General features: G+C 70.2%; 105 protein-coding genes, 3 tRNA genes, 1 other RNA gene and 2 pseudogenes (2 of these 111 only partly in view). 35 read left to right on the top strand and 76 right to left on the bottom strand.

Annotated features, from left to right (window positions below; genetic code table 11):
- Window positions 1-10, bottom strand: the beginning of a protein-coding gene (locus JNB61_RS00810; RefSeq protein ID WP_159843704.1) for a DeoR/GlpR family DNA-binding transcription regulator. 770 nt of this gene lie to the left of the window's left edge; 10 of the gene's 780 nt are visible here — the first part of the coding sequence; it begins with the start codon at window positions 8-10; the stop codon falls past the left edge of the window.
- A gap of 74 nt (window positions 11-84) precedes the next feature.
- Here JNB61_RS00810 and JNB61_RS00805 point away from each other — a divergent pair, with 74 nt between their 5' ends.
- Window positions 85-1,011 (top strand): aminoglycoside phosphotransferase family protein, encoded by a 927-nt coding sequence (locus JNB61_RS00805; RefSeq protein WP_220338486.1) that lies wholly within the window; start codon window positions 85-87, stop codon window positions 1,009-1,011.
- Window positions 1,012-1,065: 54 nt separating this feature from the next.
- Here the strand turns inward: JNB61_RS00805 and JNB61_RS00800 are convergent.
- The 3 genes from JNB61_RS00800 to JNB61_RS00790 form a co-directional block, all read right to left on the bottom strand.
- Window positions 1,066-1,140, bottom strand: a tRNA-Gln gene (locus JNB61_RS00800).
- A 69-nt stretch (window positions 1,141-1,209) separates the two neighbouring features.
- Window positions 1,210-2,739, bottom strand: a complete 1,530-nt coding sequence (gltX, locus tag JNB61_RS00795; RefSeq protein WP_220338485.1) for a glutamate--tRNA ligase — start codon at window positions 2,737-2,739, stop codon at window positions 1,210-1,212.
- Window positions 2,740-2,750: 11 nt separating this feature from the next.
- The gene (locus JNB61_RS00790) at window positions 2,751-3,722 is read right to left on the bottom strand and encodes a LysR family transcriptional regulator (RefSeq protein WP_220338484.1); all 972 of its coding nucleotides are present in this window, start codon (window positions 3,720-3,722) and stop codon (window positions 2,751-2,753) included.
- An 82-nt stretch (window positions 3,723-3,804) separates the two neighbouring features.
- Between JNB61_RS00790 and JNB61_RS00785 the strand changes: the two genes are divergently transcribed.
- Window positions 3,805-4,872, top strand: coding sequence for an aminotransferase class V-fold PLP-dependent enzyme (locus JNB61_RS00785; RefSeq protein ID WP_220338483.1), 1,068 nt, complete (start codon window positions 3,805-3,807; stop codon window positions 4,870-4,872).
- Between the two features lie 17 nt (window positions 4,873-4,889).
- On the opposite strand, the gene JNB61_RS00780 is transcribed toward JNB61_RS00785, so the two are convergent.
- The 5 genes from JNB61_RS00780 to JNB61_RS00760 form a co-directional block, all read right to left on the bottom strand.
- Entirely contained in the window at window positions 4,890-6,191 is a 1,302-nt protein-coding gene (locus JNB61_RS00780) for an MFS transporter (RefSeq protein WP_220338482.1), read from the bottom strand.
- Window positions 6,184-6,951 carry a fumarylacetoacetate hydrolase family protein gene (locus JNB61_RS00775; RefSeq protein WP_220287315.1) on the bottom strand — a complete coding sequence of 256 codons (768 nt, stop codon included), beginning with the start codon at window positions 6,949-6,951 and terminating at the stop codon, window positions 6,184-6,186. The genes JNB61_RS00780 and JNB61_RS00775 overlap by 8 nt, the downstream gene beginning before the upstream one ends.
- Window positions 6,952-7,065: 114 nt before the next feature.
- Window positions 7,066-8,172, bottom strand: coding sequence for a branched-chain amino acid aminotransferase (locus JNB61_RS00770; RefSeq protein WP_159843618.1), 1,107 nt, complete (start codon window positions 8,170-8,172; stop codon window positions 7,066-7,068).
- Between the two features lie 60 nt (window positions 8,173-8,232).
- On the bottom strand, window positions 8,233-9,285 hold the full coding sequence (locus JNB61_RS00765) for a 3-isopropylmalate dehydrogenase (RefSeq protein WP_220287314.1): 1,053 nt from the start codon (window positions 9,283-9,285) through the stop codon (window positions 8,233-8,235).
- Window positions 9,286-9,292: 7 nt separating this feature from the next.
- Window positions 9,293-10,831: an MFS transporter gene (locus tag JNB61_RS00760; protein WP_445299347.1), complete on the bottom strand. Its 1,539-nt coding sequence runs from the start codon at window positions 10,829-10,831 to the stop codon at window positions 9,293-9,295.
- 66 nt (window positions 10,832-10,897) lie between these two features.
- Here JNB61_RS00760 and JNB61_RS00755 point away from each other — a divergent pair, with 66 nt between their 5' ends.
- The gene (locus JNB61_RS00755) at window positions 10,898-11,443 is read left to right on the top strand and encodes a TetR/AcrR family transcriptional regulator (RefSeq protein ID WP_159843614.1); all 546 of its coding nucleotides are present in this window, start codon (window positions 10,898-10,900) and stop codon (window positions 11,441-11,443) included.
- 39 nt (window positions 11,444-11,482) lie between these two features.
- Here the strand turns inward: JNB61_RS00755 and serA are convergent, their stop codons facing one another.
- The 14 genes from serA to JNB61_RS00685 form a co-directional block, all read right to left on the bottom strand.
- Entirely contained in the window at window positions 11,483-13,087 is a 1,605-nt protein-coding gene (serA, locus tag JNB61_RS00750; protein WP_220287304.1) for a phosphoglycerate dehydrogenase, read from the bottom strand.
- Between the two features lie 139 nt (window positions 13,088-13,226).
- Window positions 13,227-13,601 (bottom strand): bacitracin resistance protein, encoded by a 375-nt coding sequence (locus JNB61_RS00745; protein ID WP_223214557.1) that lies wholly within the window; start codon window positions 13,599-13,601, stop codon window positions 13,227-13,229.
- On the bottom strand, window positions 13,598-14,155 hold the full coding sequence (locus JNB61_RS00740; RefSeq protein WP_220338481.1) for a DNA polymerase III subunit gamma/tau: 558 nt from the start codon (window positions 14,153-14,155) through the stop codon (window positions 13,598-13,600). The genes JNB61_RS00745 and JNB61_RS00740 overlap by 4 nt, the downstream gene beginning before the upstream one ends.
- Before the next feature lie 73 nt (window positions 14,156-14,228).
- Window positions 14,229-15,083 carry a peptidoglycan-binding domain-containing protein gene (locus tag JNB61_RS00735; protein ID WP_220338480.1) on the bottom strand — a complete coding sequence of 285 codons (855 nt, stop codon included), beginning with the start codon at window positions 15,081-15,083 and terminating at the stop codon, window positions 14,229-14,231.
- A 79-nt stretch (window positions 15,084-15,162) separates the two neighbouring features.
- Window positions 15,163-18,411 (bottom strand): lamin tail domain-containing protein, encoded by a 3,249-nt coding sequence (locus JNB61_RS00730; protein WP_220338479.1) that lies wholly within the window; start codon window positions 18,409-18,411, stop codon window positions 15,163-15,165.
- A gap of 79 nt (window positions 18,412-18,490) precedes the next feature.
- The gene (locus tag JNB61_RS00725) at window positions 18,491-19,207 is read right to left on the bottom strand and encodes a copper homeostasis protein CutC (protein ID WP_220338478.1); all 717 of its coding nucleotides are present in this window, start codon (window positions 19,205-19,207) and stop codon (window positions 18,491-18,493) included.
- A gap of 80 nt (window positions 19,208-19,287) precedes the next feature.
- Window positions 19,288-19,494, bottom strand: coding sequence for a hypothetical protein (locus tag JNB61_RS00720; RefSeq protein WP_220287296.1), 207 nt, complete (start codon window positions 19,492-19,494; stop codon window positions 19,288-19,290).
- A 233-nt stretch (window positions 19,495-19,727) separates the two neighbouring features.
- The gene (locus JNB61_RS00715; RefSeq protein ID WP_220338477.1) at window positions 19,728-20,447 is read right to left on the bottom strand and encodes a copper homeostasis protein CutC; all 720 of its coding nucleotides are present in this window, start codon (window positions 20,445-20,447) and stop codon (window positions 19,728-19,730) included.
- On the bottom strand, window positions 20,444-21,787 hold the full coding sequence (locus JNB61_RS00710) for an alpha-L-fucosidase (protein WP_220338476.1): 1,344 nt from the start codon (window positions 21,785-21,787) through the stop codon (window positions 20,444-20,446). The genes JNB61_RS00715 and JNB61_RS00710 overlap by 4 nt, the downstream gene beginning before the upstream one ends.
- Entirely contained in the window at window positions 21,784-23,334 is a 1,551-nt protein-coding gene (locus JNB61_RS00705) for a M81 family metallopeptidase (protein ID WP_374226609.1), read from the bottom strand. Before JNB61_RS00705 ends, JNB61_RS00710 begins: the two co-directional genes overlap by 4 nt.
- Before the next feature lie 10 nt (window positions 23,335-23,344).
- Window positions 23,345-24,325 (bottom strand): ROK family protein, encoded by a 981-nt coding sequence (locus JNB61_RS00700; RefSeq protein WP_220287289.1) that lies wholly within the window; start codon window positions 24,323-24,325, stop codon window positions 23,345-23,347.
- A complete protein-coding gene (locus JNB61_RS00695) occupies window positions 24,322-25,269 on the bottom strand; it encodes a carbohydrate ABC transporter permease (RefSeq protein ID WP_223214556.1) in 948 nt (315 codons plus the stop codon). The genes JNB61_RS00700 and JNB61_RS00695 overlap by 4 nt, the downstream gene beginning before the upstream one ends.
- Entirely contained in the window at window positions 25,259-26,167 is a 909-nt protein-coding gene (locus JNB61_RS00690) for a carbohydrate ABC transporter permease (protein WP_220287287.1), read from the bottom strand. The genes JNB61_RS00695 and JNB61_RS00690 overlap by 11 nt, the downstream gene beginning before the upstream one ends.
- Before the next feature lie 46 nt (window positions 26,168-26,213).
- Window positions 26,214-27,476 (bottom strand): ABC transporter substrate-binding protein, encoded by a 1,263-nt coding sequence (locus JNB61_RS00685; protein WP_222854979.1) that lies wholly within the window; start codon window positions 27,474-27,476, stop codon window positions 26,214-26,216.
- A gap of 188 nt (window positions 27,477-27,664) precedes the next feature.
- On the opposite strand from JNB61_RS00685, the gene JNB61_RS00680 reads away from it, so the two are divergent.
- Window positions 27,665-28,816 carry an ROK family transcriptional regulator gene (locus JNB61_RS00680; protein ID WP_220338474.1) on the top strand — a complete coding sequence of 384 codons (1,152 nt, stop codon included), beginning with the start codon at window positions 27,665-27,667 and terminating at the stop codon, window positions 28,814-28,816.
- Between the two features lie 6 nt (window positions 28,817-28,822).
- Here the strand turns inward: JNB61_RS00680 and JNB61_RS00675 are convergent.
- Window positions 28,823-30,112: pseudogene (locus tag JNB61_RS00675) on the bottom strand (alpha-L-fucosidase); the annotation flags it as partial.
- Window positions 30,113-30,223: 111 nt separating this feature from the next.
- Complete coding sequence (locus tag JNB61_RS00670; RefSeq protein ID WP_220338472.1) at window positions 30,224-30,538, bottom strand: hypothetical protein; 315 nt, start codon at window positions 30,536-30,538, stop codon at window positions 30,224-30,226.
- Window positions 30,539-30,696: 158 nt separating this feature from the next.
- Between JNB61_RS00670 and JNB61_RS00665 the strand changes: the two genes are divergently transcribed.
- Window positions 30,697-34,875 carry an AfsR/SARP family transcriptional regulator gene (locus JNB61_RS00665; RefSeq protein ID WP_220338471.1) on the top strand — a complete coding sequence of 1,393 codons (4,179 nt, stop codon included), beginning with the start codon at window positions 30,697-30,699 and terminating at the stop codon, window positions 34,873-34,875.
- A gap of 83 nt (window positions 34,876-34,958) precedes the next feature.
- Here JNB61_RS00665 and ilvC read toward each other — a convergent pair whose 3' ends face one another.
- The 6 genes from ilvC to JNB61_RS00635 all read right to left on the bottom strand — a co-directional run bounded on the left by ilvC (window position 34,959) and on the right by JNB61_RS00635 (window position 42,424).
- A complete protein-coding gene (ilvC, locus tag JNB61_RS00660; RefSeq protein WP_368858212.1) occupies window positions 34,959-36,038 on the bottom strand; it encodes a ketol-acid reductoisomerase in 1,080 nt (359 codons plus the stop codon).
- Between the two features lie 14 nt (window positions 36,039-36,052).
- A complete protein-coding gene (gene ilvN, locus JNB61_RS00655) occupies window positions 36,053-36,562 on the bottom strand; it encodes an acetolactate synthase small subunit (RefSeq protein WP_159843596.1) in 510 nt (169 codons plus the stop codon).
- A 3-nt stretch (window positions 36,563-36,565) separates the two neighbouring features.
- Window positions 36,566-38,371 (bottom strand): acetolactate synthase large subunit, encoded by a 1,806-nt coding sequence (locus JNB61_RS00650; RefSeq protein WP_220338470.1) that lies wholly within the window; start codon window positions 38,369-38,371, stop codon window positions 36,566-36,568.
- A gap of 46 nt (window positions 38,372-38,417) precedes the next feature.
- Window positions 38,418-40,136 carry a dihydroxy-acid dehydratase gene (ilvD, locus tag JNB61_RS00645; RefSeq protein WP_220338469.1) on the bottom strand — a complete coding sequence of 573 codons (1,719 nt, stop codon included), beginning with the start codon at window positions 40,134-40,136 and terminating at the stop codon, window positions 38,418-38,420.
- A 63-nt stretch (window positions 40,137-40,199) separates the two neighbouring features.
- On the bottom strand, window positions 40,200-40,979 hold the full coding sequence (otsB, locus tag JNB61_RS00640) for a trehalose-phosphatase (RefSeq protein ID WP_220338468.1): 780 nt from the start codon (window positions 40,977-40,979) through the stop codon (window positions 40,200-40,202).
- Window positions 40,976-42,424, bottom strand: coding sequence for an alpha,alpha-trehalose-phosphate synthase (UDP-forming) (locus JNB61_RS00635; protein WP_220287265.1), 1,449 nt, complete (start codon window positions 42,422-42,424; stop codon window positions 40,976-40,978). Before JNB61_RS00635 ends, otsB begins: the two co-directional genes overlap by 4 nt.
- A gap of 135 nt (window positions 42,425-42,559) precedes the next feature.
- Here JNB61_RS00635 and JNB61_RS00630 point away from each other — a divergent pair, with 135 nt between their 5' ends.
- Entirely contained in the window at window positions 42,560-42,826 is a 267-nt protein-coding gene (locus tag JNB61_RS00630; protein ID WP_159843587.1) for a hypothetical protein, read from the top strand.
- Window positions 42,827-42,905: 79 nt separating this feature from the next.
- Here JNB61_RS00630 and JNB61_RS00625 read toward each other — a convergent pair whose 3' ends face one another.
- The 3 genes from JNB61_RS00625 to JNB61_RS00615 are packed head-to-tail and all read right to left on the bottom strand — an operon-like array spanning window position 42,906 to window position 45,542.
- Window positions 42,906-44,090, bottom strand: a complete 1,185-nt coding sequence (locus tag JNB61_RS00625; RefSeq protein ID WP_220338467.1) for an acetyl-CoA C-acetyltransferase — start codon at window positions 44,088-44,090, stop codon at window positions 42,906-42,908.
- Window positions 44,087-44,740, bottom strand: coding sequence for a CoA transferase subunit B (locus JNB61_RS00620; RefSeq protein WP_220287262.1), 654 nt, complete (start codon window positions 44,738-44,740; stop codon window positions 44,087-44,089). The genes JNB61_RS00625 and JNB61_RS00620 overlap by 4 nt, the downstream gene beginning before the upstream one ends.
- Before the next feature lies 1 nt (window position 44,741).
- A complete protein-coding gene (locus JNB61_RS00615; RefSeq protein ID WP_159843583.1) occupies window positions 44,742-45,542 on the bottom strand; it encodes a CoA transferase subunit A in 801 nt (266 codons plus the stop codon).
- A 108-nt stretch (window positions 45,543-45,650) separates the two neighbouring features.
- Here JNB61_RS00615 and JNB61_RS00610 point away from each other — a divergent pair, with 108 nt between their 5' ends.
- Window positions 45,651-46,439: an IclR family transcriptional regulator gene (locus tag JNB61_RS00610; protein WP_220338466.1), complete on the top strand. Its 789-nt coding sequence runs from the start codon at window positions 45,651-45,653 to the stop codon at window positions 46,437-46,439.
- Between the two features lie 87 nt (window positions 46,440-46,526).
- Here the strand turns inward: JNB61_RS00610 and JNB61_RS00605 are convergent, their stop codons facing one another.
- The 9 genes from JNB61_RS00605 to JNB61_RS00565 are packed head-to-tail and all read right to left on the bottom strand — an operon-like array spanning window position 46,527 to window position 55,253.
- Entirely contained in the window at window positions 46,527-47,435 is a 909-nt protein-coding gene (locus JNB61_RS00605; protein ID WP_223214554.1) for an alpha/beta hydrolase, read from the bottom strand.
- Entirely contained in the window at window positions 47,432-48,187 is a 756-nt protein-coding gene (locus tag JNB61_RS00600) for a 3-hydroxybutyrate dehydrogenase (protein ID WP_220287255.1), read from the bottom strand. Before JNB61_RS00600 ends, JNB61_RS00605 begins: the two co-directional genes overlap by 4 nt.
- Entirely contained in the window at window positions 48,184-48,861 is a 678-nt protein-coding gene (locus JNB61_RS00595) for a TetR/AcrR family transcriptional regulator (RefSeq protein ID WP_220287253.1), read from the bottom strand. Before JNB61_RS00595 ends, JNB61_RS00600 begins: the two co-directional genes overlap by 4 nt.
- Window positions 48,858-50,483 carry a class I adenylate-forming enzyme family protein gene (locus tag JNB61_RS00590; RefSeq protein ID WP_220338464.1) on the bottom strand — a complete coding sequence of 542 codons (1,626 nt, stop codon included), beginning with the start codon at window positions 50,481-50,483 and terminating at the stop codon, window positions 48,858-48,860. The genes JNB61_RS00595 and JNB61_RS00590 overlap by 4 nt, the downstream gene beginning before the upstream one ends.
- Window positions 50,480-51,613: a branched-chain amino acid ABC transporter permease gene (locus JNB61_RS00585; RefSeq protein ID WP_220338463.1), complete on the bottom strand. Its 1,134-nt coding sequence runs from the start codon at window positions 51,611-51,613 to the stop codon at window positions 50,480-50,482. The genes JNB61_RS00590 and JNB61_RS00585 overlap by 4 nt, the downstream gene beginning before the upstream one ends.
- Window positions 51,610-52,485: a branched-chain amino acid ABC transporter permease gene (locus JNB61_RS00580; protein WP_159843571.1), complete on the bottom strand. Its 876-nt coding sequence runs from the start codon at window positions 52,483-52,485 to the stop codon at window positions 51,610-51,612. The genes JNB61_RS00585 and JNB61_RS00580 overlap by 4 nt, the downstream gene beginning before the upstream one ends.
- Window positions 52,482-53,219 (bottom strand): ABC transporter ATP-binding protein, encoded by a 738-nt coding sequence (locus tag JNB61_RS00575; RefSeq protein ID WP_308291175.1) that lies wholly within the window; start codon window positions 53,217-53,219, stop codon window positions 52,482-52,484. The genes JNB61_RS00580 and JNB61_RS00575 overlap by 4 nt, the downstream gene beginning before the upstream one ends.
- Window positions 53,216-54,031 carry an ABC transporter ATP-binding protein gene (locus JNB61_RS00570; RefSeq protein ID WP_220287246.1) on the bottom strand — a complete coding sequence of 272 codons (816 nt, stop codon included), beginning with the start codon at window positions 54,029-54,031 and terminating at the stop codon, window positions 53,216-53,218. The genes JNB61_RS00575 and JNB61_RS00570 overlap by 4 nt, the downstream gene beginning before the upstream one ends.
- A 19-nt stretch (window positions 54,032-54,050) precedes the next feature.
- Complete coding sequence (locus tag JNB61_RS00565; RefSeq protein WP_220338462.1) at window positions 54,051-55,253, bottom strand: substrate-binding domain-containing protein; 1,203 nt, start codon at window positions 55,251-55,253, stop codon at window positions 54,051-54,053.
- Between the two features lie 215 nt (window positions 55,254-55,468).
- Here JNB61_RS00565 and JNB61_RS00560 point away from each other — a divergent pair, with 215 nt between their 5' ends.
- Both JNB61_RS00560 and JNB61_RS00555 read left to right on the top strand, forming a co-directional pair.
- The gene (locus tag JNB61_RS00560; protein WP_220338461.1) at window positions 55,469-55,927 is read left to right on the top strand and encodes a MarR family winged helix-turn-helix transcriptional regulator; all 459 of its coding nucleotides are present in this window, start codon (window positions 55,469-55,471) and stop codon (window positions 55,925-55,927) included.
- The gene (locus JNB61_RS00555; protein WP_220338460.1) at window positions 55,924-57,156 is read left to right on the top strand and encodes an MFS transporter; all 1,233 of its coding nucleotides are present in this window, start codon (window positions 55,924-55,926) and stop codon (window positions 57,154-57,156) included. Before JNB61_RS00560 ends, JNB61_RS00555 begins: the two co-directional genes overlap by 4 nt.
- A 52-nt stretch (window positions 57,157-57,208) precedes the next feature.
- Here JNB61_RS00555 and JNB61_RS00550 read toward each other — a convergent pair.
- Window positions 57,209-57,281 (bottom strand) — tRNA-Lys (locus JNB61_RS00550).
- Between the two features lie 94 nt (window positions 57,282-57,375).
- Here JNB61_RS00550 and JNB61_RS00545 point away from each other — a divergent pair.
- Both JNB61_RS00545 and JNB61_RS00540 read left to right on the top strand, forming a co-directional pair.
- On the top strand, window positions 57,376-58,203 hold the full coding sequence (locus JNB61_RS00545) for an inositol monophosphatase family protein (RefSeq protein WP_308291174.1): 828 nt from the start codon (window positions 57,376-57,378) through the stop codon (window positions 58,201-58,203).
- A gap of 52 nt (window positions 58,204-58,255) precedes the next feature.
- Window positions 58,256-58,834 carry a hypothetical protein gene (locus tag JNB61_RS00540; RefSeq protein ID WP_220338459.1) on the top strand — a complete coding sequence of 193 codons (579 nt, stop codon included), beginning with the start codon at window positions 58,256-58,258 and terminating at the stop codon, window positions 58,832-58,834.
- 3 nt (window positions 58,835-58,837) lie between these two features.
- Here JNB61_RS00540 and JNB61_RS00535 read toward each other — a convergent pair whose 3' ends face one another.
- Window positions 58,838-59,251 (bottom strand): YkvA family protein, encoded by a 414-nt coding sequence (locus tag JNB61_RS00535; RefSeq protein ID WP_220338458.1) that lies wholly within the window; start codon window positions 59,249-59,251, stop codon window positions 58,838-58,840.
- A gap of 49 nt (window positions 59,252-59,300) precedes the next feature.
- Between JNB61_RS00535 and JNB61_RS00530 the strand changes: the two genes are divergently transcribed.
- Window positions 59,301-59,840: a YaeQ family protein gene (locus JNB61_RS00530; protein ID WP_159843562.1), complete on the top strand. Its 540-nt coding sequence runs from the start codon at window positions 59,301-59,303 to the stop codon at window positions 59,838-59,840.
- Between the two features lie 6 nt (window positions 59,841-59,846).
- Here the strand turns inward: JNB61_RS00530 and JNB61_RS00525 are convergent, their stop codons facing one another.
- Window positions 59,847-60,263 (bottom strand): NUDIX hydrolase, encoded by a 417-nt coding sequence (locus JNB61_RS00525; protein ID WP_308291173.1) that lies wholly within the window; start codon window positions 60,261-60,263, stop codon window positions 59,847-59,849.
- 49 nt (window positions 60,264-60,312) lie between these two features.
- Here JNB61_RS00525 and JNB61_RS00520 point away from each other — a divergent pair, with 49 nt between their 5' ends.
- From JNB61_RS00520 to JNB61_RS00510, 3 genes are read left to right on the top strand one after another with little or no spacing between them, the layout of a single operon-like run.
- The gene (locus JNB61_RS00520; protein ID WP_220287234.1) at window positions 60,313-61,794 is read left to right on the top strand and encodes an SDR family NAD(P)-dependent oxidoreductase; all 1,482 of its coding nucleotides are present in this window, start codon (window positions 60,313-60,315) and stop codon (window positions 61,792-61,794) included.
- On the top strand, window positions 61,788-62,018 hold the full coding sequence (locus tag JNB61_RS00515; protein ID WP_159843558.1) for a putative acetyltransferase: 231 nt from the start codon (window positions 61,788-61,790) through the stop codon (window positions 62,016-62,018). Before JNB61_RS00520 ends, JNB61_RS00515 begins: the two co-directional genes overlap by 7 nt.
- Before the next feature lie 47 nt (window positions 62,019-62,065).
- A complete protein-coding gene (locus JNB61_RS00510; RefSeq protein WP_220338457.1) occupies window positions 62,066-62,422 on the top strand; it encodes a nuclear transport factor 2 family protein in 357 nt (118 codons plus the stop codon).
- Window positions 62,423-62,468: 46 nt separating this feature from the next.
- Here the strand turns inward: JNB61_RS00510 and JNB61_RS00505 are convergent, their stop codons facing one another.
- The 3 genes from JNB61_RS00505 to JNB61_RS00495 form a co-directional block, all read right to left on the bottom strand.
- Window positions 62,469-63,446, bottom strand: a complete 978-nt coding sequence (locus JNB61_RS00505; protein ID WP_220338456.1) for a zinc-binding dehydrogenase — start codon at window positions 63,444-63,446, stop codon at window positions 62,469-62,471.
- A gap of 439 nt (window positions 63,447-63,885) precedes the next feature.
- Window positions 63,886-64,503 carry an SDR family oxidoreductase gene (locus tag JNB61_RS00500; protein ID WP_308291172.1) on the bottom strand — a complete coding sequence of 206 codons (618 nt, stop codon included), beginning with the start codon at window positions 64,501-64,503 and terminating at the stop codon, window positions 63,886-63,888.
- A gap of 24 nt (window positions 64,504-64,527) precedes the next feature.
- Window positions 64,528-64,929 carry a VOC family protein gene (locus tag JNB61_RS00495; RefSeq protein ID WP_220338455.1) on the bottom strand — a complete coding sequence of 134 codons (402 nt, stop codon included), beginning with the start codon at window positions 64,927-64,929 and terminating at the stop codon, window positions 64,528-64,530.
- A gap of 102 nt (window positions 64,930-65,031) precedes the next feature.
- On the opposite strand from JNB61_RS00495, the gene JNB61_RS00490 reads away from it, so the two are divergent.
- The 3 genes from JNB61_RS00490 to JNB61_RS00480 all read left to right on the top strand — a co-directional run bounded on the left by JNB61_RS00490 (window position 65,032) and on the right by JNB61_RS00480 (window position 67,545).
- The gene (locus tag JNB61_RS00490) at window positions 65,032-65,382 is read left to right on the top strand and encodes a LysR family transcriptional regulator (RefSeq protein ID WP_220287225.1); all 351 of its coding nucleotides are present in this window, start codon (window positions 65,032-65,034) and stop codon (window positions 65,380-65,382) included.
- Window positions 65,383-65,521: 139 nt separating this feature from the next.
- Complete coding sequence (locus JNB61_RS00485) at window positions 65,522-66,103, top strand: hypothetical protein (RefSeq protein WP_220338454.1); 582 nt, start codon at window positions 65,522-65,524, stop codon at window positions 66,101-66,103.
- A 92-nt stretch (window positions 66,104-66,195) separates the two neighbouring features.
- Window positions 66,196-67,545, top strand: a complete 1,350-nt coding sequence (locus tag JNB61_RS00480; protein ID WP_220338453.1) for a vanadium-dependent haloperoxidase — start codon at window positions 66,196-66,198, stop codon at window positions 67,543-67,545.
- Window positions 67,546-67,552: 7 nt separating this feature from the next.
- On the opposite strand, the gene JNB61_RS00475 is transcribed toward JNB61_RS00480, so the two are convergent.
- Window positions 67,553-68,767 (bottom strand): ROK family protein, encoded by a 1,215-nt coding sequence (locus tag JNB61_RS00475; RefSeq protein ID WP_220338452.1) that lies wholly within the window; start codon window positions 68,765-68,767, stop codon window positions 67,553-67,555.
- Window positions 68,768-68,885: 118 nt separating this feature from the next.
- Between JNB61_RS00475 and JNB61_RS00470 the strand changes: the two genes are divergently transcribed.
- The 4 genes from JNB61_RS00470 (at window position 68,886) to JNB61_RS00455 (ending at window position 73,791) form a co-directional block, all read left to right on the top strand.
- Window positions 68,886-70,154 (top strand): ABC transporter substrate-binding protein, encoded by a 1,269-nt coding sequence (locus tag JNB61_RS00470; protein WP_220338451.1) that lies wholly within the window; start codon window positions 68,886-68,888, stop codon window positions 70,152-70,154.
- 23 nt (window positions 70,155-70,177) lie between these two features.
- A complete protein-coding gene (locus JNB61_RS00465; RefSeq protein ID WP_220338450.1) occupies window positions 70,178-71,110 on the top strand; it encodes a carbohydrate ABC transporter permease in 933 nt (310 codons plus the stop codon).
- Between the two features lie 95 nt (window positions 71,111-71,205).
- Entirely contained in the window at window positions 71,206-72,027 is an 822-nt protein-coding gene (locus tag JNB61_RS00460; RefSeq protein ID WP_223214582.1) for a carbohydrate ABC transporter permease, read from the top strand.
- Window positions 72,028-72,099: 72 nt separating this feature from the next.
- Window positions 72,100-73,791: a glycoside hydrolase family 13 protein gene (locus JNB61_RS00455; RefSeq protein ID WP_308291171.1), complete on the top strand. Its 1,692-nt coding sequence runs from the start codon at window positions 72,100-72,102 to the stop codon at window positions 73,789-73,791.
- Between the two features lie 157 nt (window positions 73,792-73,948).
- On the opposite strand, the gene ssrA is transcribed toward JNB61_RS00455, so the two are convergent.
- Window positions 73,949-74,319, bottom strand: a transfer-messenger RNA (tmRNA) gene (gene ssrA / locus JNB61_RS00450).
- A gap of 253 nt (window positions 74,320-74,572) precedes the next feature.
- Here ssrA and JNB61_RS00445 point away from each other — a divergent pair.
- Entirely contained in the window at window positions 74,573-75,082 is a 510-nt protein-coding gene (locus JNB61_RS00445; RefSeq protein WP_220287212.1) for a DUF2231 domain-containing protein, read from the top strand.
- Window positions 75,083-75,101: 19 nt separating this feature from the next.
- Here JNB61_RS00445 and JNB61_RS00440 read toward each other — a convergent pair whose 3' ends face one another.
- From JNB61_RS00440 to JNB61_RS19965, 3 genes and pseudogenes are all read right to left on the bottom strand, one after another.
- Window positions 75,102-76,049 carry an SDR family NAD(P)-dependent oxidoreductase gene (locus tag JNB61_RS00440; protein ID WP_220338448.1) on the bottom strand — a complete coding sequence of 316 codons (948 nt, stop codon included), beginning with the start codon at window positions 76,047-76,049 and terminating at the stop codon, window positions 75,102-75,104.
- A complete protein-coding gene (locus tag JNB61_RS00435; protein ID WP_220338447.1) occupies window positions 76,046-77,554 on the bottom strand; it encodes a phytoene desaturase family protein in 1,509 nt (502 codons plus the stop codon). The genes JNB61_RS00440 and JNB61_RS00435 overlap by 4 nt, the downstream gene beginning before the upstream one ends.
- A gap of 455 nt (window positions 77,555-78,009) precedes the next feature.
- Window positions 78,010-78,477, bottom strand: a pseudogene (locus JNB61_RS19965) (SRPBCC family protein); the annotation flags it as partial.
- A gap of 137 nt (window positions 78,478-78,614) precedes the next feature.
- Between JNB61_RS19965 and JNB61_RS00425 the strand changes: the two are divergent.
- Both JNB61_RS00425 and JNB61_RS00420 read left to right on the top strand, forming a co-directional pair.
- On the top strand, window positions 78,615-79,427 hold the full coding sequence (locus tag JNB61_RS00425; RefSeq protein WP_220287204.1) for a siderophore-interacting protein: 813 nt from the start codon (window positions 78,615-78,617) through the stop codon (window positions 79,425-79,427).
- Between the two features lie 28 nt (window positions 79,428-79,455).
- A complete protein-coding gene (locus JNB61_RS00420; protein WP_220287202.1) occupies window positions 79,456-80,133 on the top strand; it encodes an SIMPL domain-containing protein in 678 nt (225 codons plus the stop codon).
- A gap of 98 nt (window positions 80,134-80,231) precedes the next feature.
- Here JNB61_RS00420 and smpB read toward each other — a convergent pair whose 3' ends face one another.
- From smpB to prfB, 4 genes are all read right to left on the bottom strand, one after another.
- Window positions 80,232-80,708, bottom strand: coding sequence for an SsrA-binding protein SmpB (smpB, locus tag JNB61_RS00415; RefSeq protein WP_220338445.1), 477 nt, complete (start codon window positions 80,706-80,708; stop codon window positions 80,232-80,234).
- Window positions 80,709-80,801: 93 nt separating this feature from the next.
- Entirely contained in the window at window positions 80,802-81,716 is a 915-nt protein-coding gene (gene ftsX, locus JNB61_RS00410) for a permease-like cell division protein FtsX (RefSeq protein WP_220287200.1), read from the bottom strand.
- Entirely contained in the window at window positions 81,713-82,852 is a 1,140-nt protein-coding gene (gene ftsE, locus JNB61_RS00405; protein WP_220338444.1) for a cell division ATP-binding protein FtsE, read from the bottom strand. Before ftsE ends, ftsX begins: the two co-directional genes overlap by 4 nt.
- Window positions 82,853-82,937: 85 nt before the next feature.
- A complete protein-coding gene (prfB, locus tag JNB61_RS00400) occupies window positions 82,938-84,050 on the bottom strand; it encodes a peptide chain release factor 2 (protein ID WP_220338443.1) in 1,113 nt (370 codons plus the stop codon).
- A gap of 25 nt (window positions 84,051-84,075) precedes the next feature.
- On the opposite strand from prfB, the gene JNB61_RS00395 reads away from it, so the two are divergent.
- Complete coding sequence (locus tag JNB61_RS00395) at window positions 84,076-85,434, top strand: MFS transporter (protein ID WP_220338812.1); 1,359 nt, start codon at window positions 84,076-84,078, stop codon at window positions 85,432-85,434.
- A complete protein-coding gene (locus JNB61_RS00390; RefSeq protein WP_220338442.1) occupies window positions 85,431-85,760 on the top strand; it encodes a hypothetical protein in 330 nt (109 codons plus the stop codon). The genes JNB61_RS00395 and JNB61_RS00390 overlap by 4 nt, the downstream gene beginning before the upstream one ends.
- A gap of 8 nt (window positions 85,761-85,768) precedes the next feature.
- Here JNB61_RS00390 and JNB61_RS00385 read toward each other — a convergent pair whose 3' ends face one another.
- Window positions 85,769-86,752, bottom strand: a complete 984-nt coding sequence (locus JNB61_RS00385) for a transcriptional regulator TrmB (protein ID WP_223214553.1) — start codon at window positions 86,750-86,752, stop codon at window positions 85,769-85,771.
- Window positions 86,753-86,866: 114 nt separating this feature from the next.
- Here JNB61_RS00385 and JNB61_RS00380 point away from each other — a divergent pair, with 114 nt between their 5' ends.
- Window positions 86,867-90,721 (top strand): S8 family serine peptidase, encoded by a 3,855-nt coding sequence (locus JNB61_RS00380; RefSeq protein ID WP_220338441.1) that lies wholly within the window; start codon window positions 86,867-86,869, stop codon window positions 90,719-90,721.
- Window positions 90,722-90,786: 65 nt separating this feature from the next.
- On the opposite strand, the gene JNB61_RS00375 is transcribed toward JNB61_RS00380, so the two are convergent.
- Complete coding sequence (locus tag JNB61_RS00375; RefSeq protein WP_220287192.1) at window positions 90,787-91,611, bottom strand: serine protein kinase RIO; 825 nt, start codon at window positions 91,609-91,611, stop codon at window positions 90,787-90,789.
- A gap of 302 nt (window positions 91,612-91,913) precedes the next feature.
- On the bottom strand, window positions 91,914-93,851 hold the full coding sequence (locus tag JNB61_RS00370; protein ID WP_220338440.1) for a hemagglutinin: 1,938 nt from the start codon (window positions 93,849-93,851) through the stop codon (window positions 91,914-91,916).
- A gap of 144 nt (window positions 93,852-93,995) precedes the next feature.
- On the opposite strand from JNB61_RS00370, the gene JNB61_RS20430 reads away from it, so the two are divergent.
- Entirely contained in the window at window positions 93,996-94,592 is a 597-nt protein-coding gene (locus JNB61_RS20430; RefSeq protein ID WP_159843484.1) for a LuxR C-terminal-related transcriptional regulator, read from the top strand.
- Window positions 94,593-94,615: 23 nt separating this feature from the next.
- Here JNB61_RS20430 and JNB61_RS00360 read toward each other — a convergent pair whose 3' ends face one another.
- The 7 genes from JNB61_RS00360 to JNB61_RS00330 are packed head-to-tail and all read right to left on the bottom strand — an operon-like array spanning window position 94,616 to window position 99,098.
- Window positions 94,616-95,065, bottom strand: a complete 450-nt coding sequence (locus JNB61_RS00360; RefSeq protein WP_308291170.1) for a pilus assembly protein TadG-related protein — start codon at window positions 95,063-95,065, stop codon at window positions 94,616-94,618.
- Window positions 95,062-95,535: a TadE family protein gene (locus JNB61_RS00355; protein ID WP_220338439.1), complete on the bottom strand. Its 474-nt coding sequence runs from the start codon at window positions 95,533-95,535 to the stop codon at window positions 95,062-95,064. Before JNB61_RS00355 ends, JNB61_RS00360 begins: the two co-directional genes overlap by 4 nt.
- The gene (locus JNB61_RS00350) at window positions 95,510-95,944 is read right to left on the bottom strand and encodes a TadE/TadG family type IV pilus assembly protein (protein WP_159843480.1); all 435 of its coding nucleotides are present in this window, start codon (window positions 95,942-95,944) and stop codon (window positions 95,510-95,512) included. Before JNB61_RS00350 ends, JNB61_RS00355 begins: the two co-directional genes overlap by 26 nt.
- Window positions 95,945-95,948: 4 nt before the next feature.
- Entirely contained in the window at window positions 95,949-96,149 is a 201-nt protein-coding gene (locus tag JNB61_RS00345) for a hypothetical protein (RefSeq protein ID WP_220338438.1), read from the bottom strand.
- Window positions 96,150-96,166: 17 nt separating this feature from the next.
- Window positions 96,167-97,084 (bottom strand): type II secretion system F family protein, encoded by a 918-nt coding sequence (locus JNB61_RS00340; protein WP_220338437.1) that lies wholly within the window; start codon window positions 97,082-97,084, stop codon window positions 96,167-96,169.
- Window positions 97,085-97,095: 11 nt separating this feature from the next.
- The gene (locus JNB61_RS00335; protein WP_220338436.1) at window positions 97,096-97,953 is read right to left on the bottom strand and encodes a type II secretion system F family protein; all 858 of its coding nucleotides are present in this window, start codon (window positions 97,951-97,953) and stop codon (window positions 97,096-97,098) included.
- Window positions 97,950-99,098 (bottom strand): CpaF family protein, encoded by a 1,149-nt coding sequence (locus tag JNB61_RS00330; protein WP_220338435.1) that lies wholly within the window; start codon window positions 99,096-99,098, stop codon window positions 97,950-97,952. Before JNB61_RS00330 ends, JNB61_RS00335 begins: the two co-directional genes overlap by 4 nt.
- 99 nt (window positions 99,099-99,197) lie before the next feature.
- On the opposite strand from JNB61_RS00330, the gene JNB61_RS00325 reads away from it, so the two are divergent.
- The 3 genes from JNB61_RS00325 (at window position 99,198) to JNB61_RS00315 (ending at window position 100,381) form a co-directional block, all read left to right on the top strand.
- Window positions 99,198-99,407 (top strand): PLDc N-terminal domain-containing protein, encoded by a 210-nt coding sequence (locus JNB61_RS00325; protein ID WP_159843470.1) that lies wholly within the window; start codon window positions 99,198-99,200, stop codon window positions 99,405-99,407.
- Window positions 99,408-99,474: 67 nt separating this feature from the next.
- Window positions 99,475-99,556, top strand: a tRNA-Leu gene (locus JNB61_RS00320).
- A 45-nt stretch (window positions 99,557-99,601) separates the two neighbouring features.
- A complete protein-coding gene (locus JNB61_RS00315; protein WP_159843468.1) occupies window positions 99,602-100,381 on the top strand; it encodes a DedA family protein in 780 nt (259 codons plus the stop codon).
- Window positions 100,382-100,401: 20 nt separating this feature from the next.
- Here JNB61_RS00315 and ku read toward each other — a convergent pair whose 3' ends face one another.
- A complete protein-coding gene (gene ku, locus JNB61_RS00310) occupies window positions 100,402-101,304 on the bottom strand; it encodes a non-homologous end joining protein Ku (RefSeq protein ID WP_159843466.1) in 903 nt (300 codons plus the stop codon).
- Between the two features lie 71 nt (window positions 101,305-101,375).
- Here ku and JNB61_RS00305 point away from each other — a divergent pair, with 71 nt between their 5' ends.
- Complete coding sequence (locus tag JNB61_RS00305; RefSeq protein WP_220338434.1) at window positions 101,376-104,009, top strand: ATP-dependent DNA ligase; 2,634 nt, start codon at window positions 101,376-101,378, stop codon at window positions 104,007-104,009.
- Window positions 104,010-104,011: 2 nt separating this feature from the next.
- Here the strand turns inward: JNB61_RS00305 and JNB61_RS00300 are convergent, their stop codons facing one another.
- Window positions 104,012-104,923: a cation diffusion facilitator family transporter gene (locus tag JNB61_RS00300; RefSeq protein ID WP_220287169.1), complete on the bottom strand. Its 912-nt coding sequence runs from the start codon at window positions 104,921-104,923 to the stop codon at window positions 104,012-104,014.
- A 190-nt stretch (window positions 104,924-105,113) separates the two neighbouring features.
- On the opposite strand from JNB61_RS00300, the gene JNB61_RS00295 reads away from it, so the two are divergent.
- Window positions 105,114-106,643: a CocE/NonD family hydrolase gene (locus JNB61_RS00295; protein ID WP_220338433.1), complete on the top strand. Its 1,530-nt coding sequence runs from the start codon at window positions 105,114-105,116 to the stop codon at window positions 106,641-106,643.
- An 8-nt stretch (window positions 106,644-106,651) separates the two neighbouring features.
- On the opposite strand, the gene rdgB is transcribed toward JNB61_RS00295, so the two are convergent.
- From rdgB to murI, 3 genes are all read right to left on the bottom strand, one after another.
- Window positions 106,652-107,308 (bottom strand): RdgB/HAM1 family non-canonical purine NTP pyrophosphatase, encoded by a 657-nt coding sequence (rdgB, locus tag JNB61_RS00290; RefSeq protein ID WP_220338810.1) that lies wholly within the window; start codon window positions 107,306-107,308, stop codon window positions 106,652-106,654.
- Window positions 107,309-107,325: 17 nt separating this feature from the next.
- A complete protein-coding gene (gene rph, locus JNB61_RS00285) occupies window positions 107,326-108,072 on the bottom strand; it encodes a ribonuclease PH (protein WP_220287163.1) in 747 nt (248 codons plus the stop codon).
- Window positions 108,073-108,173: 101 nt separating this feature from the next.
- The gene (gene murI, locus JNB61_RS00280; protein WP_159843456.1) at window positions 108,174-109,019 is read right to left on the bottom strand and encodes a glutamate racemase; all 846 of its coding nucleotides are present in this window, start codon (window positions 109,017-109,019) and stop codon (window positions 108,174-108,176) included.
- A gap of 41 nt (window positions 109,020-109,060) precedes the next feature.
- Between murI and JNB61_RS00275 the strand changes: the two genes are divergently transcribed.
- Complete coding sequence (locus tag JNB61_RS00275; RefSeq protein ID WP_220338432.1) at window positions 109,061-110,410, top strand: nicotinate phosphoribosyltransferase; 1,350 nt, start codon at window positions 109,061-109,063, stop codon at window positions 110,408-110,410.
- Here JNB61_RS00275 and JNB61_RS00270 read toward each other — a convergent pair whose 3' ends face one another.
- The 3 genes in view from JNB61_RS00270 to JNB61_RS00260 are tightly spaced (at most 50 nt apart) and all read right to left on the bottom strand, a layout consistent with a single transcriptional unit that may run on beyond the window.
- Entirely contained in the window at window positions 110,411-110,677 is a 267-nt protein-coding gene (locus JNB61_RS00270; RefSeq protein WP_045296870.1) for a DUF3039 domain-containing protein, read from the bottom strand.
- 50 nt (window positions 110,678-110,727) lie between these two features.
- The gene (locus tag JNB61_RS00265; protein ID WP_220338431.1) at window positions 110,728-112,293 is read right to left on the bottom strand and encodes a hypothetical protein; all 1,566 of its coding nucleotides are present in this window, start codon (window positions 112,291-112,293) and stop codon (window positions 110,728-110,730) included.
- Window positions 112,269-113,289, bottom strand: partial view of an ABC transporter ATP-binding protein gene (locus JNB61_RS00260; protein ID WP_308291169.1) — the 3' portion only. 413 nt of this gene lie beyond the right edge of the window; 1,021 of the gene's 1,434 nt are visible here — the last part of the coding sequence; its start codon lies off the right edge, out of view; it ends in the stop codon at window positions 112,269-112,271. The genes JNB61_RS00265 and JNB61_RS00260 overlap by 25 nt, the downstream gene beginning before the upstream one ends.

The following is a 113,289-nucleotide window of genomic DNA, read 5'->3' as shown; positions in this document are numbered from 1 at the left end:
TTGCGTACATGTGCGACAACCTCCGTTGGATTCCCACACAATACAACACACTCCCACATAAACACAACACGGTATCTTCAGACGGTGCCCGACAAGCCCCCCGCCGAGATCACGATCGACGCCCGCCTCATCCGCGATCTGCTCGCGGCGCAGGCGGCTGCGACGCTCCCCGGCGCGGCCGGACTCCCGCTCGAGAAGGTCGCTGAGGGATGGGACAGCGAGGTGTGGCGACTGGGCGATGAGCACGCCGTCCGACTCCCCCGCCGAGCCATCGCTGCTCCGCTCGTTCTGCACGAGCAGTCGGTGCTTCCCGGCATCGCCGAACGACTCGCGCACGTCGGCGTGCGGGTGCCCGCGCCCGTCGTCGCCGGAGTCCCGGCGGCCGGATACCCCTGGCGGTGGTCGGTGGTGCCGTGGATCCAGGGCGAGTGCGCCCTGGATGTGCCCCTCGCGGCCCGCTCCGCATGGGCGGGGACGCTCGCGGACGCGCTGGGGGCGCTTCATACCGCAGCCCCCGCCGATCACCCCGTCAACCCCTTCCGCGGCGTGCCGCTGGCCGCCCGCGACGCGGCCGTCACCGACCGCCTCACAGCGTTGCGCGAATCGAAGACGCTGGACGCAGCATCCGCCGCGGTGATCCGGGACGTGTGGCGTGCCGGCCTGTCCGCGGCGGAGTGGACTCGGCCGCCGGTCTGGATCCACGGCGACCTGCATCCCGGCAACCTCGTCGCGCACGCCGGCGCGCTCGAGGGAATCATCGACTTCGGAGACGTCACCGCGGGCGATCCCGCCTATGACCTCGCCGTCGCGTGGCTCGCGTTCGACACGACGGGGCGCGAGGCGTTCATCGCCGCGACCGGCTCTCGGTACGACGCCGACACCTGGGTCCGGGCGCGCGCCTGGGCGGCCGCCGTCGTGCTCATGCTGCTGGCCCACAGCGACGACAACCCCGCATACTTCGCGCTGGGACGGGATGCCGCCACCGCGGTGATCGCGGACGCTTCGGGTTGAAGCATCCGCCGCCGGGAAAACGAAAAACCCCCGCTCAGCGGGGGTTTCTTCGTTTGGCTGGGGTACCTGGACTCGAACCAAGAACAACTGAACCAGAATCAGCCGTGTTGCCAATTACACCATACCCCAAGGCTGTCAGCCGAAGCCGTGCCGAGGATAGAGTCTACGCGACGCCGGCACCTGCTCCAAACTGAGCCGTCACCCGCGCGCGTCGAGCAGTGCTCCGAGGCGGCGGACCGACTCGGACTTGCCGAGCAGCTCCATCGACTCGAACAGCGGCGGCGACACACGCCGGCCGCTCAGCGCGACCCGCAGCGGGCCGTATGCGACGCGGGGCTTGAGACCTAGTCCGCCCTCCTCCACCGGCGAGATGAGGGCGCCGGCGAGGGCGTCCTGCACGGCGGCGGCCGTGAACTCGTTGGCGGGCACCGATTCGAGCGCACCGACCGAGGCGACCAGCACCTCGTTCGCGTTGGCAGGGAGCGAGGCGAGCGCGTCGTCCTGGTACGCGACCGTGTCGGAGAACAGGAAGCCGAGCAGCCCCGGCGCGTCGCCCAGCAGCTGCATGCGTTCCTGCACGAGCGGTGCAGCGGCGACGAGCATGGCCTGCTGCGCGGGGGTGGGATTCTCGTCGACCACACCGGCCGCCGCCAGGTAGGGCACCAGGCGGTCGGCGAAGTCGCCGGGCTGCAGCATGCGGATGTGGTCGCCGTTGATCGACTCGGCTTTCTTCTGGTCGAAACGGGCCGGGTTCGGGTTGACGTCGACGATGTCGAACGCGGCCACGAGCTCCTCGAGCGAGAACACATCGCGGTCGGGTCCGATGGACCAGCCGAGCAGGGCGAGGTAGTTGAGCAGGCCTTCGTGGATGAAGCCCTTGTCGCGCTGCAGGAACAGATCGGCCTTGGGATCGCGCTTCGAGAGCTTCTTGTTGCCCTCTTCGCCCAGCACGAGCGGCATATGCCCGAAACGCGGGATGAACGTCGTGATCCCGGCATCCACCAGCGCGCTGTACAGCGCGAGCTGGCGCGCGGTCGAGGGCATGAGGTCCTCGCCGCGGATGACGTGGGTGATGCCCATCAGGGCGTCGTCGACCGGGTTCACGAACGGGTACAGCGGCACACCGCCCGCGCGCACCAGCACGAAGTCGGGGAACGAGCCCGCAGGGAACGTCACCTCGCCTCGGATCAGATCGACGTAGGTGAGGTCCTCGTCCGGCACCCGCAGACGCCACGCGGGTTCGCGGCCCTCTGCGCGGAACGCCGCCTTCTGCTCGTCGGTGAGGTCGCGGTCGAAGTTGTCGTAGCCGAGCTGCTTCGCCCGCCCGTTCGCCTCGTTGCGGGCGTCGATCTCTTCGGGCGTCGAGTAGCTCTCGTAGACGGCGCCGGAGGCGACCAGCTTGTCGAGCACCTCGCGGTAGATGGAGTGGCGCTGCGACTGACGGTACGGCCCGTGCGGGCCGCCGACCTCGACGCCTTCGTCCCAGTCGATCTTCAGCCATCGCAGGGCATCGAGAAGCTGGTGGTAGCTCTCCTCGCTGTCGCGTGCCGCATCGGTGTCTTCGATGCGGAACACGAGCCTGCCGCCCGTATGACGGGCATACGCCCAGTTGAACAGCACCGTGCGGATGAGTCCGACGTGCGGAAGACCGGTCGGCGAAGGGCAGAACCGGACGCGGACGTCGGCGCCGGTGGCGGTCGTGGTGCGGGGATCAGGCGAAGAAGACATCGCCTGCAAGTCTAATTGCGGGCTGGTGGGGCGCCGGGCTCGTCGGCGGGCGCTGCGACGAGCCTCGCAAGGGCGTCGAGCGTCGCCCGCACGGCCGGCACGCGGTCGGCCCCGCGCGCCGTGACGGTGTGGATACGACGCTGCTCGCCCGCCGGCAACGGCACGACGGCCACCCCGGGCAGCTGCGGGAAGGACTCGACCGCCATCCGCGGCAGCGTCGCGACGCCGATCCCCTGCGCGACGAGACCTTCGACCGCGACGAAGTTGTCGGTCTCGAACGCGATGCGCGGGGCGAACCCGGCGCGCCCGCACAGCTCGAGCAGATGGCCACGGCAGCGCGGACAGCCGGCGATCCAGTCGTCGTCCGCGAGGGTCGCGACGTCGAGGACCTCCGCGGTCGCCGCCTGATGCTCGGCGGGAAGCACCGCGAGCAGCTCGTCGGAGCCGACGGTGTGCACCGTGAGTCCGCGGGCGCTCGAACCGTGCGGGTCGTCGCGGTCGCCCGGGTAGCTGAAAGTGAGGGCGATGTCGGTGCGGTCCTCGCGGACGGCCTCGACGGCCTCGGGCGGTTCGGCCTCCACGTACGTGAGGGAGATACCTGGATGCCGCTGCGCGAGGTCCGCGAGAAGGCGCGGCACGATCGTCGGCGAGGCGGAGGGGAACCCGACGAGCCGCACCCGTGCGGAGCGCAGGCCGCGGAGTTCGGCGAGCTCGCCGGCGGCAGCATCCAACGCCGTCGTCACCGCCGGGGCGTGGCGGGCGAGGATGCGGCCCGCGTCGGTGAGGCGGACGCTGCGGCCGACGCGTTCGACGATCGCCACGCCGAGACGCTGCTCGAGCCGCTTGAGCTGCTGGCTCACCGCGGGCTGACTGTAGCCCAGGGCGAGGGCGGCGCCCGTGATGGAGCCCTCATCGGCGATCGCCTTCACGACGCGGAGCTCTCGCGCGTCGAAGCCCGGATCGTCGTCCCACGCGTCGGTCATGCGTGAATCATAAGCGTCTGTTATGTCTTGCATGAAACACCAGTCGTAGACGCAGGCAATAGTCTCCGTCCACTCTGGACGTATGCCCGCGATCGCCCCTCCCCCCGCTCTCGAAGCCGCCCGGCGCGAGTTCGCGGGCGGCCGCGACTATCTCGCCGCGTGCACAGTGGGTCTGCCGAGCCGCGCGACGCAGCGCGCCGTGTGGGCCGACCTCGACGCCTGCGCATCCGGGCGCCCGGACCTCGCCGCGTACAGTGCCGCGGTCGAGCGCTCTCGGGCGCTGTTCGCCTCGCTCGTCGGAGTCGGTGCCGAGCGCGTCGCGATCGGCTCGCAGACCTCGGTCGCGGCCGCGACGGTGGCCACCGCTCTCCCGCACGGCGCCGAGGTGCTCGTGCCCGAGGGCGAGTTCTCCTCCCTCGTGCTGCCGTTCATCCATTCCGGCCGCGGGCTCGTCGTGCGTGCGGCACCGCTGGCCGAGCTGGCCGCGCACGTGCGTCCGACCACGGCCCTCGTGGCCTTCTCGGTCGTGCAGTCCGCGACCGGCGAGGTGGCCCATGCCGCCGCCATCGCTGCCGCCGCGGCCGCGCAGAACGCGCTCACGCTGTGCGACGCGACCCAGGCCGTCGGATGGCTGCGGGTCGAGGCATCCGTCTTCGATGCGGTCGTATGCCACGCGTACAAGTGGCTGTGCGCGCCGCGGGGCGTGTCGTTCCTGACCGTGTCGGACCGGTTGGGTGCGCGCATGACGCCACTCAACGCCGGCTGGTACGCGGGCGACGACCCGTGGTCGTCGTGCTACGGCGGGGAGGTCGAGCTCGCACCCGACGCCCGTCGCTTCGATGTGTCGCCCGCATGGCAGGCCTTCATCGGCGCGGCGCCCGCGCTGGAGCTGTTCGCCTCGCTGGACGCCGCCGACCTCCACGAGCACGCGACAGGACTCGCCGGTGCGTTTCGCGCAGGGCTCGGCCTCGCTCCGCCCGAGCGCGCGTCGGCGATAGTCACCTGGGAGGACCCGGACGGGCGCGATCTCACTCGTCTCATGAGCGCCGGGATCACCGCGTCCGGTCGATCAGGCCGTGCACGCGTGGCGTTCCACGTGTTCAACGACCACGACGACGTCGACCTCGCGCTCGCAGCTCTGGGTCGCTGACGACACGCGCTCGGCGGTCAGGCGCCCGGTGCGGCTTCCGGCGTCCGTGCAGCCGATGCTCGCCAGCCGAGCGGCGAGAGCAGCACCGACGCGGCGACGAGCACCAGGACGACGAGCGCGAGCCCGCCGTAGCCGATCCAGCCGAGCAGCGCGCCGGCGACGATCGCGCCGACTCCGCCGACGATGCTCATCGTGAAGTCGCTGATGCCCTGCCGCCTCGTGCGCAGCTCCTCCGATGACGACTCGGTGAGCAGCGTGGAGCCGGCGACTGTCGTGGCGCTCCAGCCGAGGCCGAGGAGCACGAGGGCGACCGTCACCGCCGTGGTCGCCGCCTGGCCGAACGACGCCGTGAGCAGTGCCGCGGCCAGCAGCGCCTGTCCGATGAGGATGGTGGGGACCCTCCCCACCTTGTCGGCGAGGATGCCGAAGATCGGCGACAGCACGTACATGCCGGCGATGTGCAGACTGATCGTGAGCCCGATGATCGACAGCGTCGCCGCCTCCGACGCCTCGTGCGTCAGATGGGCCAGGTGCACGGGGGTCATCGCCATGACCGAGACCATCGTGCCGTGGGCGGCGGCCACCGCGAAGATCGCGTAGCGTGCGGCCACCGGTCTGTCGGCCTTCGCGATGGCGCGGCTTCCCGCCTTGGCGGAGGCGACCACGCGCTGCGCGAGCAGCAGCGGATCCGGTCGCATCGCGACCAGATAGAGGACGATGGCGAGCCCCTGCGCGACGATCGTGAACAGATACGCCCCCGTCAGCGGCGGCATCCCGATCGCCCCGCCGAGCACCTCGCCGGGGCCGGTGAGGTTGGGGCCGAGGACCGCGCCCACGGTGGTCGCCCACACGACGATCGACAGATCGCGCCCGCGCGAGGCATCCGTGGCGAGATCGGCCGCGGCGAAGCGGGATTGCAGATTCGCGGCCTGCCCTGAGCCGATGATGAGGAACCCGGCGAGCAGCACCGGAAAGGACCGCAGAGCCACGGCGAAGACGACCAGGCCGACTCCGATGAGGGCGACGGCCATACCCGTGGTGAGCGACAGGCGGCGGCCCCGGCGGCGAGCGATGGCCGCGAGCGGCACCGCGGTGATCGCCGTGCCGAACGTGACGGCCGCGGCCGCCAGACCCGAGAACGCGTCCTCACCCGACAGCTCCGCGGCGAGCACGGCGCCCAGCGACAGCGTCGCACCGAATGCCAGGCCACCGAGCACCTGTCCGCCCGAGAGCACCCATACGGTGCGTCGCTGGACGCGGGCGACCTCGTCGGCGGTCGGCGCGAGGTCGACCCCCGATTCCGATCCGGTGTCAGGCATCTCGGGCGGGATTGCGGAGCGTCCCGAGCCCGGTGATCTCGACCTCGACGGTGTCGCCCGCGCTGATCTGGCCGACCCCTGCGGGGGTGCCCGTCAGGATCACGTCGCCCGGGAGCAGCGTGAAGGCGGCCGACGCGAAGGCGATGACATCCGCAAGGGAGAAGATCATGTCGCTGATCGGGCCCTGCTGGCGGACCTCGCCGTTGAGCCGCGTCGTGATGATGGCAGGGCCGTTCACGTCGAACTCGGTCTCGATCGCGGGACCCAGGGGGCACGACGTGTCGAAGCCCTTGGCGCGCGCCCACTGACCGTCGGAGCGCTGCCAGTCGCGCGCCGTGAGATCGTTCGCGATCGTGTAGCCGAAGACGTAGTCGAGCGCGTTCTCGGCAGGGACGTTCTTCGCGATGCGTCCGATGACCGCCGCGAGCTCGCCCTCGAAGCTGATGAACTCGGATCCCTTCGGCAGCACCACGGCATCGCCGGGCCCGATCACCGACGTGTTGGGCTTGAAGAAGAGCATCGGCGCCGAGGGCACGTCGTTGCCCATCTCCGCCGCGTGGTCGCGGTAGTTGCGGCCGACCGCCACGATCTTCGAGCGCGGGATCACGGGCGCCAGCAGTGCGACGTCGGCGAGCGGCACGCGCTCCCCCGTGGTCTCGTAGCCGGCGAACATCGGGTCGCCCGCGAGGACGACGAGCTCGCCCTCATCGACGATCCCGAATCTGATGGCGTCGTTGTGACTGAAGCGCGCGATCCTCACCCGCTCAGCCTAGCGAGAAGCACCGACGCCGACCGCGGGCACGCTTGCCGCGAAGGACGGAGCGGACGGATGCCGCAGCATCCGTCCGCTCCAGAACCCCGGCGTGGTCGCCGCTCAGGCGTCGAGGCGCACGAGCCAGCCGTGCTTGTCCTCCCGGCGGCCGTACTGGATGTCGGTGAGCTCTTCGCGCAGCGACAGCGCGAGCGAACCGGTGGGCTGCTCGTCGAGGAAGTCCTTGCCCTTGAGCACCCCGATCGGGGTGACCACCGCGGCCGTGCCGCACGCGAACACCTCGACGATGTCGCCGGAGGCGACGCCCTGACGCCACTCGTCGAACGAGACGGCACGACCCTCGACCTTGTGGCCGCGATCGGCCGCGAGCTGAAGGATCGAGTCGCGCGTGATGCCCTCGAGGATCGAGTCGGACTGCGGCGTCACGAGGGTGCCGTCCTTGTAGACGAACACGACGTTCATGCCGCCGAGCTCCTCGACGTTGCGGTCCTGGTCGAGGAACACGACCTGGTCGCACTCGTTCTCGTAGGCCTCGGACTGCGGCAGCAGGCTCGCGGCGTAGTTGCCGCCGGTCTTGGCCGCACCCGTACCGCCCTTGCCGGCGCGCGCGTAGTCCTCGCTGAGCCAGATCGACACCGGCTGCACGCCGCCCTTGAAGTAGGCGCCCGCGGGCGAGGCGATGACGTAGTAGCCCACCTTGTGCGCGGGGCGCACGCCGAGGAACGCCTCTTTGGCGAACATGAACGGACGCAGGTACAGGCTCTGATCGTCGCCCGACGGCACCCAGGCGCCGTCGACGGCGATGAGCTCGCGCAGCGACTGGATGAAGTACGAGACGGGCAGCTCGGGCAGCGCCAGACGACGCGCCGAGCGCTGCAGGCGCCGGCCGTTCTGGTCGGGGCGGAAGGTGTGGATCGAGCCGTCCGCGTGCCGATATGCCTTGATGCCCTCGAAGATCTCCTGACCGTAGTGCAGGACCGCTGCGGCGGGGTCGAGCGACAGCGGACCGTACGGCTGGACGCGCGGGCGGTGCCAGCCCCCGCCGACCGACCAGCAGATGTCGACCATGTGATCGGTGAAGCTGGTGCCGAAGCCGGGGTTCGCGAGGATCTCCTCGCGCTGCTGCGTGGTCTTCGCCTGCAGGTTGCGGTTGACGGTGAACTCGAGCGGCGCGAGTCCGGTGTCGGGGTCGGAATCGATGAGGGTCATGACGGCCTGTGCTTTCGTGCGGACGGATCCGCGAGGGTGGAGGCGCTTGCGGGATCCAGGTTACGCCTGGAGTCGGGCGGCGATGGCGTCGCCGATCTGCGCGGTGGAACGGGTGGCAGTGCTGCGGGTCGCGATGTCTTCCTCGACAGCCGTGGTGACGCGCTGTGCCTCGTCGGTGAGCCCGAGGTGATCGAGCAGCAGTGAGACGGAGAGGATCGCGGCCGTGGGATCGGCCTTCTGCTGTCCTGCGATGTCGGGCGCCGATCCGTGCACGGGCTCGAACATCGAGGGGAACGCGCCGTCGGGGTTGATGTTGCCCGAGGCGGCGAGGCCGATGCCACCGGTGACGGCGCCGGCCAGGTCGGTGAGGATGTCGCCGAAGAGGTTGTCGGTGACGATCACGTCGAAACGACCAGGGTTCGTGACCAGGTAGATGGTGGCCGCGTCGACGTGCACATAGTCTACGGTCACGTCCGGGTGCTCCCGCGCCACCTCGTCCACGAGGCGCTTCCAGATGCCGCCGGCGTGGACGAGCACGTTGGTCTTGTGCACGAGCGTCAGCTTCTTGCGGCGGCGCTCGGCCAGGTCGAACGCGTAGCGCACGACGCGCTCCACGCCGAAGGCGGTGTTCACCGAGGTCTCGTTCGCGACCTCGTGCGGCGTGCCGGTGCGGATCGAGCCGCCGTTGCCGACATAGGGGCCCTCGGTGCCCTCGCGCACGACGACGAAGTCGATGTCGCCGGGATCGGCCAGGGGCCCGGGAACTCCCGGGTACAGCTTCGACGGACGCAGGTTGACGTAGTGGTCGAGCTCGAAGCGCAGCTTCAGCAGCAGTCCGCGCTCGATGTTCGCGTTCTTCAGCCGCGGGTCGCCCGGCACTCCCCCGACCGCGCCCAGCAGGATCGCGTCGTGATCCTTGATCGCGTCGAGGTCGTCGTCCGTGAGCGTGTCGCCGGTCTCGAGGAAGCGACCGGCGCCGAGCGCGTAGCGCGTCTTCTCGAAACGGATGCTGCTGCCCGCGGTCGCGGCGTCGAGCACCTTCTCCGCTTCGGCGATGACCTCCGGACCGATGCCGTCACCCGGGATGACGGCCAGCTTCACGACACGCGACATGGTGCTCCTACGACTTCTGGCGGGACCCTCCCAGGGTACTGGCCGCGACGACCCCCGCCACGACCACGAGGCCCGCCCCGATGAGCGCCGTGACGGTCACGCCAGCATCGAACGCGGTCGCCGCCGCCTCGAAGAGCGCCTGCCCGGTCGCCCCGCCGATCTGGTCGGCGGCGTGCACCGCACCGGCGAGGGTCTCGGACGCGGCCGCGGCCGCGGCATCCGTCACCCCATCGGGCACCACGAGATTCGATCGGTAGAGCGCGGTGAGGATGCCGCCCAGCACGGTGGTGCCGAGCACGGCGCCCAGCTCGTACGCGGTCTCGGAGACGGCGCTGGCGGCACCGGCTTTCGCGGGCGGCGCGCTCGAGAGGACCAGTTCGTTCGACACGGTCTCGGCCGCGCCGATGCCGATGCCCAGCGAGATGAACGCGGCGACGAGCGTGCTCACGCTGTCGGGCCCGGTGGCGAAGGCGACCGCGATGTAGCCCGCGACGGAGAACACGAGCGCCGTCGGCACCACCACGCGGGCAGGCCACTTCTTCGAGATCGGCACGACCGCGAGGCCTGCCACGATCATCATCGCGAGTCCGGGCACCAGTGCCAGGCCGGCTTGCATCGGCGACAGCCCGACGATGAGCTGCAGGTGCTGCGCGACGAAGAACAGGAAGCCGACGAGCGCGATGACGCTCAGCAGGTTCACCAGCAGCGCACCGCTGAACGTGCCCATACCGAACAGCCGCATGTCGAGCATGGGGGTCGCGGCGCGCAGCTGGCGCCGCACGAAGAGCACCCCGAAGCCGAAGCCGACGAGCATCGGCAGCCACGCCGCGACCGCGAATCCGTGCACGGCGAGCTCCTTGATGCCGTAGACGACCGGGATCATCGTGGCCATCGACAGGGCGATGCTGAGCGGATCGATCCTGCCGGGCTTCGGGTCGCGGCTCTCGGGCACGAGCAGCGGCGCGAGCACCAGCAGCGGGATGAGCACGGGCACCGACAGGAGGAACACCGAGCCCCAGGAGAAGTGCTCGAGCAGCAGGCCGCCGACGATCGGACCCAGCGCCGCACCCGCCGAGAACATCGCCGCCCACACCGCGATCGCCAGGCGCCGCTGGTCGCGGTCGGTGAAGATGCTGCGCAGCAGCGACAGGGTCGAGGGCATCAGCATCGCGCCGAACACGCCCATCGCCGCACGCGCGGCGATGAGCCAGGCGGCGCTCGGCGCGAAGGCCGCGAGCACCGAGACGGCGGCGAATCCGGTGGCGCCGACGAGCAGCATCCGCCGGCGTCCGAAGCGATCGCCGAGCGTGCCCATGGTGACGAGCAGCCCTGCGAGCACGAGCGGGTAGGCGTCGATGATCCACAGCTGCTGGGCGCTCGACGGCCCGAGTTCGAGCGCGATCGAGGGAAGCGCGAAGCTCAGCACCGTGTTGTCGACCGAGACGAGCAGCACCGGCAGCATCAGCACGACCAGCGCCGCCCAGCCGCGCCAGCCGACCTTTGTGCCCTGGGCGTCGGCGAGCGAGAGTTCCTGCGTGAGAGTCATCATTTCTATACCGTCCAGCCGGTATAGTAACAGGATGCCGCGACGCGTGTCGATACGATCGGGGCCATGAGTCGCCCTCCCCTGGCCCGCGAGAAGGTGCTCGACGCCTTCGAGCAGATCCTCATCGACGAGGGCGAGCGCGCGGCCACGATGGATGCCACCGCGAAGGCTGCGGGCGTGTCGAAGGGCGGCCTGCTGTACCACTTCGGCACGAAAGAGGCGCTCGAGGCCGCCCTCATCGACCGGCTCCGCAGGCTGGTGAAGGAGGATGTCGACCTCATGGCTGCCGCGCCCGAGGGACCGATCGCCTACTTCCTGCACACCTCGGTCATGGCGAACGACCCCATCGACCGTGCGATCCTCGCGACTTCGCGCCTCGCTCAGGGCGGCGACGCGTCAGCGAGTGAAGCACTGCGGCACATCCGCGACGACTGGGCGGCCGTGCTCGAGCCTCACACCAAGGACGCGACGGCGCTCGACCTCGTGATGCTCGTGAGCGACGGCCTCTACTTCAACAATGCGCTGTCGGGAGGGTCGATCCCCGGCCCTGTCCCCCGCGGCGAGGCGCTCGACGCGCTGGTCGCGCTCGTCGAGCGCGCCGCGCGCCCCTGAGTCCGGCAGGAGCTCAGGGGCGCGGCGTGCTTGCGGCGATCAGGACTCGGTGATCTCGATCTGGCGGAACAGATCGGCCTGGATCGCCGTGCTGACCTCGTCGAGGAGGGCGTCGGGCACCGGCGAGTCCACCGTCAGCACCGAGAGCGCCTGGCCGCCGGCCGTCTGGCGCGCGATCTGCATGCCGGCGATGTTGATGCCCGCCTCGCCGAACTTCTGGCCGTAGATCGCGACGATGCCGGGGCGATCGGTGTAGAGCATGACGACGTGGTTGGTCTCGATCGGCAGCTCGATCGCGTAGTCGTTGATGCCGACGAGCTTCTCCACCTGCTTGGGGCCGGTGAGGGTCCCCGAGATCGCGAGCTGCGAGCCGTCCGACAGGGCGCCGCGCAGTGTGATGACGTTGCGGTACTCGGGGCTGTCGTCGTCGACGAGGAGACGCACCTCGACGCCGCGCTGTTCGGCGAGCAGGGGCGCGTTCACGTACGACACGGTCTCGCTGACGATGTTCGTGAAGACGCCCTTGAGCGCGGCGAGCTTGAGCACGCTCACGTCGTAGGCCTGCAGCTCGCCGTGCACCTCGACGTCGAGGCTCGTGAGGGGCGACCGCGCAAGCGCCGAGAAGATCTGGCCGAGCTTCTCCACCAGCGGGATGCCGGGTCGCACGTAGGGGTCGATGACGCCGCCCGCGACGTTCACCGCGTCGGGCACCAGCTCGCCGCCGAGGGCGAGACGCACCGACTTCGCGACGGAGACGCCGGCCTTCTCCTGCGCCTCTTCGGTGGAGGCGCCCAGGTGCGGGGTGACGACGACGTTGGGCAGGCCCAGCAGCGCCGCGGCGGTGCCGCCCTCCGCCGGGGGCTCCGAGGTGAAGACGTCGAGGCCCGCACCGGCGATCTCGCCTGCGGTGAGGGCGGCGTGCAGTGCCTCCTCGTCGATGAGCCCGCCGCGCGCGACGTTCACCACGTACGCGGTCGGCTTCATGATCTTGAACTGCTCTGCGCCGATCATGCCCGTGGTCTCGGGCGTCTTGGGCATGTGGATCGTGACGAAGTCGCTCTGGGCGAGAAGCTCGTCGAGGGTGACCAGCTGCACGCCGAGCTGCTGCGCCCGGGCGCTCGTGACATAGGGGTCGTACGCGATGACGCGGACGTCGAATGCCTGGAGGCGAGCGGTGATCAGGGCGCCGATGCGGCCCAGGCCGATGATGCCGACCGTCTTCTCGAAGAGCTCGGTGCCGGTGTACGAGCTGCGCTTCCACGCGCCGCCGGAGAGCGACGCGTGCGCGGCGGGGATGCGGCGCGCCAGGCTCAGGATGTGACCGACGGTCAGCTCGGCCGCCGAGATGATGTTCGAGGTCGGTGCGTTGACGACCATCACGCCGGCCGTGGTGGCCGTCTTGATGTCGACGTTGTCGAGGCCGACACCGGCGCGGGCGACGACCTTGAGGACGGGCGCCGCGGCGATCGCCTCGGCGTCGATCTTCGTCGCCGAGCGGATCAGCACCGCGTTGGCGTCGGCGAGGGCCGAAAGCAGCGCGGGGCGGTCGGTGCCGTCGACGTTGCGCACGTCGAAGTCGGGACCCAGGGCATCGATCGTGGCGGGAGAGAGCTCTTCGGCGATCAGGACGACAGGCTTCGGCACGGGTGTTCCTTAGTGGGGCGGTGCGCGAACGCGCGGAGCAGAACCGGATGCCGCGCCGCACGCCGTCGGGGGGCGAGGCCTGTGCCAGCCTACCGCCCGCGCGGCAACGCGCCCGACCGTGTGACGCCCGCCCGCCGGCTCAGCCCAGGAACGACGCCGAGTTCAAGGTCGTGTAGGCGACGACGTTCAGCCAGAAGACGGCCACGAGCGCGAGGCCGGTGAGCATCACGAGGAGCAGCTCGTGCGGCGCGCGGCGGTACCCGATCGCGAACGCTCCGCCCCACACGAGCAGCGGGAACACCGCGGCGAAGATCCAGATGAACCAGCCGAAGGCGTTGAGGCTGAGGCCGGCGGCGGCGAAGACGCCGAGCGTGGCGACCAGGTTCCCCACCGCGTTCCAGACGGCGTAGGCGTAGAACAGCCCGATGACGCCCGAGATCGCGGCCACGAGCCACGTGGGCGTCCTGCCCCGCCTCGCGGCCGGGACGGCAGCATCCATCGTCTCGTCGCTCATTGTCCGATCGCCCCGATCATCACGAAAGGCCAGGGCAAGAGCAGCACGACCCCTGCCCCCAGCCACGCGAACCGCACCCACGCGCGCGAGGCGCGGGTGAGCAGCAGCGTGGTCGCGAACCACAGCAGCGGGGCCAGCACCGCCAGCCACAGGCTCCCCTGGTACATCACGTCGAGGACGAGATACTGCGACTTGCCCTGCAGGCGGAGACCGCCGATGAGCCAGCCGATCGCATAGAGGGCGTACACGCCGCCGAGCACGCCGAACGCGATCAGCGCGCCGTTGCCCATCGGCCGGTGCTCGTCGGTGGCGGATTCGGCTGCCGTGGTCGCATCGGATGCTGCGGCCGGCGGTGCGCCCGCGGAGCCCGCTGCGCCCAGCGTCTCGCTGCCCTTGCCGACGGCGGTGAAGCCTTCCGGCAGCTCGACCGGCGTCGACGCGGCCTCGGCCACGGTCTCGGACCCGTCATCGGGCTCGCCGCTCGCACCGTGGTCGAGCGTGGGATCGTCGTCGCCGTCCCAGGTGAGGGCGTCGTCGTCGCGTCCGGTCGTCACGTTCTCAGCGTAGTGCCGCGACCCTGCAAGCCTGGGCGCCCCTCGGCGGGCGCGGCACCCGGGCCTGCGTCGCTCACTCGAACAGCCGCAGCATCAGCGTGTGCCAGGTGACCGGACCCACGATCCCGTCGACGGGCGGCGCGAACAGTTGCTGGAACTCGCGGACAGCGGCGTCGGTGGCCGGACCGAAATCTCCGTCGACGGTCAGCCCGGCGAGGAGCGTCTGTACGGCCCGCACTGCCTCGCCCTCAGCGCCGGCGGGGCCATCGCCCTGCTTCACGGCGAGGATGAGGCTCGGCCAGTCGAGCTGGCCGAGCGTTGTGGAGATCTCGACGGCCCGCAGCGTCTGCTGGAACGTCTTCACGGCCTGCCCGCTCTGCGGGCCGAAAGCGCCGTCGGCGGCGATGGTCGCACCGCGTGCACGCAACAGGTACTGCGCGGCGAGGACGCGCCAGTTCGTGGCCTGCGACGAACCCTGCTTCACGAGGGCCCACGGGCGCTCGCCCGGCACGAACGTGCTGAAGAACGACCAGGTCTCCCGGCCGGCGATGCCGTCGATAGTCAGGCCCCACGACTCCTGGAAGAACTCGACGCGGTCCTTCGTGACCGGGCCGAAGTTCCCGTCAACGACGAGCGGAGGCTCCCCCGGCGACCGGGAGAGCCCGAACTGCTGCACCGCCCGCACCGCGTCGCCGGTCGACCCCTGCTGCACCGCGATGACGAGCTTCGGCCAGGTCACGGGCCCGACGATGCCGTCGGCCGGCACGCCTTGTGCGGTCTGGAAGGCCGTGACCGCCGCGGTGGTCGCGGGGTCGTACGTCCCGCTGACGGCGACGGCGTGGCCGTGCGCCCGCAGGAGGTACTGGATGCCCGGGACGATCGCCGACGACGATCCCGGACCGACAGTGCTCCACGGTTCGACGTTCATGACAGCTCCTCTGCTCTGGGTCGATACGGGGTCTGCGGCCCCTCAGGCTTCCGAGGCGTACCGCCCGTGCCCTGATACCTCAGCCGTGCCCGAGGGTGACGGCATCCGTCTCCACCGCCTTGGCGTACTGCAGCGCCAGCGTCACGGCGAACGCGTCGTCCTCCTCGGTGTAGCGGCGCTGCAGCCCCTGCGCCAGGATCCGCCACGGCCGTTCGTTCGACGGGGTCGCCGCGTCGCCGTCGTCGGGAAGGAACTGGGTGTAGTCGTACGGATGGCTGGCGGTCGCGCCGAGCGGCACCGAGAAGCTGTCGACCGCCAGCACGCCGGCGGCCAGATCGACCTGGAGCAGCCGCTGGAACCCACTCGCCCTCTCGCCCGTCGGCGTGCGGAACTCCTGGTAGTCCGCGAGCGCCTCGAGGACGCTGTGCCCGGGTATGCCTCCGGCGTTCTCGGTGACGATCGCGCCGAGGCCGTGGAAGTGCCCCGACAGCACGAGCACGACGTTGCGGTTCGGCGCCACGACCCGTTCCCACAGCAGGTCGCCGTGCGAGACCCACCGCGATGTGGTCGAACGCTCCGCGTCGTCCTCGGCGGTCGCCGGCGTGAGGTGCTCATGCGTCGAGATGACGATGTTCGCGTCTCGATGAGAGGCGACGACGTCTCCGGCCCACGCGATCTCGCGCTCGCCGTACGCGTAGGGCAGCGAGATCATCACGAACCGCGCGCCGCCCGCCTCGAACGCCGACCAGTTCGCGCTGTTGTCGTCGGGCGTGAGTGATCCGCCGAACCACGGCTGGTCCCGGTACCGCTCGGGGCCGAAGTACTCGTTGAACAGGTCGTTGCTCACGCCGCGCTTGTTGTCGTGGTTGCCCGGCAGCACGCTGTTGGCGATGCCCCTCTCGTCCAGCACACCCTGGAGCCGCGACGCGACTTTGTACTCGCGGCGCGCACGTTCCTCCGTCTGACCGGGATCGACCCAGTTCTGGACGAGATCGCCCGTGTGGGTGACGAAGGCGAGCTTGCGCGCGTCGGCATTCTCGGCGAGCCACGCGACCTCGCCGGCATAGACCTCGGGATACGCCTCCGAGTAGTACTGCGTGTCGGTGATGTGGCCGAGGGCGAGGTCGTAGTCCGCGGGGTCGGCGAGTCCGTCCGCGCCGGCGGCCGCCGACTCCGCTCGCGGCACGACCTGCACCAGCAGGTCGGCGGTGCCGTCCACGACCTCCTCCGCGCGGACGACACCCTCGAGCCTGACTGCTGCCGTGGCGGTGGCATCCGTCGCCGTCGCCGCGCCGGCGGCGTCGTCGAGCGCGCGCCATCCCGCATGCCGCCCAGTTCCGGACGCCGGAGCCCATACCGAGAGGCGCACCTCGGCGCGCCCGACCGTCCGCCCGCTCCACGAGACGGGGCCGCCGTCCTCCGGCAGCCGGACGCGCATCCGCACGTAAGGCAGGTCGTAGGCGTCGTCGCGCGCAGTCGGCCGCACTGCGGAGACCTCCCGCTCACCCGGCGCGGTGCGGCTCGTGAGGGGCGAGAGCGACGACCCGGCATGGGCGGCGATCACGTCCACGGGCGTCCCCTGGGTCTCGTATGGAACGGACACGGATGCTGCGGCCTGGCCGATCGCGGAATCGGCGGCGTCCGAACGGGCGCGGTCGAGCGCGCGCTCGATCATGTCGTCCGCAGAGACCGCCCGGGAACCGGCGAACGCACCGGGTGTCGCGGCGGCGGGCACGAAGTCGGTCGCGTCGTCGCCCGTGAACGCGGCGCGCTGGAGGGTCTCTCCCCGCAGCCTGTCGACCGCGAACGTCGACAGTGCGAGGCCCTTCGTGCACGGGCTCTCACGGTCGACGCTGCTGTCCATCTCGTTGCGGTGGTAGATCCCGACGCTGTCGACGCGGCGTCCGGCGGCATCCTGCACCCACACCCCTGCTCCCGCGAGCTCGAGCGCGTCGTCGTAGGCGGCGTCCGCATCTTCGGCGTCAGCGGTGCCCGCGAGTGCGGCCATCCACGAGTCGTCGGACCCGAGCACCGTGCCCGAAGGCACCACGGCGAGGTCGTCGAACCGCCGGAAGCCGTCGGCGCCGCACGCGACCAGCGTCCACCCCGAGATGTCGACCTCGCGATCGCCGAAGTTCGCGATCTCGACGAAGTTGCGTCGCGGCATCCCGTCGATGTCAGGATCCGTTGCGATCTCGCTCACCGCGACACCCGGTCGGGCGCCATACGCGAACTCTGTCGCGACGGTCGCCGCGACAGCGGCCGAGCCCGCCGGGTTCGGTTCGCCCGGCGTGCGAGCCGCGATCACGAATTCACCGTGGGGCTGGCGCTGCCAGCTCTGACCCGTGCGGTAGTCCAGGCTCGAGGGCAGCTTGTCGCGGCCGGTCTGGCAGGCGGTGTCCTCCCGAGACGACACCCCGACGCCATCGACCCGGCGCCCGTCCGCCGCGACGAGGAGTGCGCCGTACGCGGTGTCGGCGAGGGAGGTGTCCACTCGGACGTCGGACTCTCCCGCGAATGCGGGCCCGCCGACCACCAGCCGCCCGCCCGGCGCCAGCGCCGTGTCGGCTCCGAACACGTGCTGGAGCGCGTCGGGCGGCACGGCTCCCGTCGCGGTGCAGCGGTACAGCCGCCAGCCGTGGAGGTCCACGATCGTCGCACCGTCGTTCACGAGCTCGACGAAGTCGTCGCCGTGACCGTCGGGACCGGCGGCCGCGATCTCGGAGACCCTCACGGACGCACCGGAGGCCTCCGCGAGGCGATTGGGCTCGCCGGGGGTGGCGACCGCACGCACCCACCGTCCGTCGGCGGACGACCCGGCGCGCTGCCAGCTCTCCCCGAGCGCGGCTGCCGTCGTCACCGGAAGCTCGGCGCCTCCGCCGCACTCCGACGTCGTCGGTGCCGGGTCATCGGAGTAGACCGCCAGCGCATCGACCGTCTCGCCGGACGGGGCGACGACGACGAGTCCGTACCCGCGCTCGGCAAGGCGCGCGGTCGGAAACGCGCGCCGCTCCCCCGCGGCGAGAATGACTCCGGCGAGGTCCGCCTCGGGGTCTGTCGGACGGGTGCGCAGTCCCTCCTCGTCGCAGCGGAAGACCGCGTACCCGGTGAGGTCGACGGGGTGCTCCGCCGGATTCGCCAGCTCGAAGAACCCGGAGGCGGGCCCGCGGACGCCCGCCGGCGAGACCTCGTCGATCCTGACGGTGCCCGTCGACACCGCGGCCGGCCGCGCCTCGGCCGCACCGGCGGGGCCGCCCATCGAGGCCGCGATCCCGACCAGGAGGACGGATGCCGCAAGGAATGTGGTCACACGGTTCGTGGCGCGCACGAGCCGACCGTGACTCGGCGAGGTGAACCGGCGCGGGCGCCCCGGCGATCATCCGGTGTACGGCTGCCGGACGGTTGCCTCACCCGGCGGCGGCGACGGCCTCCGCCACGAGAGCAGGGTCGGTCACGTCGTGCCCCGCTGAGCCGCCACCCGGCCCGGATGGCGCATCGTGGCCGGCGCGCACTCGCGCGGACAGGTGCACCGCGTCGACCCCGGCTGCGAACAGGGCCGGGATGTCGGCCGGCTGCACGCCGCCGCCCGCCATCACCTCGACGCCCCCCGAACGCTGCGCGAATGCCGCCAGCATCGCAAGCCCGTCGATGGAGCGCGGCGCTCCGCCCGAGGTGAGCACCCGGTCGACACCCTCGGCCACCAGAGCGTCGAAGACGGCCGACGGGTCGGCGGCGGCGTCGACCGCGCGGTGGAAGACGAGGGTCGCCGGGCCCGCAGCATCCCGCCATCTGCGCAGCGCCTCGACATCGAGACCGCCGGCGGCAGTCAGTGCGCCGACGACCACGCCGCCCGCGCCGCGCTCCACGCACGCGCGGATGTCTGCCGACACGAGCGCGACCTCCTCAGGGTCGTAGACGAACCCTCCACCCCGCGGGCGGACGAGCACGTTGACGACCACAGGGTCGACGGCCGCCAGCACGGCTTCGAGGGTGGCGAGCGACGGCGTGAGCCCCCCGACGTCCAGCGCTTGGCACAGCTCGAGGCGCGCGGCTCCTGCGGCGATCGCGGAGCGGGCACCGGCGGGGTCTTGGACGGCGATCTCGATAGGGCGCGCAGCGGGCATGCCGTGAGCCTAGTCCGGGCGCGACGGGTCGCAGACATGGTGAGACCCGCCGCGCTCCCGTGCGGCGGGTCTCGACGGGTTCAAGAGAATCGCAGCTGCCGTGGCCTCGTGAAGAGCTGGCGGAACCACACGCCGATGCCGGCGATGACGTGTGACGCCGGGCTCTCGGGCGTGATCGTCGCGCCGCGGTCGGCGATGCTGCGGAGCATCTCGTTCTCGCGATCCAGGGCGGCCGCCCGCTCGCGCTCGAGCCGGTCGGCCGTGAAGGTCAGGGTGCTCCCGTCCATGGCCGTTCCTTTCCTGATGCTCGCCCGGGTTGGCGAGGCTGTCTGATGTGAGTCGCGGTCGCGGTGCGGTGATACGCCGAGGCCGTGAACCCAGCGTCGCGGCATGCGGTATCGGAATCGGAACGAGCGGACGCTGAGCCCGCGCGAGCGGGTTGGTGAGCCCGAGCACGCCGGCGCCGCTCGGCTTGTACCCGGGAATGTCTCCGCAGTCGGTCCGCCGCAGCCGATCGCGGTCAGCGCCGGGCCGCGGCCACTGCTTCCACCACGATGCCGGGGTCGGTGACATCGTGCCCGTCCGCCCCGCCGCCTGGTCCTGCGGGTGCGCCGAGCCCGGCGCGCCGGCGCGCCGAGAGGTGCACGGCGTTCACGCCGGCGTGCAGGAGGTGAGGGATGTCGGCCGGCGCCACTCCCCCGCCCGCGGTCACCTCGAGCGCCGGCCCCGCGAGGCGGGCGTACGCCGCGAGCCGATCGATCCCCTGGATGCTGCGCGCCGCCCCTCCCGACGTCAGCACGCGGTCGACGCCTTCGACGAGCAGGGCTTCGAACACCTCGGCGCTGCGCGGCGACGCGTCGATCGCGCGGTGGAAGACGAGTGCGGCGGGGCCCGCGCAATCCTTCCACCGTCTCAGCGCCTCGCGGTCCGCCCGTCCATCCTCGTCGAGGGCACCGACCACGACACCGCCGACTCCGCGCGCGACGCAGGCTCGGATATCGGCTGCGACGACCGCGACCTCGTCGGGGTCGTAGACGAAACCGCCGCCGCGGTGGCGCACGAGCACATTCACCCGCTCGGCGCCCACGGCGTCGCACGCCGCTTCGATCGACCCGATCGACGGGGTGAGGCCTCCGACTGCGAGGGCCTGACAGAGTTCGAGCCGGTCCGCGCCCGCGCCGATCGCGGCGCGGGCGCCGGCGGCGTCCTGCACCGCGATCTCGACGATCGCCGCGGTCACAGCGCGATCCGCAGAGCGACAGCGGGCTCGGCGCGGAGGGCATCGGGAATGCTCGCCCGCACGCGCCCGTCGGCTGCGCGTTCCAGAGCCGCCTCGGCACCGTCCGCCCAGCGGGCCGGCCTGCCGACGAGCTCTCCGGGGAGCTCGAGCTCGCCGGCCGCGGGGTCGAGCGCGATCACGTTGACCACGCCGTCGCCCGACGTGTAGGCGCGCGGCGCACCGGTCTGCTCGTATGCGCGCACCCACGGACGCGTGCCGTAGATCGCGTCGCCTTCGCGGCGCAGCCACGCGCCCAGATCACGCATTGCGCCCTGCTGCAGCTCGGGGATCGAGCCGTCGGCGCGCGGGCCGACATTGATCAGAAGGTTGCCGTTCTTGCTCACGACGTCGGCGAGGAGCCGGATGAGGGCCGCACCCGAAAGCGAGTGACTCGCATCCTCGGCCTGGTTGTACCCGAACGAGTACCCGAGCCCGCGCGTGGACTCCCACGGCTGGGCGACGATGTCGGCGACGTGGGTGTACTCCCGCGTGAGGAAGCCGTGCCGGGGCACGCCCCAGCGGTCGTTCACGGCGCCGTCGGGAACAGCGGCAAGATAGCGGCGCAGGAGGGCGGCGACTGCGAAGTCGTCGCGCCCCTTCCCTCCGTCCGGCCACTCGATGTCGTTCCACAGCAGGTCGGGGCGGAAGCGGTCGACGAGCTCGTCGAGCTGAGCGGCGGCGTAGCGCGAGAACCAGTCGTCCCCCCGCCGGAACCGGAAGAGATCGGTGTCGGACTCGATGGGAGGGTAGTCGCTCACGTGCCAGTCCAGCGCGCCCGAGAAGTACACACCGAACCGCGTGTTCGCGCGACGCGTCGCGTCGTGCAGCTCGGCGATCAGGTCGCGGCGCGGACCGCGATGGGCGGCGTTGAACGTCGTGGTGGTGGTGTTCCACAGGCAGAAGCCGTCGTGGTGCTTTGTCGTCGGGACGACGTAGCGCGCGCCCGCGTCCACGAGCGCGCCGATGAACGCGTCGGCGTCGAACCCTCCGACGTCCCACCGGTCCGCGAGGTCCTCGTAGCTCGTGCCGGGACCGTACCGCTCCTGGTGACGCTCCCACGTCGGGCTGCCCGCTATGCGCACCGTGTTGGCGTACCACTCGGCGTACTGGTGGTGGGCGTAGGCGTCCTCGGTGGGCACACCCCCGGGAGGATGGGCCGGCGCCCACGCGGGCACCGAGTACAGGCCCCAGTGCACGAAGAAGCCGAGCTTCGCGTCGCGGTACCAGTCCGGCACCGGCATCTCCGGGTATTGGGGCGCTGCGTCGCCCAGGTCGGGGCCGGTGCGGGTCTCGAAGTTCATGCGCGCGCCTCCGTACCCCGGCGTCGGGTCACCAGCGGCGACAGGTCGGGCTCATCGTCGGTCGCGGCGAACGGGTAGGTGCCGGGGCGCAGGCGCGAATGGCCGAGGCGCAGCAGATCCTGGTCGACGCCGCCCGGCGTGAGGGCGAGCGTCCATCCCGCGGCAAGGTCGTAGAGCTCTGGTTCGAGGTACCCGATCTTGACCACGACGATGTCGGCCGTCTCGGGGTCCAGCCCCAGCATCCGGAAGTCGTCGAGATGGTGGAAGGGCTTGCGTCGCTCGGTGATGATCGCGTGCACCGCTCCTCGGCGCAGCACGATCTGGGTTCCGGCCACGGGATCACCCTCCGTGATCGAGAGCACCTCGCCCGTGAGCTCGACCGGTCCGCGGGGGCCGGGGTCGACACGTCCGCCGACGCTCACCGTCACGGTGGCACCGATACCAGCCGCCCGGGCGGCGAGCACCGCCTCCGGATCGAACACGGATGCTGCGAGCACCGTGCGCGACGCATCCTCGAGGTCGCTCCGCTCGAGCAGACGACCCAGCGTCCACGAGACGTCTCCAGCGCCGCCCGCGGTCGGGTTGTCCCCGGAATCGGAGATCACGTAGGGTCGCGGCGCGTCGTCCCCCAGCGCCTCATCGAGCGCCTCGTCGAGGCTCGCCGTCGGCCCCACGAATACGAAGTCCGCGCGGGCATCCCAGTAGCGCCGCCCGAGCCGCTCCGCCTCCCTGGCGATCACGGCCGGATCGTCGCCGGTGACGATGACGGTGGCGTGGCAGCGCGGCTCGTCGGCCCACGCATAGCCGACCCACACCGCGGCGTCTACGACGCCCTCCAGCTCCTCGATGTTCGGGATCGTGCCGTACAGCCCCTTCGCCGGCTCGAGACGCGTGCTCGTCTTCTCGCCGGGGAGCAGCACCGGAACGCGCACCCATGATTTGTACGGGCGACGGGCGTCCGGGTCGGAGCCGGCGTCAGACCGCAGCCGCGCGAGCAGGTTGTGCACCGCACGCTGCTTGGTGTTCATCCAGTCCTCGTGCGGCGCCATCCGGTAGCAGGTGATGAGGTCGACGGCGTCGAAGAGCGCGTCCGACACGTTGCCGTGCAGGTCCATCGACGCGGAGACGAGAGTGTCGGGCCCGAGCGCCGCTCGCACCGCCGTGGCAAGGTCGCCCTCGGCGTCGTCCATGCCGACGACGCTCATCGCTCCGTGGATGTCGAAGAAGAACCCGTCGAACGGGCCTTGCGCGCGGATCCCCTCGACGATCGCCTGCTTCATGCGCGCGTACGTCTCGGGTGCGACCGCCCCACCGGGCAGAGAGCGCCCATGGGTCAGCGGAACCCAGGCCGCAGCATCCCTGAGCTCCTGCCCCTCCGCGAGGAACGGGTAGTACGCGAGCAGCTCGTCGCCGGTGCGGATCGTGAACGCCTCATCGCCGGAGATGTGCGGCGAGAACGTGCTGGACTCGATCGAGATGCCGCCGATGCCGATCCGCGGTCGGGCGAGACCGCTCGCACGCAGCGGGCCCAGAGGACCCTTCCAGATCTGGTCGTGGTCAAGACGCGACGTCACGGAGGAGCTCACCTTCTGAGAACTGTTCGGAGGGGACGGATCGATCGGATGCTGCCACCAGCGCCGCTGCGCCCAGCACGACGGCGTCACCGCGCAGTGTGCCGGGAACGATGCGCAACGGCGCGCCGGACACGGGCGGATCCGTGAGAAGCGTGGCATTCACGGCAGGCGCGAGGAGGTCCCACGCTGCGGCGACCCCGCCGCCGACGACCGCGAGCGGCACGTCCACGAGGGTCGCCGCAGAGATGCAGGCGAGCGCGACCGCTCTCCCGGCATCGTCGAACACGGACTTCGCGATCGAATCGCCGACGCGTGCCCGCTCCGCGATGACCCGCGCCGAGGCGACGTCATCGCCGGTCGCGGCCGCGTAGCGCCGTGCGATGGACGTGCCGGAGGCCAGTGTCTCGAGGTGGCCGGTGCGGCCGCAGGTGCACCGCAGGTCGCCGTAGCCCGGAGTGTGGCCGATCTCGCCGGCCGCCCCGTACGGACCGTGGCGCAGACTGCCGTCGAGCACGAGCGCCCCGCCCACGCCGGTGCCGAGCATCACACCGAGGACGTCGCTTCCGCGTCCGGAGCCCCACGCGGTCTCACCGAGGAGGAAGGCGTTGACATCGTTCTCAACCCGCACGTCGACGTCGAGCCGGTCGCCGAGCCGCTCGCCCAGCGGGAACCCGGCCCAGTCGACGAACATGTCGGACGCGGCTCGGATCGTGCCGCTGCGAGGGTCGACGACGCCGGCCGCGCCGACCCCGACCGCGTCAGGGCGCACCCCGGCGTCGTCGGCCAGCTGCTCGACGACGAGCGCCGCCGTCTCGGCCATGGCGGTGCCGCCGGCCCGGGCCGGGGTGTCGCGCGTCGCGCGCGCGAGCACCGTGCCGTCCGCGGCGACCAGGGCGCCGGCGGTCTTCGTGCCCCCGATGTCGATGCCGGCGACGACCGCGGAGCCGGATACGCACCCGCTCATCGGCCGCCCAGCCCGGCCATCGCGATGCCTTTCACCAGGTGCTTCTGCAGCACGATGACGAGGATCGTGGTGGGGATCATCGAGATGATGGCCGCCGCCATCTGCAGGTCCCACCGCGTGCCGGTCAGGCCTGAGAAGCTCGCGAGACCCACCGGAAGTGTGCCCAGCGTCGCGTAGTCGACCGTCACGATCAGCGGCCAGAGGTAGCTGTTCCAGAACGAGAGGAACGTGAACACCGCCAGCACCGCCACCGCGGACTTCGACAGCGGGAGGATGATCTGCAGAAAGGTGCGCACCGGCCCCGATCCGTCGACCCGTGCCGCCTCTTCGAGCTCGAAGGGGATGCCGCGGAAGAACTGCCGCATGAGGAAGGTGCCGAAGGCGGTGAAGGCGAACGGGAAGATCAGCGCCTGGTAGGTGTTGACCCACCCGAACCACTGCATCACCTGGAACATGGGGATGACGAGCACCTCGGCCGGCACCATGAGCGTCGCCAGGAACAGGACGAACACCGCGTCACGGCCCTTCCAGCGCAGGCGCCCGAAGGCATAACCCGCCGTCGTCGAGACGATCAGCACCACGAGCGTGCCGGCCACCGCGACGAACAGCGAGTTGCCGATGTATGTGAGGAACGGCCCGTAGGCGAAGACCTCCGCGAAGTTGCCCCACTTGATCTGCGAGCCGACCAGTGTCGGCGGCATCGAGAACATCTCCTCATTCGGCTTGAGCGCCGAGAAGAAGGCGTACACGAGGGGGGCGACGAAGATCAGCGCCGCGAGGTACACGCAGATGTGCGCGAGAACCAGGCGGATGCGCTCACCGGTGGTGCGGACCGCCGTGCGGCGGCGCGCGGGCGGCTCCTCGACGAACTCGTCCTCCGACGTCATGAGCAGCGTCTGCTCGATCGCCGACGCTTCCCGATCGGTCTCGGTGTCAGTGCTCATAGTGCACCCACTTCCGCTGCGCGGCGAACTGCATGCCGGTGATGAGGATGATGATCGCGAAAAGGATCCACGCGGCCGCTGCCGCCAGCCCCAGGTCGCCGAATGTGAAGCCCTGCTCCCAGATGAACATCACGAGGGGCTTCGTGGCGTTGCCCGGCCCGCCCCCGGTGAGCAGCTGGGGCTGAGCGAACACCTGCAGCGCCGTGATCATCGTCATGATCGTCGCGAAGAAGATCGACGGCGAGATCATCGGAATCATGACGCTCCAGACGAGGCGGAGGCCCCGGGCGCCGTCGATGCCGGCCGCCTCCAGGACGCTCTCAGGGAGCTGCTCGAGCGCCGCCGAGAAGATCAGCATGTTGTAGCCGAGACCCTGCCAGACGCTCATGGCGACCACCATGATCATCGCCCACGAGGGATCGGCGAGGAAGTTCGGCAGCGTGATGCCGAACCAGCTCTGCGCCAGGCCGCTGAACAGGCCCTGCGGCTGGAGCATCATCTTCCAGACCAGGACGTTGGCCACCATGGGCACGACGACCGGGATGAAGAACAGCACGCGCAGGGCTCCGCGACCGCGGATGCGCGGCCCGAGCCCGATCGCGAGCGCGAGCGAGAGAGCGATGCTGAGCGGCACGTACAGCAGGGTGTAGACCGCGGAATTGCGCAGCGCCGGCCAGAAGTCCGGGCTGCTGGTGAACAGCTTGGCGTAGTTGTCGACACCGCTGAATGTGCGGTCGCCGAACGTCGGCCAGTCGTAGACGCTCATCACGATCGAGAGCCCGACGGGCACGATCGTGAACAGGGCGAGCCCCACCAGGGCCGGGCTTGCGAAGCCCAGCGCCTGGCGGGCCTCGGCCCTGGCGAGCGACCCGCGACGTGTCGTCGTCGTGGTCGTCATTGCTCTGCTCTCTTGCTCGCGTGCAGGGATTCGAGGACGAACCCGCTCAGTTGCCGAACTGCGCCTGAGCGCTCTCCAGCAGGTCGGACATCTCCATCTGGCCGTTGTAGACGCTGACGAGATTCGGCTGGATGTAGCTGTCGAGCTTCTCCCAGTTCTTCGTCATGTACAGGGGCACGGTGGTGGCGAAGGCCGACTCGAAGACGGTCTTGACCTGGTCGCGGTACTCCTCGTCGATCGAGTCGAAGTAGAGCGGCTGCGACTCCGTGCGCGCCGGATACGATCGGCCGGACGAGGCGATGTAGTCCTGCGCGTCCTTGCCGAGCAGCGAACCCATCACCTTGAGGGCGGCCTCCGGGTTGTCGCACGTCTTCGAGATGCCGTACCCCGAGCCGAGGATCGGGCCCGCGTTGCCCAGGTCGCCCGTCGGCAGGGGCGCCATACCGGCGGCGAAGCCCGACTCGTTGTTGAGGTAGCTCACGGCGTTCCACGTGCCGTCGACGGCCATGGCCGCGTTGCCGCCCGTGTACTGGTTCTCGCCCCAGCCGGTGTCGGAGGCCGACGCCACCGGCGCGGCTACGCCCAGGTCGGTGACCAGGCCCGAATACCACGACGCCGCGTCCACGAAGTCAGGGTCATCGATGTGGAGAGTGCCATCCTCCGAAGCGGGCTGCTTGCCCGACAGGGCGATGGGCAGAGACATCCACTGGTATCCGCCCATGCCCATGCCGAAGCCGTACTTGCCGTCCACGGTCGCGGTGGTCGCGATGTCCTCGAAGTCGTCGAAGGTCCAGCCGATCTCGGGGGTCGCCGCACCCGAGGCCGTCAGCATGTCCTGGTTGTAGTAGACGAGCATCGTCGCGACGTCGAACGGAACGCCGTACAGGCCGCCTTCGAAGCTGAGGATGCCCTCCGCGCCCGGGTTGAAGTCGGCGAAGTCGAGGCCCGCTGTCTCGAGGTCGTCCGCCGTCAGTTCACGGAACCCGTCGGTGAAGCCACCGAGCTGGGCGCCGCTCATGCCCGTGACGCACGCCATGTTGCCGCTCGCCATGTTCGTGGTGAGCTTCGTGAAGAAGTCGTTCCACGGCGCCGTCTGGAGCTTGATCGTCACATCGGGGTTCTCCTCCTGGGCGATCGCGACCTGCTTCTCGAGTGCCGTAGTGTCGGCCTCGCTCCCCGCCCACATGTCGACGACGATGGTGGGCTTGCCATCGGTGGAGCTCTCTCCGCCCGAACCGCTCGCGCACCCCGTCAGGACCACCGCTACGCCGGTGGCTGCGGCCACCGCGCCGACGCGCAACTTCTTCATCGAATGCCTCCTATGGCAGCCATTTCGCTCAGGTTATTTCGATTCTCGAATCAACCTTGTACTCTTGTGTCGCAAGTCACCCTGTCAGGTTTCGATGGGTGACGCAACCCGAACATCGGATGTTTATCGACGTGTGATACTTCGTCACGACTCCGAAACACGCGCCGCCATCACCCTCGAGAGAGACCATGACCCCCGACAACGACCGACCTTCCGCCGACGAGGACCTGTCCCGGCGGATCATCGATCTCATCGCTCGTGGTCAGGCGAGCTCGCGCAGCGAGCTCGCCGCAGCCCTCGGGCTGGCGCCATCGACCGTCAGCCTGCGGGTGCAGTCGCTCATCGACGCCGGGCTGGTCACCGAGCGTGGCGACGGGACCTCGCGCGGCGGCCGCCGCCCGAGGCTCCTGGGCATCGACGAGGGTTCGGGGATCCTGCTGACGGTCGACCTCGGCGGGGGCCACGCGCGCGTCGGGGCGCACTCGCTCAGCGGCGACCTTCGCGAGACCCGCTCGATCCCGGTCGCTCTGACCGACGGACCCGAGGCGACTCTCGACGCGGTATGCGGGGTCTTCGACTCGCTCGCGCAGGACACCGCGATCCATGCGATCGGGATAAGCCTTCCCGGCCCGGTCGACATCGACCGCGGCACCGTCACACAGCCGTCGCGCATGCCCGGCTGGCCGGGCTTCCGTGTCGCCGAGTACGTGCGGCGGCGCTACGGCGTTCCGGTGGCCGTCGACAACGACGCGAACCTCGCTGCCCTCGGCGAGCACCGCGCGCAGTTCGGCGCGAACGGGCACAGCATCACCGTCAAGGCCGGCACGGCCATCGGCAGCGGCATCATCGTCGACGGCCACATCCACCGCGGTGCCACGGGTGCCGCAGGCGACATCACCCACACCCGGATCGACGGCAGTGGCGACATCCCCTGCTCCTGTGGCAACACAGGCTGCCTCGAGACGGTGGCCAGCGGCGCGAGCCTCGTGCGGCAGATGCGCGAGCGCGGTCGGACAGACGTCCAGACCACCGCCGACGTACTGGCTCTCGCCCGCGACGCCGAGCCGGAGGCGACCACGATCGTCCGCACGGCGGGCACGCACCTCGGTCAGGCGCTCTCCGGCGTCGTGAACTTCTTCAACCCCCACGCGGTGTTCCTGACGGGCAGCATGAGCGCGTCGGAGCCGTTCATCGCCGCAGTGCGCAGCCGCGTCTACGAGGCATGCCACCCGCTGGCGACCCAGCAGCTGCGCATCGAGGCAGCGCAGACGCGCGCCGACGCGATTCTGCATGGCGCAGCACGGTGGGCGCTCGACAACCTCGAGCTGCCCACCACCTGAGCAGGATCAGTCGGCGAGCGTGAGCTCGATCACCGGCACCAGCACGTCGGGCCGCCGCACCGGGAGGTGGACGGTGAGCGTCCCCTCCGCCTCCCCGGCCGGCGTCATGTTGGCCGCCTTCTGCGTCGGATCGGCGACCGTGGTGCGCAGCCACGATCCGTCGTCGAGCAGCCGAGCGTACGTCACCTTGCCGGCGAGCCCCGGCAGATGGACGAAGCCGAGCGGCCACGACAGCATGTGCAGATACAGCTTTCGTCCCCGTCGCGTGTAGACGCCCTCGCGGGGCGGGTCGAAGGGCGCATGACCGGCACCGACGATCGCACCACGGTGCAGCCGCATCCATTCGCCGATCTCTGCCAGCGTGCGCGCGTCCCGAGGCGCGATCGCACCGCGTCCGTCAGGGCCGATGTTGAGCAGCATGTTGCCGTCCATCGACACGGAGTCCGCGAGCATCTGCACGAGCAGCGTCGCGGGCTTCTGCTCGGTGTTGTCGCGGTGGTACCCCCATGAGCCGTTCATCGTCTGGCACGCCTCCCACACCTGCGGCTCGCCGTCGAGCACCAGCGGCGAGGTGGGCTGGTACTGCTCAGGGGTGACGAAGTCGCCCGGGATACCGAGTCTGTCGTTGACGAGCATCTCGGGCTGCAGTTCGCGGCACATCGCCAGGAGCGTCTCGGCGCCCCAATCCTCCGGGCCCTTGCCGGCGAGCCCGTCCGACGACTGCGGGTACGTGAAGTCGAAGAACAGGTAGTCGATCTGTCCGTAGCCCGTCAGCAGCTCCCGCACCTGAGCGTGCAGGAACTCGCGGTACCGCGCCATATCGCGCCCCTCGTTGAGAGCGGCGATGTCGTCGTCGGCGCGTCGCGGGTGGTTCCCGTCCACGGTGAAGTCAGGGTGATGCCAGTCGAGGAGCGAGTAGTACAGGCCGACCCGAAGCCCTTCGGCGCGGAGGGCGTCGACGTACTCCCGCACCAGATCCCTGCCGCACGCTCTGATCGAGTTGAAGTCGCTCACGGCGGTGTCCCACAGGGCGAAGCCGTCGTGGTGCTTCGTCGTGAGGACGACGTAGCCCATGCCGGTCTCCTTCGCGCGGCGCGCCAGCGCCCGTGCGTCGAACAGGTCGGGATCGAAGTGCTCGAAATACGGACGGTAATCCTCGTCGGACAGGAACTCGTAGTTCTGCACCCACTCGTGCCGTGCCGCACCGCTGTACAGGCCGAAGTGCACGAACATCCCGAACCGCGCCTCGTCGAACCACTGCTGTCGCATTCTCGCCCACTCGCCTTCCGTCGTCGGTCACGTTCATCCTCGCACAGACATCCGATGTCTCAGCGTCAACGCGTGCCTGGGTTGCACGGAAGAGCCCGCCACGTGCGGGCGGGCTCTGCGCGCACAACGCTGCACCGGTCAATCGATCGGCTGTGCACACACCAGGTGGAACCCCCCGTCCGGATGCTCGACGACGGTGTGGTCGGCGCACGTCAACGACGGTCGCACGCCGCGCGCGATCTGCCGCTGCACCTCCCGCTCCATGCGGTCGGCGGACTGCCCCTCGAATCCGCGAGGCAGGCCCGCTCCGGGAGCATGCACCGGCGACGGCGTGGGAGCGATCGTGGTGTCGGCGTTTCCGGTCTGGCATCCTGCCAGCCCGACCAGTGCACCGGCGATCGCCGCAGCGGCGAGTGCGCGGGCCACCCCGCGCTTTGCGGACTTCATGTTCATGGCTGCATCTCCTTCATCGGCCGGCCTCCTGTCAGCCGGGCTGCCGATATCCACGCTCCTCACCGCGCATATCCACCCGTGCCCCGTCGATATCCACGCGATATCCGCGCAGGGCTCGACCCATTGACCCGCGCCCGCCCCGGGTCGACACTTCGGGTGTGGTCGTGAAGGTGCTGGGACCTCTCGAGACCGGAGCAGGACCGCTGAGCCCGCGTGAGCGTGCCATGCTCTCGGCACTCGTCGTGCGCCGGGGAACGACGGTCTCGCCGAGCGAACTGGCCGATGCCTGGTGGGGCGAGGCCGCGCCGCGCACGTGGGAGCAACAGGTCCGCAACGCTGTCGGGCGGATCCGCTCCCGGCTCGGCAGCCACAGCATCGAGACCGTCGGCGTGACGTATCGACTCGGCATCGACGCCGACTCGATCGACGCGGTGCAGTTCGAACGGCTCGCCTCCACCGCCCGCGCACACGCCCTCCGGGGCGAGCACGAGCGCGCCATCGACACGTATCGCCGCGCGCTCGCGCTCTGGCGCGGCGAGCCGCTGCCCGATGTGGCCGGGTGGGAGCCGGGCATCGTCGAGGCGCTGCGGCTCGACGAGATCCGCGAGAGCATCGAGGAAGAACTCCTGGAGGCTCGTCTCGCGGCGGGCGAGCATCGTTCGCTCCTGCCCGACGCCGAGAGGCTGCTGCGTGAGCAGCCGCTGCGAGAGGACCGCTGGGCTATCGTGGCCCTCGCCAACTACCGCGCGGACCGACAGGCTGAGGCCCTTGCGGTGCTGCGCGCAGCGCGCGAGCGCCTCGCGGAGGAGCTCGGAATCGAGCCGGGTGCGCGACTGGCCGAACTCGATGTCGCCATCCTCCGCCGCGACCCGGCGCTGGCGGCTCCCCCGTCGGCTCCGGCGGCCGCGGCGGCCTGTCCTTACCCCGGTCTCCGGCCTTTCGGTGCAGAGGACTCCGACGTCTTCTTCGGTCGGGAAGACGACACCGAGGCGATCCTCGAACGTCTGGCGGCCGGGTCGGTCGTCACGATCGCGGGCGCGTCGGGTACGGGCAAGTCATCCCTCCTGCTCGCGGGCGTGCTGCCACGGCTGCAGGAGCGGGGTCGCCTGATCGAGGTCGTGCGCCCCGGCTCGGACGGCGCGGCAGCTGTGCAACGCGCGTCTGCGCACGCGCACGTCCTCGCCATCGACCAGGCCGAGGAGCTGCTGGCGGCCTCCTCCGACGCCGCGTCGTCGTTCAGCTTGCTCGCGCACGAGTTCGTCGCGAGTGGCGGCGCCCTGCTCGTGACGGTCCGGTCCGACGCCCTCGATCGACTCCGGGCCCTGCCGGGGCTCGGGGACGACGTCGGTCGCAGCGTGTACCTGCTGGGAGGACTGACGGATGCCTCGTACCGCAGCGCGATCGAGGAGCCGGCGCGGCGATCGGGGCTGCACCTCGAACCGGGCCTGGTAGAGCTCGCAGTCCGCGATGCCGGCGACCGCTCATCAACGCTCCCGCACCTCTCCCACGCGCTGCAGCAGACGTGGCTGCGACGCGAAGGCACCACGCTGACGGTGGCCGGCTACCGGGCCGCCGGCGGCATCCCCGGCGCGATCGCCCAGTCCGCCGAAGAGGCGTTCCAGAGCCTCTCCCCCGAGGAGCAGGACCTCTGCCGCTCACTCATGCTGCGCCTGGTCGACCGCGGAGCCGATGGCGCGTCGACCAGGCGTCGTGTCGCGGCGGCGCCGCTGCTCGCCGATGCGCCGCGCCGTCGGGTGCTCGAGCGCCTCGCGAAGGCGCGCCTCGTGACCATAGACGAAGACGCCGTCGCGATCGCGCACGAGTCGGTCGCCATCGCCTGGCCGAGGCTCGACGGATGGCTCGAAGACGATGCGAACGGCGCGCGGACGCTGCGAGCCGTCGAGACGGCGGCTGCAGCTTGGGATGCCGCGGGTCGTGCTGACGACGACCTTCTGCGCGGCGCACGACTGCACAGCGCTCTCGCCTGGCGCGACGCCGCCCACCCCGATCTGACGGCTGTCGAGGCGGACCTGCTCGACACGTCGGCCGCCCGGGAGGAGGAGAGCATCAGGGAGCTCAGCGACAGTGCGGCACGCGAACGCAGCCGCGGACGCGTGCTCGCCATGTCGCTCGTCGGCGCGGCGATCCTCCTCGTCACCGCCGTCGTGGCCGGTGCACTCGCCGGTCTGCGTGGTCAGGAGGCCGCCGCCGCGGCGGAGAACGCGAAGGTCGAGGCCGTCGTCGCGACGTCGCTGTCGTTGCGCGCGAGCGACCGCGAGGGCGCGGCACTGCTCGCCGCAGAGGCGTACCGGCGCTGGCCTGACGATCCGCGCGTGCGGTCGGCGCTCCTCGGGACGATGACCTCGGCGAGCGGGCTGCTCGACGCCCATGCGACGCCCGGCGCGTATCGGACGACGATGACCGCGATCCCGGGTACGGGGACCGCCCTGCGGGTGCGCGATGGTGAAGCCGGCACGGCGCTGGAGATCGTCGACGCGGCGTCGGGCGATGTCGTGCGGGAGCTCGACGTGGACCTGGTGGTCGAGGACCGCTGGCTCTCCGACTACCGCGACGTCAAGGTGAGCGCCGACGGTCGCGTCGGCCTGGTTCAGTCGGGCACGTTCGTCGACCCGGACGACCGTGGCTCGTGCTGCTGGAATCAGCTGACGTTCGTCGACCTCAGCTCAGGCGAGCAGCTGCCGGGAAGCCGGCTGCTCGAGATGCGCACCAGTGTCGACGTCGATCTCGGCGAGGACGGCAGCGTCGCCTATTTCCAGCATCCGATCACGGGTGACGCGATGTCCGTCGACACCCGCAGCGGCGACGTGCGCACCTCCGGACCGGACGCGTTCGGCGACTTCACGGGAGAGGGAGGGATCTACAACGCCGTGGCGGTCGTCGACTCCGGCCGGGTCGCCGTCGGGGTGCACGATCGCGTCGACGTGTTCGACCGAGCGAGCCTCGCCCTGATCCGGTCCATCGAGCTGCCGGGAGAGATGGGCGGCTACAGCTTGACGCCGGATGGCACGGGCGGGCTTCTCACCTCCGGTCCGGAGGGTCGCGCCCGCGTGCGGGCCGACTCCGGAGACACGGTGTGGTCCTTGCCCACCGCGGACGCGGACCCGTGCTGGCTGCTCGAACGGCTCCCGAACGGGACCATCCTCTGCTCGGACGTGGGCACGGTGTCGGTCCTCGATCCGGAGACGGGACGACCCTCCGGACCGAGCCTCGCCACCCAGAATCCGGGGCATGTGCTGGTCTCGGCGATCGACGACGACACCGTGCTCCTCGACGACGGTTTCAACGCGCGGTGGATGAGATGGCGCCTGGACGGCAGCAGCGCCGGCGCAGAGCTCATCGCACCGGCGCGCCAGATCTTGGAGCCCCCCGCCGAAGACGGTCGCTACATGGTGACGGTGCCCATCGGCGGCGGTCCCGCGCAGCTGTGGGACCTGCAGACGGATGCCGCGACCGGCGATGAAGCCGACGGCATCACGCTTCTCGGGAACGACGTGGCCGAGGTCTACAGCGAAGCACAGCACGAGCTCTGGCTCGTGAACATCCGCACCGGACAGCGCTACCAGTATGACGACGGGGCGTCGCCCGCCGACCTCTGGCTCCTCACCGCGCGGTGGGGGCCGCATGTCTTCGTCGCGTCGAGCGAGCAGATCATGGCGGTGGATCCGGTGACGGTCAAGAAGGTCGGCGCGACGCTGCGCATCGACGACAACGAGTTCGCCTACATCGGATCAGTGAGTCAATCGGCCGACGGCGAGATCGTCGTGGTCAACTGGCTCGATCAGGGCATCGGCCGCTCGCAGGTCGGGGTGTTCCGCCTCTCGGACGGCCGGGTGCTCGCGCGCGGGCTGTTCGACCACGACAGGACCATCATCCTGCCCGACGGGGACCTCATCTCGGTCATGGCCCGCGGCATCCAGCGCGTCGACGCGGCCACCCTCGAGCCGGTGTCGACGCTGTCGCGCTCGAGTGCGAGCAGCAATGTGCTCATGGCGAGCGTCGACGGGCGCACTCTGCTGAACGTCGGCTTCGACAACCGGCTGCAGCTCTTCGATCTCACGCGCGACATCCCCCTCGGCGACGCGATCGACATGAGCGCGTACGACCAAGGACCAGGAGGATTCCTCGCGGCCGACGGCACGAGGCTCCTCACGAACGGCCCCGGCGGCGTCATGTCCTGGGATCTCAGACCGGCGGAGCAAGCGCGAGCGGCGTGCGCGATCGCGGGCAGGGAGCTGACCGAAGAGGAGTGGGACACGTACTTCGCCGGCGACGATCGCGTCGCCACGTGCGCGGCGCTTGCCGACGCGCCGCACTGATGCGCGCAGACGCCGAGAGCCCGGCCCCTTCGGGGACCGGGCTCTCGGTGACGATCGCGTCTAGCGCGGTCGGAGAGTCGGGATCAGCGCGCGGCCGAGCCCTCGACGTAGTCCTCGTCCTGCTGCTTCCATGCGAAGAGCGAGCGGAGGTCCTTGCCGACCGACTCGATCGGGTGAGCCGCCGCCTTCTCACGGAGTTCGAGGAATTCGACGGCGCCGTTGTCCTGGTCGTCGATGAAGCGCTTGGCGAACGCGCCCGACTGGATGTCGGCGAGCACGGCCTGCATGTTCTCCTTGACGTGCGGGTCGATGACGCGGGGGCCCGAGACGTAGTCGCCGTACTCCGCCGTGTCGGAGACCGACCAGCGCTGCTTCGCGATGCCGCCCTCCCACATGAGGTCCACGATGAGCTTCAGCTCGTGCAGCACCTCGAAATACGCGATCTGCGGCTGGTAGCCCGCCTCGGTGAGGGTCTCGAAGCCGTACTGGACGAGCTGCGACACGCCACCGCAGAGGACGGCCTGCTCGCCGAAGAGGTCGGTCTCGGTCTCCTCGGTGAAGGTGGTCTTGATGACACCGGCGCGCGTGCCCCCGATGGCCTTCGCGTACGACAGCGCGGTCGCCCAGGCGTTGCCGGTGGCGTCCCGCTCGACGGCGATGATGTCGGGGATGCCGCGGCCCGCGACGTACTCGCGGCGCACCGTGTGGCCCGGGGCCTTGGGCGCGACGAGGATGACGTCGACGCCCTCGGGCGCGTCGATGTAGCCGAAGCGGATGTTGAAGCCGTGCGCGAACGCGAGCGTCTTGCCGGGGGTCAGCTTGTCCTTGATGCTGTCGTTGTAGATCCCGCGCTGGTGCTGGTCCGGCGCGAGGATCATGATGACATCCGCCCACTCGGCCGCGTCGGCGACCGACTTGACCTCGAAGCCCTCGTCCTGCGCCTTCTCGATCGACTTCGAGCCGTCCTTGAGCGCGATGACGACCTCGACGCCCGAGTCGCGAAGGTTCTGGGCGTGCGCGTGACCCTGCGAGCCGTAGCCCACGATCGCCACCTTCTTGCCCTGGATGATGCTCAGGTCGGCATCGGCGTCGTAGAAGATCTCAGCCATCTTCGTGTTTCTCCTTGATTGATCGGTTCTGGAAAGTGAGGGATGCTGCGGCAGAGCTCGTCGGAGCCTCAGCCGCGCAGCACACGCTCGGTGATGCTCTTGCCGCCGCGGCCGATGGCGACGAGGCCGGACTGTGCCAGTTCTTTGATGCCGAACGGCTCGAGCGCGCGCAGGAACGCCTCGACCTTGCCCTTGTCGCCCGTCACCTCCACGACGAGCGCGTCGGGCGCGTAGTCGACGATCTGCGCACGGAAGAGGTTGACGACTTCGAGCACGTTCGAGCGCGTCTGATTGTCGGCACGCACCTTCACGAGCATGTGCTCGCGCTGGACGGATGCCGCGGGGTCGAGCTCCACGATCTTGATGACGTTGATGAGCTTGTTCAGCTGCTTCGTGACCTGCTCGAGGGGAAGCTCGTCGACGTCCACGACCACCGTGATGCGCGAGAGCCCGGGCACCTCGGTGACGCCCACCGCGAGCGATTCGATGTTGAACCCGCGCCGGGCGAACAGCCCCGCGACCCGCGTCAGCAGACCGGGCTTGTCCTCCACAAGAAGACTCAGCACGTGACTCGTCATGTCTCAGTCCTCCTGCTCGTCGAAGGCGGGCGAGTGGTCCCGCGCGTACTGGACGAAGCTGTTGCTCACGCCCTGCGGCACCATCGGCCACACCATCGCGTCGGCGCTCACCACGAAGTCGATGACCACCGGACGGTCGTTCGTCTCGAGCGCCGTCTGGATCGCGGCATCCACGTCCTCTTCCCTCTCGACGCGGATCGCGAGGCAGCCGTACGCCTCCGCCAGCTTCACGAAGTCGGGGATGCGCACCGTGCCGTGGCCGGTGTTGAGGTCGGTGTGGGAGTGGCGGCCGTCATAGAACAGCGTCTGCCACTGGCGCACCATGCCCAGCGACGAGTTGTTGATGATCGCGACCTTGATGGGGATGTTGTTGATCGCGCAGGTGGCGAGCTCCTGGTTGGTCATCTGGAAGCAGCCGTCGCCGTCGATCGCCCACACGACGCGCTCGGGCTCGGCGACCTTGGCGCCCATGGCGGCGGGCACCGAGTAGCCCATCGTGCCCGCACCACCGGAGTTGAGCCAGGCATTCGGGCGCTCGTACTTGATGAACTGCGCGGCCCACATCTGGTGCTGGCCGACACCGGCGGCGTAGACGCCCTCGGGGCCGGTGAGCTCGCCGATGCGCTGGATCACGTACTGCGGTGCCATGAGCCCGTCGGTCGGCTGCGTATAGCCGAGCGGGAACTCGTCGCGCAGCCCGTCGAGGAACGACCACCACTCACTGATGTCGGGGGCGGTGCCGCCGCTGACCGCACGGAACGCGACGTCGAGGTCGACCAGCACGTCCTTGAGGTCTCCCACGATCGGCACGTCGGCGGTGCGGATCTTCGAGATCTCGGCGGGGTCGATGTCGACGTGCACCACCTTGGCGTGCGGCGCGAACAGCGCGGCCTTGCCGGTCACGCGGTCGTCGAAGCGCGCGCCGAGGGCCACGATGAGATCGGCCTCCTGCAGTGCCAGCACCGCCGGCACCGTGCCGTGCATTCCGGGCATGCCCAGGTGCTGCGGGTGGGAGTCCGGGAAAGCCCCGCGAGCCATCAGCGTGGTGACGAGCGGAGCGCCCGTCGTCTCGGCCAGCGAGCGGAGCTCCTCCGAGGCGCGCGCGCGGATCACGCCGCCGCCGACGTACAGCACGGGCTTCTTGGCGTCGGCGATGAGCTGAGCCGCGGCCTGGATCTGCTTGCCGTGCGCCTTGGTCACCGGACGGTAGCCCGGCAGGTCGATGTTGGGCGGCCACACGAAGGGCACCTCGGCCTGCTGCGCATCCTTGGTGATGTCCACGAGCACCGGGCCGGGGCGACCGGTCGACGCGATCTCGAACGCGGCGGCGATCGCACCGGGGATGTCCTCGGCACGCTTGACCAGGAACGAGTGCTTGGTGATCGGCATCGTGATGCCCACGATGTCGGCCTCCTGGAACGCGTCGGTTCCCATGAGGGTCGAGAAGACCTGGCCGGTGATGCACACGATCGGCACGGAGTCCATGTACGCATCGGCGATCGCGGTGACGAGGTTCGTCGCGCCCGGACCGGACGTCGCGAGCGCGACGCCGACACGACCGGATGCCGCGGCGTAGCCCTCGGCCGCGTGACCGGCGCCCTGCTCGTGGCGGACGAGGATGTGGCGCACGGACTCGTCGTCCATGAGCGGGTCGTAGACGGGCATGATCGCCCCGCCGGGAAGACCGAAGACGTCGGTCACCCCGAGCAGGTCGAGCGAACGGACGACCGCTTCCGCGCCCGTGAGCACGGGCGTCGAGGCGGTGCGGGCTGGCGGCCGGGGAACGGCCGCGGCGGTGTCGGCTGACATGGTGATTTCCTCTGAAGTGGGTCGGAGGGGATGCCGGAAGCCAGGCTCAACCGGTGGTCGCGCCCTCCGCAGCGGAGCGCACGAGTCGGGAGTACTTGGCAAGGACGCCACGGGTATAGCGCGGGGGAAGCGGCTCCCAGCCAGAGCGGCGGGAGTCAAGCTCAGCCTCGTCGACGAGTAGGTCGAGAGTGCGAGCCGCGATATCGACCCGTATCAGATCACCATCGCGCACGAAGGCGATGGGACCTGCGTCCACCGCTTCGGGTGCTATGTGGCCGATGCACAGGCCGGTTGTGCCGCCTGAGAATCTGCCGTCCGTCAAGAGTAGTACATCTTTTCCGAGGCCGGCGCCCTTGATGGCGGCGGTGATCGCGAGCATCTCCCGCATGCCCGGTCCGCCCTTCGGGCCCTCGTAGCGGATGACGACGACATCGCCCGCCGCGATCTCGCCTGCCTCGAGGGCGTCCATCGCCGCACGCTCGCGCTCGAACACCCGGGCGGGGCCCTCGAACACGTCGGCATCGAATCCGGCCGACTTGACGACGGCTCCCTCGGGCGCGATCGAGCCGTGCAGGATCGTGATGCCGCCCTTGGCATGGATCGGGTCGTCGAAGGAGTGGATGACGGTCCCGTCGACGGGATCGGGGTCAAGGTCGGCGAGGTTCTCGGCGAGCGTCTTGCCGGTGACGGTGAGCGCGTCGCCGTGGAGAAGTCCTTCGTCGAGCATCGCCTTCATGATGACCGGGATGCCGCCGTGACGGTCGACGTCGTTCATGACGTACTTGCCGAACGGCTTCATGTCGGCCACGTGCGGGACCTTGTCGCCGATGCGGTTGAAGTCGTGCAGGCTCAGGTCGACGTCCGCCTCGCGGGCGATCGCAAGCAGGTGCAGCACGACGTTGGTGGAGCCACCGAGCGCCATCGCGAGGGCGATCGCGTTCTCGAACGCCTCCTTCGTGAGGATGTCGCGCGTGGTGATGCCCTGGCGGAGCAGGTTGACGACCGCCTCGCCGGAGCGGTGCGCGAAGTAGTCCCGGCGTCGGTCCGCCGAGGGCGGCGCGGCCGAGCCGGGGAGGCTGAGGCCGAGGGCCTCCGCGACGGAGGCCATCGTGTTGGCGGTGTACATGCCGCCGCACGCGCCTTCGCCGGGCGCGATCGCGCACTCGATCCGCTTGAGGTCGGCCTCGCTCATCTTGCCCGCGAGGCACGCGCCGACGGCCTCGAACGAGTCGATGATCGTGACGTCCTTCTCGGTGCCGTCCGAGAGCTTGACCCAGCCGGGGGCGATCGAGCCGGCGTACAGGAAGACGCTGGAGAGGTCGAGGCGGGCCGAGGCCATCAGCATGCCGGGGATCGACTTGTCGCAGCCGGCGAGCAGCACCGAGCCGTCGAGGCGCTCGGCCATGATGACCGTCTCGACCGAGTCGGCGATTACCTCGCGCGAGACGAGGGAGAAGTGCATGCCCTCGTGGCCCATCGAGATGCCGTCCGAGACGGAGATGGTCCCGAATTGCAGCGGATAGCCGCCGCCCGCGTGCACGCCCTCCTTGGCGCCCTGGGCGAGCCGGTCGAGGCTCAGGTTGCAGGGGGTGATCTCGTTCCAGCTCGACGCGATGCCGATCTGCGGCTTCTCCCAGTCCGCGTCGCCCATGCCGACGGCACGGAGCATGCCACGCGACGTCGTGGCTTCGATGCCGTCGGTGACGACGCGACTGCGGGGCTTGATGTCGATGGAGTTGTCAGCGAGCGAATCGGGCTGGGCCATTGGTTCAGTGTATTCCCGCACAGCGACTCGCTCGCCCCGAGTGACGGCCGCGGCGCTCGCGGCCTACCCGCGGGCGCGCGAACGCTCCGCGGCGAGCCGCTCCAGCAGCTCCGCCAGGGCCGCGATGTCGGCGACCCGGATGGTGGCGGAGGTGGGGCCGTCCCCCACCCGCACGCCGAGGTCGCCGTCCCCGAGGCTCGCCAGCGCGTCCTCGTCGGTCACGTCGTCGCCCGCGAAGAGCACGGCGGTCGCGCCGACGCGCTCGCGCAGTTCGGCGATCGCGGAGTCCTTGCCCTCGTGGCGGAACGCGAACTCGACGATGTTGTGGCCCGTGCGGCGGCGCCAGTGCGGTGCTTCGGCTGCGACGATCGCGTCGACGAGGCGATTCGCCTCGGCCGCCGCGTCGGCGCTCGCCCGACGCGTGTGCACGCCGAAGCCGAACGTCTTGGGCTCGATCCAGACGCCCTCGAGGTGCGCGGTGGCCGCCTCGGCGTGGCCCCTGAGCGCGTCGCGCAGCGTGACGTCCGCCTCGTCGTCGCCGTGGCTCGCGATGCCTTCGCCCGGGATCCAGAACTCCGCGCCGTGCGACCCCGCGAGCAGCTCCCTCGATGCGTCGTCGTGCTCGGCGATGACGCGCAGGTCCACGAGGCTCCGCCCCGACACGAATGCGACGATCGTGTCAGGCGTCGCGACCAGCGCGTCGACGGCGTTGCGGGCGGCGGGCAGCATCCGCGCGTCCATCGGCTCGTCTTCGAGAGGCGACAGCGTGCCGTCGAAATCGAGGGCGACCAGAAGGAGATCGGATTGCGCGAGCCGGCCGATCGCCTGGTCCGCCGAGGTCACGCGCCCGCCTGCTTCGCACGCTTGGCCGTCCGGGCGACCTCCAACGCATCCAGGAAGGACCGCGACCAGGTTGCGACGTCGTTCTCGATGACCTTCTTGCGCAGGGCCCGCATGCGGCGACCCTGTTCGGCAGCCGGCATCTCGATCGCGCGCATGATCGCCTCCTTCATGCCGTGGATGTCGTGCGGGTTGATGCGGATGGCGCTCGGCAGTTCGTCGGCGGCGCCGGCGAACTCGCTCAGCACCAGTACGCCACGGTTGTCGGTGCGCGACGCCACGTACTCCTTGGCGACGAGGTTCATGCCGTCGCGCAGCGCGGTCACCAGCATGACGTCGGCGGCGAGGAACAGCGCCACCATCTCCTCGCGCGGGTAGGCCTGGTGCAGGTAGCGGATCGCCGTGTGGCCCATCGTGTCGTGGTCGCCGTTGATCCGGCCGACGGTCAGCTCGATCTCGTCTCGCAGCTGCATGTACGCCTCGACGCGTTCACGGCTGGGGCTGGCAACCTGCACGAGAGTCACGTCCTCGACGTCGATCCGGCCGTCCTCGAGGAGCTCCCCGAACGCCTTGAGGCGGTGGCGGATGCCCTTCGTGTAGTCGAGCCGGTCGACGCCGAGCAGGATCTTCTTCGGGTTGCCGAGGCTCTCGCGGATCTCCGCCGCGCGGGCCCGGATGTCGGCACGCGCGGCGAGCTCGATGTAGGAGCCGGTGTCGATCGATATCGGGAACGCCCTCGCGAGCGCGTTGCGGGTCGAGCCGTCGGGTTCGGGAACCGTGATGCCGGTCGCCTTCGTCTGGTAGCGCAGCTGGCGACGGACGGCGCGGGCGAAATTGCCGGCATCCGCCACACGCTGGAACCCGATGACGTCGGCGCCGAGGAGGCCCTCGAGCACCTGGCGACGCCAGGGCAGCTGCGAGTAGAGCCCGTACGCCGGGAAGGGAATGTGATGGAAGTAGCCGATGGTGAGGTCGGGGCGGGCCTCACGCAGCATCTGCGGGACGAGCTGCAGCTGATAGTCCTGCACCCATACCGTGCCGCCCTCGGCGGCCACGCCGGCGGCGGCGTCGGCGAAGCGGCGGTTGACCTTGACGTAGGCGTCCCACCACAGACGCCGGTACCGGGGCGCCGCGATGACGTCGTGGTACAGCGGCCAGAACGTGTCGTTCGACATGCCTTCGTAGTAGAGCTCGACCTCTTCGGCGCTCAGCGCCACCGGCACGAGGTGGGTCCCCTCGAACTCGAAGGGCTCGACCTCGATGTCGGGCTGGCCGGGCCACCCGACCCACGCCCCGTCGGCGCGCCGCATCACAGGCTCGAGAGCCGTCACGAGCCCTCCCGGCGAGCGACGCCAACCCGGCCCCTCCACGGCGTCGACGACGCGGTCGACGGGCAGGCGGTTGGCGACCACGACGAGTTCGGCGGCGGGTGCGGCGGGCTCTGTCACGCGGTCTCCTGACGGTTTCGTGGACTCGGCACGCTCAGGCTAACAGCGGGGCGAATCCCGCTGAGTCCCTTGACGCACCGGATGACACCATGTCAAGGGGCGCGGCGTCCGGGTGCGCCGCGCTAACGTGGCCGCATGCGCAAGTACCTCTTCGGCACCGGCCTGCTCACCGCGATCACGGGCGGGCTGACGCTGCTGAGGGGGCTCCGCGAGAACGAACCGCTCACATGGCGCCAGGTTCTGGCCTGGATCAGCTGGGGCATCTCGGTCGCCCTGGTGGTCGGCGCGATCGTCGACCTGCGGCGAGCGGCCAGCGGCAAGGAGATCGCGAAGGACTCCCCCATCCACGGGAACGAGCGCGCGCTGCGCAAGGAACGTCTCAAGCGGCGACTCGAGGAGTGAGCGCCTCACCGCCGCGTGCATGACGACGCGCCGCTTCCGGCGCGAGGAAGAGGCGCGTGCGACTGTTCGCGACAGGCGCTCAGCGCGTCAGGATGAGCGCGTCCCCCTGACCGCCGCCACCGCAGAGTGCGACCGCCGCCGTGCCGCCGCCGCGGCGGACCAGCTCGTGCACCGCGTGCACCACCAGACGGTTCCCGGAGGCTCCGATCGGGTGTCCGATGGCGATGCCGCCGCCGTGCGGGTTGACCACGTCGTCCGAGAGGCCGAGTTCGGCCTGCGAGCGCACGACGACCGCTCCGAACGCTTCGTTGATCTCCACGAGGTCGAGGTCGTCCGCGGCGATGCCCTGCTTGGCCAGCGCCTTCTCGATCGCGCGTGCCGGCTGCGAGTGCAGCGAGTTGTCGGGACCTGCGACCTGGCCCGACGCACCGACGACCGCGAGCACGTCCCAGCCGTTCTCATCGGCGTGCGAGCGGGTCGTGAGCACGACCGCCGACGCGCCGTCGGAGATCTGCGACGAGTTGCCGGCGGTGATCGAACCGCCCGACGCGAAGGCCGGCCGCAGGCCGGCGAGCGTCTCCACGGTGGTCTCGGGCCTGACGCCCTCGTCCTTGGTCACGACGAGGGGGTCGCCCTTGCGCTGGGGGATCTCGACCGGCACGATCTCGGCGTCGAAGAGCCCCTCGGCCTGGGCGGACGCCGCACGCTGATGCGACCTCGCGGCGACGGCATCCTGTGCCTGTCTCGTCACCTCGAGCCGCTCGTTGTGCCGCTCGGTCGACGCGCCCATGCTCTCGCGATCGTAGGCGTCGGTGAGCCCGTCGAACGCCATGTGGTCGAGCACCTCGATGGAGCCGTACGCCCAGCCGTCGCGCGAGCCCATGAGCAGGTGCGGGGCGCGGGTCATCGACTCCATACCGGCGGCGACCACGACGGTCGCGTCGCCCACAGCCAGCATGCGCGCGCCGTCGATGATGGCGGTGAGCCCCGAGAGGCACACCTTGTTGACCGAGCCGGAGTGGACGTCCCATCCGATGCCGGCTCCGACCGCCGCCTGACGCGCGGGGTTCTGCCCCGAACCCGCCGCGAGCACCTGCCCGACGAGCACCGCGTCCACGGCGTCGGCGGGGATGCCGGCCTTGTCGAGTGCGCCTTTGATCGCGGCGCTGCCGAGCTGCACCGCGGTGAGTGGCGCCAGCTGGCCCTTCAGGCGCCCCTGCGGTGTGCGCGCAGCGGCGACGATGACGACGTCGTCGTGGTTCATGCTTCGATTCTCTCTCCTACGGCGACCGTCAGCTCCGGCTCCGTCGCGGCGATGACCTCTTCCACGGTGACGCCGGGCGCCGTCTCGACAAGCACGAGTCCGGAATCCGTGACGTCGATGACCGCGAGGTCGGTGATGATGCGATCGACGACGCCGCGCCCGGTGAGGGGCAGTGAGCACTCGTTCACGATCTTCGCGGAGCCGTCCTTCGCGACGTGCTCCATGAGCACGATGACCTTCGCGGCGCCGTGCACCAGATCCATGGCGCCGCCCGGGCCCTTCACCATCTTCCCGGGGATCATCCAGTTCGCGAGGTCGCCGGTGGCCGAGACCTGCATGGCCCCGAGGATCGCGGCGTCGATCTTGCCGCCGCGGATCATGCCGAAGCTCGTCGCAGAGTCGAAGAAGGCGGCTCCCGGCAATGTGGTCACCGTCTCCTTGCCGGCGTTGATGAGGTCGGGGTCGACGTTCTCCTCCGTCGGGTACGGCCCGACGCCGAGGATGCCGTTCTCCGACTGCAGCACGACCGTCACGCCGGCCGGCACGAAGTTCGGCACGAGTGTCGGCAGGCCGATGCCGAGGTTGACGTAGGCGCCGTCGGCGAGCTCCTGTGCCGCGCGGGCGGCCATCTCGTTGCGGGTGAGCGGCATGTCAGGCTCCTTCGGGCATCTCGCGCGACGCGGCCTGCGAGGCGCTGACCGTGCGCCGCTCGATGCGCTTCTCGATGTCGGATCCGACCTCCACGATGCGGTGCACGTAGATGCCGGGAAGATGGATGCTGTCGGGCTCGAGCTCCCCCGGTTCGACGAGCTCCTCGACCTGGGCGATGCAGACCCGCCCGGCCATCGCGGCGAGCGGGTTGAAGTTGCGCGCTGCCTTGTTGAAGACGAGGTTGCCGTGACGGTCGCCCTTGAGCGCGTGCACGAGCGCGAAGTCGGTGACGATCGCCTCTTCGAGCACGTAATCTCGCGGGGCGCCTGACACGTCGAAGCTGCGGACGTCCTTGACGGGCGACGCCACCGCGACGCTTCCGTCGGCGGCGTAGCGGCGCGGCAGCCCGCCCTCCGCGACCTGAGTGCCCACCCCGGTCTGCGTGTAGAAGGCCGCGATGCCGGAGCCGCCGGCGCGCAGCTTCTCGGCGAGCGTGCCCTGGGGCGTCAGCTCGAGCTCGAGCTCGCCTGACAGGAACTGACGCTCGAACTCCTTGTTCTCGCCCACGTACGACGAGGTCATCTTGCGGATGCGCTTGGCGTTCAGCAGGATGCCGAGCCCCCAGTCGTCGACGCCGCAGTTGTTGCTGACGATGCTGAGGTCGCTCGTGCCCTGTGCGAGCAGCGCCTCGATGAGGGCGATGGGATTGCCCGACAGGCCGAACCCTCCCACCGCGAGGGAAGCGCCGTCGGGGATGTCGGCGACGGCCTCGGCCGCCGTCCCCCAGGTCTTGTCGATCATTCTGCTCCTTTGCAATGCGGTCGCTCGGTGTCCATCCTCCGACTCCGCGAACCCCCGCACCACGTCTGCGCTTGCCATGTGGCCATCCCGCGTCGTAGCGTCCATCATGTGGACACCCCTCCCCAGCGCAGCGTTCCCGGAGCGCAGTCGATCGCCCGTGCCTCCCGGCTCCTGCGCCTGGTGACATCAGGCGGAGATGAGGGGATGCCGGTGGCCGAGCTCGCCCGCCGCGCCGACCTGACCCGCCCGACGACCCACCGCCTCCTCACGGCCCTGCGCCATGAGGGCCTGGTCGACCAGGACGAACGCACCGGGCGATGGATGCCGGGACCCGAGCTGTACCTCATGGGCACGGTTGCAGCATCCCGATACGACATCACCGCCGTCGCTCGCGACATCGTGCGTTCACTGGCCGTCCGCACCGAGGAGAGCGCGTTCCTCTCGGTGCGCCGCGGCGACGAGACGGTGTGCCTCCTCCGCGAAGAGGGCAGCTTCCCCATCCGCTCCTTCGTGCTCTCGGAGGGGGTGCGCTTCCCCCTCGGCGTGGCGTCCGCGGGCCTGGCGATCCTGTCGTTCCTGCCACCCCACGATGTGGACGCATACTTCGAACGTCACCCAGACCTCTCCCGCGAATGGGGCGCCGCGCACGGCGAACAGCGTCTGCGCACGCGTCTGCGCGACACGCAGGAGCGCGGCTACGCGGTGAACCCCGGGCTCATCGTCGAGGGCTCGTACGGCATCGGCGCCGCCGTCTTCACGCGCGAGGGCCACCCGCAGTGGGCGCTGAGCCTGACCGGGGTCGAGTTCCGCTTCGGGCCGGACCGCCTGCCGGAGCTCGGCCGCACGCTGCTCGCGCACGCGCACCAGCTGACCACGCGCATCGCCGCCTCCCGCTGACCGTCCCGATGCCCGGCGGCTCGAAGGCGGCCTTCGCCCACCTGTCACGAAGTGCTGCGCGAGGCGACACACCGTGACAGGTGAGCATCACCGGGTCGGAACCGCCGAGAGCTCCTCGCGGACCGCGGCCGACACCACATCGGCGCCGGCGGGCGACATCACGATCGTGTAGTGGTTGAAGCCGTCGATGCGCTCGTGGTCGACGCCGGGGTACTGCGCGAGCAGGCGGTCGAGGTGCTCCGGCGCGTAGAGCCCGGGCGGCTCGTTCTGCAGGCCGCGCGGCACGGTGATGAGGCGAGTGGGATGCTGAAGCCCGGCCAGCGCCGCCGGCAGGGCGCTGCCCGTGTTCATGTCGAGGGTGTCGTCCGCGGTGGTCGCATAGCTCGTCGCGGGACGGAACGCGCCGGCGCCGTCGTCGACGAGATCGTAGGCGAGATAGCGCTCGAGCTCGGGCGTCCACGCCCCGGTGAACGCCGGATGCTGCCGCCAGAAGTCGAGGTACGCCCCCGCATCCGCGAACCTCATCGACAGGCGCGCCGCGGTGGGGCCGAGGATGCCGGCGACGAGTTCGTCCGTGCTCAGTCCCGCGGGGACGTCGAGCGGCAGCCCGCCGTCGACGAGCAGCAGCCGCGAGACGCGCTCGGGGTGCAGGTGGGCGAAGACCACGGACACGAACCCGCCCATGGAGTGCCCGACGACCACCGTCTGCTCGATGCCCAGCGCACCCAGCAGCGCCGCGAGGTCGGACGCGTGCGCGGCCATCCCTGCGGACCCCTCGACGCCGTTGCTGCGTCCGCGTCCGCGCAGGTCGGGCGCGATGACACGCACTCCCGGCAGGCGGTCCACGACGAACGGCCATGCCAGGTGCGAAGCGGTGACCCCGTGCACCAGGAGCACGGTCGGCGCGCCGGTGGCCGCATCCGTCGGGTTCCACACGCCCGCGCGGAGGGCACCGCCCTCGACGGGGACGTCGATCGTCCGATACTGGTGGCTCATCGTGCGGTCCATCCGCCGTCCATCGTGTACGAGGCGCCCGTGACCATGCCGGCCTTGTCCGACACGAGCCATCCCGCCAGCGACGCGACCTCGTCGGCCTCGACCAGTCGCTTGACGGCGCTCTCGGTGAGCATGATCCTCTCCACGACCTCGCTCTCGGGGATGCCGTGCACCTTCGCCTGATCGGCGATCTGCTTCTCGACGAGCGGCGTGCGCACGTAGGCGGGGTTGATGCAGTTGCTCGTCACACCGTGCGGCGCACCCTCGAGAGCGGTCACCTTCGAGAGTCCCTCCAGCCCGTGCTTGGCCGCGACATACGCCGACTTGAACGCGCTCGCACGCAGACCGTGCGCGCTCGAGATGTTGACGACGCGGCCCCAGCCGCGCTCGTACATCGCCGGCAAGGCAGCCCTGATGAGGAGGAAGGGCGACTCCAGCATGAGCCGCACGATCAGCCGGAACGCGTCGGGGTCGAATTCGGGGATCGGCGCGACGCGCTGGATGCCGGCGTTGTTGACGAGGATGTCGACGTCGAGCGTCAGGTCGTCGAGCGCGGCGGTGTCGGCAAGGTCGACCGCCCAGGACTCTCCGCCGACGGCGATGGCAGCATCGGCTGCGGCCTCGGCGTTGAGGTCCGCGATGACGACATACGCGCCCCGCGCAGCGAACTCGTGCGCACAGGCGAGGCCGATGCCGCTCGCACCGCCCGTGACCAGCGCGCGCTTGCCCTCGAGATCCTTCTCCACCGTCACTCCGTCTCTGCCGCTCGCGGCGCGAGCGCATTGTCGATGAACCGGGTCATGCCGGCGAACACCACCGGGTCGAGCTGTGCCGGCGGCTTGCCGTCGGCGTCGCGCTCCCACAGCAGGAATCGCATGCCGATGAGCTCGCCCATGCCCATGAGTGCCCAGGCCGTCGTCTCGGGGTCGAGGGCACGATCGACGTCGCCGGCCGCCTGTGCGGCCCGCAGCCCGGCCTCATAACCCTCGACGATGCGCGTGTAGTGCGTGCGCAGCACCTCGGGCGAGACGAACTCGGCCTCGCGCACGACGCGGTACAGGGCAGGGTGCTCCGCCGTGAACCGGAAGAACCCGGCGAATCCTGCACGCTCCGCTTCCAGTCGACCCGATGCGCCGGCCATCGCCTCCGACATGGAATGGCGCACGCGACGGTTGAGGTCGAGCACGAGCGCCTCGAAGATCGTCTGCTTGCTGTCGAAGTACAGGTAGAACGTGCCGAGGCCGATGCCCGCTCGCTCGGTGATCTTGACGATGGATGCCTCGTGGTAGCCCTGCTCGGCGAACACGAGCTCCGCGGCCTCGAGCAGACGGCGCCGGGTCGCTTCGCCACGCTTCGTGAGGGGGCGCCCCGTGGCGGACGACACCAGCTCCTCTTCCCGGTCGACCAGTTCATCGGACATGCTCATCGGGCCTCCCCCTTCGTACCCTCGTGCACCGCGCCATGTGCGCGCTCCCCCGCACGATCCTCCTGCTCGCGGTGCTGTTCGACCAGCGACCTGGCCGTGTCGCGAAGACGCGCTCGCGCGAGCTTCTCGATCGTCGAGCGCGGCAGCCTGTCGACGAACTCCACGTGGACCGGGACCTTGAACGCCGCGAGGTTGAGCCGGGCGTGGGTCAGCACCTCGTCGGCAGACAGCGCGGCACCGTCGGCGGGCACGACGAACGCGACCCCGCGCTCACCCCACACCGCGTCGGGAACGCCCACGACGGCGGCCGCCTCGACGAGCGGGTGCAGGCAGAGGGCGTACTCGACCTCGGCCGGCGCGACGTTCTCTCCGCCGGAGATGAAGATGTCCTTGAGCCGGTCGACGATGCGATATATGCCGGACGCGTCCCGCGACGCGAGGTCGCCGGTGCGCAGCCAGTCGCCGCTCATCGCGCGGGCGGTCGCATCGTCGTCGCCGAGGTAGCCCGCGAAGACGCTCGGGCCGCGCACCCACAGCTCGCCGGTGGCCTCGCCCTCCAGTGTGAGTCCCGACGCCACGTCGACGATCCGCACGGAGACGTGGGGGTACGGCCGGCCGACGGCGCCCGGCGTGCCGGTCGCCTCCGCGGCGGGCAGGTGCAGCACGTTCGGCGCTGCCTCAGTGAGCCCGTATCCCTGTGTCAGCGGGATTCCCCGTTCCGCCCACGCCTCCTGCAGCGACACCGGCATCGTGGCGCCCCCCACAAGTGCGAGGCGCAGGGACGAGGCATCCGTCGTCCGCCACCCGCGGGCGTTCGCGAGCAGCGCGTACTGCGTCGGCACGCCCATCATCGCGGTGACCTTGCGGTCGGCGATCAAGTGCAGCACGCGGTCAGGCTGGAACGAGCGCTCGAGCACGACCGTCGCGCCGACCCACCACGCCAGGAGCGGCTGGCAGTTCCATGCGGCGACGTGGAACTGCGGGAGCATGGCGAGCACGACGTCGTCCTGCGTGAGCGGCAGAGCCTGCGCGAGCGCGAGGTTGTTCCAGAAGCAGTTCGCATGCGTGAGCACGACCCCCTTCGGGGCCGCTTCGCTCCCCGACGTGAAGATCACGAGCAGCGGATCGTCGTCGCGCACGGGCCGGCGCGGGGCGGGGTTCGCTGCGCGGGGAACGGATGCCTCGACCCCGGTCGTGCCGAGCCCCGCCACGGGCGTGTCCAGGGCCGCCCCGCGCAGCGCCTCACCGGCGAGCGCCATGTGCTCGTCCTCGATCAGCACCAGCGCCGGAGCGGACCGTGTGAGCACCTCTGCGAGCTCGCGGGGCGTGAGCCGCCACGACAACGGCACGATGGCGATGCCCGCAATCGCGCAGGCGAAGAACGCCACGACGTGGTCGGTGGAGTTTCCCGACACGGTCGCGATGCGGTCACCGGGACCGTAGCCCGCCTGCCGCAGCGCATCCGCGAGTCCCGCCGCGCGGGCCGCGAGCGTCGCGTAGTCCGTCGTCACGCCGCGGTCGTCGAGCGCGGTGCGCTCGGGCGAGCGCGTCGCGCGGTCGACGATCCAGCGGCCGATCGTGTGCGGCCCGTCGTCGAGATCGGGGTCGGCGTTCCACGTCATGCGCGCACCCTGTCCGAAGCGGCGGGGCCGTCCACCCCGGCCTCAGCCGTCGCCGACGCCTCCTCGGCGTCGTCGAGCTGCCGGAGCGAGCCGCGCACCTTCTCGCCGCGCCGACGGCGGACCGCCGCGTCGATCGTGCCTGCGATGCCGCCCGGGAGGAACATCACCACGATGATGAACAGCACCCCGAGGAGGAAGAGCGGCTCCGACAGCGGAACCCGCAGCACGTCGGGAAGCCCGGCGATGACGTCGGAGCCGGCGAGCACGGTGAGCCGCTGATCGAGCAGGGTGTACAGCACACCGCCCACGATCGCACCCCAGCGGAAGCCGACGCCACCCAGCACCACCATCACCAGCACGGTGATCGTGAGGTCGGCCGAGACCGACCGCGGCACGGTCCCCGACTGCAGCAGCATGTACGCGATGCCGGCGAGGCTGGCGAGCCCTGCCGCGATGACGAACACGATGAGCCGCACCCGGTACGGCGACAGCCCGAGCACGCGAACGCGCTGCTCGTTCTCGCGCGTCGCGCGGGCGAGGTGCCCCAGGCGCGAGGTGTCGACCCACAGCACCACGAGGTAGACGGCCACGAGAACGACGAGCGTGAACCAGTAGAGGTTGCGCGTGTTCACGACCCCGATCAGGAAGTCGGGCACCTGCGATGTGTCGAGACTCAGCCCCTCCTCGCCGCCCGTGACCTGCGAGTTGCGGCGCACCAGCACCGATCCCGCCTGTGCGAACGCCAGCGTGACCATCGCGAACGGGATCCCCGAGACCCGCATCGACACGGCGCCCGTCGCGAGCGCGATCACCATGCCACCGATCAGCGCGATGAAGACTCCCGGCCAGAGCGGCACTCCGAAGTGCTCGAGCGCGATGCCCAGCCCGTACGCGCCGGCGCCGAAGTAGAGGGCGTGGCCGAATGACAGCATCCCGCCCGATCCGAGCAGCAGGTTGTACGACAGCGCGAGCGCGGCGAAGACCATGCACAGCGAGAGCAGCGCGAGCGTTCCCGGCATGTACGTCGGTGTGGGCAGGATCCCCGGCAGTGAGAGGTTGAGAAGCGGCAGCATCGCCATGAACGCGACGAGTGCCACGCCGACGATCGCGGGGACGTAGCGACGCATCATGCCTTCCTTCCGAGGAGTCCGGTCGGGCGCACCAGCAGCACGACGGCCAGCAGGATCACGACGATGAAGTCGCCGGTGCCGCCGAGGTAGAAGTTCGCGAACTGCTGCAGCACCGCGACGAGGACGGACGCCACGGCCGCGCCGGTGAGGGAACCGAGGCCGCCGACGACGGTGACGATGAAGGCGAAGATAAGCAGCGTCTGGCCGAGGTGCGCCGAGACGAAGGTGGAGTAGTGCATCGCGAGCACCCCGCCGATGCCCGCCGCGGCGCCGCCGATGGCGAAGACGAGGGTGAACGAGCGCCGCACGTCGATGCCGAGCGCCGTCACCATCGAGCGGTTCTCGACGCCGGCCCGGATGATCATGCCGTAGCGCGTCTTCTGCAGGAACAGCACCAGGGCGGCGAGCACGAGCACGGCCGCGATCATCAGCACCCAGTACGTGTTCGGGATGCGGGCGCCCAGCACCTCGGTCGTCTGCGTGAGCCACGGAGGTCCGCCGATATGGATGGGGTCGGTCCCCCAGATCCCTTCGAAGAGTGCCACGGCCGCGAACGACAGCCCCACGGTGACGAGCACCTGCTCGATGTGGCGCTCGTACAGCGGGCGGATGAGCACGAGCTCGGTGAGCGTGGCGAACGCAGCGCCCACGCCGGCGCCGACGAGGACCGACAGCAGGAAGGATCCCCACGACTCGGTGCCGAGCGCCTGGGCGACCATGAAGCCGATGAACGCGCTCAGTGTGAGGAAGGCCCCATGCGCGAAGTTGAGCACGTGCATGAGCCCGTAGATGAGGCTCAGGCCGCTGGCGACGAGAAAGTAGAGGGCGCCGAGGCCCACGCCGGTGATGAGGGTGAGGACGAGGGTGCTCATGCAGCGTGCTCCACGTGGACGCCGAGCAAGCGGCGGGTGAGCTCTTCGTCGTCGAGGATGTCGCTCGCCTTGCCGACGTGCGCGACGCGTCCACCCGCGATGACGACGGCATCCTCGGCCAGGCGGCGGACAACCTCGAGGTTCTGCTCGACGAGCAGGATCGGAACCGTCTTGGACGCCTCCCGCAGCGCGTCGGCGACCTCGGTGACGATCTTGGGAGCGAGACCCTTGGTCGGCTCGTCGACGAGCAGGAGCCTGTTGTCGTTCAGCAGTGCCCGAGCGACCGACACCATCTGCTGCTGGCCGCCCGAGAGCGTGCCGGCCGGCTGATCCCGGCGGGCGACGAGGTCGGGGAAGAGCTCGGCGACGAACTCGCGCCGCGGATTCTTCTGCCGCTCGGCGAGGGCGAGGTTCTCGGCGACGGTGAGCTTGGAGAAGACCTCGCGGTCTTCGGGGACATAGCCGACCCCGCGGCGCACGATGCGGTGGGTGCTCAGCCCGTCGATGCGTTCTCCTCCGAGGCGGACCTCGCCCCGGAGCGGGATCAGACCGAGGACGCCGCGCAGCGTCGACGTCTTGCCGACGCCGTTGCGCCCGAGCACCGCCGTGATGCCGGTGGCGGGCACGTCGAACGAGACGTCCTCGACGACCTGCTGCCCCGCAATGGTGCACCGGAGGTTGCGCACGGTGAGGATGGGGACGGATGCTGCGCCCTCGGCGCCTGGAGTGATCACGCCGCCTCCGTCCCGGTCATGCCGGTGCCCAGGTACGCGCTCTGCACGAGCGGGTTCTCCATGATCCGCTGCGGGGTGTCGTAGGCGATGATCGTGCCGAAGTACATCACCGCCACCTTCTCGACCAGGCCCATGAGCACGTCGATGTGGTGCTCGACCATGAGCAGCGTGCAGCCCTTCTCGCGCTGCATCTGCCGGATGTTGTCCACGAGCCCCGGGACATCGCCCGAGGCGACGCCCGCCATGGGCTCATCGAGCAGCACGATGCTCGACTCGGTCGCCAGCAGCACCGCGATCTCGAGCTTGCGCTTGTCGCCGTGCGAGATGTCGCCCGCCATCGCGTCGCGCATGTGCGTGAGTCCGACGGCGTCGAGCTTCTCGAGCGCGAGCCGGGTGGCGGCATCCGTCCGTCTCGGGAAGTTCAGGAGAGAACCCGAGCCGCCGAGCGACACCTGGGCGGCCAGGCGGACGTTCTCGAGCACCGACAGCTTCGGGAAGAGGCTCGAGGTCTGGAAGGTGCGCCCCAGTCCCGCCCGCGCCCGCGCAGGCACCGACGCCGTCGTGATGTCGCGGTCATCGAGGACGACGCGGCCGGCGGTGGGCCTCATGAGCCCGGAGATCACGTTGAAGAGCGTGGTCTTGCCGGCGCCGTTCGGACCGATGACGCCCACGAGGGAGCCGGCGGCGACGTCGAGCTCGACGTCTTCGAGGATCGTCGCGCCGCCGATCTGCAGACCGAGACCCTCGATCTTCAGCGGAGAGCCGCGGCGCGCGGTCTCCGCGACGGGCGCGGACGGGACTGAAGTGCTCATCGCTTCGTGACGCCCTGCGTCACTTCGCTTCGGCGGGCGCGACGTCGTCGGCCGAGACGGTGTCGACGAGCTCGGGCACGAAGGTGCCGTCCTGCGCGACGAGCTTCGCCTGGTACATCTCCTGGATGAGCGCGTGGTCGCCGGCGCGCACGGTCATCGTGCCCTTGGGGCCTTCGAACTCGAAGCCCTCGAGCGCCGAGACCATCGCGTCGACGTCGCCCTGGCCCTCCTTGATCGCGTGGACGATCATGATCGCCGCGTTGAAGCCGTCGGGGCTGAACAGGTCGGGCGTGCCCCCGGCCTCTTCGATGGCCTCGATCATCGCGGTGTTGACGTCGTTGTCGGGAGCGCCCGGGAAGTAGTGGTTGAGGAAGTTGATCTTCTCGGAGGCCTCGCCGTAGGCGCCGAACGTCGCCGAGTCGCCGAGACCGGTGACGACGGGGATCTCGTCGAGCGCGCCCTGCTGACTCATCGCCTGCCACATCGCACCCGAGGTGGCGCCGGCCCACGCGACGAACACGAGGTCCGGGGCGCCCGCCAGCACCTGCTGCGCGAACGGCGTGAACTCGGTGACGTCCTCCGCGACGAGTACGGAGTTCACGGTCGCGCCCTGACCACCGAGGATCGCCTCGACGGCCGCCACATTGCCCTGGCCGAACGCGTTGTCCTGTGCGAACACCGTCACCGTCTTGCCCTCGATGTCTTCGAGGAACGTGCCCGCGGTCGCGACGTCCTGCGCGCTCTGACGGCCCGAGCGGAACGTGTAGTCGTTGATGCCTGTGATGGCGTCGGCGGCCGCGGGGCCGGAGATGTAGAGCACCTTGTTCTGCTCGGCCTGCTCGGCGACCGCCAGCGCCACGCCCGACGATGCGGTGCCGGCGATGATGTTCACGCCCTCGCCGATGAGCTCCTTGACGGCGGTGACGGCCTTGTCGGGGTCGCCGGCGTCGTCGCGGTTCTCGACGGCGATGGTCGTGCCGTCGATCTCGCCGGTGCCGTCGGTGGCGTAGTCGAGACCGGCGTTGAAGGCGTCGAGGTACTGCTTGCCGTAGCCGGCGAGCGGGCCCGACTCGCTCGTGACGATGCCGACGGTCACCTCGGCGGGACCGCCGCCGTCGGACGCTTCGCCGGACGGAGCCTCTGCGGTCGGCGCGCACGCCGTCAGAGCGAGCGCTGCCGTCACCGCCACGGAGCCCAGGAGCAACTTCTTCGTAACCCGCATGTGCGTGCCTTTCCCCATTGGAAGGATCTGGTGCGTGAACCGGTCGTCGTGCTCAAACATGAGATCCGATTCAGGTTCTTGCAATCTAGAAAGAGGAGGGCCTGTAGGTCAAGTCAGCAGGTCGCCTCCGGCGCCGTCGTTACCCAATTGCGACGATCCTCAGCGTGTGGACCACTTCGAATACCGTCGGTATATATCAACGGTATGCTTTTGCCGTGACCCATGACCAGGACATCGAGACCCTCATCGTCGCCGCCCACGCACTCACTCGCATGGCGGCGCTCGAGACCGCCAACGAGACCCCCGCCGCACAGTGGCGGACGCTCACGATCCTGCGCGACCACGGCGCACTGCGCATCGGCGAGCTCGCCCGGCTCAGCCGGGTGACCCAGCCCGGCATGACGCGGCTGGTCGGCCAGATGACCGACCACGGACTCGTGGCGAAGGCGGCGGATGCCGCGGACTCGCGCGCGACGGTGGTCGAGGTCACGCCGCTCGGCCTCGAAGCGCTCCAGACATGGCTGCTGCAGCTCACGGCCGCACTCGCCCCGCACTTCGAAGACCTGGAGCCCGAGGAGTGGGAGGCCCTCCGCACCACGGCATCGGTCCTCTCTCGAAAGCTCGACCGCTCGCGCCCGACGTCGGCCGCCGGCGCCGCAGGGGCAGCCCGATGAGCGCGCACGCCGGCACGACAGGCTCCGTGTGGCGGCAGCCCGCCCAAGTCTGGGCGGTGGCGTTCGCGTGCGTCGTCGCGTTCATGGGCATCGGGCTCGTCGATCCGATCCTCCCCGCGATCGCGGAATCGCTCCAGGCGAGTCCGGTGCAGACGGAACTGCTCTTCACGAGCTATCTCCTGGTTACCGGACTCGCGATGCTCATCACGAGCTGGATCTCGAGCCGCATCGGCGCGAAGGCGACCCTGCTCATCGGCCTCGCACTGATCGTCGTGTTCGCCCTGCTCTGCTCCCTGAGCGGCAGCGTCGACGCGATCATCGGCTTCCGCGCCGGATGGGGCCTCGGCAACGCGCTCTTCATCTCGACAGCGCTCGCGACGATCGTCGGCGCCGCTTCCGGTGGGAGCGGCGCCGCGATCGTGCTCTACGAAGCCGCGCTGGGGCTCGGCATCGCGGTCGGTCCGCTCCTGGGCGGGGTGCTCGGTGAGATCAGCTGGCGCGGGCCGTTCCTCGGCGTCGTGGTGCTCATGGCGATCGCGTTCGTCGCCGTGCTGGTGCTGCTGCGCGGGCCGAGCGAGAAGCCCGTGCCGGTGCGGCTGTCGGCCCCCTTCACGGCGCTGCGCATCCCTTCGCTGGCCGTGCTCGCCGTCGCTGCACTCTTCTACAACATCGGGTTCTTCGTGCTGCTCGCGTTCTCGCCGTTCCCGCTCGGATTCGGCGCCATGGGCATCGGCTTCACCTTCTTCGGCTGGGGCGTGGCCCTCGCGATCACGAGCGTGTGGGTCGCGCCGCTTCTGCTGCGCTTCATGGCCCGCACGACCGTCATGCTGCTGACTCTGCCGCTCCTCGCGATCGACCTGATCGCCGGCGGCATCTTCGTCGAGAACGCCGCGGCTCTGGTCGCCTCGATCATCGTCGGCGGACTCCTCCTCGGCGTGATGAACACCGTGCTGACGGAGTCTGTGATGGAGGCGACGGATCTCCCTCGCTCGGTCGCGTCCTCCTCGTACTCGGCGGTCCGCTTCCTCGGCGGCGCCGCCGCTCCCCCGCTCGCCGCGCTCCTGTGGCACCTGTACGGTCCGACTGTGCCGTACCTCTTCGCCGCAGCATCCGTGGTCGTCGCGGCGGGCACGATCCTCTTCGGCCGTCGCGCGCTGGCCGGCATCGACGAGCGCGAAGCGGATGCCGCGGAGGAGGCCGCCGCCATGCTCGTGGGGGATGCGGCCTGACCCCGCGAGAGACGGCAGAAGGGCGGCCCTTTCGGACCGCCCTTCTGGGTTGTGCACCCCCTGGGACTCGAACCCAGAACCCACTGATTAAGAGTCAGTTGCTCTGCCGATTGAGCTAGAGGTGCGTTGTTCGCTCACGGGGCGAACGAGGATCAACATTAGCATCACGATCGCGTCTCGTGAAATCGGGGCGGGAACGCCCCGGCTATCCTTGATTCCGTGACCTCGCCCTCCCCCGTTTCGACGTTCGACACGCCGTTCGAGGGAGACCTGCGGGCCGATCTCGATCTGGCGCTGCGGCTCGCTGATGCGGCGGATGCGGCATCCATGTCCCGCTTCGATGCGGCTGATCTCGACGTGCAGCTGAAGGCCGACGCGAGCCACGTCACGGAGGCGGATCTCGCCACGGAGCGCGCACTCCGCGAGCTCCTCGAGACCGAACGCCCCCGTGACGGCGTCTTCGGCGAGGAGTACGGCGTCACGGGCGATTCGGCGCGGCAGTGGATCATCGACCCCATCGACGGCACCGCGAACTACCTGAAGGGCATCCCGATGTGGACGACCCTGATCGCCCTCGCGATCGACGGGGTGCCGCGCGTGGGAGTGGCGAGCCAGCCGGCGATCGGTCGCCGCTGGTGGGCGGCGACCGGACTCGGCTCCTGGACCAACACGCCGACCGGCGAGAGCAGGCGCCTGGCGGTGTCGACGGTGGATGCGATCGCCGACTCGAGCGTGAGCTTCCAGAGCATCGGGCAGTGGCGCGATGCCGGCAAGCTCGACGCGCTCGAGCGCCTGACCTCGTCGGTCTGGCGCGATCGCGGCTACGGCGATGCGTGGCCCTACATGCTGCTGGCCGAAGGTCGTCTCGAGTTCGTCGCCGAGTTCGGCGTCAAGGAGTACGACATCGCCGCGCTCGTGCCGATCGTGACCGAGGCCGGCGGCAGGTTCACCTCGTTCGACGGCAACGACTCGCTGTCCGAGCGCTCGTCGCTCGCCACGAACCGCGTGCTCCACACCGCCTACCTCGACCTGCTGCACTCCGCCTGATCCCGCACCGCCTGACACCCGACCGCCTCCCATCCCCCACGGAGACTCTCTGATGCCTGCCACCCGCATCCTCGGCACCGCCGCCGCCCTCGCTCTCTCCGCCCTCCTTCTGTCGGCCTGCGCCGGCACGCCCGAGCCGGCACCCGAAGAGACCGGCAACGCGCAGACGCCTACCGCGGCCGCGCCCGAGCCTTCGGCAACGCCGGAGCCCGAGCCCGCCTCCACCGAGGAACCGACCTGCACCACGATCATCGGCGAATCGGTCGTGGCGGACTTCGAGAGCCTGGGCTGGAGCTCACAGGCCTCCCCCCTGTACATCGGCAGCAGCGAGATCGAGGACGGCCTCCAGTGCATGTGGGCGGACTTCGAGGGTCCGGCCGGCGACCATGGGCAGATGTTCGGCTGGGCGCCTCTCGCCGAGGACCAGGCCGCGGATCTGCAGGAGGAGCTCGAGGCTCAGGGCTGGGTGCGCGAAGAGGGTCCCGCAGGCGTGTACATCACCGAAAGCGCCGACACCGCGATCGCCACGGACGCCGAGGGCTACGGCATGACGTACCTCTTCTCGCCGGGCCAGGTGACGGTGGCCGACACGAAGCAGGGCCTTCTGCTGATCGAGTGGCCCAAGAGCTGATCCTCAGCGGGCGCCCACGAGGGACAGCAGGCTCTCGAGGCCCTCCGGAGTCCCCGGCCAGTGGCGCTCGATGGCGGAGCGGCCCGCGGTCCGGATGGCGTAACGCAACGCGATCGCGACGACGATCGCGTCGTCGGCATAGCCGAGCACGGGGATGAAGTCCGGCACCAGGTCGATCGGCAGCAGCAGGTACGCCAGCAGCCCGCCGAGCCACCAGCGTGTGCCCCGAGGCACCCCAGGGTCGGCGATCAGGCGCTTCAGCAGTACGACCACGTCGGCGACCAGCCGCATGATCTGGCGCCAGTCCATGGTGCGGCCGGCCCTGCGCTGCTGCACCCACAGGATGAGCAGAAGCACCAGCCAGACGAGGACGAGCCCGCCGACCAAGGAGATGACGGCGACGGCCCAGTCCGGCATCCGCCGACTGTAACACGACACCCAGCCGCGACCCGTAGGCTCGATCCCTATGGCGATCGGCGTGACGATGCACACCTTCGATATCCAGTTGGCTGACGTCGATCGGAGCGTGTACGAGGATCTGTCCGTGCGCGTGGCGCGGCATCCGTCCGAGACCGACGCGTTCATGCTGACGCGCGTACTGGCGTACGCGCTCGAGTACGAGGAGGGCATCGCGTTCAGCGAGGGCATCTCGGCGACGGATGAACCGGCGGTGGTCGTGCGGGATCTCACGGGCGCTCTCGTCGCCTGGATCGAGGTGGGATCCCCGGATGCCGCCCGCCTGCACACCGGCAGCCTCGCCGGCGCCCGCGTCGCCGTGTACACGCACCGCGATCCCGCGAAGGTCGCCGCGGGGTGGGCGGGCAAGAAGATCCATCGCTCCGACGAGGTGAAGCTCTACAGCTTCGACCACGGGTTCTTCGATTCGGCCACGTCCGCGCTCGAGCGCCGCAATACAATGATCGTCTCCGTCACCGAGCGCCGGATCTACCTCGATCTCAACGGCTCATCGTTCGAATCCGACATCCACGAGGTCACGGCCGGCTGAGCCGGCTCAGCCCGGCAGGAAGTTCTCCCTCGCCAGCGGGGCGATCTCCAGATGCTGCGCGTCGCGGCGCGAGACCCATCGCAGCTCCTCGATCTCGGCATCGGTCACTGGCACCTGCTCGCCGATGTCGGCGACGAACACGTCCGCCACCACGAGGAAGCCCGGCTCGTTCGCCGCTGCCGCCGTGAACAGACCGAGCGGATCCAGCTGATCGGGCTCGACCGAGAGCCCCAGCTCCTCGAACAGCTCGCGGCTCAGCGTCTCGGCCGGCGTCTCATCCGGTTCGGGTTTGCCACCCGGCTGCATGAACGCCGTCGTGCCGGCTTTGCGCACCAGAAGGAGCTCGTCACGGTCGTTCAGGATGACCGCGGCCGACACACGGATGCTGCGCGTCGACGTCGATGCCGGGTGGGAGGTGCTCACGAAGGCACGCTAACAGGAACTGCGGAACCGGCCCGGCGTAGAATCACGTGTGCTTCCCGATTCCCCTGCACCCGCCGACCTGCCACCGAGCGGCATCGACCCGGATGATCTGGCGACGACCCTGCGCGTCCTCGCGATCATGCCGGGTGTCGACGAGTCGCACCCCGACTATGTGGCCGTCCGCCGTGCCACCGCCGCGATGTTCAAGGCGGTCAAGAAGGTGCGGCGCCGTGAGATCCGCGAGGCGATCGCCTCCGCCGACCGCGCCGTAGTGGCGGCGACCGCCACGGGGGCGCCGGACCGGATCGACGACGAGACACGCGGAATCCCGATCAGCTCGTCCACGACCGCGCCGACGGCGGGCACCCTGCTCAAGCCCCGCGCCTGCTACATCTGCAAGCAGCCGTACACGATCGTCGACGCCTTCTACCACCAGCTGTGCCCCACCTGCGCAGCGATGAGTCATGCGAAGCGCAACGCGCGCACCGACCTCACCGGCAAGCGCGCGCTGCTTACCGGCGGCCGCGCGAAGATCGGCATGTACATCGCGTTGCGCCTGCTCCGCGACGGCGCTCACACCACGATCACGACCCGCTTCCCGCGGGACGCGGTGCGCCGTTTCAGCAGCCTCCCCGACGCGCCGGAGTGGATCGATCGCCTCAAGATCGTCGGCATCGACCTGCGAGACCCCGCCCAGGTGATCGGTTTGGCGGAGGATGTCGCGGCCGCGGGTCCGCTCGACATCCTGATCAACAACGCGACGCAGACCGTGCGCCGCTCGCCCGGTGCGTACCAGCCGCTCGTCGACGCCGAGCTCGCGCCGCTGCCGGACGGGCCGCTGCCGGAGCTGGTCACGTTCGGCCACACCAACGACCGCCACCCGCAGGCGCTGGAGCGCTCTGTGACCGCCCACCCGATTCTCGCAGCGGCCGCGGCGCGCGCCGACGAGCTGACCGAGCAGGCGATGGCCGCCGGTTCCAGCTCGCTCGAGCGCCTCGCCGCCGGCACAGCGATCGACGCGGGCGGGCTCATCCCCGACCTCGACCACACGAACTCCTGGGTGCAGAGCGTCGACGAGGTCGACCCGCTCGAGATGCTCGAGGTGCAGCTCGCGAACACCACCGCGCCGTTCCTGCTCGTGTCGAAGCTGCGGGCTTCGCTGGCCGCGAGTCCCGCACGCCGGACCTACGTGGTCAACGTCAGCGCGATGGAGGGCGTGTTCAATCGCGGATACAAGGGGCCGGGGCATCCGCACACCAACATGGCCAAAGCGGCCGTCAACATGCTGACACGCACCAGCGCGCGGGAGCTGTTCGAGACCGACCGCATCCTCATGACGAGCGTCGACACCGGCTGGATCACCGACGAGCGCCCGCACCCGACGAAGGTGCGGCTCGCCGAAGAGGGCTTTCACGCACCCCTCGATCTCGTCGACGGCGCCGCTCGCGTGTACGACCCCATCGTTCGGGGCGAGGCGGGCGAGGACCTGTTCGGCGTCTTCCTCAAGGATTACGCACCCGGCCAATGGTGAACCTGCCCGAGCCGGGGCGCCGGGTGGTGGTGCGCTACATCCTGCCTACGGGCCAGGCGACGGACGCCCTCGGCGAGCTCCTGAGCGCCGACGCCGATTCCGTCGTGGTGGACGGCAAACGCGGTGTCGAGCGCATCCCGCGCGGCGCGATCATCGCCGCCAAGGAGGTGCCGCCGCCACCCGCACCTCGCACGCCTCGGCGCCCCGTTCCGCCCATCGAATGAGCGGCTGATCGGGAAGAACCTCGCGCCGCCCATCGTTCGGTAGGTGCGTGAGCACCGTCGCTGAACTCCTCCGCCTGAACCTGCACGGCGTCTTCGGGAACCGGGATGCCGCGGTACGACGCGATGCCGCGGCTCGCGCGTATTCCCCCGGGGTCACCCTGACCGATCCCGAGGGCACGGTCGTCGGTCCTGAGGCGGTGCTCGCCAGCGCCGCAGCATTGCTGAAGGACGCGCCCGAGGAGTCCGTGCTCGTCGAGGACGGACCCGCCTACGCCTCCGACACGACGGGCGTGCTGCCCTGGGCGTTCGGGCCGCCCGGCGCGCCCGTCGTACGCGGGATCGATCTCATCACCGTCGAGAACGGCATGATCACGTCGACGACCGTGCTCCTCGCGGAGGGGTGAGGCCGGCAGGCCGCGCCGCGATCGGCGCGGCGCGTCCACGACGCCCTCAGAAGCGCAGCAGCACCTTGCCGTCCCGCCCGGGCACCGCGCTCGCAGCGGCTGCCTGGCGTGCCTCTTCGAATGGGAACACCGCATCCACCGGGAGTGACACCTCCCCCGACCCGATGCGCTGCACCAACTCGACGAACAGCGAACCGCGGGTCGCGGCATCCATCGTCTGACTCACTCTGCTTCCCCAGAAGCCCTTCACCGTCGCCTGCTTGAAGATGAGATCGCCCGCCGAGAGCTCCAGCGTGCTCGACGCCATCGATCCGAACGACACCAGCGTGCCCCCCTCACCGAGCAGCGACAGCAGGTCGCCGGCGGCCGCGCCGCCGACGGAGTCCACGGCCGCGCGCGGAGAGTTCTCGCCGAGGATCTGCGCGGCGCGTTCGCGCCAGCCCTCGGACTCGGTCGACACGACATCACGGATGCCGAGCCCGGCCAGTTCGTCGATGCCCGCATCGCGGCGCACCAGGCCGAGAACGTGCACGCCACGCGCCGTGGCGAACTGGGCGACTAGCCTGCCGACCGCGCCGTTGGCGGTGTTCTGCACGATCCAGTCGCCCGGCTGCACATCGAGGAAGTCGAGCAGGCTCAGCGCGCTGAACGGCATCGAGATGAGCTGTGCGGCCGTCTCATCGCTCACCGCGTCCGGCACGGGGACGAGCCCTCCGGCCTTCGCCACGAAGTACTCGCTCCACACGCCGAACGTGCCGCCCGTGGCGACCCGCTGCCCGACCTCCAGCGATTCGACGCCCTCGCCGAGCGCGTCGACGACGCCGACGGCCTCGGTGCCGGAGGCCGCGGGCAGCTCGGGCTTGTACCCGTACGTGCCGCGGATGGTCCAAAGGTCGTGATTGTGGATCGGCGAGAGCACCGTGCGCACTCGCACCTGTCCAGGACCCGGTTCGGGAAGCGGTCGCTCGGCGACCTCGAGAACTTCCGTCGGGTCGCCGAATGCAGAGTGGATGAGTGCGCGCACGGTGGTGCTCCTTGTGTTCGTCGGGCCGCGGGTGTGCAGCCACTCGAACGTATAGCGGGCCCCCGAGGACACGCATTCCCTCACGATGGATGCACACCCGCCGCGGGCGCTGTCAACGCCCCTGTGGACCGGGTCTGCGAGATGATCCGATGGCCGAAGCGAAAGGAGCACCGATGTCTCACCCTTCCCACGACCCCACCGATTCCGAGCTGCGGCACACGCGGGCCGCCGATGCGGATGGCGTCATCACCGATCCCCCGGGTCGTTCGCCGGCGGAGGTCGATGACTCCGCGCTGCGTCCGATCGACGGACGACAGAGAACGACCAGGAGGAGCGCGAAGACTGACCCGCGCACGCCTTCGGTGTCGCCGTCGCCGGTTTCGAGCCGCTACACGGCGAAGGCCCAGGCGCCGCAGCACCCGGACCTTCGCCGTGACGGTCAGACGCGGGGCGGATTCGCCGGCAACCACTCGTCGAGCGTCGTCGCGAACAGCTGAACCCCGTCGATCGGCATGAGCGTGCGCTCCTCCATCCGCGCGCCGAAGTACGGCGCCTCCGAGTCGGTCACGACCTCCCGAGGGTCGCCACGGAAAGTGAGGCCGCGCCGCACCATCTCGTCGAGCCCCATCACCTCGGGCCCCGCGATCTCCACATCGGCGTTCAGCGGGGTGCCCGCGGCCGTGCGCGCCACCGCGGTCGCGACATCCGCCGCGGCGATCGGCTGCACGAGGTTGCCGGGCAGGTGGATCGCGTCGCCGTTGGCGGACACCCCCGCGATGCCGCTGATGAACTCGAAGAACTGCGTCGCGTGCACGATCGAGTACGGGATGCCCGACGTGCGGATCAACTCCTCCTGAGCGGTCTTGGCTGCGAAGTAGGAGATGGCGTTCGGACGGTTCGTGCCGACCACGGTGAGGGCGACGACGTGCCCGACGCCCGCCTCCTGCGCACCGGCGAGGAGATTCCGGGTCGACGTCGTGAAGAACTCCATCACGTCCGCCGGGGCGAATGAGGGAGAGTTCGACACATCGACCACCACTTCGGCGCCGCGAAGCACCTCGGGCAGGCCCTCGCCGCGTCACTACCTCGGCTTCGGAGGATTGTGCATGAACTCCATGCGGATGCCGTTCTCGTCCTCGACGAAAGACGCGTAGTAGCGCTCGCTGAAGCGCGGGTACGGCTTGGGATCGCGCACCGCGCTCCACCCCGCGGCGAGCGCGATCGCGTGAAGCCGGTCTACCTCGTCGCGGGAGTCCACCGCGAACGCCAGGTGCTGCCAGCCGACGGTCCCGTGCCGGTGCGGGCCCGTCCCCGCCTCCCGCGCCGGCAGGAGGATGATCTCGGTCTCGTCCTCTCGGTACCACGCGACCCCGTTGTCACCGTCAGTGCGCTTCATTCCGAGCGCAGTGAGCACCGCGTCGAACTGGGCGACCGCCCGGGGCAGGTCCTCGACGGTGATGCCGAGGTGATCGACGAGGGGCATTCCGTCAGTCTCGTAGACGACGCGCGCCGGGGTGCCGTTCGACGCGCCGTGCGCTGTCGCGTCGGGCAGACTTGAGGTGTCCCGGCGAGCGGAAGGTTGCCCGTGAAGATCAGTGAGCTGCAGCGGTTCGTCGCCATCGTCGATCAAGGACTCCACGTTCCGCGCGCGGCCGACGAGCTCGGCGTGCCGCTGGCGTCGCTGTACTCGACGATCGAGAAGCTCGAAGCCGAGGTCGGACAACCGCTTTTCACCCGCAGCAAGCCGAACTGGTCGCTGACTGCGCCGGGGGCGCTGCTGCTCGAAGAAGCCAGGACGCGGATCGCCCAGGCTCCGGCTCCCGCACCCACACCGCAGGCACCCACGGGCGGTAAGGCCAAGGCCTCGAAGGGCAAGGGGCGCGCCCCCATCGTCAAGGGCCAGCCGAAGCCGTACAAGAAGCGGCAGGGCCGCTAGGCGCCTCGAGCGTTCGCAGGACGACAGCTCGGCGGCGCGGACGGCGGCGCGCCGTTGCCCAGTCCTCCTCCGGATGCTGGTCGGGCGATACGGCACCTTGCGCGCTCGCCGCCGCAGGTCTACCGTCGCGCCCAGGGAGATGACCGTGCTCGCCTGGGGACGATGCGTGGTGACGCTGGGGGCCGTGCTGCTTCTGGCGGGCTGCAGCCCGCCCTCATTCCCGGATCCGCCGCCACGGGCTGGTCAGTGGCACGTTCCTGCGCCTCCGGCGGCGGAGCAGGTGCAGCCTTCGCCTCCGAACGCCGACAGTCCGGACTTCGTCACCATCGACCCCATCGGCCTCGGATTCACACCCGGGACGGACCCGAAACGTCTGGCCGCGTGGGCGACGGGATACTGCGAGCGCCACGGCCTCTCCCCCTGCACCGCGATCCCGGACCGGGGCGTCGCGCTGTGCATCGAGCGGATGGACTGCCACCCAGCGCTGCTCGTGCCGTTCAACGAAGGAACAGCGGCGTTCGTGTTCGGAGGTCGATTCACGATGCCGGTCGTCTACGCGGTATGGCTTTCGGAGCAGGATCCCCTGCTCGCGCCGTTCGGCAGCACCCGCGAACTCCTGGAGTCCTACCTGCTGACCCTCGGCGTCTGTCCGGACCAAGGTGGCGGTTATCCGCGCGGGCCGAGATGCCCGCCCGAGGAGCAGACCGGTGGTACTCCCTAAGGGCTATGCCGGATCGACGCCCACGCGCTCCAGTGGGACAGTGAAGCAGGCTACCCGAGCCTTCGCCTCAGATCCCCACTGCGAGGTTGGTCATGAATACTCGTCGATCCATCGCCCTCGTCGCGGCCGCGCTCTTCGCGTCGGTCGCACTCGGAGCCGCCGGCGCGTCAGCCGCACCGCCGACACAGACGGACGCCACAGCGGTCGTGGAGTGGAATGAGGTGGCGGCCAATACGCTCGCCGCCATTCCCGGGGCCGACGGCGGAGCGCCACCCGCGTTCCAGATCAACATGGGTATGACGCAGGGCGCCGTGTACGACGCCGTCGCTGCGATCGGGACGAAGCAGTATCAGCCGTACGTGCTCAAGCAGCGGTTCGGGGCGAAGGCGTCGATCGAGGCCGCGGTGGCCACCGCGGCCTACGAGGTGCTGACCCACCTCGTATCCACCGCGCCCGAGCTCGCGCCGTTCCCGGGCAGGGCCGGACTCCTGGCGGCGCTCGACACGGAGTACACGACCTCGATCAACGCCATCGTCGTCGCCGAATCGTTCAAGGACCAGGGCATCGCCGCGGGCCTCGCGGCAGCGGACGCGATGCTGCACGCGCGGCAGGACGACGGGCGCTTCGGACCGTCGCAGTGGGTGCGCGATCCTCGGCCTGGGCACTGGTCGCCGCTGCTCAACTCGTCGGGTCAGGAGGTTCTCGACCCCACTCCATGGGTGGGCGGCGTCGAGCCGTTCCTCGTCGACAGCGCCGAGCAGTTCCGCTCGGCACCGCCGCTGGCGCTCGACAGCCCGGAATACGCGGCAGAGTTCAACCAGGTGCTGAACCTGGGCCGAGCAACGGGATCCACCCGAACGGCGGACCAGACCTACATCGCGAAGTGGTGGCAGTGGCCACCGATCCTCGCCTGGAACGATGTCGCGCGGCAGCTCATCACGCGGAACGACCTCAGCGCGGCCGACGCCGCGAGGCTGCTCGCCCTCCAGAACCTGAGCGGCGCGGACGCGGCGATCACCTGCTGGAGCGACAAGTACTACTACGACTTCTGGCGGCCGTGGAACGCGATCCCGCGCGCCGGCGAGGACGGCAACGAGGCGACGACGGCCGACACGGGGTGGACCGCGCTGATCACGGCGCCGTATCCGGAGCACCCATCCGGCCACAACTGCCTCGATGGCGCCCACTCGACGGTGCTGCGGATGTTCTTCGGCGACGTGGTCGCAGGCGGCTTCCAGATGACGAGCACCTCCGCCCTGCTCGTCGCGGGCGAACCGCGGACGCGCACGTTCCAGACGTTCTCGCAGCCGTGTGCCGAGCTGATCGACGCCCGCATCTGGGCCGGCCTGCACTTCCACCACGGTGACGTCGAGGCACAGCGGCTCGGCGTGAACGTGGCGCAGTACGGGGCTGCCCACCACCTGCAGGCGGTGCGCCACTGACGCCGAGTCAGCCGGTCACGACGAACCGAGGCAGATCGAGAAGGCCCGTGCGCGCCGCCTCGACGGCGGCGCGCACGGCGCCGACCGACACGATGTCAGCGCCCAGCGACGAAGCGACGATCTCCGGCGCCGGGAGGTCGAGCTCCTCCGGGAGCGCATCCAGAGCGGCCGAGATCACCGGGCCCGCACCGGCCGCCACCGCGCCTGAGACGACGATGAGGCGTGAATCGAAGAGACTGCCGAACACGCCGGCGACGATCGCCAGCGTCTCCCCCACCTGGCCCGCGATCTCGCGTGCACCCTCGTCACCATCCGCCGCCAGGGAGAGCACCGTCTTTCCGTCCACCTCGGCAGGGTCCAGCTCGCGAAGGCCGCTCGAGGCCGGCAGCGAACCATCCGCAAGAGCTCGGCGGGCAAGCGCTGCGGCTCGGTGACCGAGGCCCCACGCCCCATCGACCCCGCGCACGTGGTCGAAGGCGACCGTCTCGGCGGCCCCGCCGTGCGCACCGCGCAGCAGCCGTCCGTCGGTCCACACGCCGGCACCGAGGCGGTCGCCCGCGAGGAGGGTCACGAAGTCGTCGTACCCGACCGCTGCACCGACGGCCCGCTCCGCAACCGCGGCGAGTGACGCGTCGTTCTCAACCCGCACGATGGGCGCCCATGCGCCGAAAAGCTCAGCGAAGTCGGGGTTCATCCTGCGCCAGAAGCCGTCGCGGTGCGGCGGCGAGATCCCGTTCCTGTCGACCGGCGCAGGCACGCCGACGACCAGAGCCACGACGTCGGCGCGCGAGAGCTGCGCCTGGGCGAGAGTCTCGTCGACCACTCGCGACGCCGCCGCTCGGCGAACGTCGGCCGCATCCATCTCGGGGTCGAGGAGGAGGTGACGCACCGCTCGGCTCTGCCCGCGCAGATCCGCCACCGTGACGGTGAGGCGCGATTGTCCGGCGTCGACCCCGATCAGGAATCCGGCATCGGGCCGGAACGCGAAACGGCGCGCCGGCCGCCCCTTGCGATAATCCCCTGCCGCCCGAGCGTTCGGCAGTTCCGCCAGCATCCTCCGCGCAACGAGCTCGTCGATGACATCGATCGCCGTCGTCCTCGTGATACCCACCACATCGAGCACATCCGACGCGGTGAAGGCGTCGGCGTCCCAGGCGAACCCCAGTACGGCGTCGAGGCTCGCTCGGCGCAGCGCTGTGGGAGTGAGCAGCGATTGTGACATCAAGCCCCTTGCCTCTCGCGGGTTCCTCCGTCATTATGGTGGACAACGAATTGATTCGGTCGCTAAATCTAATCACCGAAGCAACGTGTCACCCACGCCCACGGAAAAGGACAACGTCGTGCCTGCAGCATCCGTCACCGTCCGCCGCGCCTGCGCAGCGGCCGCCGCCCTCGCGATCGCCGGGAGCACGCTCGTCGCGTGCGCCGCCGCGTCGTCCGGGCCCGCCGAGGTGAGGTTCCACCTCAGCAAGCCCGAAGCTATCCCCTACTTCCGCGATCTGATCGAGGAGTACAACGCCGGCCAGGACGAGGTCGAGGTCGTCTTCGACACGTCTTCGAACCTGCAGGCCGGCTTCCTCCGCGGAAACCCGCCCGATCTCGGCCTGCTCAACTACAACATGGAGATGGCGCGCTTCATGGAGCGCGGCGCCCTCAGCGACCTGAGCGACATGCCCGAGGCCGACCGCATCCTCCCCGAGGTGCAGGACCTCGTCGACCAGTACGCCACCTACCCCGGGCGCACCAGCGTGCTGCCGTACTCCGTGATGGCGGCATCCGTCATCTACAACAAGCGCATCTTCGAAGAGCAAGGTCTCGAGGTGCCCACGACGTGGGACGAGCTCATCGCCGTCTGCGACGCGCTCAAGGAAGCCGGCATCACGCCGTTCTACGCCACCTTCAAGGACCCGTGGACAGTCGGCCAAGGCTGGTTCGACTACACGGTGGGCGGCGAGGTCGACGTGGCCGCCTTCTACGACGAGATGAACGAGCTCGGCACCGAGGTCGGCCCCGACTCTCCCGTGTCGTTCCAGAAGACCATGGCCGACCCGGTCGACCGCATGGTGCAGCTGACGGAGAACTACACGAACGAGGATGCTGCGAGCCGCGGCTACGGCGACGGCAACCTCGCCTTCGCCAAGGAGGAAGCGGCGATGTACCTGCAGGGGCCGTGGGCGTTCGGCGAGATCGACAAGACCGACCCCGACCTGGACCTCGGCACGTTCCCGCTGCCGATGACCGACGACCCCGACGACAACAATGTGCGGGTCAACATCGACCTCGCCGCGTGGATCCCCGAGGCGTCCGACCAGAAGGAGGGGGCGCGCGACTTCCTGAGCTACCTCTTCCAGAAGGACGTCATGGACGAGTACAACGCCGCCTTCCTCGGCTACGGCACGACCACCGACTCCGCCCCCGTCACGGACGAGCGCATCCTCGGCATGAAGGAGTACTACGACTCCGCGAAGTTCTACCAGGGCGCCTCGAAGGCGATCCCGCTGACCATCCCCACCGACAACTACATGCAGGGCATCGTCACCGGCGAGGACCCCGACCGCACGCTCGCCCGGCTCGACGCCGACTGGGCCCGACTGGCGCTGCGCCAATAGCGTCACACGAGAGGAACGCACTCATGGCAACCACTACGGCCGCCGTCACGGCGCCGAAGACGGGCCGGCGCACCGGCGCGGCGACGATGCCGCGCACGGACCGGAAGGTGGAGGGGACCTACTACCTCCTCCTTTTCCCGGCGCTCATCCTGTTCACGCTGGCGATCACGGTCCCCGCGATCATCGGCATCTTCTTCAGCTTCACCAACTCGATCGGCTTCGGCGACTGGGAGTTCGTCGGCCTCATCAACTACATCGCCGTCTTCACCGACCCGGCGATCCTGCAGAGCTACTTCTTCACGTTCGGATTCGCGGCCGTCACCGTGGTCGTGGTCAACGTCCTGGCCTTCCTCCTGGCGGTCGGGCTCGTCTCGCGCATCCGGCTGAAGACCCCGCTCCGGGCGATCTTCGTGATCCCCATGGTGATCTCGGGCATCATCATCGCCTACGTCTTCAACTTCCTGTTCTCGAACTCGGTGCCCGCGCTCGGGCAGGCGTGGGGCATCCCGTGGATGAGTGAGAGCATCCTGGCGAACCCCGACCTCGCGTGGATCGCGATCGTCATCGTCACCGCGTGGCAGGCGATCCCGGGCACGCTCCTCATCTACATCGCGGGCCTGCTGTCGATCCCCGGCGACGTGTACGAGGCGGCCGACATCGACGGCGCCGGCAAGGTGGCGCAGCTCCTCCGCATCACGCTGCCGCTCGTCGCCGGCTACGTCGTGATCAACGTCATCCTGGGCTTCAAGAACTTCCTGAACGCCTACGAGATCATCGTCGGCCTCACCAACGGGGGGCCGGGCACCGCAACGCGCAGTATCGCGATGACCATCTTCACCGGCTTCAGCGGCGGTGACTACGCCTACCAGATGGCCAACGCGACCATCTTCTTCCTCATCGTGATCGTGCTGTCGATCCTTCAACTCCGTCTCACTCGCGGAAGGAACGTGTTCTGATGTCCACGCAAGCCGCCCTCGCCGTCGAGGACATCAACGCCGAGCGCGTGCTCGACGGCGACTCCGTCCGCAAGCCCGGCCGCTCCCGCTTCGCCATGGAGCGCGTGAACTGGTCCGGCACGATCGTGCTGATCCTGTGCTGCCTCACGGTGCTCGTCCCGCTCTACGTCACGGTGTCGATGGCGTTCAAGACGCAGAGCCAGGCCGTCGACGGGAACGCGTTCTCGCTGCCGGCGCCATGGACCATCGAAGGATTCGTCACGGCGTGGGAGCTGACGAACTTCCCGCGTGCATTCACCATCTCGGTGCTCGTGAGTGCCTTCAGCGTGGCCGGCACGATCTTCCTCGCGGCCTTCGCGTCGTTCGCGATCTCGCGCAACTGGGACAAGAAGCTGTTCCGCTACTCGTTCTACTACCTGCTCGCGGCGCTCTTCCTGCCGTTCCCGGTCGTCGCGCTCCCGCAGATCCAGCTGACGGGTCTCGCGGGACTCGACAACCCGGTCGGCGTGACGATCCTGCACATCATGTTCCAGCTGAGCTTCAGCGTCCTGCTGTTCACCGCATTCCTGCGCTCGATCCCCTCCGAGCTGGAGGAGAGCGCGCGCATCGACGGGGCGACGACGTGGCAGACCTTCTGGCACCTGACGTTCCCGCTGCTGGCACCGATGAGCGCGACGGTCGGCATCTTCGCGTTCCTGGCATCGTGGAACGACTTCATGATGCCGTCGCTCATCATCTCCGACCCGGCGTCGCAGACGCTGCCGGTGGTGCAGAACATCTTCCAGACGCAGTTCAGCAACAACTACAACGTGTCGTTCGCGTCCTACCTCATGGCCATGGCGCCCGCCATCATCGCCTACCTCTTCACCCAGCGATGGGTGATGGAAGGCGTCACCCAGGGAGCCGTGAAGGGCTGAGCCCTCGACGGCTCGAGCCCGCGGCATCCCATTCCCACCGAAAAGAACCACCTCGAAAGGAAACGCGTCCCCGTGACGACTGTGCACTCCGCACCCCTGACCAACAAGCTCAACGACCTCGAGCTGCCCGCCTGGTGGCGGCAGGCCGTGGTCTACCAGGTGTATCCGCGGAGCTTCGCGGATGCGAACGGCGACGGCATCGGCGACATCCAGGGCGTGACCTCCCGCGTGCCGTACCTGAAGGAGCTCGGCGTCGACGCGGTCTGGCTGAGCCCGTTCTATCCGTCGGCGCTGGCAGACGGCGGCTACGACGTCGCCGACTACCGCGACGTCGACCCCCGGCTCGGCACGCTCGACGACTTCGACGAGATGCTCGCCGCGCTGCACGGCGCGGGCATCAAGGTCGTCGTCGACATCGTGCCCAACCACACGTCGGATCAGCACGCGTGGTTCCAGGAGGCACTGGCAGCCGGTCGCGGTTCGGCCGCCCGCGCGCGGTACATCTTCCGCGACGGCACAGGGCCCGACGGCTCCCAGCCGCCCGCGGACTGGGTGTCGGTGTTCGGCGGGTCGGCGTGGGAGCGCGTGGCAGACGGACAGTGGTACTTCCACAACTTCGCCAAGGAGCAGCCCGACCTCGATTGGTCGAACCCCGAGGTGCGCGCCGACTTCGTCAAGACGCTGCGCTTCTGGTCGGACCGCGGCGTGGACGGCTTCCGCATCGACGTCGCGCACATGCTGACGAAGGACTTCGTCGACCCGCTCCCCTCGCAGGCCGAGCTCGACGCGATGCCCCGTGACGGCAACCACCCGATGATCGACCGCGATGATGTGCACGAGGTGTACGCGGAGTGGCGCGAAGTCTTCGACTCGTACGACCCGCCGCGAACCGCGGTGGCGGAGGCGTGGGTCGAGCCCTCGCGCATCCCGCTGTACGCGCGTGCCGAGAGTCTGGGCCAGGCGTTCAACTTCGACCTGCTGGAGGCCGACTTCGACGCCGCGCAATTCCGCCGCATCGTCGGCGACAACCTCGCGCTCGCAGCGAAGTCGGGATCGTCGACGACGTGGGTGCTGTCGAACCACGACGTGGTGCGCCACGCCACGCGGTACGGCCTGCCCGACGCCGAGCGCGACGAGAAGGGGCGGCCGACGCGCAAGCACGGCAACGAGTGGCTGCTGTCGGGCGGGAAGACCCCGGTGCTCGATCGCGAGCGCGGCCTGCGTCGCGCCCGCGCCGCTACCCTGTTCGTGCTCGGCCTTCCCGGCTCGGCGTACGTCTACCAGGGCGAGGAGCTCGGCCTCCATGAGGTCGCGTCGATCCCCGACGCCGAGCGCCAGGACCCGACGTTCTACCGCAGCCCCGGCGAGGACATCGGCCGAGACGGATGCCGCGTCCCCCTGCCGTGGTCGGCCGATGGGACTTCTTACGGCTTCGGTGACGGTGGCGCGCACCTGCCGCAGCCGTCGTGGTTCGCCCAGTGTGCGGTATCGGTCCAGGACGGCGACCCGCGATCGACGCTGGCGCTGTACCGCCAGGCGCTGGCGCTGCGTCGGCTGCTGCAGACGGGTGAGTCGCTGGAGTGGATCAAGACCGGGCGCGACGACGTCCTGGGATTCCGCCGCCCGAACGGGTGGACGGTCTTCACCAACTTCGGTGAGGCGCCCTACGAGCTTCCCGAGGGCGGCGCGCACTCCCTCTCCAGCCACCACTTCGAGGGGCGCGAGCTTCCCGGCGAGACGACCGTCTGGATCTCGGGGGCCTGAGCGCCGCGTCGTGAGCGCAGGACACCGACGGATGCCGCAGCCCGAGTGCCGCGGCATCCGTCTGCGCCGCTGCGCGCCGCCGAACGGGCGGTGACAGCAGAGCCCCGGTCCTCGCGATTTCTCGCGAGGGCCAGGGCTCCGATTCTGGTGACAGCGGTTGTGGAGATGGGGGGAATCGAACCCCCGTCCATCGCTGGGATACTGCGGATTCTCCGGGCGCAGTCTGTGCGAGCGTTCTACTCGGCTCCGACCTTTGTCACAGACACCTAAGTCGACGAGCCCATCCTGAAAAGAGTCCCGCGTGACGCTCAGGCGACGTCACGCAGCAAGATCCCTAGATGACGCCAATACCCGTGACGGGATCAGTCACGGATTGACGGACTCGGGCTCGCTGCTCAGGCAGCGAGGGCGAAGTCGGACTGCTTCTTTTCGGCAGTTATTGGTTTGCAGGGGGCGTTCACGAGATAACCCTGCATCCTCGGCCCGCTTCACGCAGATTCACAGGCGATGTCGAAACCGATCATCCCCGTTCGCCTCTCTCGAGGTGTCCTTCTTGCGAAGGGCCGCTGTCACACTGTGGAGTTGCCAAGACCCGGACGCCGAAGCATCCGAGCACATCAGAATACAACGGATGCTGCGCCCCCGCCATTCCCGACCGCCTGGGGGCGGCGAGAGACGCGTGAGGTGAGGGAGGCGGGCATCCGACCCTCGTGTCAAGGCCCCTGTCAGATGCGGCGGAAGGTGGTCCGCTGGGGCCACCAACTCGAGGAGTGAGATCCCCATGTCGCAGAACACCCCGCAGCAGCGTGCGAAGCAGCCACGGTCGGCGATCGCCGGGCCCTACGGCCACCCGTTCCACCCCATCCTGGTGACGATCCCGATCGGCACGTGGGTGGCGAGTCTCGTCTTCGACATCATCGGACTGGCTTCACCAGACCCCGAGCCGTACATCCGCGGCGCGTGGATCCTCATCGTCATCGGCCTCATCGGGGCAGTGCTCGCGGCGATCTGGGGTTTCATCGACTACCTTCAGCTCGGCCGCACCACCCAGGCGCGACGCACCGCGACGATCCACATGGCGATCAACCTGGGCGTGACCGCGCTCTTCGTCATCAATCTGCTCGTACGACTGTCCGCCGATGACGACGACGAGGTGAGCATCTGGGGCGTGGTCCTCACGATCGTCGGGCTCGCCGCTCTGGGGGTGTCGGGCTGGCTCGGGGGAAAGCTCGCCTACCGCTACGGGGTGCGCGTGGCCGACGAACGCACGCAGATGGAAGGCTTCCGCTGATCCCCCGCCGCTCTGCGGATCACCGCCGGCGGGCGAGGAACGCCGCCACCGCCGCGCCCACGCCTGTGGCGAGCGCGAGGCGGAGTCGGGCCGACCGCCAACCGCCCGTCGTCGGATCGGCCCGCCCGGGCGCTTCGAGCACGGTGCCGAAGCTCACCGACGAGGTTCCGTGCAGCTCGAAGCGATCCATCAGCACCGACGCGATCGCGTCGTAGAACCCCGGCGCGAAATCGTGGACGGGCACGACGAGCCGCTGCAGCCCGCCCACGTACGCGGCGAACCGTCGGCGGCCGGCGGAACGAACGATCGCCCTGGCAACGCGATCGGGCGACGCCGCCGGCGGCAGCGGCCGCGCTCTCCTCCCCGTGACGTTGGCGGCGTGCTGATAGATGGGCGTGTCGACGGCCCCCGGGATGATGAGGCTGATGCGGACGCCGCTCCCCCGCAGCTCCTGACGGAGCGCCTCCGCGAAGCCCAGCACACCGTACTTGCTCGTGACGTACGGCGAGATGCCGGGCGACGCCACCCGCGAGTACAGCGAGGCGATCATGACGAGCGTGCCTGTGCCCTGCCGGCGGAAGTGGGGCAGCGCAGCGCGGGCACCGTGCACCTGACCCATGAGATTCGTCTCGACGACCTGCCGGAACACACCAGGGGGCAGCTGGTCGAAACCTCCGTAGGCGAAGACGCCGGCGTTTCCCACCCACACATCGATACGCCCGTACTGCGCCACGGCTGCTTCGGCCAGAGCCTGCACCTGTGCCTCGACGGAGACGTCCGTCGGTACGACCAGGGCGCGCGCACCGTGCGCTCGGCACTCCTCTGCGACTGTCTCGAGCGCCGCGCGGCTTCGCGAGGCCAGCACCAGCCGGGCTCCGCGGCGGGCGTACGCGCGGGCGGTCGCGCGGCCGATGCCGCTGGAGGCCCCGGTGATCACGACCACCTCCGGTCGCCGTGCAGGACTCACGTCACCGTCTCGCCTGATCGAGCCGGTGGCCGGCGCGGGGACAGGTCGGGCATGGCGCGCGTGCCGAAGTCGTGGCGGAGGGCGCTCATGGCGGCGAACCAGCCGGGAAGACCCGTCACCCCCGGTCCGGGCGCTGTCGAGGCGCCGGCGAGGTACACGCCCGGTATGGGGGTTCGCCACGGATCGGGACTCAGCACCGGTCGGCTGAACAACTGCCAGAGGTCGGGGGCACCCGCGGCGATGTCTCCTCCCGGATAGTTCGGGTTGTGACGCTCCACCTCGCGGGCCGTGCGGGAGCTGGTCGCGAGGATCGTGTCGCGGAAGCCCGGTGCGAACCGCTCGATCTGCCGGATCACCGCCTCACGGCGATCGACGGCGCTGCCCGCGGGCACATGGGTGTACGTCCACAGCGTGTGCTTGCCCTCTGGCGCCCGCGAGGGATCGAACAGCGACGGCTGCGAGACGAGCACGTAGGGGCGCTCGGGCATGCGGCCTCGGTTGACCTGGTTCTCGGCATCCGCCACCTCCGCGCGCGTGCCTCCCACGTGCACGGTGCCCGCGCGGCGCAGCTCCGGATGCGTCCACGGCACCGGATCGCTCAGCGCGAAGTCGACCTTCGCCACGCCGTCGCCGTATCGGAAGCGCTGGAGTGTGCGCCGGTACCGGTCCGGCAGGGCGTCCCCGGCAATGCGTGCGAGCGCCTTCGGCGTGACATCCAGCAGAGTGACCGTGGCGGGGGGCAGCTGCGCGAGGGCGGTCACCTCGTGGTCGACGACGACCTCGCCCCCGTGGTCACGGAGATCCTCGACCATCGCATCGATGATGGCCTGGCTGCCGCCGATCGGAATGGGCCAGCCGCGAGCATGCGCGTAGGCGGCGAGGGCCAGTCCGGCGCCCGCGGCGGAGACACTCGGCTGCGTCAGGATCGTGTGCGCGGCCACCCCGGTGAGCATGGCGGGCGCGGTGTCCTCCCGGAACCGCGCGTTCCACGCGGGCGACCCCTGCTCGAGAGAGCGTAAGCCGAACGCGATGGCGGTGGGGAGATCGGCGGGCATGCGCACCAGCGGCGACCCCGTGAATTCGGCGACGTTCGTAGAGCGGTCGACGAGGGGACGCAGCAGCCGTGTGTACGCGCGGGCATCGGGGCCGAGCGCCTCAGCGGTGCGGGTGAGGTCGCGGTAGGCGATGCCGGCATGGCGCTCGTGGAGCGGATGCGCGAATGAGACCTCGGGGGTGACGAACCCGACGCGTTCGCGGAGGCCGAACTCGCGGAAGAATCGCGACTCGAACGCCATCGGGTGCACGGCCGAGCACACGTCGTGCCGAAACCCCGGCAATGTCAGCTCGCGGGTCGCCGCGCCGCCGCCAGGCTGGTCAGCGCGTTCGTACACCCGCACGCGAAGGCCGGCGCGTGCGAGTGTGACGGCGGCGGCGAGACCGTTGGGACCGGACCCTACGACCACGGCGTCGAACTCGAGGCCGCCGCGCCGGGGCCTCCCGTTCACCTCTGCGGCGCTCCGTCGTCGGGCGCCACCGGCTCGGACTCGCCCGCGCCGGACATCGGGTCCCACGAGTCCTCCGGCGTGCCCGCCGATGCCCCCGCTTCGTCGGCTCGCGCGACCCGCTCATCGACGTCCGAACGGTGCGACTCTGCCGCCGCACCTGGCATGGGTTCCTGGGTGGCGGCGCCCGCCGAGCCATCGGCATCACCCGCAGTGACCGGCGGCAGGGACTCGCTCTCGCCCGGCTCGTCCGCGGATCCCGATTCGACGGCGTCGATCGACGTCGCCGCGTCGACCCACTCGGTCTCACCGGTGGGGACCACGGGCTCAGAGCCACTCTCCGCATGTGACATGGCAGCATCCCTCTCCTCATCGACGGCGGGGGTCGCCGCCTCTGCCTCCCCCGCATCGGCCGAGGACGCAGCATCCGCCTCCTGCTTCTCGCCCGATGCGGCCATCTCCTTCTCCGCCGTCGTCGCGGCCGCGCGGCTCGCGGCCCTGCCTTCGGCGAGGTACGCGAGTCGATGCAGCGTCTCGTCGTTGCGCCAGTGCAGCGCGACATCCATCAGCGGGGCCGGGATGAAGCGACCGGGCCCGGCGACGGCCTCTTCCTGGATGCGCACGACGCAGGCGTCGCCACGCGGCTTGACCTGGATGCTCACGCGGGCCTCGCCGATCGGCCAGCCGCGCGCCTTCATCACCATCGTGTGCGGCCGGGCGAACTCCTCGACGATCGTCTTGTCGTCGAGGAGTGCCGGCCACACTCCGAAGGAGTGATGCAGCTCCGCGCCGGCCATCGGCCACGTCTCGTCGACTTCGCGCATGCGCGACGCGCCGACCACCCACGACGGGTACAGCCAGCCGTCCGCCAGCACATCGAAGACGTCCTCAGGGGTGCACTGCAGCACTCTCACGTTCCGTGACATCGGTTCGCTCCTCGCCGGTCGGGTTCCCTACCGCACGACGATAGAAGCGCCGCGGCGGCCGCTCGACCCGGTTGCGCGGCGGGCGAGCGTGTGGCAGACCGGCCGGGGACGCGGCATCCGTTGCTTAGCATGTAAGGGTGACCTCACCTCGTGCCGCGCGCCCGCAGACCACCCTCTTCGTGACCGGAAGCACATGGCTCTCTCCCGACCTCGTACGCGTGACGCTGGCGGGTGAGGAGTTCGCCGACTTCGCCGACCGGCCCGAGACCGACAAGTACGCCAAACTGCACTTCCCGCCGGCCGGCAGCACGCTCGAGCCGCCGTACGACCTCGCGGCCCTGCGGGAATCGCTGCCGTTCGACGAGCTCCCGACGATCCGGACCTACACCATCCGGCGAGTGGATGCTGCGGCCCGCACGATCGACATCGACTTCGTGGTGCACGGTGACACGGGCGTCGCCGGACCATGGGCCGCGAACGCGAAGCCCGGCGATCGGCTCACCATGTCGGCACCGGGCGGCGGCTACCGGCCCGATCCCACTGCAGACCATCACGTGCTGATCGGCGACGAATCGGCGATCCCCGCGATCTGGTCGGCGCTCGAGACGCTGCCCGCGGGGACTCGGGTCACGACCATCGTCGAGACGCGTTCGCCGGCGCACCGGGTGGAGGTGCCGGCGGACGCCGTCGTCCAGTGGGTCGACGAGGACCACGATGCCCCCGGGACCCGGCTCGTCGCGGCGGTGGATGCGGCGACCTGGCCGGTCGGCCGCGTGCAGGTGTTCGCGCACGGTGAGCGCAGCGCGATGAAGGCGCTGCGGCCGATCCTGCTCGCCCGCGGGGTCGCGCGTGCGGACCTGTCGCTGTCGGCGTACTGGGCGTACGGCCGCACCGAGGATGTGTTCCAGGCGGAGAAGCGGCTCCCGGTGGGGCAGATCTTCCCGGAGTGATTCCCACGCGAAGGGTTAGGGTCTGAGGATGAGCGACGTCGTCATCACCGTACGCGGGGAGCACGAGACCCGCATCGCCCCGGAGCGCGCGATCGCGCACCTGACCATCCGCGCCGAGGGACCCGAGCGCGGGGCGGTCGTCGAGCGGATGGCGGCGCTCACTGAGCCGGTGCGCGACGATCTCGCCTCGCGGAAGTCGGCGGGCACCGTCACCGAGTGGTCGAGTCAGCGCGTGTCGGTGTGGTCGGAGCGCCCCTGGAACAACGAGGGCAAGCGCCTCGCGCCGGTGCACTACGCCACCGTCGACTTCGCCATCACGTTCACCGACTTCGCCGTGCTGTCGTGGTGGGCGGGCGAGGTCGCCGAGCGCGAGGGGGTGCAGCTCGGCTGGATCGAGTGGAAGCTCACCCCGGAGACGAAGGCTGCGGTGGAGCGGGAGGTCGCGACGCAGGCCGTGGGGGTCGCGGTCGCCCGCGCCACCGCCTACGCCGGCGCGCTCGGCCTCGCGGACGTGAGCGCGATCGAGCTCGCGGACGTGGGCCTGCTGACCCAGCCCGGCACTGCAGAGATGGCTCCCGCACCCCGGATGCTGATGGCGAAGGCATCCTTCGCCTCGGATGCGGCGGGCGGCGGACCGTCGGTGCAGCTCCAGCCCGAAGACATCGTGATCTCGGCGGCCGTCGAGGCCCGGTTCGCCGCCCGATGAGCGGTCCCCTCACCGGCGCGCGGACACGCCATCGATCCCCGCGCCCCGCCCAAGCATCGCGGACCGGCCGGCACACAGCGGCGCGGTAGGTCTCTGCGTCAGTCGCCGAGCCGGTTGCGGGAGCGCATCGCGCGCTCGGCCTCGCGCTTGTCTTCGCGCTCGCGGATCGTCTGTCGCTTCTCGAACTCGCGCTTGCCCTTCGCGACGGCGATCTCGACCTTGGCCCGACCATCGGAGAAATACAGCTTCAGCGGGATCAGCGTGTAGCCGCCGGCCGAGATCGTGTGCGAGAGCTTGACGATCTCCTCCTTGTGCAGCAGAAGCTTGCGCGTGCGCTTGGACGAGTGGTTCGTCCAGTGCCCCTGCGAGTACTCCGGGATGTGCACCGCATCCAGGTACGCCTCGCCGTTGTCGATGTACGCGTAGCCGTCCGAGAGGTTCGCGCGGCCTTCGCGCAGCGACTTCACCTCGGTGCCGGTGAGCACGAGGCCCGCCTCGTACGTCTTCTCGATGGCGTACTCGTGGCGCGCGCGACGATTGGTCGCCACGACCTTCTCCCCGCGTTCCCTGGGCATGATGTCTCCTCGCTGATGCCGCCCTGCTGATCCCTGAGCCTGTGGAAGGGCGGACGGCAGCCTGTCAGTCTACCCCTGCGGCGGGGCGGACGATCACGCCCGGAGCCATCTGCGGATCGCGAAGCTCGCCGACAGGGCCGCGAGGACCACCCCGACCAGGATCAGGACCGGAACAACGAGCCACGCATCTGCCATGCCGACCCAGGTGGTCACGAAATCGACGCGGTTGCGCAGATAGTTGTTGACGCCGAAGTGCACTCCCGCGATCACGGCCGCGCTCGCGAGGATCGACCCGAGCAGCGCCGCGATGACGCCCTCGAGGATGAACGGCGTCTGGATGAAGCGGTTGGATGCCCCGACCAGGCGCATGATGCCCAATTCCCGTCTTCGTGCGAACGCGGAGAGGCGGATGGTCGTCGCGATCAGCAGCACCGCGGCGATGAGCATCAGCACCGCGATCCCCACCGCGATGTATGTGGCGATCGTGAGCGCGGAGAACAGCGGGTCGAGGTACTGCATCTGGTCCTTGACCAGTTCGACCCCCTGCATTCCGCTGAAGGCCTCGATGATCACATCGGACTGCTCCGGGTCGACCAGCGTGATGCGGAACGTCTCGTTCACCTGCTCGGGCGTGATGACGCTCGCATTCTCCTCGCCGGCGATCTCGAGAAGCTCGTCGTACGCCTGCTGGTGATCGAGGAAGGTGAGGTCCCGGATGAGCGGCGCCAACGCGCTGCCCTCGAGCTTCGCGCGCACCTCTTCGACCTGCTCGGGACTGGCCCCGCCGGCGGAGCACGTCGCGGGTGTCGAGATGCTCGTGCACATGTACACGGCGACCTGCGCGCGCTCGACCCAGAAGTCGCGCATCGTGCCGATCTGCATCTGCATGAGGATCGCGGCGCCCACGAACGTCAGCGAGACGAACGTGACGAGCACCACCGACACGACCATCGAGAGGTTGCGCCGGAGGCCGGTGAACGCCTCCGACATGATGAGTCCGAACCTCATGAGGTGGGCCCCACTTCGTCGTCGCCGGCGTCCAGTCCGAGGCGGTCCGCGAGTCCGAGTTCCTCGACCTGCAGCTCGACGGCGTCGACCAGCGGGATCGGCTGCGTGTGCGTGGGCTTCGCGGGATCGGATGCCTCCGCCTCGGGTGCGGCATCGGCAACGGGCTCATCGAGAGCCTGCGCGAGCCCCTGCGCCTGCTGCGCCTCCGCCGCCGTGACCGCGACGGCAGCCGCAGCGGCGGCCGCGGCCGCGGCGACGCCGGCCGACGGCGACGCGGCCGGCGACACGGCATCCGTCTCCCCTCCGACGAGCTCGTCGTCGTGGACCGCTGTCGGGTCGAGCCCTGCGGCGGCCGCGATGGCGGCCTCGCGCTGCACCTCGAGCACCGCGGTGAGGGCGGCGACGGCGGCAGCACCGCGCTCCGGCTCGGGGGCCAGGCTCGGAAGGCTCGACCGGTCGCCGTAGCCGCCGTGGCGCTCGTCGCGGATGATCTCGCCGTGGCGCAGCTCGATGACGCGGCGCTGCATCTGGTCGACGAATCCGGCCTCGTGCGTGGCCATCACGACGGTGGTGCCGCCCGCGTTGATGCGGGCGAGCAGCTGCATGATGTCGATGGAGGTCGCGGGGTCGAGGTTCCCGGTCGGCTCGTCCGCAAGGAGGATCTGGGGCCGGTTCACCAGCGCGCGCGCGATCGCGACGCGCTGCTGCTCACCCCCCGACAGCTCGTGCGGGAACCTCTTCTCCTTGCCGGCGAGACCGACGAGGGCGAGCACCTCGGGGACCGCCTGCTGGATGAAGCCGCGCGACGACCCGATGACCTGCAGCGTGAACGCGACGTTCTGGAACACGGTCTTGGTCGGCAGCAGCCGGAAGTCCTGGAAGACCGCGCCGACGTGGCGCCGGAAGTACGGCACCTTGCGGTTCGACAGCGTGCGCAGGTCGCGGCCCAGGACCACCACGCGCCCTTCCGACGGCGTCTCCTCGCGGAGGATGAGGCGCAGGCAGGAGGACTTGCCGGAGCCCGACGCGCCGACGAGGAAGACGAACTCCCCGCGCAGCACCTCGAAATCGACATCGCTCAGCGCGGGTTTGGAAGTGCCGCGAAAGCGCTTCGTGACGTTCTCGAACCGGATCATGGCCTAACGAGCCTATGCGGACGCCACCGGCCCCGGTCCAGCGACACTCATCGTTTGCGCATCGGTTCGCCGAGTGCGGGCTCGATCAGTCGTCGTCGTCCTTGCGCTTGCGCCAGCGGATGCCGGCGGAGATGAAGCCGTCCAGGTCGCCGTCGAAGACGATCGCAGGGTTGCCCACCTCGTGGCCGGTGCGGAGATCCTTGACGAGCTGCTGGCCGTAGAGGAAGTACGAGCGCATCTGGTCACCCCAGCTCGCGGTGATCGTGCCGGCGAGCTCCTTCTTCTTCGCCGCCTCTTCCTCGCGCTTGAGCAGGAGCAGGCGCGTCTGGAGCACGCGCATCGCGGCGGCGCGGTTCTGGATCTGCGACTTCTCGTTCTGCATCGACACGACGATGCCGGTGGGGATGTGCGTCAGGCGCACGGCCGAGTCCGTCGTGTTCACGGACTGGCCGCCGGGGCCAGAGGAGCGGAACACGTCGACGCGCAGGTCGTTCTCGGGGATGTCGACCTCCACGGCCTCCTCCATCACCGGGATGACCTCGACCGCCGCGAAGGAGGTCTGGCGCTTGTCGGCCGAACCGAATGGGCTGATGCGCGCGAGGCGATGCGTGCCGGCCTCGACCGACAGGGTGCCGTACGCGTAGGGGGCGTCGACCTCGAACGTCGCGGACTTGATGCCCGCGCCCTCGGCGTAGGACGTGTCCATGACCTTCACCGGGTACTTGTGCCGCTCCGCCCAGCGCAGGTACATGCGCAGCAGCATCTCGGCGAAGTCGGTGGCGTCGTCGCCCCCGGCTCCGGAGCGGATCGTGACGACCGCGGAGCGCTCGTCGTACTCGCCGTCGAGGAGGGTCTGCACCTCGAGCTGGCTCACGATGTCCTCCAGCTCGGCGATCTCGTGCCGGGCCTCTTCGGCGGAGTCCTCGTCGTCCATCTCGTTGGCGAGCTCGACGAGCACATCCAGATCGTCCAGGCGCTGCTCGACATCCGTGATGCGCTTGAGCTCGGCCTGCCGGTGGCTGAGGGCGCTGGTGACCTTCTGCGCCTTCTCGACGTCATCCCAGAGGTTGGGGGCACCGGCCTCCTCGCTGAGGCGGGCGATGTCGGCGTTGAGTGCCTCGACGTCGACCACGGCCTTGATGTCGGCGAACGTGGAACGCAGGGCCTGGATGTCGGCGGAAGGATCGAAGTCGAGCATGACACTCCAGACTAACGTGGAAGCGATGTCCGATCACGCCGATTCCCCCACCGCCCGCGACGTGCTGTGGCGGTTCGGCCCGATGGTCTACGGCCCCACCGTGCTGTTCGCGCTCGGCGAGGGTGCCGTCATCCCGCTGATCCCCGTCATCGCCGCGCAGCTCGGGGCCGATGTCGCCATCGCCGCGCTCGTCGCCTCCGCGCTCGTGGTGGGTCAGCTCTGCGGCAACATCCCTGCCGGCTGGGCCGTGGCGCGCATCGGAGAGCGTCTCACCATGGCGATCGCAGGCGTCCTGTCGCTCGCGGGCGTGGTGGGCATGGCCCTCGCGCCGTCCCTCGGCATCTTCGCGATCGCGGTGTTCCTCATCGGCTTCTGCGCGGCGGCCTTCGGTCTGGCGCGCCACTCGTTCATGACGACGCGGGTGCCCTTGTCGTTCCGGGCCCGCGCGCTGTCCCTTCTCGGCGGCACCTTCCGTCTCGGAATGTTCGTCGGCCCGTTCGTGGCCGCAGGGCTCCTCGCACTCACCGGCGACGAGCACGCCGCGATCTGGTTCTTCGGCGGATGCCTCGTCGCGACGGTCCTGCTCGTCCTGTTCGGTCCCGACCCCGAGAAGCAGTTCGTCGCGCCGACGTCCGCACCGACGCGAGGGGGCGCCGACACGGAGGACGCCGTCGACACCGAGGACGCCGTCGACACCGAGGACACCGGCGAGCCGGTCACCGGCTCCATCCCCGTCCGCCGGACAGGTGCGCCGGGCGACGGTGTCGGATCCGGGCCCGGAACGGGCGTCATCCGCACGATGTGGCGTCACCGCCGCGTGCTCTCGACGCTCGGCCTGGCCGCGGCATCCCTCTCGGCCGTCCGCTCCGCCCGCCAGGTCGTGCTGCCGCTGTGGGGTGTGTCGATCGGACTCGACGCGCAGACGATCGCCCTGGTGGTCGGCATCTCGGGCGCGATCGACTTCGCGCTCTTCTACGCGAGCGGGCAGGTCATGGACCGCTTCGGTCGGCTGTGGGCGGCCCTGCCCGCCATGATCCTGATGGGGGCGGGCTTCGTCGCCCTCGCGTTCACCCACGACCTTCCGCAGGCGGCGATGTGGTTCGCGATGTTCGCGGCGGTGCTCGGCGTCGGCAACGGACTGTCGAGCGGCATCCTGCTCACGCTCGGCGCCGACGTCGCCCCCAAGACCGATCCGGCGCCGTTCCTCGGGTCGTGGCGCACGCTCACCGACGGCGGCGGGGCGGTCGCACCGCTGCTGGTGTCGGGCATCGCCGCCGTCGCCTCGCTGTCCGTCGCGACCGGTGTCATGGGGGCGATCGGCCTCGTCGGCGCGCTCGCCTTCGTGCGGTGGGTTCCCCGCTACGTGCCCCGAGTGCGGCCGTGAGCGACATCGTGCACTTCTGTCGGAGCCGCAACGGCGGGCGCCGCTGCACGCGCCCGCTCGATCACGCGGGGCTGCACCGTCACCGCACGATCATGTGGACCGATGCCGGCGCCGATCCCGCACGCTGTCGCGGGTCGGGCGAGCCGGGATCCCCCGCCGCGACGCTGGCAGACGGCTTCCCCGATGGCCGCGCGCTGTGCCCGGTATGTCTCCGATTCCTCCCTCTGGACGACGGCCGGCTGCCCGCGCACGACACGTCGGACACGGCGGAGACGGATGCCGAGACGCGGCGTCGCCGCGAATGGTTCAACGCCTACGGCTGGTAGCGGACGCGTCAGACCCAGTTCCGTCGCACGGCCTCCGCACCCAGCTGCATGCGGGTCGTCACGCCGGCCGTCTCCATCAGCTCGGCGACACGACGCTGGACGGTGCGCAGTGAGATGCCGAGCTGCGCGGCGGCCGCAGCATCCGTCACTCCCAGCAGGAGCAGTCGGAGCAGATCGCCGTCCACGTCGTCGGAGGTCGGCACGGCGGCGATCGGCAGGAACTCTGTGGCCGACCGCCAGTACTCCTCGAAGATCGAGGTGACCAGGTCGAGCAGGCCGCTCGGGTGGATGAGCAGGGCGCCGAAGCCTTCATCCTCGCCCTGCGAGTGCATAGGCACCAGTGCCATCTGGTCGTCGGCGATGAACATGCGCGTGGGCAGCGTGGGCAGCACCCGGATCTCCTCGCCGATCTGGGCCATTTCGCGCGCCGCCGCGAGGAAGCCGGGACGCTCGAGCACCGCGTTCTCGACGATGACGCGGTAGCGCACGCCGCGGGCGAGTGCGCGGTCCTCCTCGATGTTCTCCTCGCCGCTGAGCAGGGCGACCTCGTGCAGAACGAGCACGCGCACCTGCTCGACCGACGCGGCCTGCAGCTGCGCGACGCGCTGGCGCACGGCGTCGTCGCCGATGACGACGTCCACCACGTCCGCGACGCTGCGCTGCTCGGCGGAACGCCGGTACAGATCGCTCAGCTCGACCAGCGCCTCGTGCGCGCGGGTGAGTCCGCGTTCGCGCTCGAGCAGCAGGGGGCGCAGCGAGATCGAGGGCGGGGATGCCACGTACCGGTCGCTGCGGGCCGCCTGACGCGCGAGCAGGCCGAGGCGCTCGAGCTCAGCGACGATCGGGCGCGTGCGCGGCAGCGACATGCTGAGCGCCGACGCGATCTCGGCGGTCGACGCGGACGGCTGCTGCAGCACGCAGCGGTAGACCGCGGTGTGGGCCTCGTCGAGACCGAGTGCATCGAGCACGGCGACCTTCTCCATGTCGTTCATCGTGACCCGCCGACGTTGGCGGATGCAGGCCATGGCATTTCTCCGCCATCCACTTTATGCACCGCGCACAGGAAGGTGGGGTTACACGGATCCCCACACCGAGAGGCTCGCGCGATGTCACGACCCAAGCCCTTCGGCCCTCGCCTCCGTCCGATCGTCGCCGCCACGAGCGGCCTCGCGATCGGCATCGCAGGCATCGGCCTCACCACTCTGCCGGCGGCCGCCACCTCCGCCCCAGACGACTCCCCCACCTCGCGGGCGGTCGCCGGCAGTTCCCACTCCGTCACCCTGATCACGGGCGACCGCGTCACCGTCACGGACATGAGCGACGGCACCCACGCGGTCTCGATCGACACCGCCGTCGAGGGCGCCGGCGCCCGCACGTATGAGGCGTCGGGCGACCTCCACGTCGTTCCCGACAGTGCACTGCCGTACCTCGCGGCGGGCGCGCTCGACGCGGACCTCTTCAACGTGTCGCTGCTCATCGAGTACGGCTACGACGACGCGACCGTCGATGCGACGCCGGTCATCGTGCAGCAGGACGCCGCAGCCGCGCGGTCCTTCTCGGCGCCGGTCCCCGGTCTCGAGGTGCAGACACCTCTCGAGAGCATCGGCGGCGCCGCGGCCACGCTCGGCCACAGCGACGCCGCATCCGCCTGGCAGTCGCTCACTGCCCCGACCGCCCGGAGCTTCTCGGCGACGCCCTCGCTCGGCGGGGGCATCGAGGCGATCCACCTCGACGGCAAGGTGCGCGCGACCCTCGACTCGAGCGTGCCCTACATCGACGCCCCCGAGGCGTGGGCCCAGGGTCACACCGGCGAAGGGGTCACCGTGGCCGTGCTCGACACCGGCTACGACGACACCCACCCCGACCTGCAGGGCCACGTGCTCGCCGACTCGAGGAGCTTCGTGCCCGGCGAGGAGGTCGACAGCGACCCGAACGGTCACGGCACGCACGTGGCCTCGACCATCGCCGGGACCGGCGCGGCCAGCGGCGGCACGCACCGCGGCGTCGCCGACGGCGCCCAGCTGCTCGTCGGCAAGGTGCTCGGCGCCGACGGCTGGGGCCAGGACTCGTGGATCATCGACGCGATGGAGTGGGCGGGTCAGAACGCCCCGATCGTCTCGATGAGCCTCGGCTCGACGCAGGCCTCCGACGGCACGGACCTCATGGCCGAGTCACTCAACCAGATCTCGAAGGAGACCGGGGCGCTCTTCGTCGTCGCGGCCGGCAACGCCGGCGCCCCCGAGACGATCGGCGCTCCCGGCTCGGCGGAGCAGGCGCTCACCGTCGGCTCGGTCGACGACCCGTCCGGCGCCCTGTCGTGGTTCACGAGCCAGGGCCCGCTCGCACGCTCGGGCTCGCTCAAGCCCGACGTCACCGGCCCCGGTAACGACGTCACCGCAGCACGCTCCGCCGACAGCGGCGGCGACGGCGCCTACATAGCCATGAGCGGCACGTCGATGGCGACGCCGCACGTGGCGGGTGAGGCCGCGATCCTGCTGAGCGCCAACCCCGGCTACACGAAGGACCAGCTGAAGGCCGCGATCGCGAGCACCACGACCGACGTCGGTTACACCGCCTATCAGGGCGGCACGGGCGTGGTGAACGTCGCGGCTGCGCTGGACGCGCCGGTCATCGCCGCCGGTTCGGGCGACTTCGGCATGTTGATGTGGGGCGAGGCCCCGACTCCGGTCCAGCGGACGGTCGAATACACGAACCGCACGGACGCCGAGATCACCGTCGCCCTCTCGGCGAACCTCGGCGACACCACGCCGGGAGCCGGCGGAGGCGAGCCGGGGCCGATGGCGGCGGGCATCGCGTTCGACGCGCTCACCATGGACGTCGACACGCTGACCATCCCCGCCGGCGAGAGCCGGTCGGCCACGCTGACGGTGGATCCTGCAAAGGTCCCGGCCGGCACCCAGCTGTCGGGCATGCTGGTGGCGTCTGTCGACGGCGAGCCGGTCACCCGCACCGCACTCGGGACGATCGCCGAGGCCGAACGGTACGACCTCACGCTCACCGCGACGGGCTTCGACGGCAACCCGACGACGACCTACGCGTTCCTGTGGGACCCGGCGACGCAGTGGGCGGAGCCGGTGCTCGTCGAGGGCGAGACCACGCTGCGCCTCATGAAGGGCGACTACACGGTGATGTCGTTCATGGAGCTGAACCGCACGCCCGACACGATCGCCAGCGTCCTCGTCGGCGACCCGACGGTCGAGCTCGACCAGAACCGTACGGTCGCCCTCGACGCACGCGCGGCGGAGCAGGTGACGGTCGACGTCGGCCAGGAAGGGCTCGACCAGGTCTTCCGCCGAATGGACGTGACCGTCGACGACTTCGCGGCGAGCGCGATGATGCCGGTGTGGACCGACGAGCTGTGGGCGCAGCCGATGAAGGTCGACGACGCGGAGTTCTCCTGGGCGACCCGCTGGCGCCTGCAGACGCCGATGCTGACCGTCTCGGCGGGCAAGACTCCGCTCGACCTGATCGTGCAGATCGGCTCGACGTTCCTCGACGGCTCGTTCAAGGCGGCCGCCGTGGACGCCGGAAAGGGCAGCGTCGAAGAGTTCGCCGCCGCGAATGTCAAGGACAAGATCGCGGTGGTCACCCGGTCGGCGGAGGTCTCAGCATCCGCTCGCGCCGCGAACGCGGCCGCAGCCGGATCGAAGCTGCTGATCGTCGTCAACGACGGCGACGGCGAGCTCAGCGAATGGGTCGGATCGGAGGACTACACGACGAGCGTCTCGATCCCGGTCGCGGCCGTCAGCGGCGTGGAGGGACGTGAGCTGCTGGCGCAGCTCGGCGGCCACAAGAAGGTCACGCTCTCGGCGGTCGGCGAGCCGACCTCCGAGGTCACCTACGACATCGCCCACTTCGGCGAGGGCGAGATCCCGGCCGACCTGGCCTACCGGCACAGCCCCGAGGACCTCGCCCGCATCGACACGCGATACATCGGGCAGGCGGAGGAGATCGGCGAGTTCCGGTACGACTTCGTGCCCGGCGCGGAGTATGGCAGCGGCTTCCCGCTGCGCACCCAGAGGGGCATCGAGCGCGAGGAGTGGGTGAACACCGACGGCCTGCGCTGGTACCAGGGGACGTTCATCACCTCGGTCGGCTGGGAGATGCGCGATATCAAGCGCACCTACGACCGCGGCGAGCGCACCGGGGCCGACTACTACGGCGGCATCGTTCGGCCGTACGTCGGCACGGGCTACTGGGTGCCGTACCTCGCGTCGGACTACGCCCAGATCAACATCCCGAGCTGGGCGGATGGCGGCGACGGCGAGCACACCGGCGCTTTCGACACCTGGATGGAACCGTCCACGGTGCAGCAGCTGACCGACATCTACCTCGACGGAGAGCTGATCGCCCAGCGCGAGCACCAGGGGGCGAACGTCTTCGAACTGCCCGATGGAGAGCATGACTGGCGCGTCGTCAGCACGGCGACGCACGACGGCTCCCACCTCGCCGGCTCGACGAAGACGGTCAGCGACTGGACCTTCCGCGCGTCGGGCAAGCTCGGCGACTGGGACTACCGGCTGCTGCCGATGATCCAGGCGTACTACGACGTCGACGTGAACGACGAGAACCGCGTCGGCGAAGGCCGCCGCAAGGGCTCGCCGATCCCACTCGGTCTCGAGCTCGGTCATGTCGCCGGCACCGCTCCGGCGGGCGCCATCACCGACGCCACGCTCGAGGCCCGCACCGCGGGCGGCGACTGGGTGCCGGTCAGGCTCGAGAGCGCGAAGACGGACGCCCCCACTGGCGCGGTCGAGGGCGACGGGTACATCTTCGCCATGTCGCGCGCGTGGGTCAGCGGCTACGCGGCCGAGATCCCCGTGTCAGACACGGGCGGCTGGGTCGACCTCCGCGTCACCGCGAGGGACGCCGAGGGCAACACCTTCACGCAGGAGATCGAGAAGGCGTTCGAGGCGACCCCGGCCAAGGGCGTCCGCTGACCCGAATGCTAGGGACCCCGGCGCACGCGCCGGGGTCCCTGGCATTGGCCGCGGGGCGGGGTGAATCACCAGAGCATCGCGACGAGGTGGGCGAACACGTCCTCGGGATCGTTGTCGAGACCCCGCCGGGTGAACCACGTCGAGACGTTGACGACGTCCCGGTAGAGGAAGTCGAGCCCCTGCGGGTTCGCTGCGACGTCGACGATCTGCGGCAGGTCGATGACGACGACGCGGCCTTGGTGGTCGAGCAGGTTGTACGGCGAGAGGTCGCCGTGCGCGAACCCGGCATGCGCGAACGCCTCGAGGATGCCGACGACCTGATCGAAGGCGTCCCGCAGCTCCTCAGCGTGCAGACGGCTCTGTGCCAGGCGCGGCGCGGCGACCCGCTCGTCGCCGATGAACTCCATGAGCACCTCGGTATCGCTCACCTGCACGGGGTACGGCACCGGAACCCCCGCGCCCCACGCACGGCACAGCGCGTCGAACTCACTGACGGCCCAATGCGCCGCGGCCACCGAGCGTCCGTACGCCGACTTGCGGGTGACGGCGCGCGCGTCGCGGGTGTTGCGCATCGTGCGCCCCTCCTCGTAGCTGCCCGAACGATGGAAGTCGCTGTGATGTGAGTTGCGGTAGCGCTTGGCGGCCAGGAGCACGCCGGCGGTGCCGGGCACCGCGCGCTCGATGAGATGCACATCGGCTTCCTTACCGGTCTTGACGACGCCCAGCTCGGTGTCGAACGCGCCAGACGCGGTGATGACCCAGTCCGGATGCGGCAGCGGGCCACGCTGGGAGGGCGGAGATGCCGGCCACGTGGACCAGCGCTGATCGGGGCCGGGTTCGAGACCCGGCGAGAGAAGGGATGCGGACGCGTCGAGGCGTTCGGATGACATCGGTGGGACACTCCAGGACTGGAGGCCGCCGCCGGGTCAACGCGTGCGGGCGACCTCGCGGAAGGGGATATGTATGCGAGGCATGACGAAGACAGCCATCGTTGGTCCTCCCTCCGGTCCAGGATGCGGCGCGTGAGCCGGCACCGACTGCGCGCAACTCTAGCCCACGCGCGCGGTGCGCGTCACCTGAGATGATCAGCGCACGCGTAGGCGGAAGCATCCGTCCCCTCGCCTACTCACAGAACGCGGCGACGGCCGTGGCTGCGTCGCCACGGCCGTCGCCGCTCCTCAGTTCGGATGGATCATTGGCTGCCGACGGGATCTCCGTTGTCGATGGTCAGGGCCGTCGTCTCCTCGCAGCTCACGCCGATGCTTCGCTGCGCACCGTTGGTGCTCGTGTAGCTGATCTCCCACGAGTACACGCCGCTCGCCGAGACGGCCGTCGTGTTGTCTGTGGTGACGGTCTGGCCGTTGGGGCCGGGAACCGCGAGGTCATCGCTGTAGATCGGCGAAGCAGCGTGGCTGCACGTGCCGTTCGGGTAGAGCGCGATGTGCACCGTGCCCGTCATCGGCCCGCCGGCCGGCGCCGACAGGGTGACCGAGTCGTTCGGCACCCACGTCTGCACGCTCGACAGCGTCGATGCCACCGTGGTCACTGTGACGTCCTCGCCGCCGTCGGTGCAGTCCTCGTTGTGGGTCTCGCCGAGAGTGTTCGGCGAGCTGCCGCTGTATGTCGCAACCCAGTGGTACGTGCCCGCGACCGTCGGCGTGACCGTCGGCGAGTCGTAGTCGCCGTCGCCGCTCACAGTCACCGCCGAGGTCGTCTGCACGAGCGGGCCACAGCCCGTGGTGCTCGGGCCGTAGAGCGAGAACGTGATCGTGCCTCCCGCGGGTGCACCCGGGTCCGGCTCGTCACCTGTGCGGATGATCGGGTCGAGCGGCTGGGCGGTCGTCCCGTCGAGGGTCGCCGTGTCCATCACAGTGCCGCCGAGCACGACGTCCGCGCTCGCATCGGTCGTGAGCGTCGGCTGAACCGGATTCACGGTGAAGCACTCAGTTGCACGCGCATCGCTCGAGCCCGAGACGCCTGTGCCTTCGACCGGCGTGTACTCCGCGCGCCAGCAGTAGCGGCCGGCGGCCGTCACCCAGGCGGTCGGCGAGACGACTGTCACCGGATAGGTCTCGCCGGTGAGGTCGGTCGATCCGACGTCGGTTCCACCCGCTGTGCAGAGTCCGGGGGCGTCCACCTTGCAGAGGTGGAACTGGACCGAGCCGCCCACGGCGGTCGTCCCTCCGGTGAGGTCCACGACAGCCGAATCCTTCACGCCGACCACCCCTGTGCCGATCGAGAGACCCCCGGCGGGGATGTTCTCGCCGGCAGCGGTCTTGGGCATGGTCTCCGTCGTCGACTCGCAGCTGCCGAACGCGGGCGCGGGCGCCAGGATGGTGTCCTTATAGTCGGCCGTGTCGGAGTTGCCCGTCACGGTGCTCGGGATCACGTTCGCGATCGTGAGGCACTGCTGCACCCCGCCGAACACGGTGTCGGTCAGGTTGATGGCCGCCTCGCCCTTGAACTTGTCGGGGCTGTACGCGGCTTGCGAGACGGTCGCGTTGAGCGGGATCGCAGCGCCGAGCGTCAGATTCGGCGCTGTTCCGCTCCAGATACGCAGCGACAGCGCGGTGCTCCCGCCCTGCTGGTCCCAGAGGATCATGAAGTCGCCGGGCACGGTCGGCGGGCCTGCGGATCCGCCCTGACGATTCACCCACGGGTTGCAGTTCGCAATCAGCTGATTGTTGGTCTCCGTCTCGTACGCGCAGCCGGCCGGCGGCTCGTTCTGCATGAACTCGAAGGCGATGAACCCGCTGCCGTTGGCGGAATCGCGCTCCCACGCGAAGTAGAGCCAGTCGTCGCCCGCCGCGTCCTTGGTGGCGTCGACCCACGCACGCCTCAGGTCGACCTGAGCGTTCGGGTTGGTCTCGCCGAGCGTCGGCAGCGCGTCGTTGTGGATGACGCCGATCTTCGTCGTACTGGAGTTGAGCGGTCCGAGCTCCTTGATGTTGCCGAATGGATCCTCGATCGATTCCATGACCGGATCCGTCACATCGGGAATGACGATCCCATCGATCTCCCACGGGCCGTCCGCCGCGGTGGCTGCGGACGCTCCCCCCAGAACGAAGGCTGCCACCAGACAGCCCGTGATGCCGGCGGCGATCGACCGCCGCCGAGTGTTCCTGGACATAGTGCTCCCCTTTCCCCAGGGCCCTGCGGGCCCTAGGCTATGAACCGCGTGGGGAGGCGACCATCGGGTGAATCACACGGGGGTTCCGGGGGAATTCCCTAAGGTGGTCGCTCGGCGGGAGGGCGCGCGATTCGGGGAGGAATCGTGAGCACAGATGAGGCATACGCCCTGGTGGTCGCCGGTGACCATGTCAGGGCCGATTACGTGACGCTGCTCGGCCGTCTCGGACTGCGGTCGATGGCCTTCGCGAGAGCGACGGATGCTGCGGCCACACTGAACGGCACCGCCCCGGATGTGGCGATCCTCGAGGTGGAGGACGGCGGGTGCAGCTTCCTCAGAGAGCTGCGGGATCGTTACGGACACGACATGCCCGCTGTTCTCGTGTCGGCGGATCGGACGACGCCCGCCGATGTCGTCGCCGGCCTGCTGGTCGGCGCCGACGACTACGCGGCCGAGTCGATGGACGCCGAGGAGTTCCTCGCCCGCGTGAGACGCCTCATCGAGCGCACCCGACCCTCGCGAGGTGCGACCGCGGACTTACGGCGCCTGTCGTCGCTGACCCCGCGCGAGCGCCAGGTGCTGTCACTCACCACAGAGGGGATGACGCAGAAGCAGGTGGCGACCGAGATGGGCATCAGCATCAAGACGGTCGGCGCGCACATGCAGAACCTGCTCGGCAAGCTCGGCGTTCATTCGCGCATGGAAGCGGTGGCGCTCGCCGCCCGCGCGGCGGCACCGTGACACACCCTCGGCGGCACCGCGCCTCACCGTAGTGCGGTGCGGCTCGTGGCTGTGGCCTCGAGGCCGACGCCGTCAGGAACGAAGACCGTGACGATGGGCGGATGCCACTGCCCGGCGACCGTCACCCGCGCCGAGACGCCGTCGGGAGTCGACGCCGCGACGAGACGAGCGTCGCGACCGACGGCGGTCATCATCGCCTCCGCCTCCCGGCGCACGCCGGCGTCGGTGAGCGTGGCCACCGGCTCGCCGCCGACCACCGTCAGGTCGAACGCGTCCGCAGCGGCAAGGGCCGCGGCATCCGCGACCGCATCGAGCTGCTTCTGCGCGAGATAGAGGCTCGTTGCGGCCGTGCAGACCAGGATGACCGCGATCGCCAGCACTGCGTAGCCCAGGGTGAGGATGAGCACGCTGCCCTCGTCGTCGGCCGCCTGCTGCTCGCGGCGCGCGGCGAGGGCGCGCACGCGGGCGATCACCGCTCGCTCCAGAAGCGCGAGACCTTGTGCGCGGCCGACGCCTCGATCGGGACCGCGGCGATGCGGTCGAGTTCGAGGACGGGCGGAACGAGCGGCAGAGTGACGCTGGTGCGAACACTCACGTGAAGCGTCGCGCCGGCCCGCGGGCACGCGGCGCCTGCTGGCGCGCATGTGAGGGAGAGGTCGACGTCGTCGAGCCCGTACTCCTCCGACACCGCCACCAGCACCGCGTCGGCCCGGGCTCGCGCGTCAGCGGCGTCGGTCGCCGTCGACACGGCACGCGCGACATGGCGCGCCGCGGCCTCGGCACCGAGGCTCTGCCCCTGGACGAGCCCGAGCGCGACGACGAGGTAGACGAGGGGCACCAGGAGGAGAAGGCCGACCAGGATGAACTCCAGAGCGGCCGAGCCGCGGTCGTCGCCGAGCGGGTCTTCCGTAGCGGTGTCAGTCGAACGATTCGACAGGAGCATGTGCCATCACCTCCAGCCCGCGCGGAGCGCCGAGCAGGCCGACCAACGGGAGCGTCGCCTGAACGCGGACCTCGACGGTCGGCTGGCCGAGGGCCCCCGTCTCATGCACGGTGACATCTGTGATGTACTCGGCGCCGATCGTGCGGCCCACGATGTCACGCGTGCGCTGAGCCCCTTCGGCGAGCGTCGTGTCGGCGAGGGCCGCGTGATACGCGCCCTCGACGGCGGCGTCGTGGACCACGTTGCGGACGTACACCGCGAGGCCGAACTGCAGCACGCCCAGCGTGAGGACGGTGAGCAGTGCACCGACGAGGACGAACTCGACGGGGCTCGCCCCGGCCTCGTCGCGGAGGTTCGCGGCGAGCCCGGCCCGCACGCCCGCCGCCGCACGTGCCAGGACGACGCGCACGGGGTCAGAGCCCGGAGACGCGGCTGATCGCCTGCTCGAAGAGGTCGGCCAGCGCAGGACCGGCCATCGCCCAGATCACGACGACGAGCCCCGCGGTCATCAGGGTGATCAGCACCCAGCCGGGCACGTCGCCCCGCTCGTCGTCGGTGAGGTCGCGCGCCGCCGCGTGAAGGCGAGCCGTGAGGCGCAGCATCCGTGCTTTCATCATTTCTCCTTCCGGCGTCAGCCGAGTCCGAGTCGAAGCATGAAGATCCCCGGGAAGACCGCGAACAGCACGCTGAGGGGCAGAATCAGGAAGACCAGCGGAAAGAGCATGTAGATCTCCTTCCGGCCCGCGCGCTCGATGAGCGTCCGTTTGGCGTCCTCACGGGCGTCGATAGCCTGCGCCTGCAGCACGTGCGCGAGCGGGGCGCCGCGCTCGATCGCCGCCACCAGCTGGTCGACCGCGCGGGTGAGCGCAGGGATCTCGAGACCTGCCGCGAGCCGCGTGAGCGATTCCGACAGCGGTGAGCCGGTGCCCACCGCCACCACGACGCCGCGCAGCTCCGCGGTGAGCTCCCCCGCGCCGACATCGCTGACACGACGCAGCGAGTCGAGGATCCCCTCGCCTGCCGACAGGCACAGAGCGAGGAACTCGAGCACGGTCGGCAGCTCTTCCTCGATGCGCGCGGCTCGCGCCCGTGCCGCGCGCGTGAGCCAGGCGTCGTACGCGAGCGCTGCGGCCATGGCGGCGACCGTTGGGAGCAGCCCGAGAACGGCCGACCCGCGGCCGGCGAGCACGAGCACGACGACGACTCCCCCGCCGACCGCGAGACCCGCGATCGCCACCGCGAGCTGCCTTCCGCGGAATCGCGCCGGGTCGATCGTCCACGCGGCCTGATGCAGGCGCCGGGCGAGAACCGCATCGCCACCCGCGAGCCGGGCGAGGCGCCGCTGCGCGAATTTCGACCACGCGAACGCGGAACTCCCGCCGCGGGGGGCGGCCACGTCGAGGCCCCGGGGATCGGTGACGTCGCGGATGTAGGGTGCGATCCGTCGCGCGAGGCTGGGCGCGCCCCACCGCGGCGCGAGCGAGATCAGCAGGCAGGCCCCGACACCCAGTGCCGTGCCGAGCACGACGGCGTACGCGACGTCGCCCATCGCGAACCCGATCACCCGAACCACCGCCGGGGTTCAGGGAGGCGTCCGAGCCGGATCATGAGCCGGTACGCGACGAGCGAGACTGCGGCGCCGACGAGGATGAGCGCCATGCCGCCCGGGCTGCCGTAGGCGCGCGCACCCTCCGGTCGCATCGCGAGCATCGCGAGGATCACCCACGGCGCAACCACGCCGAGCACCGCCGCGCCCCGGATCCATGACTGCCGCGATTCCACCTCGGCCCGCAGCGCGGCGTCCGCGCGCACGGACGACGCGAGTGCCCGGAGCACGGTCGTGAGCTCCGTGCCGCCGACCTGTCGCGCCATCCGCAGCGTCTCGACGATGCGGTCGGCGACGGGGTCTGCGAGGTTGGTCTTGAGTCGCCGGATGCTCGAATCGAAATGCCCCGACGCCGCCAGGTCGCGTGCGAAGGCCGCGAACGCCGGTCGCAGCTGCGCAGGTGCGGAGTCAGCGAGGCTGGCAACGGCGTCGGGCAGCGACATCCCCGCCCGCACGGAGGCGATGAGCAGATCGCACACGTCGGGCCAGAGTCCGCGGCGCGTGCGCAGGAGCTTGGAACGGCGAGCCCGCAGCCAGGTGAACGGTGCGAGCGCACCGGCGACGGCGGCGACGAGGGCGAGGGCGGCGACCGGAGCGATCAGCCACGCCACCGCAGCGGCCACCGCGCCTGACACGCCTGCGATCACGACGATCGCCGGTACCGAGACGCGCGCCATTCCGGCGTCTTCGAGCAGGCGCGCGATCCGTCCGCGCCGTGCCGCACCAGGGCGGCGGGATCCCGCGGGCCACAGCCACGGCGAGAGGATCAGCAGCAGCCCTGCGGCGAGCACCGCGCCCCACAGGAAGGTCACGGGGCGACCGCCCGATACAAGGTGTGCGCGGTGATGACGCCGTCGGCGACTCCGGTCGGTGCGACGATCTCGGTCACCCGCCGCACTCCGCTCGCGTCGCGCTCGCAATGCGCGACGAGATCGACGGATGCTGCCACCGCCGGCTGCACGAAGGTCGCGTCGATGTTGCGCCCTGCCAGCAGCGGCAGCGCGGCGAGCTTGCCCAGCGCCTCTCGCGCCGAGTTGGCGTGGATCGTCGCCGCCCCCGGAACTCCGGTGTTGAGGGCCAGCAGCAGGTCGAGCGCCTCGGCGTCGCGCACCTCGCCGACGACCAGGCGGTCGGGACGCATGCGCAGCGCCTCCTTCACCAGGCGCCGCAGCGTCACCTCGCCGGTGCCTTCGAGGCTCGGCTGCCGACCCTGGAGGGCGACCAGGTCCGGGGCGGCGACGGCGAGTTCGAACGTCTCCTCGACCGTCACGATGCGGTGCTCCGGTGGGCACGCCGCGATCAGAGCGCCGAGCAGAGTGGTCTTGCCCGCGTGCGTCGCTCCGGAGACCAGCACCGACTTCCCCGCGACCATGGCATCGCGCAGCAGGGTCGCGGCCTCCGGTGCGATCGAGCCGGCGGCGACCAGCCGCCCGAGGTCGCGGTACGCGGGGAGGAACTTGCGGATGTTGACCGCCCAGTGCCGCCGGGTGATGTCGGGGATGACGACGTGCAGCCGGCTGCCGTCTGGGAGCGAGGCGTCGACGAAGGGCTGGCTCAGATCGACACGGCGGCCGCTGGACTGCAGCATCCGTTCAACCAGATCGCGGACCGCGGTGTCCGTCAGCATGAGCGGCGTACGCTCGGGCACGCCGCTTCGCGCCACGAAGATGCGGTCGGGAGCGTTGATCCACACCTCCTCGACCGTCGGATCATCGAGGTACGCCTGCAGCGGACCGAAACCCGACACCGCGGCGAGCACCTCCCGGACGCACGCGGTCTCGTCGTCGACGGGCGCGAGCCCGCGCGCCAGCGCGAAGTCGTTGTGACGGCGCACCTCCGCGCGCGCGATCTGGGCGGCGAACTCGGGATCGCGGGAGGGGTCCGAGCGCTCCGCCCGGAGGCGCTCGCGCACGCGTTCCGCCACGACGGTCGCGACGGGAGCGGCGGGGGAAGTCACGTCAGCATCCTCCCAATTCGTCGCGGAACCAGCCGAAAGTTATCCACAGATGCGCGGGGCGCCGGCGGCAGGCAGGATGGAGGAACCGACGAAAGGACGATGATGACGAAGACGGAGATGACCCCGGCGGCGAAGGCGGGACTCGGCGTGCTCGGCATCGTGCAGGTCGCGTTCGCGTTCCTCGCGTTCTGGGATCTGGCTCACCGCGACGCCGACGAGGTGCGCGGGCCCAAGGCCGCGTGGATCCCCGCGATCCTCGTGAACTGGATCGGCCCCGCGAGCTACTTCCTGTTCGGCATCCGCCGCTGACCCACCGGCCGGAACGGGGGCCAGCCCCACCGCCGACCCCTCCTCGCCTCAGTAGACTGAGAGCCTCGCGGGAGTGGTGAAATTGGCAGACACGCAGGATTTAGGTTCCTGTGCCTCCGGGCGTGTGGGTTCAAGTCCCACCTTCCGCACGCGAGTTCTCGCATCCTCCGCCGACTGACGACGGGACGACCATCGTGCACGCTGTTCCCACCGCCCTGATCCCTTGGCTCGATCCCGCCGCCATCATCGGATGGGCCGGCCCCTGGGCCCTCGTCGTGGTGTGCTTCATCGTGTTCGCCGAGACCGGCCTGCTCGTCGGCTTCCTGCTTCCCGGCGACACGCTGCTCGTCATCTCGGGTCTGCTGTCGCACCCTCAGCCGTACGCCCCGCACGGTGTGTTCGGACTCAGCGTCTGGTGGGTGGCGCTGCTCATCGGACTCGCCGCGTTCATCGGCGGCGAGGTCGGCTACTACATCGGCCACAAGGGCGGCCCGGCGGTCTTCGAGAAGAAGGAGTCGGGGCTCTTCAGCGTCAAGAACGTCGAGCGCACCAACGCGTTCTTCGAGCGCTTCGGCGGTCTGACGATCATCCTCGCCCGCTTCGTGCCGATCGTCCGCACGTTCGCACCCGTCGCCGCCGGCGTCGGCCACATGAACAAGTGGAAGTACACGCTCTACAACTTCATCGGGGCCGTCCTCTGGGGCTTCGGTCTCACGATGTTCGGGTACGCCATCGGCTTCATCCCGCCGGTCGCCGAGTTCGTCGAGAACTACATCGACCTGATCCTCCTCGCTGCGGTGGGCGGCACTGCCGTTGTGACGCTGTGGCACTACCTCCGCGAGCGCAGCAAGGCCAAGAAGGCCGCGGCCGCTGGCGAGGACGTCGTCACCGACCACAGTGAGGCGGAGGCCCTCGTGCTCGACCCCGAGGTGTTCGAGCGGGGTCCCGAGCACGGGGACACGCCCAAGGCCTGAGCCGAGCGGCGTTCAGCGGATCAGGACGCCTTCTTCTTCTTCGCGGCGGGCTTCTTGGCGGGTGCCTTCGCGTCGGTCTTCGCCGATGCGGCGGCAGTCGTCTTCTCGGATCCCCCCTTTGCGCTGCCCTCGCGGGCTGCTCGCGATTTCTCCACACTGGCGCGGAGCGCTGCCATGAGGTCGATGACCTCGCCGCCGGCCTCCTCCTGCTCCTGCTCGCCGAACGTCTCGGCGGTGTCGACCGCGTCGCCCTTCTCGAGCTTCGCCTCGATGAGGGTGCGCAGCTCCTCCTGGTACTCGTCCTTGAACTCCTCGGGATCGAAGTCGCTCGAGAAGCTCTCGACGAGGGATGCGGACAGCTCGAGCTCCTTCGCCGAGATCCGCACCGTCTCGTCGAGGGCCGGGAAGGCCGCCTCGCGGACTTCATCGGACCACAGCAGGGTCTGCAGCACGAGCACGTCATCACGTACGCGCAGCGCGGCGAGCCGCGTCTTCTGCCGCAGCGAGAAGCGCACGATCGCCGTGCGGTCGGTCTGCTCGAGCGTCTTGCGCAGCAGCACGTAAGCCTTCGGCGAGCTGGAGTCGGGTTCGAGGTAGTACGCCCGGTCGAGGGTGAGCAGATCGATCTGCTCGCTCGGCACGAACTCGACGACATCGATCTCTCGACTGCGCTCCGCCGGCAGCGACTCCAGGTCCTCCTTGGTCAGGACCACCGTCTTCTCGCCGTCGTCGTAGGCCTTGTCGATGTCGGAGTACGGCACGACCTCGCCATCGATCTCGCAGATCCGCTGGTAACGGATGCGGCCGCCGTCCTTGTTGTGCACCTGGTGCAGCGAGACGTCGTGGTCTTCGGTCGCCGAGTACACCTTCACCGGCACGTTGACGAGCCCGAACGTCAGTGCACCCTTCCAGATCGCTCTCACCCCACCAGTGAACACCAGGGCGCCGACGCGCGGCCACCCCTTGCGTGGCGCGGCCCCGATACTCTGAGCCCATGGCGGGCGACGAGCAGCTGGTGCGCATCGGCGGCCGCCGCCTGCGCATCACGAACCTCGAGAAGGTGCTCTACCCCGAGACCGGCACCACCAAGGGCGAGGTCATCGACTACTACTCGCGTATCGCCGAGGCGCTGATCCCCCATGTGGTCGGGCGCCCCGTCACACGCAAGAGGTGGCCCGACGGCGTCGGCACCGCGGACGACCCCGGCATGGTCTTCTTCGCGAAGGACCTCGAGCGCGGTGCGCCTTCGTGGGTGCGGCGGATGCCCATCCCCCACTCCACCGGAACGAAGGAGTACCCGCTGGTCGCCGACGTGCCGACGCTCGTCTACCTCGCGCAGGTTGCGAGCCTCGAGCTGCACGTACCCCAGTGGCGCTTCGATGCGGCAGGTGGCCGCGGTCCCGCCGATCGGCTCGTCCTCGACCTGGATCCCGGCCCGGGTGCGGGCCTCGCCGAGTGCGCGGAGGTGGCCGGCTGGGCGCGCGAGATCCTCCTCGACATGGGGTTGGAGCCGTACCCGGTCACCAGCGGCAGCAAGGGCATCCATCTGTACACCGCGCTGCCGCCGGGGCAGTCGACGGAGCAGGCCTCGGCGCTCGCGAACGAGCTCGCGCGGGCGATCGAGGCCGACCACAAGGACCTCGTCGTCAGCAGCATGAAGAAGGCCGAGCGCCACGGGAAAGTGCTCATCGACTGGAGCCAGAACAACGGATCGAAGACGACGATCGCGCCCTATTCGCTGCGCGGTCGCCCGCACCCGACCGTGGCCGCCCCGCGCACGTGGGACGAACTCGACGATCCGGGGCTGCGCCACCTGGAGTTCACCGAGGTGCTCGATCGCGTCGAGGCGATCGGCGACCCGATGGCCGCGCTCGGCTTCCACGCCGGCGGTCGCGAGGCGGAGTCCGGCCCTCTGTCGGCGTACATCTCCAAGCGCAGCGCCGACCGCACGCCGGAGCCGGTGCCGGCGAACCCCCTCGGGGCCACGCCCCACGGGGAGCTCCCCCGATTCGTCATCCAGGAGCACCACGCGACCGCGCTGCACTGGGACTTCCGGCTCGAGCACGACGGTGTGCTGGTGAGCTGGGCCGTGCCGCGGGGCGTGCCCCACTCCTCCCGGCGCAACAACCTCGCGATCATGACCGAGGACCATCCCCTGGAGTACGCCACTTTCGAAGGCACGATCCCGGCGGGTGAATACGGCGGCGGAACCGTGACCATCTGGGACGACGGCCGCTACGAACTCGAGAAATGGCGCGACGACGAGGTCATCGCGACCTTGGAGGGCCGCCCCGGCGGCCCCCTCGGTCGTGTGCGACTCGCACTCATCCGCACGGCGGGCGAGGGTGAGAAGTCCAGCTGGCTCCTGCATCGCATGAAGACGGATGCTGCGGGCCGCCCGCAGCCGGAGGGCATCGTGGTCGAGCCCAGCCCGCAGGCCGACGCCCCTCGCGGAGCGGCCGCTCGCAGCGGCCGCGGTCGACGTGGTGCGCACGACAAGCAGGAGGAACCGCCGGAGCCGTCCCCGAGATCAGGAGATCTGACGGGCGCAGGACAATCCCGCCCGGATCGCCCCGCGCCCGCGAGATCTCCGGATCTCGCGAAGGTGGCGAAGCCCGTCCCCGGCTCCCCTCTGAGCCTCGAGTCGCTTCGGCCGATGCTGGCCTCGAGTGCGACGCCGGCGCAGGCGCGTACGGCAGCGCGCGGATGGGCCGAGCGTGACGTCGAGGGCGTCATGTGGGTCGAGATGAAGTGGGACGGCATCCGGGCCGTCGGCGCCTGGGATGGCGAGCGCCTGAGGCTGTTCGCGCGCAGCGGCAACGAGGTCACGCACCGGTACCCCGAGCTCACGGCCGCCGACGCGGGGTTCGGCCCCGAGCCGTGTGTCGTGGACGGTGAGCTCGTCGCCCTGGAGCCCGACGGTCGGCCGAGCTTCCCGTTGCTGCAGACGCGGATGAATCTCGAGCGGGTGGGCGACATCGCGCGAGAAGCCCGGCGCACCCCGGTGCGTTACTACCTTTTCGATGTCCTCGCCCACGGCGGCGACGACCTCGCCGACCTTCCGTTGCGCGAACGCCGGGATGTGCTGGAGGCGGTGGCGGCGGCATCCGCGGATCCCGTTGCCGTGCCCCCGGTGTTCGACGACGTCGACGCGGCGCTCGAGACCAGTGAGAGGCTGCGGCTCGAGGGGATCGTCGTCAAGGATCCCGGCTCACGCTATCTCCGCGGAGGTCGGTCGGATGCCTGGCTCAAGGTGAAGCTCACGCGCACGCAGGAGGTGGTGATCGCGGGCATCCGCCCGGGCAAGGGGGGCCGCAGCACCACCTTCGGCTCGCTGCTGCTCGGCATTCCCGATGACGAGGGGCTGCGCTACGCCGGCCGGGTCGGCACGGGCTTCAGCGACTCGACCCTGAAGATGCTCATGAAGAAGCTGGTGCCGCTGCGTACCGGCGAGAATCCCCTGGTGGGCGTGCCGGCGCTGGACGCGCGGGACGCGCTGTGGGTGCGGCCCGATCTCGTCGGCGAGGTCGAGTACGGCGAGTTCACCCCCGGCGGCATCCTGCGCCACCCCCGCTGGCGCGGTCTGCGTCCCGACAAGTCGCCCGCCGACGTCCGCCGCGAGGTCTGACCCTAGGCGTGGGCTTCATGCTCGACGTGTCCGGCGGGCTCGAGCTGGAAGGTCGAGTGCTCCACGTCGAAGTGGTCCGACAGGCACGACTGCAGCGTGCGGAGGATGCCGCCCGCCCGCCCGTCGGCGAGCGCCACGCCGTCCACCACGACGTGCGCGGTGAACACGGGCGCTCCCCGGGTGAGCTGCCAGACGTGCACGTCGTGCACGTCGACGACCCCCGGCGTGGCGAGGATGTGCTCGCGGATCTCCCGCACGTGCGTGCCCTTCGGCGCCGACTCGGCCAGCACGGACCCGACCTCGCGCAGCAGGCCGACCGCGCGCGGGATGATCATCGCGGCGATGAACAGCGAGGCGATGGCGTCGGCCTGGTACCAGCCGGTCGTGACGATGGTGATCGCGGCGATGATCACCGCCGCCGAGCCGATGAGGTCACCGAGCACTTCGAGGTACGCGCCGCGCACGTTGATGCTGCGCCGCTGCGCGGAGCTCAGAAGCCACATCGCCACACCGTTGGCCACCAGGCCGACGATCGCGACGATCAGCATGAGCGTGCCCGCGACCTCGGTCGTCCCCGGGTTCAGCAGGCGCGAGATGCTCTCGAACGCGACCCATACCGACAGTCCGATCAGGATCGCGCCGTTGATCAGGGCGCCGAACACCTCGGCGCGCTGGTAGCCGAAGGTGCGGCGGTCGTTCGCCGGACGGGCCGCGACGGTGCTCGCGATGAGGGCGATCACGAGGGCCGCAGCATCCGTGAACATATGCGCCGCGTCGGCGAGGAGCGCGAGGGATCCCGACAGCGCCGCCCCGGCGATCTGCACCACCATGACGGAGGCCGTGATCGCGAGCGAGATCGCGAGCAGGCGGCGGTTGCCCGCCCCTCGGATCCCGGTCGGCGCGTGGTCGTGCATGACCCCAGGCTAAGCCCGGCGCGGTGGTGGACAGGGGCGTCCGGCGTAGTCGGGAATGAGTCTGGTTCTCACCTTCCGACCGCCCAGCTGATAGCGTCGCGCCGTGAAGGGTGGCGGCGACGCAGTGACCGACCGCCCCTGGCGACGCCCTGGAGCGTGGGCCTATGCCCGCCATCGTGTGGCGCGTGCGGTGAGTCCTCCCGTCATCGTCGCCCCGATCGGCACCGACGTGCGGATTCAGCGCGATGTCGAGGTGCCGATGCGAGACGGCACCCTCCTGAGAGCGAACATCTACCTGCCGGTGTCCGGCACCCCCGTGCCGGCGATCCTCTGCGCCCACCCGTACGGCAAGGACGCGCTTCCCAGGCGCGCGCGCCGCGGTTACCGCATCAATCCGCAGTTCCGTATCCTGCGCCAGACGGCCCCCGTCCACATCTCCGACGAGACCAGCTGGGAAGCGCCGGATCCGGCGTGGTGGGTGCCGCAGGGGTACGCCGTGGTCAATCTCGACGTACGCGGCGCCGGCCGCTCGGACGGCGTGGGTTCGCTGATGAGCGACGCCGAGGCCGAAGACGTCTACGACGCGATCGAGTGGGTCGCCGGCCAGGACTGGTGCGACGGCGGGGTCGCGATGCTCGGCGTGTCATATCTGGCGATCTCGCAGTACAAGGCCGCTGCCCTGCGCCCGCCGCATCTGCGCGCAATCGTCCCCTGGGAGGGATTCACCGACGCGTACCGCGACTTCTTCTATCCCGGCGGGGTTCGGGAGATCGGATTCTCGCGACTGTGGACGACGCTCGTCCGCCGCGCCGCACGGATGACGCCGGATCTGGGCCGAGAGGCGGCGGCGCGTCCTGACGACGATGCGTGGTGGCGTTCGCTGGCACCCGACCTGGGCCGGATCGAGACGCCGATGCTCATCTGCGGCAGCTTCTCCGACGCCGACCTGCACTCACGCGGCAGTTTCCGCGCCTTCGGGCGGGCCGCGTCGCCCGACCGGCACCTGTTCACCCATCGCACCGGCAAATGGGCGGCGTTCTACGGCGATGAGGGCAAGGCTGTGCAGCGCGCCTTCCTCGACACGCACCTGAAGGATGCCCCGCCCGCACTGCCGCGCGTGCGGCTGGAGGTACGCGAGCGCGGCGACCTCGTCCACGCCGTCCGCGATGAGGAGCGGTGGCCGCCGGCGACCCGCCCGCTGCTGCTCCACCTCGCCGACGGCGGCCTCCTGTCGTCATCGCCCAGGGGCGTCGGCGGTTCCGTGTCGATGGTCCGACGGCGACGCGCCGCGCGGTTCTCGTGGGTGTTCCACGGCGACACCGAGGTCACCGGCGGGGCCAGGGTACGGCTCTGGGTGAGCGCGGCCACCACCGGCTCGGTCTCGATCTTCGTCGGGCTCTCGAAGTGGAGCGGCGGACGATTCGTCCCGTTCGAAGGCTCGTACGGCTTCGGTCGAGATCTCGTCACGACGGGTCTTCGCCGAATCGAAGCACACCCCGCCCCGACGCAGGTCGAGATCGACTTCGCGCCGTCTGCGACCTTCTTCCGCGCCGGCGATGAACTGCGTCTCCACATCGCGGGCCGGCAGCTCTCCCCCCGGAACCCGCTGACGGGCGCGTTCCCCGCGCTCTACCGCGCAGGCGGGCGGGCCGGCTTCTCGCTGCACTCCGATTCTGGCCACCCACAGGTGCTGGAGCTGCCCGTGGTGGAACCGCGCTGATCCTCGCGTCAGAGGTCCGCGAGCAGCGGTGCCAGCGCCTCGAACGCCCGGGAGCGATGGGAAGCCGCATTCTTCTCGTATGCCGTCCACTCGCCGACCGTCCGCTCGGCCCCCTGCTCCTGCCCGTCGGGGATGAAGATCGGGTCGTAGCCGAAGCCGCCCTCGCCCGCCGGCGCGGCGGCGAGGCGCCCGGGCCAGACGCCCTCGACGACGCCCTCGCGCGAGGCGTCACCGGGTACCACGAGTGCGATGGTCGAGACGAACTGCGCCGTGCGATGCGGGTCGCGGATGTCGGAGAGCTGGTCGAGGAGCAGATCCAGGTTGGCCGCGGCATCCTTCGCGTGGCCGGCCCAGTACGCGGAGAACACGCCCGGGGCACCGCCCAGCACATCCACGCAGATGCCGGAGTCGTCGGCGAGCGCCGGCAGGCCGGTGTGCTCGGCCGCCGCACGCGCCTTGATGAGCGCGTTCTCGGCGAACGTGACGCCGTCCTCGACCGGCTCGGGGCCGTCGTAGGCCACCACCATCAGGTCTGGGCGCGTGGCGGCCACGATCGCCTGGAACTCCTCCACCTTGTGGCGGTTGTGGGTGGCGAGCACGATCCGCGGCAGCGCGTGCGCGGTCGCGGCCGACTCGGCGGCCGCTTCAGCGACGACGTCCGCCATCTCGTCGGGGTGCGCGCTCACGCGGTGGCCTCTCCGGCGAGCGCGGCGGTCTGGATGTCGCGAAGCTCTGCGCAGCCGTTGACGCCGAGCTCGAGCAGGGCGTCGAGCTCGCGCTTGTCGAACGGCGCGCCCTCCGCGGTGCCCTGCACCTCGACGAAAAGCCCGCGACCGGTGACGACCACGTTCATGTCGGTCTCTGCGCGGACGTCCTCGACGTAGGCGAGATCCAGCATCGGCTCGCCGTCGATGATCCCCACCGACACCGCCGACACGGAGTCGAAGAGCACCTGCGCCTTCTGCCCGATGAACTTCTTGCCCCGCCCCCACTCGATCGCGTCCGCGAGCGCGACGTACGCGCCGGTGATGGCCGCCGTGCGCGTGCCGCCGTCGGCCTGGAGCACGTCGCAGTCGATCACGATGGTGTTCTCGCCGAGCGCCTTGGTATCGACGACGGCGCGCAGCGCACGGCCGATGAGGCGCGAGATCTCGTGTGTGCGGCCGCCGACCTTGCCCTTCACGCTCTCGCGGTCGTTGCGGTCGTTCGTCGCGCGCGGCAGCATCGCGTACTCGGCCGTGATCCACCCTTTGCCCTTGCCGGTGAGCCAGCGCGGCACGCCGTTCGTGAACGACGCCGTGCACAGCACCTTGGTGTTCCCGAACGAGATGAGCGCCGAGCCCTCGGCCTGCTTCGACCAGCCTCGCTCGATCGTGATGGGACGCAGCTGGTCGACGGAGCGGCCGTCGGCACGGGTGATGTCGGTCATTTCTCTCCTCTTACGGTGCGCATGTCCCGATTCCGGTCATCGGCGACCGCCGGAACGACCGGAGTCGGGACATGCTGCGCGGTATATGGGACACGGATGCCTCAGCCGGGGCGCCGGACGGTGCTCGAGGCGTGGGGCAGGTCGATGGCGCCGGTCTGCACGAGGCGCACCGAGGTGACCTCGCGGCCCATGAGGCGGTGCGCGAGGCGGAGGAACTCGTCGGCGGACGCGCCGGTGGCCTCGTAGACGTGGCGAGGCTCGGCCTCGGGACTTGCCAGCAGGTCGCGGGAGACCAGCTCGCGGTAGACGTCCTTGGCGGTCTCGGTGTCGCTCGACACGAGGCTGACGTCCGGCCCCATGACGTAGCTGATCGCACCCTCGAGGAACGGATAGTGGGTGCATCCGAGCACCAGTGTGTCGACCTCGGCCGCGCGCAGCGGCGCGAGGTACTCCTCGGCGACCGCGAGCACCTCCGGCGAGCCGGTGACGCCGGCCTCGACGAACTCGACGAAGCGCGGGCAGGCCTGGGCGAAGACGGTCAGACGCTCGTTGACCCCGAGCATGTCCTGGTACGCCCCGGAGCTGATGGTGCCCGCCGTGCCGATCACGCCGACGCGGCCGTTGCGGGTCGTCGACATCGCGGTTCGCACCGCGGGGTTGATGACTTCGACCACGGGCACGTCGTAGCGCTCGCGCGCGTCGCGCAGCATCGCGGAGGACGCCGTGTTGCACGCGATGACGAGCATCTTCACGCCCTGCGCGACGAGGTCGTCGAGAACCTCGAGGGAATAGCGGCGGACATCGGCGATCGGCTTCGGTCCGTACGGCGAGCGCGCGGTGTCGCCGATGTAGAGGATCGACTCCCGTGGCAGCAGCGCCGATACGGCCCGAGCGACGGTCAGCCCGCCGACCCCGGAGTCGAAGATTCCGATCGGCGCGTCGCTCACGAGAATCCACCCTACGCCAGCAGGTCAGTAGGCTGACCCGCATGACCGATGGGCAAGCTGCGTGCCGGACCGCCTCGACTGCCCTCCTCACCGACCGCTATGAACTCACCATGGTCGACGCGGCACTCCGCGACGGCACGGCACACCGCCGGTGCGTGTTCGAGCTGTTCGGCCGACGTCTTCCCGGCGCCAGACGGTTCGGCGTCGTCGCGGGCACGGGCCGGCTGCTCTCGCTCATCCGCGACTTCCGCTTCGACGATGCGGAGCTGCGCTTCCTGCGTGACGAGAACGTGGTGGATGCCGCGACCCTCGACTTCCTCGAGGGTTACCGGTTCACCGGCTCCGTGACGGGCTACCGCGAAGGCGAACTGTACTTCCCCGGCTCCCCCATCCTCACGATCGAAGGGACGTTCGCCGAGGCCGTCGTGCTGGAGACCCTCGCGCTGAGCGTGCTGAACCACGACTCCGCGGTCGCCACCGCGGCCGCCCGCATGAGCATCGCCGCCGGAGATCGCCCGCTGGCCGAGATGGGCTCGCGGCGGGCCGGCGAGGCGTCCGCGGTTGCGGCGGCCCGCGCCGCCTACATCACCGGGTTCACCGCCACCTCGAACCTGGAGGCCGGCCGGCGTTGGGGCATCCCGACGATGGGCACCGCCGCGCACGCGTGGACGCTGCTGCACGATACCGAGGAGGACGCGTTCCGCGCGCAGATCGAGGCCCTCGGCGTCGGGACGACACTGCTCGTGGACACCTACGACATCCGTCAGGGTGTGGAGACGGCGATCCGTGTCGCGGGAACCGGACTCGGCGGAGTCCGCATCGACTCGGGAGACCTGCCGACGGTGGCGGCGGAGGTGCGCGCCCAACTCGACGAGCTGGGAGCCACGGGAACGCGCATCACCGTGACGAGCGACCTCGACGAGTACGCGATCGCCGCACTCGCCGCATCCCCCGTCGACTCGTACGGCGTGGGCACTTCGGTCGTCACGGGATCGGGCACACCGACCGCCGGCATGGTCTACAAGCTCGTCGCCCGCCAGGATTCGGACGGCGGCTGGGTCGGCGTGGCGAAGGCGTCGACCGACAAGGCGTCGAAGGGCGGCCGCAAGGCGGCGTTCCGCACGCTGGATGCCGGCACCGCGACGAGCGAGCTCATCGTCGTGTCTGACGGCTTCGAGGCACTGGAGACCGCCTCGGCGCACCCCGACTCCCGGGCCCTGCACGTGCCGCTGGTCATCCACGGCGAACCCGATGCCGCGCACGAAGGCCCGGCCGGCGTCGAAGCCGCGCGCGCTCATCACGCCCGTGTCCGCGAGGAGCTTCCGGTGCGCGCACTCGCGCTCAGCCGCTCCGACCCGGCGATCCCGACCGTTTACGCCGACGCCGAATGATCAGCCCTGGAGCGACTCGTAGATCTCTTTGCAGGTCGGGCACACCGGGAACTTCTCCGGGTCGCGACCCGGGGTCCACTTCTTGCCGCACAGCGCACGCACCGGCTTGCCCGTGATGGCGGACTCGAGGATCTTGTCCTTCTTCACGTAGTGAGAGAAGCGCTCGTGGTCACCCGGCTCGATGTTCTCTTCTTTGAGGAGCTCTTCGAGCTCGCGATCGAGGGTCGCGATTCCGCCCTGGTCGGGGCTGTCCAGCGGGGTGCTCATGGTCTGCCAGTGTAGTCGGGGCGGGCAGCGATGGGGTCGCCCGCGGAGAGTCAGGTGGACTCGGCGAACTCCATCAGACGCCCGCCGCGACGCTCGAACGCGATGGAGCCGATGCCGACGCCCACGACGAGAACGCCGAGTCCGATCGCAAGGCCTGCCCACAGCGCCGTGTTCGCCGCATCCGCGTCTCCCCGCAGGGCGAGCCACCCGCACCACAGCACCGGCGCCGACACCACGAGCGCGCCCGCCATGACGCTGCCCTGCGCGATCGCGCCGCTGGCGCTGGTGCGCTGGGGCTGCTGGAACGGGCTTTCACCCGGCCGCGAGACGGCGTAGGGCGCGACCACCGACGAGATGCTCGAGAGCCCCAGGCCCGACAGGAACAGCGCGGCGCACACTCCGGTGAGCGCCGGCAGCACCGCCCAGCGGCCGTGCAGCATGGTCGCCACGGGGATCGCGAGGGCGAGCAGCGGGACGCCGACCAGCAGCACGGGCACGAGTCGGCCGAGCCGGTCCGAGACGCCGCGCACGCCGCTGGCGATGTGCATCCAGACGGCCGTGGAGTCGTAGGCGAGGTCGTCGTGCGGCAGCCAGCCGAGGAAGAGGGCCGCGAACGGCACGGGCACGAGGGCCACGAGTTCGGGCGGGACGCCCGCAATCAGGAGGGGCACCACCGTGATCACGGCCGCGAACGGGATCACGAGGCCGTTCACCACGTAGCGACGGTCGCCGAACCAGTAGACGAGACTGCGCGCTGCGATCGCGCCTCCGGGGGTGCCGGGCGCCACGCCGAACCAGCCGAGCCCACCCCGTTCGCGCCCGGTGCCCGGGCGCTCGGTCGTGGTGAGCAGTCGCCTGACCGCCCACAGCCAGAGGATTCCCAGCACCACGACGGTGCCCACCGCGATCAGCGCCGAGAGCAGCGCGTCGCCGCCCGTGACCACCATGCCGGGCAGCGCCCACGCGGCGCCGAAGGGTGTGAGGGCGAGCCAGTCCACAGCCGCGAGCAGCTGCGGCGGGACGCTCCCCTCCCACTCGAGCGAGGCCAGGAAGACGCCGACCGGCACCACGACCACGAGCACCACGAGCACGAACACGCCCGAGAGTTCGCGCGAGCGCCTGTCGCGCAGGAACAGCGAGGCCAATGCCATGCACACCCGCGCCAGCAGGACGCACGTGAGCACCCCGAGCAGGACGCTCGCGACCCCCACGATCACCGGCACGCCGTGCGCTGCCCACACGATGGCGGAGCAGACCGCGATGGCGAGCAGCACGAGGATCGGGACGCTCACGAAGCCGGCGGCGGTGAGCACGAGGGCGAGGCTTCGCCGCGGGAGGCCGAACAGGGCGAAGCGCCGGGGGTCCAGCGGGTCTTCCACGGAGCCGAACAGCGGCGCGAGAGCGAAGCCGAGCGTCACGGCGGAGCCGCCGAGCACGGTGACGGCGAGAGCCTCCTCGGTGGAGGCGTCCTGCAGCGTCAGCAGGGCCCAGCAGGCCGCCACCGTCGCGGCGACGAGGATCACCAGCCCGGTGGCCACGCGCGCGACATGGCCGGCGTCACCGCGGAACGTTCCGAACAGCAGCGCGAGCCTCAGTCGGAGAATGTGTGCAGCCACTCGAGGCCCTCCACATCGCTGAGTCCCCCGGCCAGTTCGACGAAGCGCTGCTCGAGCGTCAGCTCACCGCGCACCTCGTCGACGGTGCCCTCTGCGAGCACCTGGCCCGCCACGATGACCGCGACGCGCGTGCAGACGCGCTCGACGAGATCCATGCCGTGGCTGGAGAGGATCACCGTGCCGCCGTGGGCGACGTAGGTGGAGAGGATGTCGAGGATGATCGCGCTCGAGACCGGATCCACGGCTTCGAACGGCTCGTCGAGCACGAGAAGCCGCGGCGAGTGGATGAGCGCCCCCGCCAGCATGACCTTCTTGAGCATGCCCGCCGAGTAGTCCGAGACGCTGCGGCCCAGTGCGTCCTCGAGGTCGAACGCGCGCGCAAGGTCGGCGGTGCGGCTCTCGACGACGGCGGGCGGGAGCTTCCGCAGCACGCCGTAGTAGTAGAGGAGCTGGCGGCCGGTGAGGCGGTCGAACGTGCGCAGACGATCGGGCAGCACTCCCATCAGCTTCTTGGCGGCGAGCGGCTCGGCCGCGGCATCCACCCCTCCGACATGGATGGTGCCGCGATCGGGTTCGAGCAGTCCGGCGATCATCGAGAGCGTGGTCGTCTTGCCGGCGCCGTTCGGGCCGACGAGGCCGTAGAACGTGCCTGCCGGAATCGTGAGATCGATGCCGTCGACGGCGTGGGTGCTGCCGAACCGTTTGGTGACGCCACGCAGCACGAGTGCGTTCCCGGATGCTGCGACCGCTGAGGGTGCCGCGTCGAGGGATACGGCGGCGGCCAGAGCCTGAGGGTCTAGGGCGGCCACGGGCTCGGGGGCAGTGGCAGGTATGGGCGCCGCTGCTGCGGGCGCAGCGGACTGCTCGGCGGGCGCAGCGGAAGGCTCGACCACGGGCGTGGGCTCCACCACCCCCGCGGGCTCGGCCACGGGCGCGGACTCGACCACGGGCTCAGCATCGACCACCGGCGCGGTTTCGGCAAGAGTCGCGTGCTCG

Source organism: Microbacterium ureisolvens, assembly GCF_019511645.1.
GTDB classification, from domain to species: domain Bacteria; phylum Actinomycetota; class Actinomycetes; order Actinomycetales; family Microbacteriaceae; genus Microbacterium; species Microbacterium ureisolvens_A.
Note: the sequence above shows the minus strand (reverse complement) of the source record. Positions and strands in the feature narration are given on the sequence as shown.

What these genes read in the sequence shown, in the direction of transcription:
- JNB61_RS00745 (WP_223214557.1), bottom strand. Translation starts at nt 13,601, where the DNA reads ATGAGCGACGAGACGATGGATGCTGCCGTCCCGGCCGCGAGGCGGGGC.
- JNB61_RS00695 (WP_223214556.1), bottom strand. Translation starts at nt 25,269, where the DNA reads ATGAGCACTGACACCGAGACCGATCGGGAAGCGTCGGCGATCGAGCAG.
- ftsE (WP_220338444.1), bottom strand. Translation starts at nt 82,852, where the DNA reads ATGATCCGGTTCGAGAACGTCACGAAGCGCTTTCGCGGCACTTCCAAA.
- JNB61_RS00340 (WP_220338437.1), bottom strand. Translation starts at nt 97,084, where the DNA reads ATGGGCGACGTCGCGTACGCCGTCGTGCTCGGCACGGCACTGGGTGTC.
- JNB61_RS00605 (WP_223214554.1), bottom strand. Translation starts at nt 47,435, where the DNA reads ATGAGCCACCAGTATCGGACGATCGACGTCCCCGTCGAGGGCGGTGCC.
- JNB61_RS00420 (WP_220287202.1), top strand. Translation starts at nt 79,456, where the DNA reads ATGAGCGACGTCGTCATCACCGTACGCGGGGAGCACGAGACCCGCATC.
- JNB61_RS00535 (WP_220338458.1), bottom strand. Translation starts at nt 59,251, where the DNA reads ATGCCGGACTGGGCCGTCGCCGTCATCTCCTTGGTCGGCGGGCTCGTC.
- JNB61_RS00385 (WP_223214553.1), bottom strand. Translation starts at nt 86,752, where the DNA reads ATGAACGACATGGAGAAGGTCGCCGTGCTCGATGCACTCGGTCTCGAC.
- rph (WP_220287163.1), bottom strand. Translation starts at nt 108,072, where the DNA reads ATGACCGACATCACCCGTGCCGACGGCCGCTCCGTCGACCAGCTGCGT.
- JNB61_RS00325 (WP_159843470.1), top strand. Translation starts at nt 99,198, where the DNA reads ATGATGACGAAGACGGAGATGACCCCGGCGGCGAAGGCGGGACTCGGC.
- JNB61_RS00275 (WP_220338432.1), top strand. Translation starts at nt 109,061, where the DNA reads ATGACCGATGGGCAAGCTGCGTGCCGGACCGCCTCGACTGCCCTCCTC.
- JNB61_RS00595 (WP_220287253.1), bottom strand. Translation starts at nt 48,861, where the DNA reads ATGAGCATGTCCGATGAACTGGTCGACCGGGAAGAGGAGCTGGTGTCG.
- JNB61_RS00680 (WP_220338474.1), top strand. Translation starts at nt 27,665, where the DNA reads ATGACCCCCGACAACGACCGACCTTCCGCCGACGAGGACCTGTCCCGG.
- JNB61_RS00780 (WP_220338482.1), bottom strand. Translation starts at nt 6,191, where the DNA reads ATGCCTGACACCGGATCGGAATCGGGGGTCGACCTCGCGCCGACCGCC.
- JNB61_RS00555 (WP_220338460.1), top strand. Translation starts at nt 55,924, where the DNA reads ATGAGCGCGCACGCCGGCACGACAGGCTCCGTGTGGCGGCAGCCCGCC.
- JNB61_RS00355 (WP_220338439.1), bottom strand. Translation starts at nt 95,535, where the DNA reads ATGCTCCTGTCGAATCGTTCGACTGACACCGCTACGGAAGACCCGCTC.
- JNB61_RS00685 (WP_222854979.1), bottom strand. Translation starts at nt 27,476, where the DNA reads ATGAAGAAGTTGCGCGTCGGCGCGGTGGCCGCAGCCACCGGCGTAGCG.
- JNB61_RS00570 (WP_220287246.1), bottom strand. Translation starts at nt 54,031, where the DNA reads ATGAGCACTTCAGTCCCGTCCGCGCCCGTCGCGGAGACCGCGCGCCGC.
- JNB61_RS00700 (WP_220287289.1), bottom strand. Translation starts at nt 24,325, where the DNA reads ATGAGCGGGTGCGTATCCGGCTCCGCGGTCGTCGCCGGCATCGACATC.
- JNB61_RS00630 (WP_159843587.1), top strand. Translation starts at nt 42,560, where the DNA reads ATGCGCAAGTACCTCTTCGGCACCGGCCTGCTCACCGCGATCACGGGC.
- JNB61_RS00790 (WP_220338484.1), bottom strand. Translation starts at nt 3,722, where the DNA reads ATGACCGACGCGTGGGACGACGATCCGGGCTTCGACGCGCGAGAGCTC.
- JNB61_RS00765 (WP_220287314.1), bottom strand. Translation starts at nt 9,285, where the DNA reads ATGTCGCGTGTCGTGAAGCTGGCCGTCATCCCGGGTGACGGCATCGGT.
- JNB61_RS00625 (WP_220338467.1), bottom strand. Translation starts at nt 44,090, where the DNA reads ATGAACCACGACGACGTCGTCATCGTCGCCGCTGCGCGCACACCGCAG.
- JNB61_RS00585 (WP_220338463.1), bottom strand. Translation starts at nt 51,613, where the DNA reads ATGATGCGTCGCTACGTCCCCGCGATCGTCGGCGTGGCACTCGTCGCG.
- JNB61_RS00650 (WP_220338470.1), bottom strand. Translation starts at nt 38,371, where the DNA reads ATGTCAGCCGACACCGCCGCGGCCGTTCCCCGGCCGCCAGCCCGCACC.
- smpB (WP_220338445.1), bottom strand. Translation starts at nt 80,708, where the DNA reads ATGCCCAGGGAACGCGGGGAGAAGGTCGTGGCGACCAATCGTCGCGCG.
- JNB61_RS00785 (WP_220338483.1), top strand. Translation starts at nt 3,805, where the DNA reads ATGCCCGCGATCGCCCCTCCCCCCGCTCTCGAAGCCGCCCGGCGCGAG.
- JNB61_RS00720 (WP_220287296.1), bottom strand. Translation starts at nt 19,494, where the DNA reads ATGGACGGGAGCACCCTGACCTTCACGGCCGACCGGCTCGAGCGCGAG.
- JNB61_RS00565 (WP_220338462.1), bottom strand. Translation starts at nt 55,253, where the DNA reads ATGCGGGTTACGAAGAAGTTGCTCCTGGGCTCCGTGGCGGTGACGGCA.
- JNB61_RS00725 (WP_220338478.1), bottom strand. Translation starts at nt 19,207, where the DNA reads ATGCCCGCTGCGCGCCCTATCGAGATCGCCGTCCAAGACCCCGCCGGT.
- JNB61_RS00465 (WP_220338450.1), top strand. Translation starts at nt 70,178, where the DNA reads ATGGCAACCACTACGGCCGCCGTCACGGCGCCGAAGACGGGCCGGCGC.
- JNB61_RS00580 (WP_159843571.1), bottom strand. Translation starts at nt 52,485, where the DNA reads ATGAGCACCCTCGTCCTCACCCTCATCACCGGCGTGGGCCTCGGCGCC.
- JNB61_RS00755 (WP_159843614.1), top strand. Translation starts at nt 10,898, where the DNA reads ATGAGTCGCCCTCCCCTGGCCCGCGAGAAGGTGCTCGACGCCTTCGAG.
- JNB61_RS00380 (WP_220338441.1), top strand. Translation starts at nt 86,867, where the DNA reads ATGTCACGACCCAAGCCCTTCGGCCCTCGCCTCCGTCCGATCGTCGCC.
- JNB61_RS00670 (WP_220338472.1), bottom strand. Translation starts at nt 30,538, where the DNA reads ATGAACATGAAGTCCGCAAAGCGCGGGGTGGCCCGCGCACTCGCCGCT.
- JNB61_RS00445 (WP_220287212.1), top strand. Translation starts at nt 74,573, where the DNA reads ATGTCGCAGAACACCCCGCAGCAGCGTGCGAAGCAGCCACGGTCGGCG.
- JNB61_RS00760 (WP_445299347.1), bottom strand. Translation starts at nt 10,831, where the DNA reads ATGACTCTCACGCAGGAACTCTCGCTCGCCGACGCCCAGGGCACAAAG.
- JNB61_RS00590 (WP_220338464.1), bottom strand. Translation starts at nt 50,483, where the DNA reads ATGACGTGGAACGCCGACCCCGATCTCGACGACGGGCCGCACACGATC.
- gltX (WP_220338485.1), bottom strand. Translation starts at nt 2,739, where the DNA reads ATGTCTTCTTCGCCTGATCCCCGCACCACGACCGCCACCGGCGCCGAC.
- JNB61_RS00690 (WP_220287287.1), bottom strand. Translation starts at nt 26,167, where the DNA reads ATGACGACCACGACGACGACACGTCGCGGGTCGCTCGCCAGGGCCGAG.
- JNB61_RS00395 (WP_220338812.1), top strand. Translation starts at nt 84,076, where the DNA reads ATGTCCGATCACGCCGATTCCCCCACCGCCCGCGACGTGCTGTGGCGG.
- JNB61_RS00345 (WP_220338438.1), bottom strand. Translation starts at nt 96,149, where the DNA reads ATGAAAGCACGGATGCTGCGCCTCACGGCTCGCCTTCACGCGGCGGCG.
- JNB61_RS00485 (WP_220338454.1), top strand. Translation starts at nt 65,522, where the DNA reads ATGACCGTGCTCGCCTGGGGACGATGCGTGGTGACGCTGGGGGCCGTG.
- ilvD (WP_220338469.1), bottom strand. Translation starts at nt 40,136, where the DNA reads ATGGCCCAGCCCGATTCGCTCGCTGACAACTCCATCGACATCAAGCCC.
- JNB61_RS00370 (WP_220338440.1), bottom strand. Translation starts at nt 93,851, where the DNA reads ATGTCCAGGAACACTCGGCGGCGGTCGATCGCCGCCGGCATCACGGGC.
- JNB61_RS00615 (WP_159843583.1), bottom strand. Translation starts at nt 45,542, where the DNA reads ATGATCGACAAGACCTGGGGGACGGCGGCCGAGGCCGTCGCCGACATC.
- JNB61_RS00530 (WP_159843562.1), top strand. Translation starts at nt 59,301, where the DNA reads ATGGCGATCGGCGTGACGATGCACACCTTCGATATCCAGTTGGCTGAC.
- JNB61_RS00460 (WP_223214582.1), top strand. Translation starts at nt 71,206, where the DNA reads ATGGAGCGCGTGAACTGGTCCGGCACGATCGTGCTGATCCTGTGCTGC.
- JNB61_RS00735 (WP_220338480.1), bottom strand. Translation starts at nt 15,083, where the DNA reads ATGAACGTCGAACCGTGGAGCACTGTCGGTCCGGGATCGTCGTCGGCG.
- JNB61_RS00710 (WP_220338476.1), bottom strand. Translation starts at nt 21,787, where the DNA reads ATGAACTTCGAGACCCGCACCGGCCCCGACCTGGGCGACGCAGCGCCC.
- JNB61_RS00620 (WP_220287262.1), bottom strand. Translation starts at nt 44,740, where the DNA reads ATGCCGCTCACCCGCAACGAGATGGCCGCCCGCGCGGCACAGGAGCTC.
- JNB61_RS00300 (WP_220287169.1), bottom strand. Translation starts at nt 104,923, where the DNA reads ATGCACGACCACGCGCCGACCGGGATCCGAGGGGCGGGCAACCGCCGC.
- JNB61_RS00495 (WP_220338455.1), bottom strand. Translation starts at nt 64,929, where the DNA reads ATGCCCCTCGTCGATCACCTCGGCATCACCGTCGAGGACCTGCCCCGG.
- JNB61_RS00270 (WP_045296870.1), bottom strand. Translation starts at nt 110,677, where the DNA reads ATGAGCACCCCGCTGGACAGCCCCGACCAGGGCGGAATCGCGACCCTC.
- JNB61_RS00515 (WP_159843558.1), top strand. Translation starts at nt 61,788, where the DNA reads ATGGTGAACCTGCCCGAGCCGGGGCGCCGGGTGGTGGTGCGCTACATC.
- rdgB (WP_220338810.1), bottom strand. Translation starts at nt 107,308, where the DNA reads ATGGCGGACGTCGTCGCTGAAGCGGCCGCCGAGTCGGCCGCGACCGCG.
- ftsX (WP_220287200.1), bottom strand. Translation starts at nt 81,716, where the DNA reads ATGAGGTTCGGACTCATCATGTCGGAGGCGTTCACCGGCCTCCGGCGC.
- JNB61_RS00480 (WP_220338453.1), top strand. Translation starts at nt 66,196, where the DNA reads ATGAATACTCGTCGATCCATCGCCCTCGTCGCGGCCGCGCTCTTCGCG.
- JNB61_RS00770 (WP_159843618.1), bottom strand. Translation starts at nt 8,172, where the DNA reads ATGACCCTCATCGATTCCGACCCCGACACCGGACTCGCGCCGCTCGAG.
- JNB61_RS00305 (WP_220338434.1), top strand. Translation starts at nt 101,376, where the DNA reads ATGGCGGGCGACGAGCAGCTGGTGCGCATCGGCGGCCGCCGCCTGCGC.
- ilvN (WP_159843596.1), bottom strand. Translation starts at nt 36,562, where the DNA reads ATGACGAGTCACGTGCTGAGTCTTCTTGTGGAGGACAAGCCCGGTCTG.
- JNB61_RS00475 (WP_220338452.1), bottom strand. Translation starts at nt 68,767, where the DNA reads ATGTCACAATCGCTGCTCACTCCCACAGCGCTGCGCCGAGCGAGCCTC.
- JNB61_RS00540 (WP_220338459.1), top strand. Translation starts at nt 58,256, where the DNA reads ATGCCTGCCACCCGCATCCTCGGCACCGCCGCCGCCCTCGCTCTCTCC.
- prfB (WP_220338443.1), bottom strand. Translation starts at nt 84,050, where the DNA reads ATGCTCGACTTCGATCCTTCCGCCGACATCCAGGCCCTGCGTTCCACG.
- JNB61_RS00375 (WP_220287192.1), bottom strand. Translation starts at nt 91,611, where the DNA reads ATGTCATCCGAACGCCTCGACGCGTCCGCATCCCTTCTCTCGCCGGGT.